The sequence below is a fragment of the Psychromonas marina genome (assembly GCF_030161115.1).
Lineage (GTDB): Bacteria > Pseudomonadota > Gammaproteobacteria > Enterobacterales > Psychromonadaceae > Psychromonas > Psychromonas marina.
Genome location: NZ_BSPQ01000005.1, coordinates 288,357 through 403,699 on the forward strand (window position 1 = coordinate 288,357; position 115,343 = coordinate 403,699).

Sequence of the window (115,343 nt, forward strand, 5' to 3'; positions counted from 1 at the left end):
TTCAACGACTGATATTATTAATACCATTCGCAATGATAAAAGCTAAGCAACGTTAAGAAAGTCTATTTTAGAAACAAAAAAGCCTAACAAAATTTTATTGTTAGGCTTTTTTATTATTTAAACATATTTAACGTTTTATTTTTTGTCTGTTTCTGTTGGATCTGCTTTTGGATCTATTTCAACAAGACCTGTTGATACATCCATAATATCTTGCTCAGCAAGGGTACCTGCAGAATATTTGAGTTGTAGCATGTTAATGATGTAGTCGTAACGTGCATTAGCAAGCTGGTTTTCAGAACTATATAGGCTACGTGTTGCATCTAATACATCAACAATCGTACGTGTACCTACTTCAAAACCTGCTTCCGTTGCTTCAAGCGCACTGGTTGATGAAATTACGGTTTGCTCATAAGCATTAATTGAGCTTAAAGAAGCGCGTACATTATTATAACCGCTGTTAACTTGTGCTTCAGTGCTACGGAATGTTTGTACTAGATCTTCACTTGCAATCACATAGCTGTATTGTGCTTGTTTAACACGTGAAGTAATTGCACCACCGGTGTAAATTGGCACATTAAGTTCGATTCCTAATGAACCAGAGCTCATATCAACGTTAGCTGCAGAATTATTATCGTAATCTTTATTGCTATAAGCAAGACCGGCAGTGAAATCAAGCGTTGGTAGATGGCCTGTCTCAGCTAAGTCAATCTGCATTTTAGCCACTTCTTTAGAGATGCGTTTTTCGTGTAGTTGTAAATTATACTCTAGTGCATTATTTCTCCACGATTTAACATCACCAGATAGTGGTTGTGGTGCAAAAGTATCTGTATTTAGGTAAGAAACACTTAATACGTCTTCACCGGTCAGTTCACGTAATACGTAATAACTATTTGCTAAACTGTTTTCAGCAGAGATAAGGTCGGCATTAGTACGGTCAAACTCGGCTTGCGCTTCATGTACATCTGTAATAGCAATTAAACCCACATCAAAACGTTGTTTAGTTTGTTCAAGTTGACGTTCAACTGCACGCTTATTAGCTTTAACCGATTTTACGGCTTCATCTGCACGTAATACATCAAAGTAAGCGACTGCACTACGGTAGATAAGATCTTGCGCTGCATAGCCATAAATAGCGGCGTATTGAGTTGCTTGTTTTTCTGCAATATCAAGTTGCTGCCAGTATGAGCCATTATAGATAGATTGGCTCAGGCCAACGCTTGCACCATAGTTTGAATTGGTTGCTGCATCTTCACTCGCAGTGGTGTAACCCGCTGTTAATCCAAAGCCTATTTGTGGCAATAGAGATGCGTCTGCTTCATTGATTTTTTCAACAAAAAGGTCGTATTGAGCTTTGCTTTTAAGAATGATTGGATCTTTCATCTTTGCAGTTTGATAAACTTGTAATAAGTTATCAGCACTCACTGCTGAACTGAAAGTTGATAAAGCAACTATTGAAGCGATAGAGAATCGTTTGATCATCACAAGGGTCCTATTTAGGTATCTGTTTTACAGCCGAAGTTAACACATAATCAATTAAGTGTATTATAAATTTTAAAATATGAAATAATTATCTATTAATAAGAGGTTAACAGGAAATGAACAAACATTCACTTTTGGAAGACGATAAAAAGGTCAGTTTTACTAAAAAAGATATTAAAGTGCTTGATAAACAGCCTTTGTATAAAGGTTTTTTTAAGTGCAATAAGTATACCTTCAAGCATAAATTGTTTGCAGGGGGCTGGAGTCCTGAGATTCAACGTGAAATTTTTGAACGTGGTCATGCTGCTGCTGTTCTCCCTTATGATATAAAAAATGACACCGTGGTGTTGATTGAGCAGTTTCGTTTTGGTGCGCTAGAAACAGATCAATCTCCTTGGTTACTTGAGTTAGTCGCCGGTATCATTGAAGAAGGTGAACAATCGGCAGAGGTTATTCAACGTGAAGCATTAGAGGAAGCGGGAATAACTATCCAATCTAGCCAGTTTATTATCAACTGCCTACTTACACCGGGTGGCTCAACGGAACATGTAGATATCTATATTGGTTCGGTTGATAGTACAGAAGCGGGTGGGTTACATGGTTTAGAGGCTGAAGGGGAGGATATTCGTGTGCATGTAGTGCCCAGAGAAACCGCTTATCAATGGGTATTAAATGGTAAAATAAATAATTCTGCGACTGTAATTGCCCTGTTATGGTTACAGCTAAATAAAGACAATGGCTTAAAATTGTAAAAGTAAATTGAGGCATCACCTACATTTTTTATCATTAGTACATAGTTAACTATGCACAAATGATAAAATTCTGTGCTTTCTTGGTGATAAATAAAGGGTTTAATTTATAATAGCGGTAACATTATGAGATAATTAATAATTTTAGATAAAATAGGTGCTATGAAAAGCAAAGTGGTACAACTAAAAGCAGATCCTCAAGGGGACTTAGCGTTTTTACAAATAACGGATACTCATCTTTTTGCTGATAGGCAGAAGGATCTTCTCGGTATTAAAACAGTTCAAAGTTTTGAAGCTGTCGTTGAGCATGCCAGTAAATATAAGCACTGCCATGCGGTATTATCAACCGGCGATCTTTCTCAGGATCACTCTGCACAATCTTATTTAGATTTTTGCCAACATATAAAAACATTAAACCTGCCTTGTTATTGGCTGCCAGGTAATCATGATATTCAGGCGGTAATGCTGCCCAATTTACTGGCAGAAGGACTTGCTCATACGCAAGTGATTGAAAGTGAAAATTGGCAGATTATCTTATTGGATTCACAGGTTGAAGGTGTACCACATGGTTTACTAAGTGATACACAGTTTGCTGTATTAGAGAAAACACTAAAAAAGAACCCTAACAAACATACCCTGATTTGTGTTCACCATCATATTTTACCCGTTGGTAGTGCATGGCTTGACCAGCACATTATGAAAAATAACCATCAATTTTTAGATCTTATTGCTCCATTTTCTAATGTGGTTGCAGTGCTTTCTGGGCACGTTCATCAGGCCAGCGATACTTTACAGGATGGAGTGCGTTTTATAACCACCCCTTCAACCTGTGTACAGTTCAAACCAAACAGTAACGATTTTGCGTTAGACAGCGTAGCCCCAGGCTACCGTTACTTAAAATTAAAAGCATCGGGTGAGATCGAAACTGTTGTCGAGCGTATCGATAAAGATGCTTTTTCTGTTGATGCAGATGCAACGGGCTATTAATGGCGAAGATTCTTTTATCACTGCATGGCTTTCATAGCTCACCAGAGTCATTAAAAGCACGTCAACTTGCAGAGTACATTGGACATAATCATCCTGAAATAACTTTTATCTGCCCACAGTTACCCTGTTTACCGGAGCAGATGTGGCAACTTATCGAATCCATTTTTGAAAAATATAAAAATGATAGTATCGGTATTGTGGGAAGTTCATTAGGTGGGTACCTTGCGACTAAAGTGGCTGAAGTATACAAAAATAGAGTCATTCTCGTTAATCCTGCTGTGACCCCTTATCTATTATTACAAACCTATGCAGGTGAGCAGGTACATCCCCACACTGATCAGCATTACCAAATCGATAATCATTTTATGCAGCAACTAATCGCACTTGATGTAGATAACATCAGTGAGCCACACAATAGTTGGGTACTGTTACAGCAAGGCGATGAAGTTTTAGATCACCAACAAGCATTACAAAAGTATCAAGGTTGTAAAATTACCTGTGAAGAGGGAGGAGACCATAGTTTTATTGGGTTTGAACGCTATATTCCTGATATAATCCGCTTTCTTTTTTAGTTCCAATTTCTCTTTCCTAAATAGGTATCCCCATGAGCGAGCAATACAATTCCGATTCCATTGAAGTTTTAAACGGACTTGATCCTGTTCGTCATCGCCCTGGTATGTATACCGAAACGAATCGACCGAATCACCTTGCTCAAGAAGTAATAGATAACTCGGTCGATGAAGCGCTTGCAGGCCATGCGAGTTCTATCCAAGTTATTCTGCATGAAGATCAATCTTTAGAAGTTATCGATGATGGTCGTGGTATGCCCATTGATATTCACCCTGAAGAGAAAATCTCTGGTGTGGAGCTTATCTTTTGTAAATTACATGCGGGCGGCAAGTTCTCAGGTAAAAACTATGAGATTTCAGGTGGTTTGCACGGGGTAGGTATCTCGGTGGTAAATGCACTGTCTACTCGTGTTGATGTACATATTCGTCGTGATGCAAAGGTTTTTCATATTGCTTTTGAAAATGGCGATAAAGTTGAAGAGCTGCATCAAGTTGATACCTGTGGCAAAAAGAATACCGGTACTAGCGTGCATTTTCATCCCGATGTTAAATATTTCGATAGTGCTAAATTTTCTGTTTCCCGTCTGTTGCATCTGCTTAAAGCGAAAGCGGTACTGTGTCCTGGTTTAACCATTAAATTTAAAGATCGTGTTAATAAAAATAGTTATGAATGGTGCTATCAAGATGGTTTGAATGATTATCTGATTGAGGCTGTTTCTGAAAATGAATTACTGCCAGCAACACCTTTTGTGGGTAAGTTTACCGCAAATCGTGAAACAGCTGATTGGGCTGTCGTTTGGCTGCCAGAAGGTGGCGACTCTATTACGGAGAGTTACGTCAACCTGATCCCAACCTCGCAAGGTGGCACGCACGTCAATGGTTTCAGACAGGGTCTTTTAGATGCGATGCGTGAGTTTTGTGATATTCGTAGTTTATTGCCACGTGGTATCAAACTAAGTCCTGAAGATATTTGGGATAAATGTGCTTATATCCTATCTGTTAAAATAAAAGAGCCGCAATTTGCAGGGCAAACTAAAGAGCGTTTATCATCGCGTCAATGTGCCGCTTTTGTCTCTGGCGTAGTAAAAGATGCCTTTAGCTTATGGCTAAATGCCAATGTCAATGAGGCTGAAGCCTTAGCTGAATTCTGTATTAATAATGCACAAACTCGTACCCGTAAAAGTAAAAAAGTAGCACGTAAAAAGATTACACAAGGGCCTGCCCTGCCCGGTAAATTAACCGATTGTTCAGGGCAAGACCCTGAACGTGGCGAGCTTTTCTTAGTGGAAGGTGACTCTGCTGGTGGTTCAGCTAAACAAGCACGTGATCGAGAGTTTCAGGCGATTCTTCCCTTACGCGGTAAAATAAAAAATACCTGGGAAGATGAGTCAGATATCATTTTAAACTCAGAAGAGATCCATAATATTTCTGTCGCGATCGGGATTGATCCTGCTTCTAAAGATCTTTCAGGCTTACGTTACGGAAAAATTTGTATTCTTGCCGATGCCGATTCTGATGGTCTACATATCGCTACCCTCATTTGTGCGCTGTTTGTACAGCATTTTCGTGCCGTAGTTGATGCGGGGCATTTCTATGTCGCCATGCCACCTCTGTATCGTATTGATGTTGGTAAAGAGGTTTTTTATGCGCTTGATGAAGCTGAAAAAGAGGGCATATTAGATAGAATCGAAGCGGAGAAGAAGCGTGGTAAAGTTGGCGTTCAGCGATTTAAAGGATTGGGTGAGATGAACCCAGACCAGCTTCGTGAAACGACTATGGATCCAAATACGCGTCGTTTAGTACAGCTAACCAGTACCGATGCGGAAAAAATGATTGAGATGATGGATATGTTGCTCGCAAAAAAACGTGCTTCAGACAGAAAGGTCTGGTTAGAAAATAGTGGTGATATGCTCTCGGTTGACTAATGTTGGTTGAAATAGAGCGATTCCCTAAGAATTGATTAAACGCCTCCTTACTATCAGTAGTTAATAGTGAGGAGGAAAAATACCTGCTAGACCTTTGACAAACCCTCTATATTATTCTTCACTCTTTATTTCAAATTCACTGCCTCCCATTTTTGAAGAACTGGTCTTCCTCCTGTCTACACTCAAAATGATTTTGCACAATCTCAAGGCACCAAAGATGAAAATAGCGCACTAAAAAAGTGCGCTTAGGTTAAGAAATGGAAATTAAAATACCGTGCACAATAATAAATTTCTTTTATATTAATGGGTTGTATATTTTTGTTAATGTTGGTTCGTATGTTGCAATGATGTTAAATATGTAAAGGCGTTCTTACATAAACCAATTAATAACAAGAAAAGGAATTTCTATGTCTTATTTAGTCCCCTCTGAATTTGTAACAAAAATGGTTGATGCTGGTGAATCTAAAATTTTCATGTCAACGCGTGATACTCTAATTCGAGCATTTATGGCTGGCGCAATTTTAGCGCTGGCGGCTGCATTTGCTATTACAATCACCGTACAAACAGGCTCTTTCCTTGCAGGAGCAATGTTGTTCCCGGTTGGTTTTTGTATGTTATACCTAATGGGATTTGACCTGCTGACAGGTGTGTTTGTATTAGCGCCATTAGCGTTAATCGATAAACGACCAGGTGTGACAGTGAAAGGTGTTTTACGAAACTGGGGGTTAGTTTTTGTTGGTAACTTCGGTGGTGCATTAACCGTGGCATTTATGATGGCCTTTGTTTTCACTTATGGTTTCTCGATTGAGCCGGGGGCGATAGGTCAAAAAATAGCGACTATTGGTGAGTCACGTACACTTGGTTATGCAGAGTATGGTTTTGCAGGATGGATGACTATCTTCTTCCGTGGCATGTTATGTAACTGGATGGTATCAATGGGGGTTGTTGGTGCGATGGTTTCCACAACGGTAAGCGGTAAAGTGATCGCGATGTGGATGCCAATTATGTTGTTCTTCTACATGGCCTTTGAGCATTCGGTGGTTAATATGTTCCTATTCCCATCGGGTCTTATTATGGGCGGTGACTTCTCATTCATGGATTACATGGTATGGAATGAAATTCCGACGGTATTAGGTAACTTGGTTGGTGGTCTCGCATTTACAGGTTTAACGCTTTACACAACACATGTTAAAACGGCACCTAAGAAACCAGTGCTTAAACAAGTTGCATAATAGATATTCGTTAATGGTTAAGCCTCGTTGATACGAGGCTTTTTTATGGAAAAATAATAATGGCGAGTCAACTACAGGTTTCAGTTGGGCAGTACTCTGATAAAGGCCTAAAAGCGAGTAACCAAGATTGCCATGGCGTTTATATTCCTAAGGAGCCACTGCTAACTTCGAAGGGCGTTGCGATTGCGATTGCCGATGGAATAAGCAGTAGTACTGTTAGCCAAATAGCTAGCGAGGCGAGTGTTCGATCTTTTTTGGAGGATTATTTCTGCACCTCTGAAACCTGGTCGGTGAATAAATCAGCACAGCAAGTATTGATCGCTAATAACTCATGGTTATATTCACAAAGCCAAAAAAGTGAGCATCGCTTTGATAAAGATAAGGGCTATGTTTGTACTTTTAGTGGCATTATTTTTAAATCCACCACCGCACATCTTTTCCACATTGGTGACTCACGTATCTATCGTTTACGCGATAAAGAGCTAACGCTTTTAAGCGAAGATCATCGCCATTGGGTCTCAGAGCAGCAAAACTATCTAAGTCGTGGTATGGGTATTCATGCACAACTTGAAGTCGATTATCAAGCGTTGCAACTTGAGCAAGGGGATGTTTTTATCCTTACGACGGATGGGATTCATGAGTTTTGCGAAGCTGATTTTGTGATTGAAACGATCAATAAAAACCGATCTGATTTACAACAGGCAAGTGAAACCATTGCTCAGCAGGCTTTAACCTGTGGTAGCGATGATAACCTGACGGTTCAACTGTTAAGCGTAGATAGCCTTCCTTTGCAAAGCGTTGATGAACTGTATTCACAACTAACCGAATTACCTTTCCCACCTATCTTAGCGCCACGTATGAGCTTTGATGGTTATCAAATTTTGGATACATTACATGACAGTAGCCGAAGCCATATCTATTTAGCCGTTGATAGCACGAGTAATGAAAAAGTAGTGTTAAAGATCCCCTCTATTGATTTAGGCTGTGATCCTGCTTATTTAGAGCGTTTTTTAATGGAGGAGTGGATTGCGCGTCGCATTAATAACGCACATGTATTAAAACCTTGCCAACAAACACGTAAACGTAACTATATCTACGTTGCGACTGAATTTATCGAAGGGCAAACATTAACCCAGTGGATGATTGATAATCCTAAACCAGAGCTCGAAACGGTCAGGAAAATTGTTGAACAGATAGCCAAGGGGTTATTAGCATTTCATCGCCAAGAGATGATTCATCAAGATTTACGTCCAGAAAATATTATGATTGATAGCAATGGGGTGGTTAAAATTATCGATTTTGGCTCAACCAAAGTTGCGGGACTGGCTGAAATAAGTTCACCATTAATACGACAAGAAAATTTGGGCACGGCACAATACACGGCTCCAGAATATTTCTTAGGTGAGCAAGGGGCTAATAATGCAGATATTTTTTCATTAGGTGTCATTACCTACCAAATGTTGACTGGAGAGTTACCCTTTGGTGCAGAGGTTGCTAAAGCGAAAACACGAGCGGCACAGAAGCGTTTACAATATCGCTCAGTATTAGATGATGAACGAGAGATTCCGGCTTGGTTGGATGATACGCTTTGGCACGCTTTAAACCCCAACCCTGAGCAACGTTATCATCAATTATCCGAGTTTTTGCATGATTTACGCCACCCTAGCCATGATTTTTTAAATAATATCAGGCCACCGCTACTAGAGCGGGATCCGCTTCTGTTTTGGAAAGGACTCTCTGGTTTTTTAACCGTTATTATTATATTGCTGCTGGTTAAAATTTCTTAACTACCTCATTTTTCACTATTGCTTCGTGTTAATGGAGGACGGTTAATTTTAACTGGTGCATGAACTTTTGTTTTTTTCCCTGCAACGGTTAGTTTAATCACCGCTTTTTGTAATATCAGGTTATTGGGATATAAAATCACATTGCCATCATCACGCTTGATCGACAAGTGAAACATACCAATATCCGTTATCACACCCACCATCTCGTCGCTTTCAATTTTTATCTTGTCACCAATGCGGTATGGAAAAATGAAAAAAATCAAGACACTTGCTGTAATGTTACTAAGCATTGACCACTGTGCAATTAAGGCAACACCAAGTACGGCAAAGATAGAGGAGAGAAATAATGAAATATCCCCAAAACCTATATCAATCAGATTAAGTAATAGACTAAATAGCAGAATAAAAAGTAAGCTATTGACTGACAATGAAATAAATTTACTACGCACATCGTCAACATTTTTCTTTGTTGCCTGAGTCTGTATATATTTACTGCTCATCTGCTTTAAAAAAACAAAGCTGATAAAAAAAATAATGCTGAGTACAATATTCACGAACATAACTCCTTTATATTTAAATATTGGTGGTTAACTACCCCAGAGCGTTAATTTATATCTGTATAAAGCTATTTGACAACAAGGGGTAGCTACTAGACAATCTAATAATCGTTATTATATCAGGAGATTACAATGTCATCTAAAAACAAGTTATCTGTTTTTTTATCCATTTTTTCATTGTTGACAGTCACCGTATTAGCTGTCTATTTGGGTAATCTTTTGCACTCGATTGAAACTATCGAAGAGCAACTAAATCATCAGGCACAGCAGTTTGATTATAAACCTGTAAATATTGTTTCTAATGATTTGAATTCAGCTTACGTACCTGCTTATTCTCATATATACGGGGATGGCGGTAAAGCTATTTTACTTGAAACGACATTATCTATTCGTAATACAGACCCAACTAAAGCGATTCAAATTCATTCTATCGATTATTACGATACAGCAGGTAATAAAGTAAAAAATTATCTATCAGAAGCTATCCAGCTTGACCCTTTATCTACGGTTGATTTTTTAGCTGAAAAAAATAATACCAGTGGGGGGGCTGGCGCTAACTTTTTAATCTACTGGTCTAACCCTAATGATGCCATCACACCTATTTTCGAAGCTGTGATGGTCGGGTCTGGGCATGGTAAGAATGTTTCATTTGTCAGCAGGGCACCAATTTAGTAAAACAGTGATGTTTGCTTATCATAGCTGGTGATTGAGTGGCTGCATTGATGATACAAAATCGTCTTTATTTATTGTTGCTTGAATTGCTGTTACTACTGCTCGGCACTTATCTTCATTAAGTGCATCTGGGTGTGGGTCTGAAAATTTTTCATGGTCGTTATCAAAATATAAGCCAGAAGCATGGGCAAAATCATCACAAAGTGCCGCTTGGCAAAGTACTTCGGCGCCTATCGATAAATCACTGCCGCTAATACCAAAAGCCTCTTTGACCATTTTACTGCCTAATAATGATTTAGGGTTTATGGCGATAATAACGGGGCCTTTAGCCTTTAACGCTAGTCCCATTACACGTGACCACATCGTTAGCGCTAGTTTGCTTTGTGCATACGCTTCACTATCTCCTAAACGTTCTAGACCACGCAATGCATTAATATTCACCGTTGATTGCGCTGCTGATGAAAGATTTAATACACGGCTAACCTTATTCATTAACGGTAGCAATGCATGGGTTAGCAGATAGGGAGCAACGGTGTTCACTGCAAAGCGAGGGTCTAAGCCATCTACGGTTAAGCTATTATCAACGTTATAAACGCCTGCATTATTGATCAATATATCTAGGTGCTGATGCTTCTCTGTCACTGCTTGTGCTAGCGCTATTACCTCGCTCATATTTGATAAATCTGCACAATAACTTTCAAAGGTTGCTGTTTCACAGTGTGCAAGCAGTGCTTGCTCTAGTTTTTTTAGCTTATCTTCATTACGCCCATGCAATAAAACATAATGTCCCTGTTTTGCCAGCATTTTAGCGGTTTCAAAACCGATGCCATCAGTAGCACCGGTGATTAACATTGTTTTTTGCATGTCAGCCTCATCTATCATTGCTATTAACGCTACTTTTATGAGTATCAGTCTAGTGAGTCGGCTGTACTCATTATTAAGTTATTTTATTAAATAACTTGTAACACTTCTTCCATTGCTAAACGTGATTTTGGTAGCGGTTGGTTGTAATCTTCAGATTCATGGCGGTAACCAATTGATAGTGCAACATCACAAACATAACCATCTAATTCGTCAGCAAAAAGTTCACCAATTAACTCGCTATCAACACCTTCCATTGTGGTTGAGTCGATACCTAAACGTGCCAGTGTGTGCAGCGTATTGCCTAGTGCTAAATAGGTTTGCGCTTTTGTCCAAGCTTCGTTATTACCTGTTTCATCGGTATTTAAATCAACGAATGCATAAGCACCAAAAGAACGCTCACGATTTTCTTCAGCGGTACGGTTAACAGCGATATCTTGGTCAATTACACGTGCATAGTTTTCACGTGTATATGCAGGGTTTTGTGCAAATAAAATAGTATGTGAAGACGCTTTAATATGGTGTTGATTAAATTGAAATTTATTTTCAAAAGTATCAAACATACGCTGCTTCGCCTCATCGCTTTCAATCACAATAAATTTCCAAGGTTGTGAGTTGATTGAAGATGCAGAGAGTTGCATCGCTTTGTAAATGATCGCAAGATCTTCTTTTGAAACACGTTTCGATGAGTCATATTTTTTAGTGGTGTAGCGTGTTTCTAAGTCAGTAATAATTTGGTGTGTCATGGTGGTTCTCCAATTTTTTAAATATTTTTAGGTCAGATAATTAAGCTATTTTGGTCATTTTATTGACAGCGAACTCGCTGATTGCACCTTCGGTCACTTTCATGAAGTTGGTGAAAGGTGTGTTTTCTATGTGGGCTTGTAATAACTCGCTCGAGCCCCAGTTTTCAACAACAGTAAAATGTGCTGCGTTTTCATTATCTTGGTGTAAATCGTATTGTAAGCAACCCGCTTCAGCACGCGTTGGAGTAATCAGTTTTAATAACTCTGATTTTACTAACTCAACGTTGTTAATATTTGCTGTGATGCTGGCAATAATGGTTAATGTCGTCATTTTGCTTTCCTTTATGAGATGGCTGCTTTGTTGTTGAAATGGATAGTAGCGCCTATGCTCTATTCTGTGAACAGGGTAATATTTGAAACATTATCAAAAAATTATTGAGAATTATGTTATTAGAAGATTTAGAAGTGATATCCAAGGTGGCTGAATATCGTAGTATTACGGCAGCGGCAACCCATTTAGATATGCGCACCGCAACTGCGAGTGCAGCGGTTAAACGTGTCGAAAGTGCACTTGGTATTGAGCTGTTTATTCGCACTACACGTCATTTACGCTTATCTAGTGCAGGTGAGCGTTATATCCCTCAGTGTGAGCAGGCGCTTTTAGTGCTTAAACACGCGAAGCAGAATATTAAAAATGAACTGGATATTGTTGATGGTGATCTACGCGTTGCTGTGTCATCGGATCTAGGTCGAAACTTAGCAGTTCCTTGGTTAGATGAGTTTATGCTGCAACACCCAAAACTGAAATTACGCATTAGTATTAGTGATAGTAATATCGATTTTTACCGTGATTCTGTTGATATCGCACTACGTTACGGCTCTCCAACAGATACTAACCTGTATGGGTTTAAAATCTGTGATGTGCCTGGTTTGTTATGTGCAACGCCTGCGTATTTAAAAGAGCATGGAGTACCTGAGCATCCCCGTGAGTTGAATAAACATAATGGTCTTTTTTATCAGATGCACGACATTGTTTATGATGTATGGCAGTTTGAGAAAGCAGAAGAGGTTTTTAAGGTTAAGATGAGCAGCAACCGTATTGCTAATGATGCTGAAGTAGTTAGGCGTTGGTGTGTTGCTGGGCATGGGCTCGCGGTTAAATCTTGTTTGGATCTCGCTGGGGATCTACTGGCTGGCAGGATCGTTAATGTAATGTCTGATTATACGCCACGCAGCACCGAGTTGTGGTTAGTTTGCCCAAGTCGTCAATCAATTACTCCGGCAATGCGTTTATTAAGAGATGCCTTCAGAGGCAAGTGTAGTGAAATTCTAAGGCAGCTTAGCGAGAAAGGGATTATTAATGTTTAACAAATATTACGCTTTAATGGTGAGTAAAGATAAATAAAGCGAATCGTATTAACGGTGGATCCACTCTATTTTTTATTCTTTAGTTAACTGAATTAGCCGCATCAATCAACAATGACATCATCAATTCTGAAGCGCCAATATGTGGGGCAACTTTAATGTCAATCTCTGGGAATTGTTGTTGAGCTTCCTCTACATGTTCAGGGATATCGGTGGTGACGTGTAGACCTGAATTAAGGAAGTAAGGCAGCACGGTAATTGAGGTTGCTCCCTGCTTGATGCAAGTTTCTACCGCTGTCGCAATGGCGGGGTTAGCTATCTCTAAAAAACCAGCCTCAAAGACCTGATATTGATCTGCACAAGTTGCTTTTAGTTTTTGTGCTAACACAACGACTTCATCGTTGGATTTTTTGCGACGACTTCCGTGTGCAATGAGTAATAGTGCTTTCATTGGTGTATTCCATATTATCGTTTTTATCGGAGTGTTTATATTCATAATAGCTAGGCGTTATTGTTTATATCCAGCCTAATCGCCACTGTTTTTTATCTTTCAAATCACGCCAATTAATCTCATATTGATGCTGATTAATGACCGCTTCAATAATACATTCAATCACATTTTGTTGTTCATCAAATTTGACCTTAGTTATAACAAAATGCTTCTCTTTATTGATCACAGTAGCTTTGGTCCATTTACTATGAAGTAGTGCTTTTGGAGATATCTTATTCATCACTTTCCCGTTCAACTAGTGTGTTACTAACACTACGTTTGTAAGGTTAAATAAGATCAACATATTGCGTGCTTTAACGACTATTTTTTCTCAGCAGGATCAATTTTTTGATTGCTCTGTTGTGACTGCTCTTCGATCATGCTCTCTTCACTGTCAGCACACATATAAGCACGGCTTGAGCAGAAGGGGGTCAATGGCAGTGCTGAGTTCATCGGTTGTTCATCCTCTGCCTCGATGGCTGATGAGGTTGGCTGTAAGCGATTTAAAATACGTTGTGCCCAGAGCCAGGCGATGATGCCAAATAAAATGGAACCAACAGCTTGCCCCATTACAACACCGAGTGCGCCATACCACTGCCCACCAAAATAGACAAATGGAATGGTACCGATAGTCGCTTTACCAATATTCATGATAGTTGAGGTGGTCGGGTAACCTAGGTTGTTAAAGGCTGCGTTTGCAATGTATAGGATGCCGTTAAATATAAAGGTTATACATAACCAAGTGCTATAAAAACTGATCAGTTCTGCCGCGTCACCTTGAGCGCTAAAGACCTGAATAATTTGAGCTTGTAGCAGGAATATAATCAGTGCCATTGCTGCGACATAACAGGCGGTAAACTGCGTGGCGCGTTTCATTGTAATGCTAACCCTATCATGTAAATTTGCACCGAAATTCTGTCCGATAATAGGACCAACTGCACCAGACATCGCAAAGATCATCCCAAATGCAACCGGCAATAAACGCCCCACAATTGCCCAACCAGCTACATAACCATCACCAAAGGAGGCGATCATCATGGTGACATAGGCGTTACCAATTGGGGTGGCTACATTGGTGATCATTGCCGGAAAAGCAACATTGAAGATCTCTTTTTGATCGGCGATCCATGCTTGATAATTGAAACGACCTAGTAACTGGTGGATGTGCACAATGCCATAGAGTGCAACCCAAGCGACTGCAAAACGCGAGATCACTGATGCGATTGCCGCGCCATGTAACCCCCAATTAAAACCGAAGATAAAGATCGGATCTAAAATCGCATTGACCGCACCGCCTGCCAAGGTGGAATACATCGCGCGCTTAGCGTCACCAACTGAACGTAAAGCGGCACCGGCGCCCATTGCGATGGCTAATATCGGCAGCGAAGGTAATAAAATGCGTAGATAACTCACCGCAAAAGCGTGTGTTTCCCCTTTTGCACCGATCATCGCGACTAATTCCGGTGTGAAAACCCAAGCTAGTGCTGCAAACATTGAGCTAATAATAAAGCCGGTAACAAGAATGTTAATCACTAATCGACGTGCTTTTTCTCGATTTTGTTGGCCGATCGCGCGTGCGACTAAGGCGCTCATTGATATCGATAAACCGATCGAAATGGAGGTGGTGAAAAAAGCGATCGTACCCGCATAACCCACTGCAGCAGCAAGTTCAGTTTCACCAATCAAACTGATAAAGAAGAGATCTGCAAGATCGACCAGAAATAGTGCGGTTAATCCAATGGCATTTGTTGATGACATGACTACGATATGACGAAAAATATTGCCACTAACAAACTTGCCTTTTTGCATCGCAAATATCCATTTTTAATTATTATTAGGGGAATTGTCTGTGAGGTAATGTTTACCTTGAGCTGTGAAGTATGGAATAAGTTCTTTTTTCTGACAAGGTAAATACTGGTTATCATTAACATTTTAAAGCGTTGGCACTCAAATAAAGCGATGTTGTATGGTGCCTTTTTATTCGCGGGTAATAGAGAAAGTACTTTGATTGATCGTGACGTTAGATTTAAACTGCCCCTATTATATGGCATCAATTAGAAAAGGTTTTCAATTTGCATACTCTCTCTCAGCTAAACGCCGGCGAACTTAACGGCATCAAACGACTCTCTCTGTCTGAAAATATAAGTGAATTTCCAATGGCGATATTGTCCTTGGCTGATTCACTTGAAGTGCTAGATCTTTCTGATAATAAATTATCCAGCTTACCTACTGAGATTGCCCAATTAAGCAAACTTAAAATAATATTTGCTTCGAATAACTGTTTTACAGTATTGCCTGAAGCATTAGGTGCATGTCCAAGCTTAGAGATGGTCGGGTTTAAGTCTAATCAAATTAAGTGTGTGCCTGAAGCTGCGCTACCTGCAAAGTTACGCTGGTTAATTTTAACCGATAACCATATCGAAGTATTACCCGAAAGTTTAGGTGAGCGTCCTCGATTACAAAAACTAGCCTTAGCGGGTAATCGCTTAACCACGCTACCGACGACAATGCATAAGTTAGAAAACCTTGAGCTACTAAGGCTATCTGCTAATCAATTAACAGAATGTCCAGAGCAAGTGTTGGATCTGCCTAAATTAGCTTGGTTTGCTTTTGCAGGGAACCCATTTTGTAAATCCGATGTGGTTATTGAATCGGTGCCAAGTATTGCTTCATCAAGTTACACATTAAAAAATATTTTAGGGCAGGGAGCATCTGGGGTTATTTACCGAGCAAGTTGGAACAGATCTCAAGCGGATCTTTCTGAGTATCAATTCCCAGAACAAATTGCGGTTAAGGTTTTTAAAGGAGAAGTAACCAGTGACGGTTATCCACAGGATGAGCTGCAAGCTTGCCTGAAAGTGGGAAATCATACTAATTTAGTACAATCTTTAGCGCAGGTAGAGGCGCCAGATACACTCTCTTTGATCATGGCGTTGATTCCTGCTCATTATAAAAATTTAGGCTTGCCGCCCTGTTTACAGAGTTGCACAAGAGATAGGTTTACTGATGATTTCAGTTTGAGCGCAAAGCAGATAACAAAGATGGTCACCCAGATGACGGCGGTATTTGATCATTTACATGATAATCAAGTTTGTCATGGTGATCTCTACGCACACAACACCTTGTTTGATGAACAGGCGAATATAATTGTCGGCGACTTTGGTGCTGCTTCGATGTACCACATGTTAACTGCAGCCCAACAGCTAAAGGTAAAACAGATTGAATCTCGTGCGCTGCAGTATTTTATTGATGATCTACTCAGTGTTTGCTCTGATTCGGGTTTTTTAAATCCACTAAAATAGATCAGCTATTTTTGTAATTGTTATAAGATCATTAAAAAAGCCATTATCAACATCTGCTGATAATGGCTTTATCGTTTTTAGTCTTTTGCTAAATTAGTGTGCTAATACTTTTGCATGTCCTTTAATTACATCGGTCATCTCTGTAACTTCTTTAAGTACTGTTACTGAACCTTCAACGACCTCTTTGACGATATCTAAGTTTTTATTGATATCTGAAGCGACGGTTGTTTGCTCCTCTGCCGCAGATGCAATTTGATAATTCATATCAGAGATATGTTGCACTTTTTCAACGATACCCGCTAATTTGCTACCAGCCTGGGTCACTTGGTTTACACCCACATCAGCCTCTTTAACACTTTTTTCCATTAAGCTTACTGCATCTTGTGCACTGGTTTGTAGCTGTTCGATCATGCCTTGAATTTCTACTGTCGCATCCTGAGTTCGTTTGGCCAAATTACGTACTTCATCTGCAACTACGGCGAATCCGCGTCCTGCTTCACCTGCGCGTGCCGCTTCAATTGCTGCATTTAATGCTAATAAATTTGTTTGTTCTGAAATGCTGCGGATCGTATCAACAACACTGCCGATCCCTTCAACTTTAATCTCTACGCTATTAACGGCATCTGAGGACGCGCCAATATTACTTGATAGTGAATTAATAGAGGTGATAGTCGCATCAACAAATTGGCTACCCTCTTGTGCAACATCTGATGCCTCTGTGGTAGAAGCTGAAGCGCTCGTTGCATTGTTAGATACTTCTCTAACCGTTGCGGTCATCTCATTCATTGCTGTCGCTAATTGTTCAATTTGACCAAACTCTTCTTCCATAGAGTCATTAATGAGCTCCATACAAACGCCTAAATGTTCACTCACTTCAGTTAATGCAGCGACTTCTTTTTTCTGATTTTCAGCATGAAGCTCTGATTCAGCTATTTTCGCACATAATAGATCGATCACTTCTCTCATCTCATTATTAGGAACCGATTTTGCGTATTCAGAAAGGGTGTTGTTAGTCAGTGCCGCAGATATTTTATTTTTAGTCTCTTTAATCTGCTTTTTTTGTAAAAAAGCAGCAAGATATATGATCACGGCAAAACAACCTAAAAACAGGATATTTAATAGCAACTCATCACTATTATTACTGATTGTATTTTTTACAATAAATAACAATGCACCCAAAGCGAGTAAAATTGAGGCTTTACTGTTAATAGAGAGAGAGAAAGTTTTTTGTATTAGGTTTGATTGTTCAGGTTGAGACATATTGGCACCCATTATTTTAAATAAAGTCCTTGATCAAAAGAGATAGCTACACTTTTTTTGATTAAGTCGAATATAGATTTAGGTGAGTTTAAAACGATTTGAGGTAAACAAGTAGTGAACCTTCACAATAACAAACAGAACTGTGAAGGTTCGCCAAACTATATGTTATTTATATCTTTTAGTGTTAAAAAGTGACACTTTTTAAGTGTTCCAGTAAACGGGTTTAAGCAATGCTTGTTGTTTCGATTGTTGCAGGGCATTTAGCAAAGAGTCTTGTTTACGTTTTATCCATGTTAAATATTCTGACTGTAAGTCCTTATCTTCTTCATCATGCGCAATTTCAGAAATTAAATTAAGCATCGAAAACTCATCTAACCCCTGCTTTATATCTAACCAAGGAGAACGAAAAGCATCACTCTTTTGTTTTGAAAAAACATTCCCAAGGCTGAGCCCGGTTAATAAGTTGCTTTCTAGCAAACCCTGACAAGCCAAAAACTGTTTTACCGTAAACTCATCACTATTTTGCATAATATGATTAATTTCGCCCCAAGCATTGGATAAATTTTTATTAGAGAAGCTTTTCACTCCATTATCTTTTTCACTTAAGAAAGAGTTTTTCTCTAGTTGTATTAGCCATTCTGTGAACGTTAATACGAACTGGCAGTATCGACTTGATGTTAATACCTCGATCACTGATTCTCTACTTGGTAGAGCTTCTTGTTGTTGTTTCAATTGCTTAACAACAGATTTTGACTTCGATAATTTACGCAGGTAGTAAGCTCTATTTTCTAATAATCTTGCTTGAGTGATATATTCATCTAACCATGAAAAGGTGCGCGCTAACCAATGCAGGTCTTCAATCCAAGGCGCTTTTTTGAGGCGTTCTACTTCTGCCTTGAAGATAATAATGTTTTGATGGAGAAACTTAACGCCTTTTAATAATTCATTAAGTGCTTCAACCTGCTGACCCTCAATGTAACAGTTCTCATGATATTGGATCTGTTTCAAACCATGTTGTAGGTTGATCAATAATGCTTGCTGAATAGATTGATTTTCAGTGATGTGAGAGTGGCTAAGTGGCTTAACGTTGAATGTTGCATTATCTGCAAGCATATAGCCACGTTGTGCCTTACTCACATTACCCAAGCGCACGCCTGGTAAAAGTGCTATCTCACGACCTAATATAAACAGCTGCTGTTCATCACCCTTCACTAATTCAAGCTCAATTTCACATAATGAAATTTTGCCCTGATTGGTTTCAATGAAGCCTGTATCGTAAGCGACTTCAATTAAAGTATCGCCTGCTATCTCAATTAGCCATGTTTGGCGTTCAAAGTCAGTACTAAAAATAGGGGTTAATGCGTGCTCTAATTGTTGAATATCACAATTTATAGGCCAAATTTTCTCTGGAAAACGTGCTAATTCTGGACGTAACCCTTCAATTGGTTCGTTATATTCAGGACGTTGGTGAAGTCCACCAATCACACGACCAGCTGTTTTAATCGTCTGAACTGACTTTCCATCACAACTACGGACACGTAATCCCATATCAAATTGGCGTAGTTTACGATCCACTGTATCGAAGTAGACATTGTGTAAAAACTGCGCTTTACTGGAAATACAGTGGAATTTATTGAGTGTTTTATGTAATTCATTTGCAAATTTTGCATTGAAAATAAACTTTAATTCTATTTCTACTTCCATAATTTCTTTGATAAACCTATATACTGAGTATGTTTAAGCGGTGAATACCTAATAATTTTATGAATTATACTAAATTCAGGTTCAATTGTGTTGAAAAGAAAGTTAACATGCGCCGCATATTTGTTGTTCAATTTGATCACTTAAATAATAGGGTACATTATGCCAGTTAATTCAATTTTTGGAGTTTTTGCTAAATCTCCAATTAAACCAATTCAGATGCATATCGATAAAGTTGCTGCTTGCAGTGAATTATTAATTTCATTTTTTCATGCTAGTGCGAAACCTGATTGGGTTGAAGCTGAAAAAATACGTAAGCAGATATCAACACTTGAAAAAGAAGCGGATGAACTTAAACGTGAATTACGTTTAACTTTACCAAAAGGTTTATTCATGCCAATTGATCGTTCAGATTTAATTGAATTGGTAAACCGTCAAGACAAAATTGCAAATACTACGAAAGATATTGCAGGGCGCATTTATGGACGCCAGTTACAAATACCAAGTGAAATATTTACTGATTTCATGGCTTACGTGCAACGCTGCGTAGATGCAGTTAAACAAGCGCGTAAAGCAATTAATGAATTAGATGAACTACTTGAGACAGGCTTTAAGGGACGTGAAGTTGATATTGTTACTTTAATGATTGAAGAGCTAGAAAGTATCGAAGACGATACCGACTCTCTTCAAATTCGCTTACGTCGTCATCTATTAGCTGTAGAGCAACACTATAACCCAGTGGATGTGATGTTCCTTTATCAGATCCTTGAGTGGGTTGGCCAATTAGCAGATCATTCTGAACTAATTGGTACACAGCTTGAGCTTATTCTTGCTCGTTCATAATATTCACTAGGAGTTAAACATGGATATTTTAGCAGTTCACGGCGAAACACTTGTTATTTTCGCCGCTGTTGTAGGTTTTTTAATGGCTTGGGGTATTGGTGCAAATGATGTTGCCAATGCAATGGGTACATCGGTTGGTTCAAAAGCACTAACCATTAAACAAGCGATCATCATTGCGATGATCTTTGAATTTGCTGGTGCATACTTAGCGGGTGGTGAAGTTACTTCAACCATTCGTAAGGGTATAATCGACGCTAGCTTCTATATTGAGCAGCCAGAGTTATTGGTGTTTGGTATGACTGCGGCGTTATTAGCGGCGGGTACTTGGTTAATTATTGCCTCTTATTACGGTTGGCCGGTATCAACAACGCATTCTATTGTAGGCGCGATTGTTGGTTTCTCTGCCGTTGGCGTAGGCATGGACAGTGTTACTTGGTCTGCTGTAGGTGGTATCGTAGGTAGCTGGATAATTACTCCGCTAATCTCTGGTATTATCGCTTACTTCATATTTATGAGTTCGCAAAAACTGATCTTTAATACTAAAAATCCGATTGATAATGCTAAGCGTTATGTACCTTTATACATGTTTTTAGCAGGTTTTGTAATGTCGTTAGTTACGATTGTTAAAGGCCTAAAACATGTGGGTTTACACTTCTCAATGCCTGATGCATTACTTTTAGCAGCTGCTATGGGTGTCGGTGTTGCCGTTATTGGTAAAGTGTTTATTAATCGTATTAAGATTGATCCTAAAGCCGATAAAAAAATGCACTTTGCGAATGTAGAGAAAATTTTTGCGGTATTAATGATTGTAACTGCGTGTGCGATGGCTTTTGCCCATGGTTCAAATGATGTTGCAAATGCAATTGGTCCATTGGCTGCAGTAGTTAGTATTGTTGGTCATAATGGCGAAATCGTTGAGAAAGCTGAACTTGCATGGTGGATTTTACCACTAGGTGGTGTTGGTATTATCTTAGGTCTGGCTATCTTTGGTAAACGTGTAATGGCAACTATCGGTACTGGTATTACGCATTTAACGCCAAGTCGTGGTTTTGCTGCTGAGTTAGCTGCTGCTTCAACGGTAGTAATTGCATCGGGTACCGGTCTTCCTATCTCTACAACACAAACATTGGTTGGTGCTGTATTAGGTGTAGGTATGGCACGTGGTATTGCCGCGTTAAACTTAGGTGTCGTACGTAACATCGTTGTATCGTGGGTAGTTACACTGCCTGTTGGTGCTGGTTTGTCGATCGTATTCTTCTACCTACTAAAAGCAATGTTTAGCTAAGTAAGTTGGTTAATCGTGAAAAAGAAAGAGAGCTGCGGCTCTCTTTTTTGTTATTAGTGCTTTTTCTTATTTTTAATTGCTTTAAAATAAATACTGTCTTTATTATTGGTAACAGGTGAACCCTTGAACAAAATTAAAATTCTATTTGCAACGCTCTTTCTGACACTGTCTATGAATAGCTTTGCTGAAGTTCGTTACATCAGTGATGATGTCTTTATTTATCTACACTCAGGTCCTGGTCTGGATTACCGTATTACTGGCACGCTTAAAGTAGGCACTGAAGTTAATACGTTAAAGTATGATGAGAAAACCAAATTCATGCAGGTTAAAGCATCTACCGGTAGAACAGGATGGATGAAGGTTTCTGAGTTACAAAAAACCTTACCAGCAAAAAATCTACTGCCAACGGTGCAAGCGCAGTTAAAAGTAGCAAATGATAAATTAACGACTATAGCGGAAGAAAATACAGCAAGTCTTGTTGAAAAAGAGCAAATTTTTCAAGAGCAAACCACGCTAGTTGATAATTTAAATCAGGAAAAGTCTTTATTACAAAAAGAGATTTTAGATCTTAAAGCACGTAATTTAGAGTTAGATCTATTACAAGAGACAAAAGAGTCGCGTATTCAGATGCAGTGGTTATTGAATGGTGGTGGTGTTTTGTTTTTTGGTCTGATTATTGGCCTGCTTATTCCGTTTTTACCACGTCGTAAAAAACGTACTGATAACTGGTAAGCAAAGATAAACGTTTAGCTTTGAGTTACGAGCTAGGGGCTGCGAAGCCCCTATGATGAAAGCCTGAATATTAGCTAACAGCTGTCTGCTTATTATGCCGGCAGTTGATAGCTTAACTTTCATAAAGCAAAGCGTCGTAGTTCGTCGCTCGTAGCTCTTAAGCTTGTTATTAATATCCTCGCCAATCTACTAATGATTCTAGGCTAAAGCTTTGTCTATCTAAGCGGAAAATACTGCGTTGTGGTTGTATTTCAAGTAATTTAAGCTCACCTGTACTATCAACATCACCCTCTTTAAGTACTTCACCATTGATGCGTATCCAACGGTCTTTCACTATTGAGGAATACATGTGCGAGTCATAGCGGATTAAAGGTACTTTATCTTGGAAATTACCACTCATATTATGGATGTCGCTGCCATCGCCTTCTTGGTTATCATCAGTTATCGCACTTGTTTGTTGCTCGTTTGCTTCTATGTCACTCATTAATACTGCAAGGTCAAAGCGTCTTTTAAGTGCTTCAGAGGTCTGTGTGTTGTCGGTATCTTGATCGTCAATTACGTTAGTAGATAGCATTTCTTTGTGTGTATTATTCGTATGTGAAATAACGCGTTGTTTTTCATCAGCAGGCTCTGTCGTTGTTTGCTGGGCTGTGACTACTTTTTTAGGCTCAGAAACAAGAATCGCGAGAGGTTGTGTCTCAAAAGTGACTTTCTGCAACGAGTTATTCTGCTGTTGTTGTTGTTGTTGTTGTTGTTGTTGTTGTTGTTGTTGTTGTTGTTGTTGTTGAGGTTCATTGCTGCTCGCCACAACCGATATTACTTCTGTGCGAGGGTTAAGCTGTAGGTATATCAGAATGCTCAGCAAGGTAATAATCGTCGCTAATGCGACACTGAGCATGACCTTCCAAAGCGATATCTTATTTTGTTGTTGAACGATCGGAGCGGGTCCTCCCGCTTGTTCTCGTTTATTTTTTTGTTGTGCTTGTAAAATAGTCGACATTAGTTAGGTTCCGATAATAATCGCGGTGTGTTAGGTGAGGTCATCTGCATTAGTGGCATTAATGTTAGTGGACCAACAATACCATCATCGATCAATCCTTGCTGGTGCTGAAAATCGCTCACTTGCTCTAACAACTGTAGGTCGAAGCGTGTTTTATCTTGCGCTTCTCTGCCATGTAGTTTGTTGAGTTGATTAGCTAGCCAAGCCACTTTATCTCCCTGTTGCCCGAATTTAATCACACCGTTTAGTTGGAAAGGCGCTTGCCATAATAGGGTGCTTTCACCACGCCAATATTTTGTAAACCATGCTTCGCTTACCTCAATTAAGTGTCCATCGATTAGTAATTGATAGTTGTCGTTAATTTTATAGAGTACCGCATACAGTGAGGTGAGGCGGTCTTTCTCTAAATGCACGATAGTTGGGTAGTTTAGCTGTTTTAATTGCACGAGAGTGAGGTTGTTTGAATAGCAGCTGATATGGGCACTGTTTTTTTGCTCACAGCTAATTGTATCGCTGTCGACCTGATATCCCCATACGGCATAAAGACGACTCAGTGCATTGTTAAAGTTGCTCTGCGCAAGGTCAAGTTGAGGGTAGTCATCAAACCAATCTCCTTCTGCTTTCTTTTCTGGTACTGGAGCAAGGTTGCTAAAGGATTGTGGTTCACTGGCACTAACCAATACGTTTTCAGAGAACATACGTTGTGAGATTTGTGGTGCTTGCCATAGTGTTAGCAGTGTTAATAGAATTAGTAGCGGAAAGCGCCAGTATGTCATGAGCCCATTTGTTGGCGTTTTTTGATGGGTAAAATGGACCTCTTTACTCGCTTGTGTGACCATCTTTAAGGTGACGATATGGCTATCTTGGGTATATGCGGCTAATAGGCTTCGATCACAAAGAATATTCGTTAGCCTTGGTGTGCCTTTACACTTTTTGAATATCTCCCGTAATGCAGATTTATCAAAAATAGCATGACTTGAACCCGCTATATTAAGTCGATGCTGAATGTATAGATTACTCTCTTGTTGGGTGAGTGAAAGCAAGTGATAACGGGCAGTAATGCATTGTGCTAATGCGAGAAATTGCTGTTCTTTTAACTTATCTTGTAGTTCTGTTTGACCAATTAGAATAACTTTTAATATCTTTTTGTTATTGCTTTCAATATTAGTTAATAAGCGTAACTGCTCTAATGCAGCAAGGCTTAAATGTTGAGCTTCATCGATGATGACAATGGTATGTCTATTTTGTGCGCTGTTATTGACCATCCAAGACGTTAATGCTGTCGAGAGTGAAATTAGGTTATTTGTTTGGTGCTCTATATTGAAGCTATCGCAGATGGTAGAAAGTAATTCAACGTCGTTAAGAGTTGGGTTTAAAATAAAGGCGATATCACTATCATCCCCCATATTCTCTACTAAAGAGCGACAAATCGTAGTTTTACCCGTCCCGACTTCTCCGGTTAATAGTGCAAATCCCCCGTCTCCTTGTAATCCATGTTGAAGGTGAGCAATCGCCTCACGATGGCGTTCACTTAAAAAAAGAAAATTAGGATCCGGTGAAATGGAAAAGGGCTTTATTTTAAGTGAAAAAAATTCTTGATACATAAATAGCCTAAGCAGAAAAAAGTATTGTCCATAATTTGAATATTTTAACTTAAAGTGCGCTATGCAGAAAAAGCATAACCATCACTATCTTATCAAAATAATTTATTTTATATCGCGATGTATTGTTTTGTAATCTTTTATCCACGGTGAAATATTAGGGAAAGTCGTTTCTAACTCTTTATTCGCTAGCTTTGCTGCTCTATAGCTTTCAAAATTACCGAGTAACACAACGTACTGTGTATTATCAGTCGCTAATGATTGATACAAATACGTTTGCTGCTTTAATGTTGGGTATTGCTCAAAAAATTGAATCACCCGTTTTTTACTATTAAGCGTTGCTAGTTGTAAGCTATAACGGTTTTCCGGTATCGCGTGTAATATTTCTATCGCGGTTAATTCAGTCGCAGACTGTCTATTATTTGTGGTTTTCGCCATATTAATCACTGCTAGCCACTCATCTTTCAGCACTTGATTTTCTGATTGGTGAAAATAATTAGCTATCGCGGTGGACTGGTTATTGATAACAAAAGCGACCAGTAATATTGAGATAAGGCTAATAAAATGAGGAGTATAGTTTGCTAAACGACTGCTTCTTTTAGGTAGATCTATTTCATTGATCGCTTTTTTAGTAATAACAGAACCGATAGTCAGTGATGATTGTGTATAAGCGCTTAGTAAGCAACGATCACAAATTTGATTGATTAATCGTGGATTGCCAAGACTTGCTTTAAAGATGTAGTCGACAGATTTTGAATCAAATATTTGCCCTTTAGCTCCGGAGTTATTAAGGCGATGGTAAATATAAAATGTCGTTTCCTGCTTGTTTAAAGAACGCAGGTGATAACGTGCAGTGATGCGCTGTGATAATTGGCGTAATTCGGTAGTGAGCAGTTTTTGTTGTAGTTCTGTTTGCCCAACGAGAATAATTTGTAATGGTTTGAGGTTATCTGATTCAATATTAGTGATCAGTCGCAACTGCTCTAACAAGTTAAAGGAGAGGTGTTGTGCTTCATCGATCAGTACAATCGCATGACGACCCGCTTGATGGTTCGCGAGCATCCACGATGCGAGTGCATCAAACATCACTTTTAGGGTGATATTTTCACGATCATAGTCAACTGAAAATTGCTCACAAATATCAACGAGTAAAGCAATTTCTGAAACCGCTGTATTGGTGATCCAAGCAATGTCGGTATCGGTTGGCATATCCTGCAATAAAAAGCGGCATACACTTGTTTTACCTGTGCCAAGTTCGCCGGTTAAAACGACAAAGCCACCGTTACCTTGTAAGCCATAGTTTAGGTGGGCAAGTGCTTCTTTATGTTGTTCGGTAAAAAATAGAAACTCAGGATCTGGCGCTATCGAAAACGGTTGTTGGTTTAATGAAAAAAATTCTTGGTACATACGAAACCTAAATTGATAGTTAGAACCGAATAGAGTTGTGATACTTCAATATGCAAAATCAGTAAGGTAATTTATGCTGAGATGCAGGGCATAAAATTAAATATTTCGAGCGATTAACATAAACACTTTAATTCTTTTATAGTTATTCTACATAGAAATTTCATAACAACGCAGATGTGTACGAATTACCTTACCCGATGGGCGCCTGACAAAACATTTTCAGGTAACATGGGTATATAATAACTAAAATAGCTGCTGAAAGGGGAAACAATGCGCAAATTTTTGGTCGGGGGCGCAGTTCGCGACAAATTATTAAAACTTCCAGTTAAGGACTGTGATTACATGGTGGTTGGTTCAACACCTGAAGAGTTATTGTCTCTAGGTTATCAACAGGTTGGTAAAGACTTTCCGGTATTTTTACACCCTAAAACCGGGGATGAGTATGCGTTAGCGCGCACTGAGCGTAAGGAGGGCAGTGGTTATAATGGTTTTAGTTGTTATAGCGGTCAGGATGTCAGCCTTGAAGATGATCTTATCCGTCGAGATTTAACCATTAATGCGATCGCAGAAGATGAAAGTGGTGAGCGCTTTGATCCTTATAATGGTTTACAGGATCTACAGGATAAAATATTACGCCATGTATCACCTGCATTCAGCGAAGATCCCTTGCGCGTATTACGTGTTGCACGCTTTGCCGCGCGTTTTTATACGCTAGGTTTTTCAATTGCGCCAGAAACCATGCTATTGATGCAAGCGCTTAGTAACAGTGATGAGCTTAACCATTTAACACCTGAGCGCGTTTGGGCAGAAACAGAAAAAGCACTCGCTACAGATGCACCACAGATCTATTTCCAGACACTACGTGATTGTGGGGCTCTGGCACTGTTATTTCCCGAAGTAGATAGCTTATTTGGTGTACCTGGACCTAAACGTTGGCACCCAGAGATTGATACCGGAATTCATACATTAATGGTGGTGGAGCAATCGGTATTACTCTCTGACTCAATCGCTTTTCGCTTTGCATGTTTAGTACATGATTTAGGTAAGGCATTAACACCTAAGGATAAATGGCCAAGCCATAAAGGCCATGGTTTTTTGGGACTGGCTGTCATCAAGTCGTTATGTTCACGCCTTAAAGTACCCAATGAATGCCGTGATTTAGCGTTAATGGTGAGTGAGCACCACACCATGATCCACAGCGCTTTTGAGCTTAAAGCAAGTACGCTCTTAAAACTGATGAATAGTTGCGACGCATGGCGTAAACCAGATCGTTTTTTACAGATGTTGCAATGCTGTGTTGCTGATTCGAAAGGGCGCACAGGATTTGAAGAGAAGCCTTACCCAAGTGCTGATTATGTTTGGCAAGCGTTCCAAGCGGCATTAACTGTTAATGTGCAAGATATTATCAAGCTAGGTATTAAAGGTGCTGAGATTAAAAGTGCGTTGTTAGCTGCACGTATTGACGCGGTTTCTGCCTATAAAGAAAATATACAAAACTAGAGTGTAAAATGAGTCAATCGATAGCCACCATTAGCCTTGAAAATTTAGCTTTTGCGTTTATTCCCGTTGCTGTGGTGCTATTTATTATTTTTAAATGGTCATTGGACTATAAGCACACACTTCACGCGCTGCTACGTATGTTGGTGCAGTTATTATTAGTGGGTTACTTTTTAGGCTATCTCTTTGAAAGCGATAGCGCATCAGTGGTACTGGTGATGCTCATTGTGATGGTGTTTTTTTCCAGTTGGATTGCCCTCAGTAACATTCAAGCTCCCCGTTTAGCACTGTTAAAATCAGCCATCGTGGCCACCACCATTGCGGGGGGATTTACACTACTTATCGTGACCCAAGGCGTTTTACAATTAACACCTTGGTATCATGCACAAACCATGATCCCATTAGCAGGTATGATTTTTGCAAATTGTATGAATAGTATTAGCTTAAGCGGTGAGCGCTTCTTTGCAGAATCTGCGCGTGGTGAAGAATATATTAGTGCTCGAAAAACGGCTTTTCAAGCGTCCATTATTCCTAATGTCAATGCGCTGTTTGCGGTTGGAGTGGTCTCTCTGCCGGGCATGATGACCGGGCAAATATTATCAGGTATCTCGCCACTTATTGCTGCGAGATACCAAATAATGGTGATGTGTATGGTGTTTGCTTCTGCGGGGATCGCCTCTGCCATTTTTCTGCTTCTGCTTAAAAAACAGAAAGCTTGAAGGTTAGCTTCGAGTCACGAGCGACGAAACCCGTCACTCATAGCTCGTAACTTATAGCCTAGAATAATACGTAAAACAGTACTGCTGCTAATATCAGACGATAGATAACAAAGGGTAACATGCCCACTTTATTCAATAGAATAAGGAACAGGTGGATACATAAAATCGCACTTAAGAAAGAGACGCCAGCCCCTAATAATAGTCCTGCCCAATCCACATGTAGATCCGATAAAATAAATTTAAGCAGGTCATAACCTGCTGCCAGAGAAATTATTGGGATTGATAATAAAAACGAGAAACGTGCTGCTGCGTTACGCGTTAAACCTAACATTAGACCTGCTGTGATAGTGATACCAGAGCGAGATGTGCCAGGAATTAAAGCTAAAACTTGTGCAAACCCGATGATCATCGCGCCTTTTAGGCCAGATTGATATTCCGTTTTAATCTGTTTTGCCTGTGAGTCTGCCCACCAAAGTAATAGACCAAATATCAAAGTACTAAATGCAATAACATGGCCACTACGTAAGTAAGTTTCAATTAAATCTTTACCAAAAAAACCAATTGCTGCGGCAGGCACTGTTGCCCAGATTATCCACCATGCGAGCTTACTATCTTGTGTTTGCTGCTTCGTTTTTACCGATGTCACCCATGCTGTAGACATACTGAACACTTCTTTGCGGAAATAAATGAGTACCGCTGCTAAGGTACCGATATTTAGTACTAGGTCAAAAGCAAGGCCTTGATCCTGCCAACCAAGTAGCACAGAAGGTAGAATTAGATGGGCAGAGCTGGAAATAGGTAAAAATTCAGTTAAACCTTGAATTAAAGCGAGTACAACAATTTCTAGTGTAGACATAAATTTTCTCTAGGTGATGATGGCATCAATCTGCCATAGTTTTTGTTGGGACTTTGGGAAGTTTTCCCATAATACTTTGTAGCTCTCGTTCATTATGGGGTGTTTTAGTTGTGGTGCTATTTCTGCAAGAGGTTGCAGTACAAAGGCGTTAGTTAAAATTTCGGCACGAGGTAGATCAATCGTTAAATCGATCATTTGATCATGTAGCAGTAGATCTAAGTCCAAGGTGCGAGGCGCATATTTAATCGCTTTTTCTGGTCGACCTTGTTGTATTTCAATCGCTTTCAGTTTTTTAATAATCGCTTGGGCAGCCAAAGGGCTTTCAAAACAGGCAACAAGGTTATAGAAGTTACCGCCTTTAAAACCGACTGCCTCACTCTCATAGATAGGAGAGAGTGTTAAGTCTCCAAACTCTATTTGTAATGCTTGGATACCTAAACGAATATTTTGCTGGCGATTAATGCTTGAGCCAACCCCAATAAATACTTGTGCCACTAACGTGTACCGCGTTCAATTTGCACACCTAAGCTTTGCGCCTTTGGTAATGCACCGGGCTTATGTAGCGTTAATTTAATCCATGGCACAGAAAACTGCTCCATAATTAATGCAGCAACACGTTCTGCCATCGTTTCAATTAATTCAAATTGATGTTGTTGCGCAAATTGATTAACCACTTCAGAAACACTAAAGTAATTAAGCGCAAGGTTAATATCATCATTAACCGCCGCAGGGCGATTATCAAAGGCCATCTCTAAATCAAAGTAAAGCTTTTGTTGTAGCGATTTTTCCCATTCATATACACCAATGGTCGTAATCACCTCTAACTGCTTAATAAAAACAATATCCATCTTCCAACCCTGTCGAATACCACGTATTATCAAAGCGCAGTATTTTACCTGATTAAGAGGAAATAAGTACAAATGATTTACCTCACGACTCTTTTATTTATGTTGTTAGCTTATCTTTTTGGTGCCCTTAATGGTGCGATATTACTATGCCGCTTAAAAGGTTGGCCAGATCCGCGTACAGGTGGTTCTAAAAATCCAGGTACCACCAATATATTGCGCCTTCACCATGCTCAAGCAGCCAGTTGCGTACTTATTTTCGATCTACTTAAGGGCACATTACCGGTTTATATCGCCTATTTTTTAGGGTATTCACCGGTTGCTCTTGGCCTTATTGGTATTGCTGCTTGTTTAGGGCATATTTTTCCACCCTATTTTCAATTTAAAGGCGGGAAAGCTGTTGCGACGGGACTTGGGACGTTATTGCCGTTAGGTATGGATATGACTGGTTTACTTATCGTAACTTGGCTATTTACGGTTGCGGTGAGCGGATATGCTTCTTTAGCTGCAATTGTAACGGCGATAGCTGCTCCCTTTTATGTCTTTCAAATTAAACCGGAATACACCACGCCTGTTATTATGTTATCAGTACTGATTATATTGCGTCATGGTAGTAATATTCGTCGCTTATTAGCAGGTAAAGAGAAAAAAATAGTGAACTGGAAACAATAACCCCATAAAAATATTGGTAGTTATAAGTAGCATGGGTATAATTAACAAAATTGTAACTATTCAGCAACCCTGAAATTTTTACCAATAGATTATAAATGGTTAGAATCTAATCCATTAAGTAAGATTAACGGAAAATCCACTTACTGGAGTGAATGAGCGCTTTCAAAGAGAAGGCGTTTAAACAGTGACCGCTGAGTCATTACTAAAATTCATCATATTACTTATTATAAATGGAGTTTACTGTGCAGCTTATTAAATGTATCACCCTTGTTATTGGTTTAACCGCTAGTCTATTTACTGCAAGTGTTTTTGCTGATCAAGATATTGAAGCGCGCATCGCACCAGTAGGTGATGTGTACTTAGATGGGCAAATTGCTACGGCAAGTACTAAAAGCGAATCAGATGTACCCGCTGGTCCTCGTTCAGGGGAAAAAGTTTATAATACTTATTGTGTTGCCTGTCATGCAACTGGCGCAGCAGGGGCTCCTATTAAAGGTGATGCTGCCGCTTGGAAACCTCGTATGGCGCAAGGAAAAGATACACTTGTGAAACATGCTATCGAAGGCTTTAATGGCGTGATGCCAGCAAGAGGTACTTGTATGGACTGTAGTGATGACGAAATAATTGCAACCGTTGAGTATTTAACGCAAGGTTTATAGTTAACAATATTGATGTGAAAAGCTAAACCACCTACGGGTGGTTTTTTTATGGGTAAATGTAGTTACTAATACCGTTGTGCATAAAATTGTTCAGGGCTTATTGATGGTGGTTCATCGCTATCTATTATTATAAAAGAGATCGATGAATGAGATAATTTCTATTAAGTGCTATAACATTTAATCGTGTTAAGTCGTTTTTTCTTTAGGAGTTTCTATGAGTAAAGTACAAAAAGTATTAATGGCACCACAGGGGCCAGAGTTTTCTCAATTAGTGCAAGGCTACTGGCGCTTAGGTGCTTGGAAAATGAGCCCACAAGAGCGCTTAACCTTTCTAAAGCAACATGTTGAATTAGGTATATCAACGGTTGATAACGCGGCTATTTATGGTGATAGTGAGCAACTTTTTGGTGAGGCATTAGCGTTAGATCCTGCTATGCGTGAACAGATTCAGATCGTTTCAAAATTTGGTATTAATGGTATTCCTGAGGCTATTGGTGAAAAGCGTGTTTCTCATTACGATAGCAGCCGCTCTCTGATTATCTCTTCGACAGAAAACTCGTTAAAGCGCCTTGGTATTGAGCAGTTAGATGCGCTTCTAGTACACCGCCCTGACTTTTTAATGGATGTGGATGTGGTTGCTGAAACCTTTGCGCAGTTAAAAGCGAGTGGGAAAGTAAAACATTTTGGTGTTTCTAATTTTAGTGCTTCACAGTTTGAGTTACTGCAATCTCGGTTAGATGAACCATTAATGACCAACCAAGTTGAAATTAACCCAATCAATTTTGATGTGTTAGAAGATGGCACAACGGATCAGTTGCAACGCTTGCGTATTCGCCCAATGGCATGGTCATGTTTAGCGGGCGGTAGCCTTTTTTCTTCCGACACAGAACAAGCCAGACGTTTACGCGGTACCTTAATTGAATTGCAAATAGAGTTAGGGGCGACTTCAATTGAGCAGGTTATTTTTGCTTGGGTATTAAAACATCCGGCGAATGCCGTTGCATTGATTGGCTCGGGTAAAATAGAGCGTGTCAAAGAGACACTTGGAGCGCTTGAACTACAGATGAATACTGAGCAGTGGTATCGTATTTGGACTGCTTCTAAAGGGCATGGTGTGGCATAACAGTAGACTGGCTTAGCGCTCGAATAGCGAACTAAGCCCGTCACCTGAAACTCGTTGTTAGGTGTAAATTAATCCCCAGATTAATTTTATCGCAAACAGCAATAACACAGAGCCCATCACGCGTTCAAAAATATAGCCATGTTTGACAAATTTAGCGCGGATACTTTTCTGCGAAAAGAAAAAAGAGACCAGAGAGAACCACAACACAGTGGTGAATATGATCCATACGGCATAGATAGTCTGTACGTAAAATGGGGTTGTTAAGCTAACTACGGTAGTAAATATTGCTAAAAAGAACAGTGTTGCTTTAGGGTTTAATACATTGGTCATCAAACCAAGCATAAATGCTTTTTTATGGTGACGAGGGTTATTATCAAGCGCTATTTCATTGCCATCACTCGATTGAGGTTTACTTCTTATCAGGTTAAACGCTAAAAAGCTTAAGTAGCAAATACCCACTAATTGTGCGATTAAAAAACCAATCTTTGACTGAGTGATAATAAAACCAAGCCCAAAGAGGGTGTAAAGCATATGTACACCGATACCGGCACCGATACCTAAGCTAGTGATTAAAGCTGTTTTTCTATCAAAGCTGATACTTTGACGTACCACAACAGCAAAATCAGGACCCGGACTCATCACCGCAAGAAGGTGAATTAGGGTTAACATTAAAAATTCATGTAGGTATTGCACTCTTTTTTACCTTTTCGTAAAGACTATAAGCACGCGACAATAACGTATAAAGCACTTTTTTCATAAGGTTAAATGATGTCTCAATTAAAAAACTTTCCTATCCCATTACTCGGTTTTGCTGCTTACAGCGGCACAGGGAAAACAACCCTATTAGAGCAGTTAATTCCCATCTTAATTGCTCAAGGGCTAAACATTGCCGTGGTCAAACACAGTCACCATAATATTGAGTTGGATAAACCGGGGAAAGATAGTTATAGATTGCGTAAAGCGGGTGCTTGCCAACTGTTGTTAGCGGGGACGGAGCGCGCAGTGTTGTTTCATGAATATGGACAGCAGCAGGATAAAAAACTGATTGAGCAGTTACGCTTATTAAATACAGAAAGCTTAGATCTTGTGCTGGTAGAAGGCTATCGCGATGAGACCTTTAATAAAATCGAGTTACACCGTAGTGGATTAAACAAGCCGTACCTGTTTAAAAGCGATACATCAATTATTGCGCTCGCATCTGATCAGAAACAAGCTGATTGTCATCTGCCTCAGTTGGATCTGAATAATCTTAAGCAGCTTAGTGAGTTTGTTTTCAATTACTTAGATGAGTCTGCAACTAAAGTACAATAGGCTCTTTTAAAATAAAATAGATAACCGTACCTTCGTTCAGCATTAGATCATATCCCTTGGTGATCACCGGGATCGTTGTGGTTATCTGTTCTCCGCGTTTGCCAATCACTAAGTTTTCGTTCTCATCGATCTCGCCAATCTCTTTTCGTTCGCTGCTGGTGCCTTTTCCCGCAGTTTGAAAGCTCTCGACATTGATGCGTCGGTTATTGATTGTCAGTGTAGCTAACGCCACAACGATTGCAGGTGGCGCTAACCCTTTACCCGATTTTTGCATATGAGTAATCATGGCTTGTGCTTTAGAGCCCGCTTTGATGATTACCTTTCCCTGTCTCTCTATATCCGAATCGACAGTGATCCTAAATCGGTAACCTGTTGAACGCACTCGGCTATCAATCGGCTCTGCCAAACGTGTTTTGATGGTTGTGCCAGCAGTTATCGTTGCTTCTGCGGCGTAACTAATAAAGCTGATGCTCATTAGTAGTATCAAAGTGAGCAGTTTAAGCATGGTATTACCTCTTTTAATTAGTACTATATGTATTGAAAGATTAGCTCATAAATTGATCATGTATTTTTTAAAGGCAAAAAAAAACCCAAGCAGAGGCTTGGGTTTAGCGATATTACGTTTTCTTTAACTTAGAAAGCGTAAGAAGCACCGATAACGAATGCGTTGTTTGCATCTTGATTATCAACATTGTTGCCTTGGCTGCGGTACTCAACGTATGGTTGAACACCAGCACGTGTCCAAGTAGCGCGTAACTCGTGATCCATCGCTTCACTGTCGATCATGTAAACGTTGTTGTATTTCACAGCAATAGGTTGGCTTGGGATTGCATAAGCAATTGCATTATCCATACGAGTATCATCGTTGTTATCAACAGCATCAATATGGAAGCGAGTACGGTTAGAGATAGAGATACCGTTATCAAAGTTGTAACCAAGTTTGAATAGTGGGCGATGCTGAACCGCATTGCCGTTTGCTGATAAGTAGTGGTAACCAACTGCTACCCAGAAGTCATTTGTTACATTGAATGCTTGTTCTGCACCTAATGTTATATATGCAGGTGCATTCTCATCTGTTTTCAAATCACCTACTTGAATGCCATCAAACTCTACTAATAATGTCGTGCCAGTAGTAAAAGTATGACCTGCTTCAAGCGTAGACGTCATGCTAGAACCGTGCATGTTTGAGTCGTGGCGTTGTAGGTTACCTGTAATGTAAGAAGTACCTAAAAGACCTTCTGGAACTTCAGCTTCTTCTGAGAATGCAATAGGAGAAAGAAGAAGAGATGAACATGCTACTGCTAAAGATAATTTTTTCATAGTGTTGAGCCTTAGTATTAATAAAGTGTCAAATCCTAAATAATTTTCACTTACTCCATGTTAGCGAGGCGCTGTTAATTGTTTTTTCAATTCCATGAAGCTTCTTTGTCTTGCCATTTTCTGGTCTATTTATTACAAAGAATATTAATCAAGCATCCACCGGTTTATTTCCTACCGATTTAATTTGAGAGCACTATAGAGGAATTTATTCACATCAATCAAGTTATTTTAGATTGAAAAAAAATACACTTTTTAGACTGATAATTGACGTTTATGGTGAATTAAATGTCACTGACGCGGTGGTTATTAATGACTTGTAATCAACTCTGTCGCTATTGCTTTTCATCGTGGCACTTATTGTGATTACTATGGGAATATTCTAGGTAGATGGGGTGGTGTTTCTCTCAAGTCGTTGAAAAGTATTGCCTTTTGTTTTTGTTGTTATTTCACTCAAGAGGTGGTATTTGTATTTTGAATGTTTTAAATGAGTGGGTTTTTATAGGGTTCTCCTCTATTACTAAGGAGGTATATGAATATTGATCTCAAATTTATATGAGAGGAGTTGGTTTTTTAGCTAGTGCAGCCTCAGATAAAATGAAAGCTCTTGCTCGATATGATTTTTAGTATTGTGATCGATATCTCTATTTTGCTTTATCTATTTCATCAAAATTACAAATGTTTTTGTTTTGTTATTGTGATTTTGCGGTGACCTTGTCTTTACGGTTCAATTTTATGATGTTTGTTAGCTCAAATAGCTTCAACTCTTGCTCTTTTTAAAATGTTCTCTGGCATCTTATTTGCTAAAAGAGATAGTAATTTTGTTGCTTTTTGCTGTGTTTTTTTGTCGCTAATGACGCTGTGAAAAAGTGCACTATAGGCTTGTTCGTAGTCCAAAGGGCTTCCATATCCTTGATTAAGCATCTGTACATAATTGATTTGTGCATTCAAAAAGCCTTGTAATGCGGCTTCTCGATAATAAATAATGGCACGCTCTTTATTTTGATGTACTAAAATTCCCTTTTCATAATAACGACCAAGTTGCTCAATAGCGGGCAATAATCCCTGCTTTGCTGATTCTTTAATATAGTGAATTCCTAATGAAGCATCGCGATCCACACATACGCCCCATGCCAGCATATCGCCCCATAGAAACACATAAGAGGGCTCTTTAATTTTTAGCGCATGTGCTTGGATATCTTCAACGAGTTGGCATTCATCTTTCCTTACTCGCTGTAAGTGTTTGTTTTTATTGATCAATGTATTTAACTCATCCTGGGTATAAAGCTGTACTACTTCATAGTTGCCGTAATAATCATTATAAATACTGGCAATGCTATTACTCGCGAGTAAAGATGAGCAATAAGCAAACATCAACATTAATACTATTGGCCTATATCTCATAATATTTACCTTTGTAGAGGGGGATGTAACCTATATCGGCGCATAAAAATAATTCTTGAAAATTTAGTTAAAAAAAAGCCCTTGCAGAATACAAAGGCTAGAATATTAAAGGCTCGAATAAGGATTAAATACCACTACCTTGATCTTCTGTTTGCTCTTCATGCAAACCACACTCTCGTTTGAGTCCAAAGAAGCGTGTATCTTCTTCACTCATACCTAACTCTAACGGGCTTGATGTCTGCACATCACCAACGGATACATAACCTTCATCCCATAAAGGATGGTAATCAAGACCATTTTCTTTAAGGTAATAAAATACATCTTTATTACTCCAATCAATAATCGGTAGAAATTTAAAGCAGCCATTTTGGATACTTAAAACCGGTAGTGCACCACGTGTTGAAGATTGATCGCGTCGTAAACCAGAGAACCATGTTTTAGCATTCAACTCTTTTAAAGCACGTTTCATCGGTTCAACTTTGTTAATTAAGTTGTATTGGGTTAAGCCGTCTAGTCCTTGCTCCCAAAGTTTACCGTAACGCGCTTCTTGCCACGCACTAGATTGCTCTGAGCGGTAAATTTTTAGATTCAAGTTAAGCTGTTCAGTTAACTTATCGATAAATTGATAAGTTTCCGGAAAAAGGTAACCTGTATCTGTCAGGATAATTGGTGTATCAGCTTTTACCGATGTCACTAAGTGCAAACAGACAGCAGCCTGAATGCCAAAGCTAGATGATAAAACCAGTTCACTTTCAAGATTCTCAACAGCCCATTTCACACGATCAATAGCTGTCTTCGGCTCAAGTAAAGCGTTAACTTCAGCAAGCGCCTCAATGCGTTGCGCTTTATCTAAGCTTAATAGATGCTGTAGATCGAGTTTTTTAGTCATGGAAATCCTTAGCTGCGATAACAACTTCTTTTACAATACCCGCTCTGATAGTGAAGTCACCGAAGCACTCTTCTTCATTACGCTCTTTTGCCCAACGTCCGATTAGGTCATCTAATGTTGCAACAATCGTCGCTTCATCGATGTTCTCTTGGTACATTTTTGGTAAACGTGTCCCGTTGGTATTACCGCCTAAATAAAGGTTGTAACGACCCGGTGCTTTACCGATTAAACCAATTTCAGCGAGCATTGAACGACCACAGCCATTTGGACAACCAGTAATACGTAAAATAATTTTATCTTTTGCAATACCATGTTTTTCTAGCAAGCCTTCAACATCATCTGTTAGCGCAGGTAGGTAACGCTCTGCTTCTGCCATTGCTAATGGACAGGTTGGCAATGCAACACAGGCCATTGAGTATTTACGTTGGTCTGTCGTTCCGTCATCAATCAAGCCACACTCTCGCGCCATTTTTTCAATGATATCTTTCTGTGATTCTTCAATTTCAGCAATCACTAAGTTTTGGTTTGCTGTCATGCGGAACGTACCCGTATGTACTTTAGCAATCTTGTTTAGACCCGATTTTAGTGGTTTGCCATCAAAGTCTAAGATACGACCATTTTCAATGAATACCGTAAGGTGCCATTTGTTATCAATACCTTTTACCCAGCCAATACGATCGCCACGTTCAGTGAATTCATATTCACCTGGTGCTGCGAATGTTACGCCAGAACGTTTTTCAACTTCTTTTTTAAACGTTTCAATACCGTGTGTTTCTAGCGTGTATTTAGTACGCGCATGAGAACGACTTACACGACCACCAAGGTCACGCTGTGTGGTTACGACTGCTTCAGCAATTTCCATTACTTTATCAACAGGAATAAAACCAAAATCATCACCTAAACGTGGGAATGTAGTTTTATCACCATGGGTCATACCAAGGCCTGCGCCAACGACGACGTTGTAACCAGTGATTTTTGCATCATCACCTTCACCATCAATAATAGCGATGAAGTTAAGGTCGTTAGCATGAATATCAACATCGTTATACGGTGGCAATGCTACTGCGATCTTAAACTTACGCGGTAAGAAAATGTTTTGGTAAATTGGCTCATTTTCTTGCGTATCTAAGACTTTTTCACCGTCTAACCAAATTTCTGCATAAGCATTACTTTTTGGTAAAAAGTGTTCGCTAATCGCTTTAGAAAGTTCATAAATTTCAGTATGTAATACCGATTGCTCAGGGTTAGAGGTACAGATCGTATTACGGTTAACATCACCCGCAGTGAAGATCGCATCAATATTGGCTTTAAACTTAAGCTCTTGGAATACTGACTTAAGGTTGCGCTTGAAAATACCGTGGTATTGGAATGTTTGACGCGTGGTAATACGAATACTACCTGCATCAGTCAGTTCACTGGCAACACGGTCAACTTCTAACCATTGTTGTGGTGTTAACACACCGCCTGGTAAACGTGCACGTAATAGAAACGAATACAGTGGCTCTAGTTTTTGTTTTTTACGTTCTGCGCGACGGTCACGGTCATCCTGTTGGTATAAACCATGGAATTTAACCAGTTGTACTTCATCGGAAGGAAACGAACCAGTGGTGGTATCGTTAAGACCTTCAACTAATTTACCGCGAAGAAAATTACTTTCAATTTTAATGCGTTCGTTATCGTGTAATTTCTGGCTCATTAGTAAACATCCCTTTGGTAACGTTTTGCTTTACGTAGTTCATTTAATTCTTGTTCTGCGTCATCAAGGCTCTTGTTGCCCTGTTCGCTGATAATTTCGATAAGTGCTGTGTGTACATCTTTTGCCATGCGATTTGCATCACCACATACATAGAAGTGGGCGCCGTCTTGTAACCATTGGTAAACGTCAACCGCGTTCTCTTTTAAGCGATCTTGTACATAGATTTTTTGTGCTTGGTCACGAGAGAAAGCAAGGTCTAATTTAGTTAATAGGCCTGATTTCAGATGCGTCTGCCATTCAACTTGGTATAGGAAGTCTTCGTTGAAAGTTTGATCGCCAAATAGTAACCAGTTTTTACCCGTTGCATCAGTCGCTTCACGCTCTTGCATAAATGAGCGGAACGGAGCAATACCTGTGCCAGGACCAATCATGATAATTGGTGTTTCTGGGTTAGCAGGTAGGCGGAAGTTATGGTTATCTTCGATAAATACATTAACTTCAGCGCCTTCTGCTAGGCGATGATTTAAGAAGCCTGATGCACCACCAGAACGTTTCTCTCCCGATTCTGTTTCGAATAAAACCGAACCTATCGTTAAATGAACTTCCTCTTCTACTTCTGTTTGGCTAGAAGCGATAGAGTATAAACGTGGGCTAATGCGACGTAGCAACGCAAGGAAGTTCTCAACCGTGACTGCATCGTTACCTGCTTCGCTGATCACATCGATTATCTGATGATTATTAGCAAAATCACGCAGCGCGTTTTTATCTTCTGCTAAAGCAAGTAGTTGCGTATTGTTGGTTAATGTTGCGTAACCTTCAACAAATGCTGGGTGTGTGCCAGTTAATTCGTAGTATTCAATTAACGCATCGCTTAACGATACCGTTTTATCATCGACCGTGACTTCTGTACTTGCATCTAGATTCAATTTAGCAATGAGTTGAGCAACAAGGGCGTCATCATTTTTAAACCAAACACCTAGTGCATCACCCGCTGTGTAGGTTAAATCTGAGCCTTCTAAATCAATTTCGATATGGCGAACATCTTTAGCTGATTGTTCACCAGTGATTTTTTGACTAACTAGTAAGCTTGCTGCGAATGGATTTTGTTTGTCGTATTTGTTCGCTGAAGTCGCTTGTAAGGTTTGAGCCGCAGGTGCGCTTGCTACGCCACCTTTTTCAATGGTTTTGTCAACTTCAGAAAGGGCACTTTCAATCCATGCGCCAGTTACTTGATCGTAATCGACATCGGCATCTAAGCGTTCAACAAAAGCGCTTGCACCTAATGCACTCAGACGTTGATCAAAGTCTTTACCTGTTTGGCAGAAAAACTCATAGCTTGAATCACCAAGACCCAATACAGCAAACTTAAGTGAATCTAATTTAGGCGCTTTTTTAGTGGCTAAAAATTCATGTAGGTCGATCGCGTCATCGGGTGCTTCACCTTCACCATTAGTGCTGGCAACAACAATTAAATAGCTTTCATCTTTAATACTCTTAACTTTGTAATCAGCCATGGAAACAACGCGGTGTGCAATGCCTTTTGCATCAGCAGCAGCGCCTAGTTGTTCAGCAACACCTTTTGAGTTGCCTGTTTGTGTGCCGTATAAAATTGTTAAGCTCTGTCCTGAGCTCACAGTCGCTTGCGCGCTAATCGGTGCTTGGCTTGCGCCAGCTAAATAACCACTTACCCATGCGGTTTGCATTGGGTCAAGTCCTGCCATCGCTTGTTGCAGTTGTGATAACTGCAACTCAGATAATGGCGAAGTTAATGCCGAAAGATTCGTTAATGCCATGAAACTGTTTCCACTATTACAAAAGATGGGTGCAGTCTACTCCTCACATTTATAACAATAAAAGAACAAAATAGGATTTTTTATAACAAAAAAGAATTAAGAGAAAATTTATCTGTTTTTAGTGACCTATATCGTATAATTAAACCTTCTCTGTAAGGATCCTATATGAACCTTTTGTATCTATTATTCTTTTTACTGCCTCTCTCTGTTTTTGCTGAATCAAAAACAGATCAAAACAAGTCACAATCTTGGTCTGAGCCCGTGCCTGATTGGGGAATTGCAGTCGGCGTCCGCACTGCGTCTATCCCTTATGGCGTTGCAGAAGATAGCAGTGTTAGTGATTTTGTCCCTAAGATGTATTACGAGGGCGAATATGGTTTTTTGCGTGGAGAATATGGCGGTTTACGTTTTTTAGGTCGGGAAAAATATAATCTTAGCCTATTAGGTCGCTATCGCTATTTTGATATTCCGAAGCAATACCAGCGTCAATTTAAGGGCACCAATATTGATATGGGGTTACAGTTTGAGTATCTGTTTCAGCCTAATTTCCCCCTACAAATAGAGTTACTTTCTGACGAAGGGGGCAATAGTTACGCTAATGCTAATCTACGTTATCAAATTGACCATAACAGTTGGGATATCGACCTCGTCAGTACTTTTCGCTATAAAAGCAGTGGCTTTAATGATCTTTATTATGGATTTGGGCGAGATAATATTGGCAGCGATTTGGATGTGAAATTTGGTGCAGAGGCGCGCTACCATCTATTTAGTAATCTTTATCTACTTGGTGAGATGAACGTTAATGTGCTCGGTAATGATACTTATCAAAGTGATTTGGTCGATTCGCGTTTTGAAACTGAATATTATCTTGGTTTTGGTTTCTTTAATGATAAAAAAACGCAAGAGACCTTAACCCTACCTGAAAATCATTATCTTCGACTCGCTTATGGCTGGGCAACTCCCTCGAATCTTAATGGTATTATTCACGGCAATACCGAAAAAGACGAATATAACAATCGGCTAACGTCAATTTTTTATGGAATCCCACTATCAGAATCGATCTTTGGTTTACCGATCGAGTTTTACCTTACTCCAGGCTTTGCTTATCACTTTAACTCCGAAGTGCAGGATCCGATTACTGAATATGTTTTAGCGATTAAAGCTTATTATACCTTTACATGGCCGGTACGATGGCGCTTTGGTTTTGCAGAGGGACTCTCTTATGTTTCAGATGTTACTTATATTGAACAAAATGATGACCCTGATAACCCGGGTAGTAAAATTCTTAATTATTTAGATTTTACCTTGGATATTAATGTCGGAGATGTTTTTAATAATCAATCTTTAAACAAGTTGTGGTTAGGTTATTCTATACATCATCGCTCTGCTATTTTTGAAAGCAGTTCAATGTTTGGACGTAGTAAAGGTGGCAGTAATTACAATACTATCTATCTACAGTGGCATTTTTAATGCGATGACTTGAGCATCATTATTTTAGCTTAACTCTTTTAATAAAAAGCAGTTTAATCAGCTGTATAGTTTTAATGCAGCTTTAACTTGGTCTCATTTTCTTCTATACTGCTCGCATCTTGTCGGAGTGCCCTTATGGGCTGAGACCATTTTATTATGGGATCCGTGGAACCTGATTAGGCTAAAACCTACGTAGGGAACAAGCAAAAAATATCTTATCCTCGATGTTTTTAACTTTCCACACAATTCGACAAGCACTCTTTTTTACAACCTATTAATGGAATAAGGTAAAGATTGCTATGTCTCAAGAAGTAAACTCAACATTAAAAACTACCGATCGTAAAGGTCTATCTCGTCGTGAATCGCGTAAAGCCGCACAAGACTATATTCAAAATTTGAATAACGAGTCTTACCCAAACTCTGAAAAAATCTTCCTTGATGGTGAAATCCATCCAATCAAAGTAGCGATGCGCCAAATTCATCAGACCGATACCTTTGTTGGTGGGTCTGAAGAAAATCCTGTTTATGAGAAAAATGAACCAATCCCTGTTTACGATACCTCTGGCCCTTATACGGATCCAAATACTAAAATTGATGTGCATGCAGGTTTACCCCGTTTACGTGCTGCTTGGATCGGTGCACGTGATGATGTTGAAACATTAGATAGTGTAACGTCCGACTTTGCACAACAGCGTCTAGCTGATGATTCATTAGATGAGTTACGTTTTGCAAACTTACCTAAGCCGTTACGCGCTAAAAATGGTAAATGTGTGACGCAAATGCATTACGCGCGTCAGGGTATTATCACGCCAGAAATGGAATACATCGCAATCCGTGAAAACCAAGGTCGTGAGCGCATTAAGTGTGAAGCATTACATTTTCAACATGCAGGACAAAGCTACGGTGCAAACTTACAGGAATCGATCACGCCTGAGTTTGTTCGTTCAGAAGTCGCTTGTGGTCGTGCGATTATCCCATCAAACATTAACCATCCTGAATTAGAGCCAATGATTATTGGTCGTAACTTTTTAGTGAAAGTGAACTCTAATATCGGTAACTCCTCTGTTTCATCTTCAATCGAAGAAGAGGTTGAAAAATTGGTGTGGTCAACTCTATGGGGCGGCGATACGGTAATGGATCTTTCCACAGGGCGTAATATTCATGAAACCCGTGAGTGGATCATGCGTAACTCGCCAGTGCCGATCGGGACGGTGCCAATTTACCAAGCATTAGAAAAAGTAAATGGTGTGGTTGAAGACTTAACTTGGGAGGTATTCCGCGATACGTTAATCGAACAAGCAGAGCAAGGTGTGGATTACTTTACGATTCATGCCGGCGTTCTGTTACGTTTTGTGCCGATGACGGCTAAACGTGTCACGGGTATTGTTTCGCGTGGTGGTTCAATCATGGCGAAATGGTGCCTGACTTACCATAAAGAGAATTTTGCTTATGAATACTTCCGTGAAATCTGTGAAATTTGTCAGCAGTATGATGTAGCGTTATCACTAGGTGACGGCTTACGTCCGGGTTCAGTTGCTGATGCAAATGATGAAGCACAATTCTCAGAGTTAGAAGTATTAGGTGAGTTAACTCAGGTTGCTTGGGAATATGATGTGCAAGTGATTATTGAAGGGCCTGGTCATGTACCAATGCAGATGATCAAAGAAAATATGGATAAGCAGTTAACAGAATGTTTTGAAGCTCCTTTCTACACATTAGGTCCATTAACAACGGATATCGCACCGGGTTACGATCATATTACATCAGGCATTGGTGCCGCCCAAATCGGTTGGTACGGGTGTGCCATGCTTTGTTATGTAACGCCTAAAGAGCATTTAGGTCTGCCAAACAAAGATGATGTAAAAGTTGGATTAATTACCTATAAAATTGCAGCACATGCGGCAGATTTAGCAAAAGGGCATCCTGGTGCGCAAATTCGTGATAACGCCTTATCTAAATCTCGTTTTGAATTTCGTTGGGAAGATCAATTTAATCTAGGATTAGATCCCGTTACTGCGCGTGAATATCATGATGAAACACTGCCGCAGGAATCAGGTAAGGTTGCGCATTTTTGTTCAATGTGTGGCCCTAAGTTCTGTTCAATGAAGATCACCCAAGATGTGCGAGATTTCAGTGATAAACTCGATTCTGGTGAGATCTCAATTAAGATCTTAGATGAAACGATCACCATGACCGCAGAGCAAGGTATGGCGGCTAAAGCACAAGAGTTTAACGACTCCGGCGCAGAAATCTACCAGCCGCCGGTACTCGATAAAGCATAAATACAGCTGTCAGCTATTAGTCTTCAGCTGTCAGTTAAAGTCAAATACTAGGATCTTAAAAAGATCCTTACTGAACGCTGACAGCTAACCGCTGATAGCTTTTTTAAAAGGTTAATAATGAACAATATTGTTTGGACAATTGCGAGTTCTGATTCAAGCGCGGGTGCGGGTATTCAGGCTGACTTACATACGATTAAAGCGTTAGGCGCTGATGGTTGTAGTGTGATCAGTGCCGTGACCGCGCAAAACTCGGTTGCAGTAGATTTAGTGGAAAGTGTTTCCGATAAAATGTTGATCGCACAACTTGATGCACTGGCGAGTGATATGCCCGCTAAGATCATTAAAATAGGTCTGATCGCGAGTATTGAACATGTAAAAATTATCGCCGAAAAGTTGGCTGATTATAAAGCTAATTGGGATGTTGCCCCTTTTGTTATCTATGATCCGGTGGCGGTAGCGTCAACGGGTGACGAGATGAGTGAAGATGGCATTAATGAGATCATCAAAACCCAACTATTACCGGTTGTTGACCTATTAACACCTAACGCAAAAGAGGTGTTCACGCTTTCTGGGCATATGTTAATCAGTGGGGAGTCATTAAAAGGCGCGACTGAAAAGCTGATAGAGATGGGTTGTAAAAGCGTATTGATTAAAGGTGGGCATCTGCCATTCTTAGAAGATCAATGTATCGATTATTACTATGATGGTGAGCGTGAGATTGCACTCACAAGCCCACGTTTAGAAAACGTACACTCCCATGGCACAGGTTGCACATTAGCCAGTGCGATTGCAGCAACAATGGCGCAAAACTACTTTATTGAAGATGCGTTAGTGATTGCTAAAGCCTATTTGAATCAAGGTTTAAAAGCTTCAAAACAGCTAGGCAAAGGTGAGGGATCTATTGCTCATCTAGGTTGGCCGAACAATAATCGTGACTTTCCTGAAGTGGTGCTGCCAGAGTCAAAAGTGGGTTATGAATTAGATCTTCAGGGTACTTTAGAGGCAGGTCCTGGGTTTGTTAGTTGCGATACCCTAAAACTTGGGTTATACCCAGTATTAGATACCGTTGAGTGGCTTGAAAAAGTACTTAAAAGTGGTGTGAAAACATTACAGTTGCGTATTAAAGATAAACAGCCAGAACAAGTGGAACAGCAGATCATTGATGCGATTGCATTAGGAAAAAAATATGATGCGCGCATGTTTATTAACGATTACTGGCAACTTGCAATCAAGCATCAGGCATATGGTGTGCATCTTGGTCAAGAAGATATGGATGTTGCCGACTTAGGTTTGATCGCTGATGCGGGGTTACGCTTGGGACTGAGTACACACGGCTATTATGAGATATTACGCGCTAAGCAGTTAAAACCGAGTTATATCGCACTAGGGCATATTTTTGAAACACAAACCAAAGATATGCCGAGTGATCCACAAGGTTTAGAACGTTTAGGTAAATATGCCGCGCTGTTATCTGACACTCCTACCGTTGCGATTGGCGGCATTAATTTACAACGTGCTCCCGAGGTTTATAAAACCGGTGTAGGTAGTATTGCTGTGGTGACTGCGATTACGCTAGCTGATGATTATCAATCTGTGATCGATGAATTTAATCAAATAATTAAATAAGGAACTGCCATGTTAACCGATGCTGAAATGTTACGTTATAGCCGCCATCTTTTATTAGAAGATGTGGGTGAGTTAGGACAGAAAGATCTTAAAAATGGCAAAGTATTAATTATCGGCATGGGTGGGCTTGGCTCACCTGCGGCGCTTTATTTAGCGGCGGCAGGTGTTGGCTCGATGGTGATTGCAGATTTTGATTGTTTAGAAGTGAGTAATTTACAACGACAGATTGCTTATAACACCGCTGATATTGGCGGTGATAAAGTTGCATTGATGAAACAAAGAATGCAGCAGATTAACCCTGAAGTTCGCGTCCGTAGCATTAACACCGAAATGACTAAAGAGCAGTTATTAATGGAGTTGATGATGGTTAATCTAGTCCTTGATTGCACCGATAATATGGCTAGTCGTCAGATGATCAATAGCGCCTGCGTCGATGCAAAAGTCCCTTTAATTGTGGGGGCTGCTATCCGTTTTGAAGGGCAATTGATGTTCTTTGACCACAGTCAGGAAGACTCTGCTTGTTACCACTGTTTATTTCCTAATGAAGATGAGCAAGCGTTAAATTGTAGCAATTCAGGTGTGATTGGTCCCGTGGTAGGCACAATCGGTACCATGCAAGCGTTAGAGGCAATTAAACATATTACTGGTTTACCCTCTGGCATTAAAAATAAATTAAAGCTATTTGATGGCAAAACTTTAGAGTGGCAAACCTTTGCGATTAATAAAGATGCCCAATGTAGCGTATGTGGAAATCCAAAGTGAAAATAAACGTAAATGAACAGCCTATCGAACTTGATCAGCAAGCTAATATCGAACAGTTACTAACCTTTTTAGATAGCCCTTTAAAAGGCAGTGCAATTGCTGTTAATCAGAAAATAATTAGCCGCAGTGAATGGGCTAATTACAAACTTCAAGAGAACGACCAAGTCTCTCTATTTCAAGCAATTGCAGGCGGTTAGTTCAATGGACAATAAAATAATTAATAAAATGAATAACGATCAATTAATAATCGCAGGAAAAGCATTTTCATCACGTCTTTTTACTGGTACTGGAAAATTTAACGACCAAGCAACCATGGTCGCGGCACTGCAAGCCTCAAACTCTGAACTTGTGACCATGGCGCTGAAACGTATCGATATGCAAAGCAAAGAGGATGATATTCTCGCGCCACTGATTAAAAGCGGTATGAATTTATTGCCTAATACCTCGGGTGCACGTAACGCCAAAGAAGCAGTATTTGCTGCACAGTTAGCACGTGAAGCGCTGCAAACTAACTGGGTTAAACTGGAGATCCACCCTGATCCGAAATATCTTCTGCCCGATCCGATTGAAACATTAAAAGCAGCTGAAACCTTAGCTAACCTAGGTTTTGTTGTCTTACCTTACGTACATGCGGATCCGGTTTTATGTAAACATTTAGAATCTGCAGGTTGTGCGGCTGTTATGCCATTAGGCGCGCCGATTGGCTCTAACAAAGGTATTAAAACCGCTGAATTTTTAGAGATTATCATCGAGCAAGCTAACGTACCTGTTATTGTTGATGCAGGTCTTGGCGCACCTTCACATGCGGCACTTGCGATGGAGATGGGGGCAGATGCGGTATTAGTAAACACTGCAATGGCGGTTGCTGGTGATCCTGTTGCGATGAGTCGTGCTTTTGCTAAAGCTGTAGAAGCGGGACGCGAAGCTTATTTAGCAGGGCTAGGCGGACAAAGCCAAGTCGCCGTTGCCTCAAGCCCATTAACTGCATTTTTAGAAGCTGGTTAAAGCGGCTAGAAAGCTAATAGCTTTATACGAAAAGTTAATTTAGAAATCGTTATAAAATAACTTGCGATAAATTTTTTCAAAAAGCCTTAAATGACCGGCTATTTTAAAAGCCTAATCGCAAGTAATTATGAAGCCGATCCTTAATCATTATCTCATCAGGATTTACATGACTTTTAGTGAACAGATTAAAAACTATCAATGGGATGATGTACGCCTCTCTATTTATAGTAAAACAGCACAGGATGTACAACGCGCGTTAGCTAAATCACGTTTAGATCTTGACGATTTTAAAGCGTTGGTTTCACCTGCTGCGGAACCCTTTTTAGAGCAGATGGCACAAAAATCTCAGCAACTGACTCTACAACGTTTTGGTAAAACACAGCAGTTTTATATCCCGCTATATCTTTCGAATATGTGCAGTAATATCTGCACCTATTGTGGTTTCTCAATGCATAACGCACTACGTCGAAAAACATTAGATACACAAGAGATAGAGGCAGAATGCTTAGCGATTAAAAAGATGGGCTTTGAGCATATATTGTTAGTGACGGGGGAGTCTGAACGTAAAGTGGGCGTGGACTATTTCAAACAAGCACTGCCAATCATTAAAAAACATTTTTCTCATATTACCATTGAAGTACAACCATTAGATGAAGATGAGTATCGAGAACTGATTGAGTATGGCGTTGACTCGGTATTGGTTTATCAAGAAACCTATCACCCTGTGACCTATGCAGAGCATCACCTGAAAGGTAAAAAGTCCGATTTCAAATATCGCTTAGATACCCATGATCGTTTGGGGGAAGCGGGTATTCATAAAATGGGTTTAGGTTGTTTAATTGGTCTTGAAGAGTGGCGTACCGACTGTTTTTACGTAGCAGCACACCTAAGTTATTTAGAGAAAAAATACTGGCAAAGCCGTTATACCATCTCATTTCCCCGTCTCCGCCCCTGTGCTGGTGGCATGGAGATAAAATCGGTGATGGATGATAAGCAACTAGTGCAGCTTATTTGTGCGTATCGCTTGTTTAACCCTGAGGTCGAGTTATCGCTCTCAACACGTGAATCAGAGCATTTTAGAAATAATGTATTACCGCTTGGCATCACCACATTAAGCGCGGGTTCAAGCACGCAACCTGGTGGTTATGCGGAAACAGCAACAGAGGCACTGGAGCAGTTTGAGATAAGTGACGATCGCTCTCCTGCACAGATGGCAGAACTGGTTAAATCACAGGGTTATGAAGTTGTTTGGAAGGACTGGGATCATAGCTTAACGGGCGCGTAATATTTTAGGTATTGTTATTACATTTATTTAATAGCCTTTTATGCTTGATCTAAGTATAAAGAGGCTAGCTAGAAAATTTGTATTAAACAGGAACAGATATGTCTGAAGAAGAGATCTATGCAACCCTCGTGGAGATCCGCGAAGAACCCACTGCATTATATAAAATATTAAAAATCGCCAACCTAGTCTCTGGTGGTGGTGAAGCAAAACTCGCTATTTCAGAAGGCTATGTCTCCCTAAATGGTGAAGTTGAAACGCAAAAGCGTAAGAAAATCTACGCAGGGGATCTTATCTATTTTAATGAGCAATATCTACAAATCGCGATTGTCGGCGAAGCGGGCGATTATGAAATAGTTGAGCAGGATGAGTTAGATCAAGTCGGTTTGCAAGAAAGTGAATACCAACAGGATCAATACCAGGAATCGCCAAAAGCAGCATCAGAGCCACAACAAAAGAAACCCAAAGGTAAGAAACCAAGAAGAGCAATTAGTTTTTAAGTAACCTGAGTTCTGGATAAAATTTAGTAAAAAATTGAACTAAATGCCCACCTAGTGATCAGATCTTTCGACCAAGAATGATTTGAAGCACAAACAAGGTGGGCATATGAATAACTTAGTGGATATATTTTGTGATGTCGATGATTTTTGTCATCAATTTTTACCAAAATGGGAAGCTCAATTACTTTCAAACGGAACACGTAAACGGATACGTAGCTCTAAAATGTCAATCAGTGAACGTATGACAATTGTAATTGCATTTCATCAATCAAATCATAGAGATTTCAAGAACTTCTATATTGGTTTAGTACGACAGTATTGGTCTGAATACTTTCCAGAACTACTCAGCTATACCCGCTTCATCAACACAATGTCTGAGCTTATTGTGCCAATGTGTGCTTATTTTCAAACCGTTAAAGGTGAGCCAACAGGTATCGCGTTCGTTGATTCCACGAGTCTTAAGGTATGCCACAATATTAGAATTCCACGACATCGAGTTTTTGCTGATAGCGCTAAGCGTGGAAAGGGAACGATGGGTTGGTTTTTTGGCTTTAAACTTCACCTATTAATTAATCATAATGGTGAAATTATTGCTTTGAATATCAGCCCTGGTAACACAAATGACCGAACACCTATACCAGATTTATGTAAAAACCTAACTGGTAAGTTATATGCAGATAAGGGTTACATAGGAAAAAAGTTGAGTGAAACATTGAAAGAGTCGGATATTGACTTGGTGACAACAGTACGAAAAAATATGAAAGCGAAAGTGATATCCGCTTTCGATAGAGCCATGTTATCAAAGAGATACATAATAGAAACAGTAAATGATCAATTGAAAAACATCTCTCAGATAGAACACAGTCGCCATCGCAGTGCGACTGGTTTTATGCTTAATGTTATTTCTGGCATAGTGGCTTATTGCTTAAAAAAACAAAAGCCACGTATTAGATTAGCAAACAGTGAATTGGAAATGATGGCAGCTTAAAAATATCGTTTCTTATCCAGATCTCAGGTTAAGTAAAGTTATTCAGTCATTTTTTTATTATGTCTACTGCATAGCTTGATAGCTGGGTTGGTATTATCATTTTAACAGTGGCTAATAACTTGCATTAACTTTTGATTCTATCTTTGACCTGAAGACTATGCCTTCACATATTTGCTTTGTAATGCCAATAAAATCCCATCACCTTTTCTACATATTTTTGTGTTTCAGGAAAAGGAGGGATCTTCCTATTATAACGTCTAACCGTTCCTTCCCCTGCATTGTAAGCTGCTAATGCTAGTTGTTTAGTTTTGAATTCTTTAAGCAACTTATTAAGATAAAGTGCACCTGCATTGATGCTTTGTTTGGGATCAAAAGGGTCATCCACGCCAAACCGTTCTGCGGTTACTGGCATTAGTTGCATTAACCCTTGTGCACCTGCGCTGGATACTGCTTCACGTTGATAGCTAGATTCTGCAGTAATGACCGCATGTAAGAACTCAGGCTCTAATTGGTATTTTTGAGCCGCATTAACGATAAGCGGGTGATATCTATTTTGCAGCACTTTATTACGTGGGACTGCAATATTATTATAACTTTTCTCTTTCCAGTTTTTAAACGTAGCCGGTATTTTATTACTGTCGCTACGTAATAACAGGCTGTAGTCTTTATTTACCCTGCGTTCGGCAAAGTGATGATTACCATCACTATCGATATACATATAAATATCTGCCCAACCCTTGCTCACTAAGGCTAAGCTTAGTAGCAGAAAGACAATGACGATATGCGCAGATATTTGATGCATTAGTTTAATCCGATGGCTGAGCGGTGGATTGTGCTTTACTAATCGTTTGTGCCGCTTGTGATGCGGGTTGCTTATCAATATTAGCCAGTTGTTTATCTTTTGGATAGAGGTAGCGAGCATAGTCGAGTAGCTGCTGTGCTTTTTCTATTTGGTTATTGTGCTTATATGCGAGGTATAGGATCACATAAAAGAATGACTTTGGTGTTTTTTCTAGCGCTTTTTCTGTCCAATTAATAACTTCTTCAAGCTCTTGTTGATTATTGGTTTGCACTGCAATCGCTAAGCGGAAATGACTGAGATGAAAATCAAACCTATCTTGAAATACCAGAGGATTAACAATATCCATTAATAACTTAATATCAGGGTTTTTAGTGCGCTCGTAGGTCGTTATTTTAGAGATCGTATAAAGATTAGAAACCATAAAAATAGTGGTAATGAAAGGAATCAATAACGCGAATATGCGTAACGCAAAAGTGAGGCGAAATGTTTGTGCTTGTAATGGCTCCGATTCACTATTGATGTAATAAACTAGTACGATTAAGACTAACCAGTGCAGTGCGGAATGGTATAACGGGTATTCGGTTTGTATATGTAACGCAATTGGTGCGATTAATGCCAATAACGCCAATGCATGGTTTAGTTTTAAGGCTTTTAACATAGTTAAGAAGCTAATGATTAAAAAGAATATAGCGAGTAGTGGGACAATGCCGCCTTCAACTAGCCAAAAAAGCGTATCGTTATGAGGGTGGGTTAAGTACTGATTAGTGGCCGGAGACTCTTCTTTTTCAACTTTTTTTGAATAAGTAAGCAGATAATTTTTCTCAAAGCTACCGTACCCATAGCCGAGTAGTGGGTGTGATTTTATCATGCTCCATGTGTGCACAACCATTGTTACTCTGGCTATGTTGCTTTGTTCAAAGTTGTTATTTCGAGCTTCAAGTGCTCCGTCCTTTAATGAAGCAACTCCAATAGCGACTAATAGGGTTAAAATAAACACCATAAAGCGTTTTTTATTTTGTGCCCATGCCCAAGGAGTGAGTAGAACTAAAGCAATAATTAAGCCTAAATATCCCGTCCTTGATACTGTTACTGTGAGTACCCACATATTCAATAGTACTGTTAATAGCAAGAAAACTTGTGTTCTTTTACACGCTATTTTTTGTAGTAAATAGCCTGCTAAAATAAGTGTGGTTGCCATGAAAGAGGCGAGTACATTAGGTTGTTGGAATATCCCATAGGGGCGACCATAACCTACATTGTAACCAAAAATATTGTTGGCTGGTAACAGGTAGTCTTGCATCAGGCTGTAACAAGCTTGTAGGAAGCCCGCTAGCACAATCAGTAACAACAGACGCTGCACAAACGTAGCGCTAAAACGCATTTGTTGTAGGCTAACAAACAGTAAGAATCCAGCAAATAAGCCCATTAAACGGGTATAGCTTTGTTCAGCTAAAACATTGTTGGGGTAAAAAACAGGAATGAAAAATAGGATGCAAGCGATTAAAAAAACAATGGTCAATCGAGAATAGAATATTTTTTTAGCTTCAGTTATTTTCCATAAACCTAAACCGATCAAGATAGAGAAGAATATCCATACAACGTTGTTCTGCGCTAATTCTAAACCACTGCCTCCTTGGTTATGCTGAAAGTAGTGTGCCCCTAACCCCATTAAAAGTGCAAAGGTGATTAAAAAAGCGCGGTTTAGCTTTTGTTGAATATCCATTCTAATTTTTAATTCCATTTTATATCGTCAGGGAGGTATCTGCTCTCTGACGATTGTTGTTATATTTTTATTTTGCTTTCGCTAACATTGGTTTTAGGAACTGGCCCGTATAGCTGCCTTTTACTTTTACCACTTCTTCTGGTCGACCGGTTGCGATTATCTCACCACCTCCGTTGCCACCCTCTGGACCTAGGTCAACAATCCAGTCCGCGGTTTTAATCACGTCTAAATTGTGTTCAATGATAACGATAGTATTTCCGTGGTCGCGCAGAGTATGAATGACTTTAAGTAACTGAGCAATATCATGAAAGTGTAAACCTGTTGTTGGCTCATCAAGAATATACAGGGTTTTACCTGTATCACGTTTTGATAATTCTTTTGCTAGCTTAACACGTTGCGCTTCACCACCAGAAAGGGTCGTTGCAGCTTGTCCAAGACGAATATAGGAGAGTCCTACATCCATTAAGGTTTTTAACTTGCGTGCAATAGACGGTACCACTTCAAAAAACTTAAACGCATCTTCTACGGTCATATCCAATGTTTCATGGATATTTTTACCTTTGTATTTTACCGAGAGGGTCTCACGGTTATAGCGCTGCCCTTTACAGGTATCACAGGGAACATAAACGTCGGGTAGGAAGTGCATCTCCACTTTTATCACGCCATCACCCTGACAGGCTTCACAGCGTCCCCCTTTAACATTAAAACTAAATCGTCCTGGTTTATAACCGCGTGCTCGTGATTCTGGCGTTGCTGCAAACAGTTCACGGATCGGCGTGAAAATACCGGTGTAGGTCGCTGGATTAGACCTAGGTGTACGACCAATCGGGCTTTGATTGATATCAACCACTTTATCAAGATGCGATAAACCACTCATCTTTTTGTAGGGTGAAGCGGTATTGGTGGTCGCTTTATTGAGTTTCGTTTGTGCCAATGGAAATAACGTATCGTTAATCAGTGTTGATTTACCTGAACCAGACACGCCAGTAACACAGGTAAGCACGCCGATTGGTATCTCTAGGGTCACTGCTTTTAAATTGTTGCCCGTGGCTTCTTCGAGTTTCAACCATTTGTCGGTCAGTTTAGTGCGCTCAGCGGGGATTTCAATTGCTTTACGTCCACTTAAGTAATCTGCCGTCAGTGAGTTTTTGGCTTTAAGGATTTTTTTGTAGTTACCTTGAGCAATCACCTCTCCACCATGAATGCCCGCACCAGGGCCGATATCAATAATATGATCAGCTTGTCGGATCGCGTCTTCATCGTGTTCAACCACAATCACGGTATTACCTAAATCACGCAGGTGAGTTAAGGTTTTAAGTAAGCGCTCATTATCGCGCTGATGCAAACCAATTGAAGGTTCATCAAGTACATACATGACCCCCATTAACCCCGCTCCGATTTGGCTCGCTAAACGAATACGCTGTGCTTCACCGCCAGAAAGGGTTTCTGCACTGCGCTCTAAACTGAGGTAGTTAAGTCCGACATTTACTAAAAAGCTTAATCTTTCTAAGATCTCTTTTAATATTTTTTCTGCGATTTGGGCTTTTTGCCCTTCAAGTTTTATATTCTTGAAAAATGTTTCTGCTTCAGCAATTGAGAGTTGAGATATATGCGGCATGTTTACATCGTTAACAAAAACGTGACGTGACGATTGCTTCAGACGTGAACCATGGCAGCTAGTACAAGGCTGGCGGTTCATATATTTTTCAAGGTATTCGCGCATTGCGCTTGAGTCCGTCTCTTTGTAGCGACGGGCACGATTAGGAATAACCCCTTCAAAGGCATGTGAACGGGTCATGCTATCGCCGCGATCATTAAAATAGACAAAGGAGATCTTTTCGTTACCACTACCTTGAAGCACTAGTTTTTGATGCTTTTTACTGAGTTCTGAAAAAGGGGTGAAAACAGAGAAGCCATAATGGTCTGCGACTGCGCTTAATAGTTGGAAGTAATAGTTTGATTTAGCACTCCAACCTGCAATTGCACCATCGGCAAGGCAAAGTCTTTTATCTGTCACTGCAAGCTTCGGGTCAAAGTATTGTTCTATGCCTAAACCATCACAGGTTTCGCAGGCACCCGCTGGGTTATTAAACGAGAAGATACGTGGCTCTAATTCACTTATGCTGTAACCACACTGAGGGCAGGCGAAATTAGCTGAGAATTGCTGCTCTGGTTGGCTATCACCATCCATAAACGCAACAATAGCAGTGCCGTTACTTAAATTAAGCGTTGTTTCTACCGACTCGGCTAAACGCTGCTTAAGATCATCACGTACTTTAAAACGATCGACGACGACTTCAATAGTGTGTTTTTTATGTAATTCTAATGTAGGTGGATCGCTAAGATCGCAAATGTCCCCATCGATTCTAGCGCGTAAAAAACCTTGTGCGGCAAGGCTTTCAAAGGTTTTAACGTGTTCACCTTTACGCTCTTTGACAATTGGTGCTAGCAGCATCATTTTGCTGCCTTCAGGGTTTTCTAGAATCGCATCAACCATCTGGCTGACAGTTTGAGCGTTAAGAGTGATATCGTGTGTTGGACAGCGGGGATCACCAATACGTGCGAATAATAAACGCAGGTAATCGTATATTTCAGTGATCGTACCAACGGTTGAACGTGGATTATGCGATGTCGACTTTTGTTCGATTGAGATAGCGGGTGATAACCCTTCAATATGTTCTACATCGGGTTTTTCCATCAGTGATAAAAATTGACGAGCATAAGCGGAAAGTGATTCAACATAACGTCGCTGACCCTCTGCATAAAGTGTATCAAAGGCAAGTGAAGACTTACCTGAGCCAGAAAGCCCGGTGATAACGACCAACTTATCCCTTGGAATGGTTAGATCGATATTTTTCAGGTTGTGCGTTTTTGCACCACGAATTTCAATATTGTCCATTTTTATCACCTAATAACACTGTTAATTAAACCAGTATACATGAATAGAAAGGCTCTGCTCAATGTCTCTTTCTATGCAGATACGAGAGGTAAGATTTTCTTTTTAGAGCAAAATAATAGGTAACTACGAGTGAACTAACCAATTAGTGCACTATCATGGGCTATTATTTTAAAATGACTGCCTACTTATTAGAAGTCACGGATATTTTTCTGTATGAATAGTACAGGATAATTATTAATGGGAAGTTAAATTAAGGAATAAGTAATGGCAGATCCTAATACTAAAGAGATCCTGGATAATATTGATAAAGCAACGATCCTTACCTATCGCCTGGGCATGGTGATTACTGGGCTAGCACTGTTCTGCATAGCACTGCAGCAAATTTTCTATCCATTGTGGTTTAAACAAATACTAATCTTGCTGGCATTTGGTAGTTTGTTGCAGGCAAGTTCGTTACATATTTATGATAAACGGATACGTTGGTTTTTAGTTAATGCGACCTGGATTGGTTGTTGGTTAGTCGCAGTGAGTTTTGTTACAACGGGATTGTGGGTTGCCTATTTAAGCTTTGGTGCGCTGATCGTTACCCTATCAGGTCTTGCTTATAAAGAGAGCTTTTGTTTTTCTTTAACGCTGCTCAAAAGTACACCACCCTTGCTTGTTGCATCATGGCTTTTGGTTGTTTTGTCTTTTAATGATTGGGCTGCCTGCGCATTAGTGCTAGCATCATTATTATATTTATATATGGCTTGGCGAAAAATAAATATGCCACTGCATTTTGATTTAGGTGACCGCAGTAAATACCAAATTTAAGTTTATTATTGGAAGTGAATGTTTACTGTGTGAAACACGAAAGTAAACTATTTCACTTTCCAAATAATACACTAAGTCACCGCTGAGATATTTAAAATAGGGGTTAAGCTATTTTTAGTACCGCATTTTTCCCGCCATCTGTCATGCCATTATCAACATAATCATCAGCACCCATTGGCAGTAGCATCATCTGTTGCTTATCTGCATCAATGACTTGAAAGGTGTATTGAAAACTCTCAATTTTATTGGTTGGTACATTAAAGACAGTTTTAAATTTACCGCTTTTAAGCTTTGTAAACTCAATCGCTTGCCAATTATTATGCTCTGAAAGTAGCGTTATAGTGTCTGCATTTGGTGCATCTTTCTTTTCAATTTCGAAAGTAATTTTAACTTCAGGTTTAGATTTTAAGTATTGCTTTTTAATGGTCATAATTATTAACTCACAAAGTTATAAAGGGTACTTATAATTTACTGGAACTAACGGTTGATTTCTAGCCGTTTTTGATTTTTTTACATTAGATTTCAAATTGTTGGTTGATAATCGATTGCGTAAATGCTTTTTTAAGATAAAACCCACGCGGGCGTACTTTGATTATCTCGCCATCTTCGCCATAGGCTTCGGTTAATATACTGCCATTAGCAGCCTTGGGGCGGAGTTGTAATACCTCGCCATCTCGTGCGCTGATCGACTCGATCTTTCCGAGTGCTATCTTCTCCATTAACTCTTGCCAATCACTCTTTAAAAGGTGTGTTTGGTACTCTGAAGCTGACCATAAAAAGCCACTACCAACAATGCGTTCAGGCAGCGGTACGGAACGTTCACCCTGCACGGGGACCCATAATACTTGGCTCAACTTATTGCAGATATTGCTGTTTTCCCAAGTTAACCCGGTGGTATTAAAAATAGGTGTTGAACAAACAAAAGTGGTTTCTAATACTTTACCAAATTGGTCAATGGGAATTGTTTTCAGCTCAATACCGAGGTGTTTAAAGTCTTGTTCTGGCTTGCTACCTGCTGTTGCACCTAAATGCCATTCAATCAGCTGACCTACCCAACCTTTGTTAGTGCGCAGATCTTTTGCCATCTTAATGCCTGCTAAATCAGCAAGCTCTCTTAATGAGTGGCCTGCAATGTTTTCACAAAGTGTTAATAACTCTGCAGTGGATTTTGGGGGTGGAATCATTGTTTCTCTCATGTCTACAACATTACTGTTATTAAAGTGACAGTCGTTAATTAATGTTATTCATCTCTTTATCAAGGAGCTTACACAGAGTTATCCACTTTTTGTGTGGGTAACTCTTGATCATTAAGATGTTCTATTACAGTTGTGCTTTTAATTCGAATATTTTTCAAAAAAATGAGATCTTTGTCGTATTTTACAGCAAAAGTTCATATTGTGAATGGAAGTGGTTGTTTTTTGACCTTGCAAGATATTCACATTGCAATGTGAATTATTACTACTGTTTTTAAATACAGATACTTAAAATTGAAAGAATGCAATAAACAGTAACGTATTGATAAAAAAAGAATTTAAGGTAAAAAAACAAAATAAACAAAGATCTTGCATATTCATTAAAAGATCTTTCCATAGGACAGAAGATCATTATGCACAAACTTATACACAGTTTTCGTGGATATGTATCACTTTCTTGCATATCAATTTGATGGGGCAGGGTTTCTGTGAAAGAATGCCCCATTATTTTAATTTAGAACCTTACCTAATAAGAAGAACAAAAAGGTAATGGTCTAATCTTTAAAGGTGTTTTTAGTGATAGATACTGACGGCTATCGTCCCAATGTAGGTATCATCATCTGTAATAAAAATGGTCAAGTTTTATGGGCGAAACGATACGGACAGCATTCATGGCAATTTCCTCAAGGGGGAATTAAAGAGGGTGAAACGCCTGAACAGGCGATGTATCGAGAGTTATATGAAGAAGTTGGTCTGAAACCTGAAGATGTTAAGTTGTTAGCAAGTACACGTTCTTGGTTGCGTTATAAGCTACCAAAACGTTTAGTTCGCTGGGATTCTCCAGAGCCGGTGTGTATCGGTCAGAAACAACGCTGGTTTTTATTACAATTGATAAGTGATGATAAGCAAATTGAGTTTGAGGCTTGTGGTCACCCGGAATTTGATGATTGGCGCTGGGTAACTTACTGGTACCCCGTTCGTCAAGTTGTGTCATTTAAGCGTGAGGTTTACCGTAAGGCATTAAAGGAATTCTCAGCGGTTGCATTTTCATTAATGAAGAGTAATAGCGAGAAAAAAAGAGCTAAACGTCATCGTCGTCCTTATAATAAGGGCAATTAATTCAAGGGGGTTAGATGTTAAGTCAGTTACGTCATATTGTTGAACAAGTTGGCAGTGCAACCAACTTAGCCATGGCGATGGATACTTTAGTTAAGCAGACTCGATTAGTCATGGAAGTCGACTGCTGCTCAATCTATATTACTGATGAGAATGCTCAACAATTAAATTTAATGGCCAGCGAAGGCTTGTTAAGAGAAGGGGGGGAGTTACAACATCTCAAATTTGGTGAAGGTATTGTTGGTTTAATTCACCAAAAAGGCGAACCCTTTAATCTCGCTAATATCAGCGAACATCCACATTATAAATTTCTACCTGGCAGCCAAGAAGATAGTTTTAACTCTTTTTTAGGCACGCCAATTATTCACCAACGCCAGGTTTTAGGGGTGTTGGTTGCACAGCAAAAAACACCACGCCTTTTTAGTGAGCTTGAAGAATCCTTCTTATTTACGCTCGCGATGCACCTATCTAGCGTCTTGGCTAATTCCGGTTTACGTCTACAGATTGATGAGCACCAGCAACCTAGTCGTTCATTACATATTCAAGGCAGTCCCGCGAGCTCGGGTATAGCGATTGCACCTGCTCATGTTGTGCGTCCTATTCTTACCCTTGATGAAGTAAAGATAGAGAAAAGTAAATCCTCTATCAAAGAGATTTTACTGTTTGAGATGATGGTCAAAAAATGCAGTGATGAATTTTCTAACATGGCCATTACTTTAAAAGAGCAACTTTCTAAAGAAGCTTTTGCAATGTTTGATATATATTCGCATGTATTAAAAGATAACGCTTTTCTAAGCGCCATTCGCCTGCAAATTAATGAACATAAGTTAACTGCGTCAAGCGCGATCAAGGTTGTGTCGGAGTCCTATATTCGACAGTTTGAAGCGATGACAGACAGTTATTTGAAAGAGCGTGCTAGTGATATTCGCGATGTTGCACAGCGTCTTTTATACCATCTCACACAGCAGGTTGATGATAATGTTGAGCTACCGGATAAGCTGATATTGGTTGCCAATGAGGTGACCTTATCGATGCTTGCTAGTATCCCACCTAAAAACTTACAGGGTATTATCTCGGTACACGGTGGTATTAGTTCGCATGTGGCTATATTAGCTCGTGCGCTGGGTGTACCTGCCGTAATGGGGTTACCATTATCGCTCACTAAGCTCAATAATCAGCCACTGATCATCGATGGTTATGCTGGCTCAGTAGTGATGCTGCCAACCCCTGAATTATTACAACATTACCAACAACTGCTCAATGAAGAAAATGAGTTAAAAGTACTGGTTTCTTCAGGAGAGCATAAGCAAGCGATAACGCTCGATGGTGAAGAGATAGAGATACTGCTAAACACGGGTCTTAACGCTAACCAGCATGGGGCTGTTGAGGGGCATTTTAACGGTATTGGTCTATACCGTAGTGAGTTGCCTTTCATGCTCACGGATGTATTTCCTACCGAACTAGAGCAGGTCAACATTTACAAAGCGTTGTTGGAACAATATACCAACGTCTCTGTCACCATGCGTACCCTTGATATTGGCGGCGACAAGCAACTGAGTTACTTCCCCATTGTTGAAGAGAATCCATTTCTTGGATGGCGAGGGATCCGTTTAACACTGGATCACCCTGAAATATTTTTAATGCAGATTCGTGGCATGTTAAGAGCCAATCTTGAAACACAAAACCTGCGTATTTTGTTACCCATGGTAAGTGCCATCGAAGAGGTGGTTGAGGCTAAGTTACTCATTCATCAAGCATGGAACGAGATAAAATATGAGCTAGAGTTATCTGCAGATGAATTTCCATTACCCCATATTGGGGCAATGATTGAGGTGCCTGCCTCTATTTTTATTATTAGGCAGCTTGCTCAGCAACTTGATTTCCTTTCTATTGGCAGTAATGATCTTATTCAATATCTGCTTGCAGTTGATCGTAATAATAGCCGAGTTGCATCACTCTACGATAGTTATCACCCTGCAGTACTGCAGTGTTTGAAAATGATCATGGAAAATGCGCGAGCCTATGATATTGAAATTAGTATTTGTGGTGAGTTAGCGGGCGATCCGATAGGTTCAATGATTCTACTTGGATTGGGTTATAACAAACTGAGTATGAATGCTAATAATATGGGTAAAGTAAAATACTTGATAAAAAAAGTATCGAAGCATGAATTAGAAGATTGTATTGAACAAGCGTTGCAAGTGAATAGTGGTTTGGAAATACGTACTATTTTTGTTAACTTTTTAGATGAAAAAGGGCTCGGAGGGTTTATCCGAGCCGGTAAATCATAAAACAGCCATCAGTTCAAAGCTGACGGCTGAGAGCTGATAACTATTTAACTGTTTTTTAGCTCTTCTGCACGACAAGCTGCTGCTGTAAACAATACATCTGTTGAACTATTTAATGCTGTTTCTGCTGAGTCTTGAATAACGCCGATGATGAAACCAACTGCAACAACTTGCATCGCAACATCATTTGGCACGCCAAACAGGCTACAGGCAAGTGGAATAAGTAACAAAGAACCGCCGGCAACACCAGAAGCCCCACAGGCAGAAACTGCTGCTACCACACTTAAAAGAATCGCTGTTGCGATATCAAACTCAATACCTAATGTATGCACTGCTGCCAGTGTTAATACGGTAATGGTAATTGATGCGCCCGCCATGTTGATCGTTGCCCCCAGTGGAATAGAAACTGAGTAGGTATCTTCATGTAGGTCTAATTTTTTACAAAGTTCCATATTCACAGGGATATTTGCCGCAGAGCTACGGGTAAAGAATGCCGTTACGCCTGATTCACGTAGGCATTGAAATACCAATGGGTATGGATTAGTGCGTAGCTTCAGATAAACCAAAGCAGGGTTAACTACTAATGCAATTAATACCATACAGCCAATCAATACTAATAATAGGTGTGAATAACCTAACAGTGCAGAGAAGCCTGTTTCTGCAACGGTTTGTGCGACTAACCCAAAGATACCAATTGGTGCAAAGCGGATAACCATATGCACAATCTTAGTGATTGCATTAGACACATCATGTAGTGCTTTTTTGGTGCTGTTATTTGCATGTTGCAATGCAAAACCAAGACCAATACCCCACGCTAAAATACCGATAAAGTTTGCTGTTACTAATGCGTTTACTGGGTTATCAACAATTTTAAACAATAATGTATTTAATACTTCAAGGATACCTTCAGGTGGTGTCGCTTGAATATCTGTTGCCGTTAATACCAGTGTTGTTGGGAACAATACACTCACAAGTACCGCTGTTGTGGCTGCTAGCAAGGTACCGATAAGGTATAAATGGATAACGGGCTTAAGGTTGGTATGTGTGCCTTTTTGCTGATTTGCAATCGAAGACGCAACCAGTACAAAAACTAAAATAGGTGCCACTGCTTTTAATGCGCTAACAAATAAGCTACCGAAAAAAGACAATGAAAGAGCCGTTTCTGGGGCAAAAGAAGCAAGTAAAATACCTGCAAAAATACCAATAACAATTTGTAGCACTAAGCTACCGTTTAAATATCGTTGAAAAAGAGTGGGTGTGGGAGTCATATAACTTACCTGTTTAAACAAATTGATGCACAGAATATTATCGTTGCTATGAGCGGGGCTAAAATTGGTCACTGTTGAGGACTGGATATTGATTGGGGAGCTTGCCTCCTTGCAATAAAACCGTTGTCTTTGTCTGTGCGACGAATATTGCACCAAAATAGTAACGACGATCAAAATCCGTTTATGACTATGCAGTGAATTTTATAACGCCACCTTGGCATTATGCGCAGGTATTGTATGTGAATGGTTAAATATTTCACCCTGTAAGATCATATTTGTTATTAAAATTATTTTTTTAATTGCTATCCAGAAGACGAATAATAGCAGGGTATAAGAGCGCGAGGGCATTAGGAGAAAGGTAAGTGGTGGAGAGTGAGGTTCGCCATACAATCGAACTAATTTTGGTGTAACGATTCTCTATTGCTCAAGCAATTGTTATTATTCCTTTATTTTACCCAAAAGAGCATAGACATGTCGGCTTCAAATTTTGTTTTACCTGTGATTGACCCTATTGCAATTAGTATTGGTCCACTTGATATTCGTTGGTATGGCTTGATGTACCTGGTTGGGTTTCTATTTGCATTTTGGATGGCGAATCGCCAATGCGACCGTTCAAATGGTGTTTGGACGCGTGAACAAGCGAGTGACCTGCTCTTTTATGGTTTTATGGGCGTCATCTTAGGCGGGCGTACTGGTTATGTCCTGTTTTATCAATTCTCACAATTTATGGATAATCCACTCTACCTATTTAGAATCTGGGAAGGGGGCATGTCGTTTCATGGCGGCGTGATCGGTGTCGTTAGTGCAATTATTTTTTACGCACTAAAAAACAAACGTTCTATCCTATCGGTCGGTGATTTTATCGTGCCATTATTACCGGTTGGTTTAGGCGCTGGGCGCATTGGTAATTTTATCAACTCAGAGCTCTGGGGACGTGTGACTGATTCACCATTTGGTGTTGTCTTCCATAATGCGGGGCCCTTTCCACGCCATCCCTCACAACTCTATGAGTTTGCATTAGAAGGCGTGGTATTGTTTATTATCCTGGTACTGTTTATTCGTAAACCTCGTCCAGCAGGTTCAGTTGCCGGGTTATTCCTACTAGGCTACGGTGTTTTCCGTATTATCGTTGAGTTTGCACGTGAACCTGATGCCCAACTTGGTTTCTTAACCTTTGGTTTAACCATGGGGCAGATACTGTCATTGCCGATGGTGATCGCGGGCATTGCATTAATTGCTTACGCTTATTCTGCTAAAAAAACAGACGCTAAAAAGTAAATATCTGTATAAATTAATAGACTTTACTCTTTTAGGTTCTCCAGTAAGAGCTCACAACTTTGCTTTAATATTGTGAGCTCTTCTATTGTCATTTTTGATTTACAAAGCATCTCTGTGGGCACTTGTTCAGCCTTGTCTCGCATCTCGCTGCCTTGATCTGATAGGCTGATAATACGCACTCGTTCGTCCTCTTTACTTCGTGCTCTGATTATTAATCCTTTTGCTTCTAAGCGTTTCAACAGTGGCGTTAACGTACCTGAATCTAGGTGTACTTTATTGCCAAGCTCTTTCACATTCATGGTTGAATACTGCCATAGCACCATCATCACAATATATTGTAAATAGGTTAAATCCAGTGTGGTTAGTAAAGGGCGATAGGCACGACCCATTGCATTGGAAGCGCTATATAGTGCAAAGCAGATCTGTTTATCGAGTAAAAGATTGGATGATGTTTCTGTTGTTTTCATAAATTATTAGCCTATATACAGATAAAAAGTAACATTTAATATTAAATAGATTGTGCACAATATACTTGCTTTATGTTGAAAACTCAATTAGCATACAAAAATAGATTGTGCGCAACTAGGTTGCTTGCAATTATTTAAATTACATTAAACAAGCTAATTAAGGAATGATGATGACGACTTTATATACCACTTCAGCAACAGCAAATGCAGGCCGTAATGGACAAGTGACCACTGATGATAAAAAACTAGACGTTGCATTGAGTTATCCAAAAGAGATGGGCGGTACAGGTGCTGCTACGAACCCTGAACAGCTATTTGCGGCTGGTTACTCAGCTTGTTTTTCAAATGCAATTTTACACGTAGCCAGTGAAGCAAAGATCGCTATTAAAGCTGCACCTACAACGGCAACCGTGGGCATTGGCCCAAATGAAAACGGTGGTTTTGCACTCACTGTTGCGCTAGCCGTCAACCTTGAATTAGAACAAGCAGCTGCGGTTGAATTAGTGAAAACTGCACATCAGGTATGCCCATATTCAAATGCAGTACGTGGCAATATCGATGTGAAATTGACAGTAAACGGCATCGCACTTTAATCATCAGCAAAATTTACTAACTTTCAGAAAAGGAACATATTATGCGCGCAGTGAGAATTCACCAGTATGGTGGTACGGAAACATTACAGTTAGATCAAATTGATACGCCAACGATTAATGCCGATGATATCTTAATTAACGTGAAGGCTGCGGCGATTAACCCGGTTGATTGGAAGATCAGAGAGGGGTACCTACAGCAATTTATCCCTTATAAATTACCAGTGACACTGGGTTGGGATGTCGCGGGTGTGGTAACGCAAGTTGGAACAGAAGTAACCGATTTTAAAGTTGGGGATGAAGTATTTAGTCGGCCCGATATTGCTCGCGATGGTAGTTATGCAGATTACATTGCAGTTAAAGCCAGTGAAGTGGTATTAAAATCCGATAAATTAGATTTTGCACAGGCAGCTGCTTTACCACTAGCGGGTATTACTGCATGGCAGTGTCTTGTTGATGTTAGTCAAGTACAAGCGGGGCAACGCGTATTGATTCATGCAGGAGCAGGTGGTGTTGGTCATCTAGCGATTCAAATTGCTAAAGCAAAAGGGGCGTTTGTTATTGCAACTGCTTCTGCCGCAAATCAAGCACTACTTACTGAACTTGGTGCTGACCAAGCTGTTGATTATGCATTAGGTGCGCTAACTGAGCAGGTTGAAGCGGTTGATATCGTATTTGATACCATGGGCGGTGAGATACAAGCAAACTCATGGGAGCTGTTAAAAGCGGGCGGAATGTTAGTGTCTGTGGTTGAGCCACCAAGTGAAGAGAAAGCAAAACAGTATGGGGTAAAATCCGCTTTTGTATTTATTGAGCCAAGTAGTCGTATTTTAACCGAGCTAAATAAGCTAGTAGAAGCAGATCAACTAACACCTTTGATTGAGCATCGTTTCTCATTAGAACAGATTGAAGCGGCACATCTACAAAGTCAGTCAGGTCGTACACGCGGTAAAATCGTGATAGAAGTTAATTGATAAAATAAGCTGTCAGTCATTAGCTGTCAGCGATCAGTTAAAACAGAAAAGCCAGATCATTGAACATGATCTGGCTTTTTTACTTACAGCTGAACGCTAAAAGCCGATAGCTGTAAAACTATACCGAAAACGGGTACTTAATTGACTCATGATGTTCGTAACCGGTGATCGAGAAATCATCCAGTGTTACCCAGGTTTCTAGATCTTCGAAGGTCTTAATTTTAGGGTTGATATGCAGTTGTGGCGAAGCAAAAGGTTCACGCGTCAGTTGCACATCACGCATTAATTCAAGCTGATCTTCGTAGATGTGTGCATTAATAATCTTGTGATACGCTTTTCCCGGTTTTAATCCGGTGATCTGTGCCATCAATGCAAGCAGTGTGTAAACCTGTACTTGATTGAAGTTGAGACCAAGCGGCACATCACACGAGCGTTGGTAGCTATTCAGATACAAGTAACCATCAAGAATAGAAAACTGATGCTGGAACATGCACGGTCTTAGGCACCCTAAATGGAAAGAAGCAGGGTGATAGAAAGTAATAATCTCGCCTCGGTCATCTATCCCTTTTGATAAGTTATCAACGACTTTACGTACTAAATCAATACTGCCGCCATCGGGTTTAGGGAAATTACGCGCCACTGCACCGTAAACAAAGCCCATATCATCTTCACCTTTACGGCTTGGGTTGTTTAACCAATCGGCATTGTCGTTGGCATTGGCATTCCATGTGTTGCAGCCAATTGCACGAAAATCTGCAGCATTACTGTAACCACGTAAGTAACCAAGAAGCTCTGCAATAGCTGCTTTCCAAAAACTTTTTCTGGTAGTAATTAATGGAAATTCATTACTATCAACGTTGTAGGTTAGATCTGCATTGATAACGGTTAGGCAGCGTTTTCCTGTGCGTTCGTTTTCAACCCATTTACCTTGTTCAACGATTCTTCGGCTTAACTCTAAATATTGCTTCATCGGTTTTATTACTCTTCAAATTCATTCTTGGTTTGTTTGAAGTATACACTTTCAGGTTTAAATTTAAGTGTGAATTTCAATTTATAATTGAGTTTCTAAGGCTATATTATATAGCTATTAGGAAGTTCTTGAATCGGCGAAAGGTTATCTTCAATGAGTAGTTTCTCAAATTCATCAGCGGGTAACGGTTTACTAAATAGATAACCTTGACCATATTCACAATCTAATCTCTTCAAGAAATCTGCTTGAGCTTGCTCTTCTATCCCTTCGGCAACGACTTTTAAGTTGAGTGCTTTAGCCATTGCAATAATCGCTTTTACTAATGATCTATCTGCTTCATTTTCAGATAGGTTCATCACAAAGGCACGATCGATTTTTAGTTTACTAAATGCATATTTTTGCAGGTAACTCAGTGCCGAATAACCTGTACCAAAATCATCAATACTGAGCTGAATACCTAAATGACGTAACTCTGCGAGCATACTACTGAGTTCACTTTCTTGGCTAATCATTAAGCTCTCAGTTACCTCTACATCAAGCTTCGATTTTGGCAGTCCTGTTTTATCAAGCACTGCGATAATTTTTGCCAATAGAGCATGACAATCACGAAATTGTACACTAGAAAAATTAACCGCAATCTGCATCGGTGAAATTGCCTGCCATTTAGCGGCTTGTTGGCATGCTTGTGTGAGTGCAAAATCACCGAGTTGGTGAATGAGACCATTACGTTCAGCCAATAAAATAAATTCATCCGGTGGAACAAAACCAAGCTCTTCATCAGTCCAGCGCATTAATGCTTCAGCACCACATATTTTACCCGTCTGTAGGTTGATTAATGGCTGGTAGTACATCTCTAGCTTGCCATTATCGATAGCATAACGTAAACGGCGGTTAATATTGACGTTGCGTAGTACATTGGCATTCATTGTTGAATTATAAAAACTAAAACTATTTCGGCCATTATCTTTCACGCGATATAAAGCCATATCTGCACACTTTAACAGTGTATCGGGTGTCTCACCATCCTGCGGATAAATGGATAAACCGATGCTGGTGGAGGTAAAAAACTCATGGCCTTGGACATGAAAAGGCTGTTCAAAAAGGGTCAATATATTAGCCGCGAGCAGTGTTGCTTCTTGCGTGTCTTTCAAATCGGGTAAAATCAGTAAAAACTCATCGCCACCCAAACGTGCAACAGTATCCGATACACGAACTGCCTGGAGTAATCGCTCACTTGACTCAACTAACACTTGATCACCAGCACTATGTCCGAGCGTATCATTGATATGTTTAAAATTGTCTAGGTCAATATACATCAGTAAAATTTTACTGTGATTACGCTTACTCAACTCAATGTAATCGCCGAGTTGGCTGAGGCTATAATTACGATTGGCAAGATCGGTTAATGAATCATGTGTTGCTTGATATTGAAGCACTTTTTCGGAGGCAATACGTTTACTTACCTCTTTTTCTAACTGGTAGTTATGCACAGAAAGTTGTTCCCTCTGCTGCTGTGATAAACTCACCTCTGTTTGCAAAATGGTATTATTGTGCTCGATACGAATTAGGAAGTAGAGGCCAAAAATAACCGGGACTGCCAATATCGATATCACCACAACAAACCAATGTGAGGTAAATAGATCTTGATTATTGACCGGTTCATACCAACCAATGAGCGTTAATGGGGTTCTTTTTATCGGTTGTTCTAAAAACAGTAAATAGTCGCCTTCGGTAAGCTCTCGCTTCTTCGCTCTGCGTGGAATTTCTAATGAATCCCAAATAAACAGGTTACCTTTTTCTGAGGTTAACTCTAAATGACTGCCGCTACCGAGATATTCTTGGGCGGTTAATTGCTGAATAATTATCCCATTATTTACTTCTGCAGTAATAAAAGCGATTGGGTCACCATTGAGATAAACAAGTTGTAACAATTTGATGCTGATATCATTTTCTAGTTGCTCGATATGAATCAATTGCTTTTCTTGGAGCAGCTTTTGGATATTTATTGCGCCTAATTCAAAGGCGTTACTTTTGGTATCTGTAACAAGAGTACCGTCGAGGTTGATAAGAGAAATTCTGTTAAAAATAGGTTCATCATTGATGGTTCTTTTGGTCTTTATTTTTTTTATCAGTGTTTCTAACTTGAATAGGCTTGCACTTAATCCGTACGCCATCGACATGCCTGAGCTACGATTATGGAAGAAAGTGGTCATGGTTTTATCGTTTGCTAGTACGCTCATATTGTCTTGTGAGACATTAAAAAAATAACTTAAGGTATAAGCGTAGTGGGCAACTTTTAATTCTAGCTCGTTATGCTGTGATGCCTTAAGTCTATTTTGTCCTAGATTAATGACCGTTAAAATAAGAACGAGATAAGCCGCAAGTACGATGCCTGCTGCTACAATAGCGGTTTTGCCAGTTATGAATCTAGGTAATTTCATTATCGATTAGCTCATGACTTTGGTTGGAAAAAGTCATCATAAAAATGGAAAACAGAAGGATAATATTTTTTCACCAGGCGGTTATAGGTTCCCTCTTTTTTTAGTTGTCTTAAGTATAAATTAAATGCATGGCGTAATTCAGGAGAGTTTTTGCGAAAGGCAACAGCCATTCTTTGCTCATCTGAGATAGGGCCGATCACTTTAATCTCACCTGGCCATCTTTGTAGCGCAATTAACGTATCAGGTACATCAAGTAAGGTGCTCTCAGCATCATTATTTAAAATCGCAGGAATCATCTCATTTAGCTTGCGTGCTTTGATCGGTAAAATGACATTCGCTCCTGTTACATCTAGGTTATACAGGTCCGGGTCTAAGCATGAATGCTTCATTGCCATCACATCAACGCCTTTAATCAGTTCTTTTACTTGAATAATATCATCTTCAATAGAGTCACCTGGGGTAATCGGTGTGAGCATAGAGTCTGAGCGGGCGATTAACCATACTGCAGAAGGGAAGTATTCGTCTGAGAAATCAACGACCTGTTTACGCCATTCAAGAATCGTTGCACCATTGGCAATCACGTCACCCGCTATCGCTTGCTTGAACTCACCAATAACAACTTGTCCGTTTTTATAGTGAGCGCTTTCGCCATTAAGCAGAGTGAATACATTTGCCCAAGTCGCTTCTACATATTCGTATTGCACGCCAATATGCTCTGCAAAACCTTGCATTAATTCAACATCAAGCCCGCCTTCAATGGTCTTGTCGCCCTGTTTATCTTGGGTTATAAAGTTTGCGTAGGTAACACCAATATGGCGTAAAACACCGTCTGCCTTTATCTCTGCAAGGTCTCTTGCTTGTATGAATTGCGAAAAAAATAGAGTGGAAATAATGATAAAATGAAGTAAAAAAAGATGTGGTTTTATCTTGTGTGGCATGTAGTGTCCTTACAATCAACTGCGCTATTTGTATTATAAAAGGGTGGACCACGATTTGCCAATTGTATCTGGCTGAATCGTGGTTATTTACACTTACATCGTTTGGAAAACTTGCTGTAATGCATCGACCAATTCTACGACATCCTGTTCACTATGAAATAGATGTGTAGAGATACGCAGCGCGTGTACATCCGTCGCATCATTAGAGAATAGTTTAAAATCAGTGGTTCTGATAATAAAACCTGTCTCTTCACGTAATCTATCCCTTAACTCGGTTAATATAACCAAATCAGTTTGATCAGAAAAAGGATTAAAGGTGGTTAGACCACTGCTTAGCTCAGGAACATTAGGTGCATAAAGTTGTGCTGTTGGAAAAGCTGCTTGCAAAAGAGTCTTACACAGTTGGCTTAAATGCAAAACGCGTGCTTCAATCTTATCGCGTCCAATCTCATCCCATAGATTACAGGCATCACACAAAGCTTGTTTAGCTGGGTAGTTATCGTTACCTACATATTGAAGCTGTAATTGTGTACCTAGGTAGCTAGCGTGCCCTAATGATGAGTTAATAAACCATAATGGGTTTTCTCTATCTGCCCAGTAGTTATCGAGGCGTGTCGCATTATCACGAACGTATAAAATACCTGTAGCGCCAGGTCCACATTGCCATTTATGACCAGAACCTACATAAAAATCACAGTCCATATCATTGAAGTCAAGGTTAAGCATACCAATTGTATGCGCGCCATCGATTAATGTAGGGATACTATTCGGAATCGCAACTTCTTGACAGATACGCTTAGCGGGTAAGGTTGTACCTGTCTTATAAGTGATGTGAGAGAAGCTGATTAAGCGTACGCTAGCACCATATTTTTCAACGGCATCAGCAAAGACATCAACAAAGTCTTGTGCGCTGATCTCATTATCTGGCGTATAAACAGGAATATCGAGGTAAACCACTTCAACACCATAGCGTTCGCTTACAACGTGGAAAGGTGAGTTCCCTGCAACATGTTCATGATGAGTTGTTAAAATCACATCTCCTGCTTCAAAATGTAATCCGTTAAGAATTGTACACATGCCATCAGTAGTATTGCGGCTTAATATTATTTCATTTGTTTGAGCGCCAAAGCCTGGTGCGATTTTAGCGACCATCTCTGAAACGTAAGGCCAGCCACCAAATTTATCCTGCATATCCCAAGGGTTACTTGCGACAATTTGGTTATTCTTGTTGTATGACTGTAATACTGATTCTGGCATTGAACCTGTTGTACCAATATTCATGTAGGTAGTTTTTTTATCGAGAGTGAACTCTTTTTCTACTTTCTTCCAGAAGTTCTTATCTGAATGATGGTTATTGTTATTATCCCAACGATGTCCTGCCTGCGCATTACCGCTTACCATTGTTGCACCTAGACCCGCTAAGGCAATGCCTGCGCTGCTTTTTAGAAAATGACGACGGCTCAGTTCAGGTGTGTTGTTACAATCCTTTGTTTCCATTGTTAACTCCATTTATAAAATGTTAGCAAGATATTGATAATCAATCATATTACTATTTTCAATCAGTAACATTGTAAGTTTATAATTTCAAAGGTTATAAATAAGAAGTTGATCAATTTTATCGATATTTTTTCTTGCCAATAATGTAAATTTGCGATTCAAAAAAAGTCTATTATTTAATTTTTTTTGAGCGCTAGTTTAAAACGTTTAAAAAATGTTCAATTAAATGCAAAGATTAGATAGGGATCACGTTTTTTTGCTGTATACTGCGCGACCGAATAAACCCCTTTTCGATATCGATTATGTTTATCATTAAATTTTTATGTAACCCCTTATGCAATATTGCTAGTTCGCTAGTTAATATCAATTAGCTAAAACTAGGAATATCACTGTGCTTGCAACTTCTAATATCACTATGCAATTTGGCCCTGAGCCATTGTTTGAAAATATCTCTGCTAAATTTGGTCACGGTAACCGTTATGGTTTAATCGGCGCTAACGGTTGTGGTAAATCGACTTTCATGAAAATTCTTAGTGGTGAATTAGTACCAACGTCTGGCAACGTATCAATTACGCCTGGATTTAAAGTGGGTACATTGAGCCAAGACCAGTTCGCTTTTGAAGCATTTAGCGTGATTGATACCGTTATTATGGGTGACACTGCATTATGGGAAATCAAACAAGAGCGTGATGCAATCTACGCAAACCCAGAGATGACAGAAGCAGACGGCATGCGTGTTGGTGATCTTGAAAGTCAGTTTGCTGAAATGGACGGTTACAGTGCAGAAAGTCGTGCGGGTGAAATCTTATTAGAAGCTGGTATTGAAGAATCGTTTCATTACGGATTAATGCAACAGGTGGCACCGGGCTGGAAACTACGTGTCTTACTAGCACAAGCGCTATTCGCAAACCCTGAAATATTGTTACTTGATGAGCCAACCAATAACTTGGATATTCATACGATCAGCTGGTTAGAAGGTGAGTTGAACAAGCGTAAATGCACCATGATCATCATCTCGCATGATCGCCATTTCTTAAATTCAGTTTGTACACACATGGCTGATATTGATTACGGTGAATTACGCATTTACCCTGGTAACTATGAATACTTTTTAGAGCAGTCTGCATTGTTACGCGAACAGTTATTATCAGGTAATGAGAAGAAAAGTGCTGAAATTGCTGAGTTACAAGACTTTGTTAACCGTTTTGGGGCAAATGCATCAAAGGCGAAACAAGCGAGTTCTCGTGCTAAAAAAATGGATAAAATTAAGTTAGATGATGTTAAATCATCAAGCCGTATTAGCCCGAACTTAAGCTTTGGCGCGGGTAAAAAAATGCACCGCCAAGCGCTTGTATTAGAAAACCTAGGTCATGGCTTTGACGATGAAATGTTGTTTGAAGGAGGCGACGCTATTTTAGAAGCGGGTGCCAAACTAGCGATCATTGGTGAAAATGGCGTGGGTAAAACAACGTTCTTACGTTGTTTAGTTAACGAGTTAGAAAATAAAGAAGGCGTTGTTAAATGGTCTGATAATGCGACTATCGGTTATTGCCCACAGGACAGCGGTAAGTTGTTTGAAAATGAATTAACCATCATGGATTGGATGTCGCAATGGCGCAGATCTTGTCATAACGATTTAATGGTACGTGGCATGTTAGGACGTTTACTGTTTAGTGATGACGATGCAAATAAAAAAGCATGTAACTGTTCTGGTGGTGAGAAAAACCGTCTGTTATTTGGTATGTTGATGATGTCTGATTTAAACGTACTGATTATGGATGAGCCAACCAACCACATGGATATGGAAGCCATTGAAGCCTTGAATAATGCACTTAAAGAGTTTGAAGGTACATTAATCGTAGTAAGCCATGACCGTGAATTCGTTTCATCGCTAGCGACACGTATTATCGATATCAAAGATAAAAAAGTGGTTAACTTCCAGGGTACGTTAGATGAATATCTTTCAAGCCAAGAAGAAGCACGCAAAATCGCTTAATGTGATTAAAGTATAAACAGCTAAAAGCTAAAATGAGCACGAGATTATCCTCGTGCTTTTTTATTTGCACCTTGAATAAATTAACTTTTCTTTGCTAAAAGGTATTTAATCGTTTCGGCAAGCTCTTGCTTTGAGTCATGTGCAGAAGCGATAACTTGATATTTGCCTCTTACAATAAAAGTAGGCACCGACTGAATCTGTGTTTTATCTGATAGGCGTGATACGTCGTCAACACGTTTAGACAGTGCTTCAAATTGCTGATCGTTGTAGTTAATGGGGCTTATTAACCCACGCGACTCAAACACTTCAATCATTGCTTTTTGAAATGCCTCATCACTACTACTTTCTGGCAGCTGCATTGCGGTAAACAGATCAACTAAGAAGTAGTAATCGGGGATTGCACCGGTTTGCATCTCTGCCGCATAATAAAACATTGATGCGATATAAGCAGGTTGGTTAAAGGCGACATGTAGTTTAGTGATTTTTTGTCCTATCGACCTTTGCAATGCAGGAATTAAATCCTCCATTTGCCGACAGTGAATACAGGTTAATGAAAACACCTCTGTGACAGGTGAAAAATTGTTGCTATTCAAGGTTTCTGGGAGTAGTCGATACTGTACACCTTGAATGGGGGCGACTGTTTCGTTACAACCGCTCAAAAAAAGGCTGAAGAGCAAGCTTGCCACTATTTTTTTTAATGATATTTTAAGAGCTAGGGGTTTAAATTTCATCATATTGCCTTATATCTATACAGTAGGTGAAATAGTTTGAGTGAATTTTTAATTCGCTTCTATTACAAAAGGATAATACATGTTGCAGGGAGGTCAAACATAATCAATTAAGGGTGTTATTTTGATTAAAAAACTAACCGATTACCTCTCATCATTATTCAAATTTGAAGATGATACAGATAAACCAGACCAACGTTTTGCGATTGCGTCATTGCTGTGTGCAGTGAGCCATGCTGATCATGAAACGTCCGACCTAGAACGTTTAGCAATAAAAAATAGCTTGATGAAGCAACTCAATCTCGAAGAGAATGAAGTGAACGACATTATCGAGGTTGCTGAGCAAGATATGTTAACGTCGACCTCTATCTTTGATTTTACCTCTTTGCTGTCAGACCTTACCCACGAATCACGCGTTAGCATCATTGAAATGATGTGGCGTGTTGCTTATGCTGATAATCACTTAGGTGAGATTGAAGAGGCAGTTATTCGTCGTGTAGCTGGGTTGCTTTATGTCCCTCATAGTGAGTTTATCCATACAAAATTAAAAGTTGTAGCTACGCTTTAATCAACCTTACATTATTATATCTACCAGATTTCAAGGAAATTAAATGCCGCAACAAGCCACAAAAGAAGCGATAAAAATAGCCTTTGCTGTGACTTTTGCTATCTGTTTTGCACTCTGGTTAGAGTGGGATAAACCTTATTGGGCTGGTATGGCTGCATTAGTGATGGGCATGAATGAATCCTTTGGTCATGCTATTCATAAGGGTAGAAATCGAATTTTAGGCACGATTATAGGCGCAGCAAGCGGCGTGCTGTTAATCAGCTTGTTTTCACAAGAGCGCTTTTTATTTTTAGCTTCGCTAACTCTGATGCTTGCCTTTTGTGTTTTTATGTCAAGCCATAAAAAATATGGTTATATTGCCACCATCAGTTTTATTGTCTGCTTGATTGTCGCTTCGGTAGGTGGATTTAATAGTGAGTCTACCTTTACGATTTTGCTGTTACGTTTACAAGAAACCTTTTTAGGTGTCATTATCTATTCACTCACCTATCGATTTATATGGCCAAAAGAATCTGAGGAGGCATTTTTTTTACTGTTTTCTCAAGTAAGAAAAAAACAGCTCGCTGCCTATGAAAGATTAGTCTTTAGTACCCAAAAACAAGCGCTCTCAGAGACGAATAATACGCCTCAATTAAATGCTAACATTCAAATTTTAGATGACTTAGTGAGCATGCCATTAAAGGGCAGTTATCGACTGTCACAGTACCGACAGCTATGGAAAGATCGTGTTAAAGCGATGTTTGTTGCGCAATACTGCTTGTCTCTTTTACAGAATAAGTTACGTACAGAGGGGACGATACGGGGGCCTTTTAATGATAAACAAGCCCCTATCAAAAATCCGCTACTGTTATTGCAATCAACCATCGCTTATTTAAAATTACTGGAAAGCGCAATCGAGATCTCTTTAGATACAACGGTTGATTATAAAAGCGTAAAAAAGATGGCTTGTCCAAAGCGGATTGTTGTCGCCTACCGGTATTTACCCGAACAGGCGAAATCTAGTTTACTAGCGAAAAAGAATTATTTGCTTGATGGGAAAAAAGCACTCAAAGCGGTTTCTATTTTTGTTACCTCAATGGCGTTATGGATATATCTGCCGATACCCGATAGTTATATGTTTCCATTGAATGCGGGTGTTTTTGCCACTATTTTAGCGGCAATGCCTGATAATGTCGTTAAAGACTGGATGATTGGCTATTTAGGCTTTGGCGTATTGTATATCGCTCAATATGTATTTTTATTGCCGGGATTCACTGAAATGTGGCAACTGGCGATCTTTTATTTTGTTAATATTTTTGCACTGTGGAAAGTGTTTTATAAACCACAACAACTCGGTTTTCGTGTGATAGGTGGCAACGTGATGATGATGATGACGATGGGGGCATTGCATTTAACGCCTGTCTATGACCTTGAAATGTCTTTATCAATGTTGGTTTATATGATGTTTGCTTTGATAGTCGCGCAGTTTTATATTCACTTATTTCGTGCACCCATAACACAGAAATGCTAATAATTATAAAATACAAGCCTAGTGGAATGATGCCTCTAGGCTTGTGTTACTCAGGTGAGTTTATTATGTCATCGTGACAAACTCTTCCGAACCTGTCGGGTGAATAGCGACAACCGCATCAAAATCTGCTTTCGTTGCACCCATTTTCATGGCAACTGCAAAACCTTGAATCATCTCATCAACCGTAAAACCAATACCGTGTAAACCGACTACAACCTCATTGTCGCCAGCACAAACTAGTTTCATTTTACAAGGTTGGCGATGCTTAGTCACCGCGGTGTACATTGAGGTAAAGCCTGATTGATAAACTTTTACGCTTTTTTCACCATACTGCTCAATCGCTTGTTGCTCTGTTAAGCCGATCGTACCGATCGGTGGATGGCTAAATACAACCGTAGGAATCAGGCTGTAATCCATTTTAGCGTCAGGTTTATTATTAAACAGACGCTCAGATAACTGGCGACCAGCTTTAACTGCAACAGGGGTCAGTTCAACACCGCCTTCCATGATATCGCCAACACAGTAGATACCAGGAATATTGGTTTCTTGGTATTCATCTACCTTAATAAAGCCGCGTGCATTGGTTTCAACACCCGTTGCTGCCAAATTAATACTATCGGTTGCAGGGTGACGACCAATAGCCCAAATTAACGTATCAACATTGTATGATTCGCCATTTTCCAGATGTAATGTCAGGCTACCATCAGCCTCTTTTACCACTTCTTTAGGTGTGCAATGCGTATGTAAGGTTGGTCCTTCTGCTGCCATTACTTCAACTAACGTATCGATAATTAAGGGATCAAAGCTACGCAATGGTGACTCTTTACGGACAAAAATATGTGTCTCTGTACCTAGTGCGCTTAATACACCTGCTATCTCTACCGCAATATAACCAGCACCAACCACAGCCACACGTTTAGGCTGCTCTACAATTTCAAAGAAACCGTTTGAATCGATACCAAACTCTGCACCGGGAACATTAGGAATAGAAGGGCGACCGCCCGTTGCAATGGTGATATGTTTTGCTGTGTAGTGTTTACCGTCTACTTCAACCGTATTTTTATCTACAAAAGTTGCAAATCCCTTGATAACTTCAACATTGTTATTACCTAATACGCGATCGTATGAGTCATGAATACGGCCAATATAGGCTTGGCGATTTTCGACCATCTTAGCCCAGCTAAAACTTTTAACATCAACATCAAAACCATAATCTTCTGAATATAAATTAATCGCTTCAGCAACCTGTGCCCCATGCCACATTACTTTCTTAGGAACACACCCTACATTGACACAGGTACCGCCTAACTCTTTTGCTTCAATGATAGCGGCTTTAGCGCCATACATAGATGCACGATTTGCAGAAGCGATACCACCACTACCACCACCAATACAGATATAATCAAAATCAAATTGTTGTTCGCTCATCGCTAACCTCGTTGTTTTTTAATAGTAATAGGAATTGTATGTCCTAAGTTCAGGCGCTGCACGCTATTTTATCTGGTGTGCAATTGTTTAATGGATCACGTAGGCCCATTAAACAATAATGCTTGATATTTAAGCTGTTACGTTTTGGTATGCCCATGTTAACCAAGGCATCAATGCTGCTAGGTCGCTTTGTTGAACAGTGCTGCCACACCAGATGCGCAGACCACTTGGTGCATCTTTATAAGCGCCAATATCAAAGGCAACCTGTTGTTCACCAAGTAATTTAATAAACTGTTTTAGTTGCTCGCTAGTTAAATCGACAGATAAACAAACGCTAGTATTAGAGCGTGTACTCTGTTTTTCTGCTAAAAAGCTAATCCACTCATTTTGTTCAACAAAATGAGATAATACAGCAAGGTTATCCTGTGATTTTTGAATGCTTGCTTCAACGCCACCGATCGATTTAATCCAGTCCAACGCATCTTGGTAATCAGCAACACATAACATCGAAGGAGTATTAATCGTTGCACCTTTAAAGATGCCCTCAATTAATTTTCCACCGGCGGTTAAACGGAAGATCTTTGGCATTGGCCAACTTGGTGTGTAACTTTCTAAGCGTTCTACTGCACGAGGGCTTAAAATAATAACGCCATGTCCACCTTCACCACCCAATACTTTTTGCCAGCTAAACGTCGTTACGTCTAATTTTTCCCATGGCATTTGCATCGCAAAAACAGCAGAAGTTGCATCACAAATTGTCAGGCCAGAGCGTGAGTCTGAGATAAAGTCACCATCCTCGACTTTAACGCCAGAAGTAGTGCCATTCCAAGTAAATATACAATCGTTATCTGGGTTTACCTGGCTTAAATCTGGTAATTGTCCGTAATCTGCTTTAAGTGTATTAACATTTTCTAGTTTTAGCTGTTTGGTAATATCAGTAAACCAGCCTTGACCAAATGACTCCCAATAACAGATATCAACAGGGCGAGGGCCTAATAATGACCACATCACCATCTCCATTGCACCCGTGTCTGATGCTGGCACGATACCAACGCGATATCCCTCTGGTAGCTGAAGTAGCTCTGCAGTATCAGTAATGACCTTTTGTAGTGCATCTTTACCTACGTTCGAACGGTGTGAGCGCCCAAGAGTTGAAAGATCCAGTTGATTAATATCGTAGCCGGGACGTTTTGCACAGGGGCCTGATGAAAAGTTAGGGTTAGCTGGTTTGATCGTTGGTTGGGCAAGGCTCATCATTAAATCCATTTTAATAGTTGATAATGGTGAAATATAATACAGGCAAGTGAAGATAATTAAATGATTAAAGTTAAAAAGCAGCCGCTTAAATCAGCGAACGCCTACAATTACTTATTACACATCGTTCTTTATAAAGAGTATAAAGATACCTAGATAGCTTAAATCTGATCTTTTATTGAGCAGTTAAGCTTTTTTTGTCGTTTTTCTAGGCAGTTAAACTTTTTTAGTGTTAAAGGGGCTTTACTTTGTCACTAGCTGAGGTATTATTCACCGCGTCTGCAGGGGTGTAGTTCCAACGGCAGAACGTCGGATTCCAAATCCGAATGTTGGGAGTTCGAATCTCTCCACCCCTGCCATATTTAGACGAAGGCTCAACAGTTTACTGTTGGGCCTTTTTCGTTTCTAGCGTCTTTTAAAATCTTTGGCTGGCTGCAAACCTGCATGCTAGGAGTAAAAACTCCACTCCGACACCTAAGCACATTTAGATGAAGGCTCAACAGTTTACTGTTGAGCCTTTTTCGTTTCTAGCGTCTTTTAAAATATTTGGCTGGCTGCAAACCTGCATGCTAGGAGTAAAAACTCCACTCCGACACCTAAGCACATTTAGATGAAGCCTCAACGAGAAATCGTTGGGGCTTTTTCGTTTCTATCGCCTTTTAAAATATTTGGCTGGCTGCAAACCTGAATGCAGGGTTCAAATCCGAATGCTAGGAGTGAAAGCTCCGCTTCGAGACCTAGCCACATATTAGATGAACCCTCAACAGTTTACTGTTGAGGGTTTTTCATTTTTAGCTCCCTGTAAAAACACTAAAGCGTATTTTTGTAGATCACCCCATCTTTCATGATCATTTTGAGGTTTTCCTTTGGTTTGGTAAGAATTGAAATATCGTCAAGTGGGTTACCATCGATTATCAATAGATCCGCGTAGGCACCGACTTTAATTACCCCCATTGGATGCGGGTATGGATTGCGCTTTCCTGACAAAGCAAGTAATGCTGCTGAATTTGCTGTGGCTTGTTGCATAATTTCTGCATTAGAAAACCATTTAGTACGGTGTACAAATTCCTCATTGATTCGCTCAATAGCAGCTGGGTCAGTAATGATGTCAGAGCCAAATGCGATTTTTTTATAACCTATTTTTTTAGCTGTCGAGAATAAATTATCAAGCCCTGCGTATGCTGCACGATGTTTTTTCGCTTGGTCTTCAGTGTAACCTTTAGGAATAAAGGTATAGACACTGACTTGAGGGGATAGCCAGATATCCTTTTCTTTCATGTATCGCAGTGTTTCTTCATCAATAAGGTTGGCATGCTCAATACTTTTTACGCCATTATCAACCGCACGTCGAATACCATCACTGTTATATACATGTGCGAGCACATAGGTGCCCCAATCACTCGCCGCGTTCACTGCTGCTCTAATTTCTTCTGGTGTAAATTCGATGACATCAAGCGGATCAGCGTAAGAGCCTGTGCCTCCTCCTACTGCAATCTTAATTTGTGTCGCTCCTTGTCTTAAACTTTCTCTCGCTGCCTTAAGTACTTGAGGGACCCCATCGGCAACAACCATGTCGCCATTTCTTACCATTGGATCCCATGTGCCATTGCCATTAACGTTTGAGGCATCTGAAGCATGGCGGTGGTCTGCATGACCTGATGTTTGTGTAATCATTGGGCCTGATGGATAAATTCTCGGTCCTGTGACATAACCTTCATCGATTGCTTTTTTCAAAGAAAAAGTATTCCCCGCAACGTCCCTTAAGGCGGTATAACCGTTCATTAGGTAGGTATTCACCGTGCTAGAAGCTACGTAAGCAGCAAATCTTGTATCGGTGGTAAATATGTCGCCAAAAGACATTTGGCCAATAATGTGCTCATGAACCGCTATAAAACCTGGGCTCAATGTTTTATTACCTCCTTCAATTATGTCTGTTCCATTTTCAGCAGCAATATTGTCAGATATTTGTTTTATAAGGTTGCCTTCAATAAGTACATCCTGGTTTGGTATCAGTTTGTCGCTACCATCATAAACATTTACATTTTTGATCAGATAGCGGTGCAGTGGTTGTTCAGTTGCAATCGCATTATTTATCAATAATGTTAATGCGGTTAGCATTACCGCAGAAGTCCATTTTTTTAACATATACTCACCATCTTTTATTTTTAAATGAAGGAATTTAGTCGTCTTATTAGGGTAATCCATGTATCTGTTTTTTCCAGTGTAATAGAACAGCATATTGAGTAATATGGTTAAGAAGTTTTCGATTTTGTCGCGCTCATGAAATGAAAAATTCCAAATAAGAGCGAGCTAAATTTACTGTTATAGCGCCTGAAAGGATATGTATGTTAAGCATGAAGGATTGAATATGTTGCGATGGAGATATTAATGCTCTTATCTTGGATCGTTAAACATCATATTTAATTGGTTAAGCCTTTTTCCTAGTGCATCAGTATCGAGGATATGAATAACGCCGCGCTCAATGGATATTTCGTGGGCTTTTTCAATTTTTTTTAATACTTCATTAATTCTAGGTCGAGATAAACCAGTCACTGCACATAATTGTTCTTGTGTTATTTTGATAGAAACTTTTGTCCCTTGTATTATTTTTTTCTTTTGCGCGAGAGACACTAGCGTATATACAATTCTAGCCTCTTTATCATGCAGTGCTGTGAGTGAAACTTGCCAAAATACAGGCTGCATTTTATTTAAACAGTGGAATAAAAATTTATAAACTTCAAGGTTTTTTTCTGCGAGTAAGGTTACTTTTTTTCTGCATAAAAAAAGATATTCGACTGGCTCTATCTCTACGGTAAGAAGGAATATATCTGACAGTTTTCCTACCGTATTCGCGCCAACCCAATCATTAGTGCCAAGTACAAAGCCTAAGCTATTGTTCATGTTTTCTGATTGTACAGAAAGCGTAGCAAGACCTGCTGTTATGTAATAAATACCGGGAAAGTCCGTTTTTTTCTGAGTATCAGGTAAACCTTTACCAGGCTGTGCTATCTCAAAAAGTTGCTGTTTTAAGCCCTCAGAGATAGGACCGGGCCACTGTATAGTATCAATATTTAAAGTAGACATATTAGTCCTTTGTAAATGAAGAATTGAGTCGCGGCTATTTTCTCAGTAAAAAGAACGGTAGCAGTATTAGATTTTATTTCATTTACCCATTATCACAAGACGAATCGTAAATTCATTCAATAATGATTCGATAGTGCGAGTTAAAAATTGAATCCTTGTGGGGGCATTTATACCTTTTTTTATCTGCTTTGGCGTTGACTGGAGGTAGGTCGATTTAGTTCGTTATTGATAGAATTTATGAATCGTAGGCTTTTGTTCTTTAAAGAACAGTCTTCCTTTTTTGAGTCGGTATTATCTACCTTGCTTTGACCACAAGGAGTTCAATGTAACCTGTTTTTATCGTTAATGCAGCGGAACAAGGGGAACTCATTTAACTCAGCAGACATCGTGAGATGATCACAAGAGACTCCCAACTATAGTCAATAATACTAAGTTTACCCACGGCCTAGAGAGGATTGTTTTTTTCTAGGCTTTTTTACTCATTGATATATTTCTTGTCGTTTTTTAATACCCCTATCACCTACTTTATAATTCCATTTTGCGCCTAACTGTCGATATCGTAAAAACAGCTAAACTTATGATCTACTTTATATTCTTCCATATTTTTCTTTAGTTAAATAGGTGTTGAATGTTACAGTAAGTTACAAATGTTAAATACATGTACAGTGGTTATGCCAATCTAACTAAATACTTGATCATTCTTGCTGGATAAATACCTTTTTAACTTCGTTCTCAATTTTGCAATTAGAATAATTAGTTAACTGCAATTGACCTCTTGTTATAAATGAATTTTCCTGCGTAATCTTCTGACCAATTACTAATCCAGATTAGTATCAGGCTAAAGTCTTAATCAATTGGAGAATATTTTGCCAGTTTTCATTATTGTTTTCCTATTGCTACTTTCTAGCCCAATTAAAGCGGTACAGATAACGACTGCAAACGCACATTGGCCGCCATGGCGAGTTATTGAAGCTGACGGTACACTGAGTGGTATCGAATTGGATATTCTTAAACGCTTAACAACTCATCTAGACTTTGATCTTATTATTAAAGGATGCGGATGGAAGAGGTGCTTAAAGCATATGGAAGTCGGTGAGAGTGATGTCATGACAGGCCTTTTCAAAACCGCTGAACGTGAGCAATATATGAAATTTATAACGCCTGCTTATCGTGTCGAAAAAAATATCTGTTTTTATCAAAACAAAGACAGTTCAAAAGAGATATATCATTTTAAGGACTTATACGATATATCGGTAGGGGTTGTGAAAAAAGTCGCTTATTTTGAACCTTTCGATAGTGACCCTCGCATTAATAAACTCTATGCCACCACGGATGAATACCTATTTCGCTTATTGCAAGCTGATCGTCTTGATGCGGTTGTTATCGCTTGTGTTACCGGCGACGTTTTAGTTAGTGAGCTAAATCTTCAAGGTGTATTTAAGCATGCTAATTATGTATATCGTGTTGCTCACCCTGTTTATCTCGCTATTTCTAAGAAGTCACCTTTCTTAGCAAGAGAAGCTGAAATTTCAAAAGCGTTGCAAGGCATGATCGATAGAGGAGAAGTTCAGAAGATAATGGCGAGTTACGGGGTTCAAGATCTAAACTAATGGTGTTGTTTTCTTTCTGTTTGATAGATAGTCAAATAGCTTCGCTATTTTATCGCTTATTATGGTGATAATACTGCAAATGTCTTTTTATGTCGCCTCACTAGAGCGATTTATCTTCATTTAACCTACCTGCCCATTTTAAATATAATACTCTACAGAAGAAGATTGAGATTAAGTTGTTGATATTTAAGTTAAAATATTTCTTTTCGTCTACTCCGGCGTAGAAGGGTTGTCTCGTTTGTATTTCACGCCTAATTTTTATTGTTTATGAAAATAAAGTTAAACCTTAAGTTGTTGTTTTTATTGGGTTAATTTTTATAACATAATTTATGATTCATCTAACCTTGCTTCAATTGTGATCTTAGCTCTCATTTTAACGTTTTGTTAACCCTTTTAGAGGGGGGGGAGGCTGTGGGAATGCAGCTTGATAGTTACCATTAGTGCTTGTTTTTAAGGCTTTATATTAGCCACTGAAACATCTTTAGTGGCTGTTTTTAAATGACAGTTGGGTAGCTTGCATTCAACCTAAGAAATAATTCTGCTTCTTAGGTAGATCTTTAAGGTCAGTATTATTATGAAAATAAAGTACAAATTAATTATAAATTCATGTGTTTCAATTATCAGTATGTTAGTTATGTTGCTATTACTGAACTTTTCTTCGGATGTGTTACAAAATAATATGACACTTTCAAAACAGATCGGAAAGATAGAAGCCGATATGATTCAGTTGCAAGTCTATGAAAAAAACTTTCAGTTCCATAAGCAATTAAAAGATGTCGAGTTATTTGAAGAAAGCATCAGTAGACTTAATGGCACACTGAGTGAAGTGAAAAATGAACTTAATGACATCGGTATTCCCTTAGATGAGATCAATAACCTTGCCAGTGCGCTTGATAGTTATCATCAGCACTTTGGCCACTTTGTCGCCGCGCAGAAGCGTATTGGTTTAGATGCTAATGATGCTTTATATGGAGAACTCACCAAAGCTGTTAGTACAGCAGAACGCAGAGTGGGTAGTCGTGACTATAAAGCACTGAGTATTCTATTACAGGCTCGTAAAAGTGAAAAAGATTTCTTATCGACTCATGATGGTAAATATATTGATGAGTTCAACGTTATTTATAAGCGTATGCTTGATCATGTGAAATATAGTGATTTCCCTAAAGCTTATAAAAGTGCGGTAGGCGTTGTATTGGAGACCTATCATAGTGCCTTTATTGCGGTTGCTGCAGAGCAAGAGATAATGGGGTTAACTGCAGATGCTGGTCTACAAAAGAATATGCAAGATAGTGCATTGGTTCTAAAAACTAATCTTAATATTTTGATGTCAAAAACCACCGCTGAGGTGATGCAATATATGTCATCAATCAAGAATATAACTTACCTCTTGTTTGCAGTTGCATTACTTATCTCGATTGTGATCGGTTGGGTTACAGCACGCAGCATTATGAGCGCTATCTCTTATATCAAAAACTCCATCGTTTCGATTGCAGACAGTAATGATTTAACGATTCAAGTGTCGACACGAAGTAAAGATGAATTGGCTGAAATGGCTGGCGCATTCAATGAAATGATTGCAAATTTCCGTCGTCTTATTATCTCTGTTCAAGGCTCGGCAAAAAATGTAAACCATGCATCGACTACCTTGACTGGCAATATTCATGAGGCAAGCCTTGGTGTGCAGTCACAGATGCAAGAAACTGATATGGTCGCAACCGCAGTGACTGAAATGGCGACGACGATTGAGGAAATTGCGAGTAATACCACCGATGCTGCTAACAAAGCAGAGTTGACCAACCAAAATGCGATAATCGGTAAGCAAGGGGTGGATACCACTATCAACCAGATTAACTTGTTATCTCAAAAATTGCTGGAATCGGAAGGGGTGGTTGATCTCCTTGCTAAGGATAGCGATACCATTGGCCGTGTATTAGAGGTAATACGTGGCATTGCCGAGCAGACTAACCTACTTGCGCTTAATGCCGCGATAGAAGCTGCTAGAGCGGGTGAACAGGGCAGGGGATTTGCAGTTGTTGCCGATGAGGTGCGGACGCTTGCTAGTCGTACTCAAGACTCCACTAAAGAGATTGAAAATATTATTAGTTCTTTACAAGGCAGGACTAAAAATATTGTATCGCTAATGGTAGATTGCCGAAATGAAGGGCAGGAAAGTGTTGTTCAAGCGAACCAAGCGGGAAAAATGTTAGAAGAGATCAACCAAGATATTGTTGGCATCATGGAGATGAACACCAGTATTGCTTCTGCAATTGAGCAGCAAAGTATCGCTTCCGCTGAGGTTAACAGGCACCTTGTTTCTATCCGTGATGTGGCAGAGAATTCGGGAGAAGCTTCTGAGCAAAATGAAGAGATGAGTTATGAACTTGAAAAACAAGCGAATGATTTAATTCATGAAGTGAGCAAGTTTACCGTTTAGTAACAAGGGGTAGTTGATATTCTGCATAGTGAAGTACTGTGACGCTGACTATTGCGCGTGGTTTATAAGTCTGGGCTATGAATGACTATCTTTCGCTGCGATCAAGTATGTAGAGTAAAAACGGCAACCCTTTAGGTTGCCGTTTTTGTATGTTTGCGTTAATAAAACTACTTTGGGTCTTATTTAGTCGTGATCCACTCAACACTCACACCTGCTTGGATAAACATGGTTTCACTGAGTGCGACTTTATCCCCCCAGCGTGCGAGAAAATCTTCATCTTGCTCTGGGCAATGTACCGCGTTGATGCCGGTTTGGATGATTTTTGCTGCACAGTTTGGACATGGGAAATGGGTTACCCAAATCTCACAGCCACTTAAATCACGTTTAGCATAAAGAATCGCATTCTCTTCCGCATGCAGGGTTTTAAGTAATTTTAGCTCTCTACTATCAGTGGCTGCACTATCAGATATACCGTGTGGGTAGCCATTAAAGCCAAGTGAAACAATCCGGTTATGTTCAGTGATCACCGCACCGACTTGCGTTGAAGGGTCTTTGCTCCAAGAAGCCACTAACTCTGCCATTTGAATAAATCGTTCTGCCCATTTAGAGATCATAATTATCCTTAGTATTTGATATTAATCGTTAGAAAAAGAGATAAGCGTATTAATACAGGATAAATCTTATTATAGAAATAGATACTTCACTTTAACTAAGTGATGCGCTTTATAATAAGATAAATTATTAAAGTGTTCATACACTCTGCTTTAAATGATCGCCACCTGCGTTGTGCTTTTTCTCTGTTTAGCGTGCTAGCTATTGTGAACTTCAGAGTGACATCTCTGTTTAATGATAATGGCAGATCATGATCTTTTATTTTCTGATCTTTTTTATTCAATGCTATTATTAGCGGCTGTTTACAATACCTTTAAAAACTTAACCCTGAGTCTATTATGTTGCATCAAAAAGCGCTCTATCTTCAAGAGATGGGAATAACCCACTGGCAGGTACGTAAACCTGCATTATTCACTAATGGCAGTGGTTTTCCGATGTTAGACCTTAGTGCATGTAAGTTGCTGTTAGTGTGCGGTGAAGGTGAGTTTAATCACCCTTTAACCAGTGCAATTTTAAATGCATTTAATGTAAAACCAGCAGAAGTTTGTAGCTGCACAATGGAGCAGTTTGAAAATCAGCAGGGCGAGTTACCTGAGATAATCTGGTCAACTCTAGGAGAGATAAAACAGCCGGGTCATGCATTATTAACCTCACCTACGATTGCTGAACTTGCTTTACAGCCTCTCGCTAAAAAACAACTATGGAAAGAGTTCTGTGCTTTGTAATAAAAACAGTGACAATAAAAACCGACAAATACTACCAATGGGACTTGCTGATATAAAGCAGGTTACCGAGATAGAAAATAGTGCTCATACTCATCCGTGGTCTGAAAAGTTATTTTTAAGCAACTTTGGGCAACGCTACTTTAGTCATGTATTGCTGAGTGATGATGTGGTTATCGGTTATTTTGTTGCTAGCGCAGTTGCTGGAGAAGTCACGCTGATGAACATAGCTGTTGCGCTAGAAAATCAGGGCCAAGGTGCTGGACAACAACTATTACAATTTTTGCTTGATTACTCACGCAAAACTGAACAGCAAGAAGTTTGGTTAGAGGTACGTATTTCAAATGAAACTGCGATCCATCTTTATCAAAAGCTGGGCTTTGTAGAAGTGGATGTGCGCAAAGCCTATTACCCAACAGACAATGGCCGCGAAGATGCGGTGATAATGTGTTGCTATCTTTGAATGGCAATACCATATTATGAGCTAACAGCTAACAGCTAACAGCTAACAGCTAACAGCTAACAGCTGTTTGTTTTATCCTAATTCAGGAAAAAAGAATGATCTCGAAAAACCAATTAAAATTGATCAAAGCACTTGAGTCTAAAAAGCAGCGCAAAAAGAACGGGTTGTTTATTGTTCAGGGCGAAAAAAACGTATCAGAGTTATTCAACTCAGGTTTTACGATTAAACAGATATTTGCAACGGCAAGTTACATTAATAATAACGGTACGTTATTAAGTCAGCATAACTTGGTTCCTTTAATCACCGAAGCGAGTGAAGATGAGCTTAAAAAAGCAGGTACTTTGGTTTCAAACAATAGCGTATTAGCGATTGTTGAGTGTCAGGATTTTTCTGTGCCTGAGATTTCTGAAAATGAGCTGATTTTGGTATTAGATCAGGTCGGTGATCCGGGTAATCTAGGCACTATCTTACGTGTTGCTGATTGGTACGGTATCAAAAATGTTATTTGTAGCCCTGATTGTGCTGATTTTTATAATCCGAAAGTGATTGCGGCAACGATGGGATCCTTCGCACGCGTTAATGTTTCTCATACTGACTTAACGGAGTATCTGGGTAAACAAGCTAAACCTGTTTATGGTGCATTTTTAGAAGGTAAAAATATCCATCAAACACAGCTATCAAGCAGTGCGTTTATAGTGATGGGCAGTGAGTCACACGGCATTTCAGCTGAAGTAGGAGCGTTTGTCTCAGATAAAATTACGATTCCTAATTTTGGACAAGCGGAATCGTTAAACGTGGCAATGGCGACGGGTATTATTTTGGATAACTTTAAGCGTTAAGAGATTCGCCTTGTGGGGGGCGCTTTATTGGGCTCTAAATATTGACGGGCTGAACCCTGAAGCTATACCGATGTAGGCCGGTCTTTAGGCCGATACATCAACGTAGTTGGTGCGAGTTGTTGGTGTGCTATAAACGTCGAGAAAGTGATAACAGCCTCAAACCTTGCACTACGGTGTAATATCGCGATAAATCACGACCTTGGTTTAGTTTTGTAGGTTACTAAATATTGACGGGCTGAACCCCAACGTACAGGTTCATTTGCAGCTATCTTTTGAATAATCTAAGCAAGTTAGTGAAGCTATACCGATGTAGGTCGGTCTTTAGGCCGACACATCAACGTAGTTGGTGCGAGTTGTTGGTGTGGTATAAACGTCGAGAAAGTGATAACAGCCTCAAACCTTGCCCTACGGTGCAATATCGCGATAAATCACGACCTTGGTTTAGTTTTGTAGGTTACTAAATATTGACGGGCTGAAACCCAACCTACAGGTTCATTTGTAACTATCTTTTGATCTACCTAACGACTAATTACTTACAGCTAATAACTGTTATTCGCCTTCAAATACTAAGTTTGAACGGCAGTGCTTACACAGGTAACGATCGCCTTTTAGTACTTTATTGTGGCGTCTTATGGTTAGCTGGTGGACTGTGCATGAGCAACGGTAAGTGAACTGTTTACCCGCAACATCTGTTGTATCGAGCTGGTGGGTGGTTAAAGCAGGGCGCTTAAATACGGTTTCCATGACATATTGCCACTGTTTGCCGTGCGGGCGAACTTTCCCGTATAGCTGAAAGGTGATTAAGTGTGCGACTTCGTGTGGAATGACCTGCTCAAAAAATTCCTCTTTGTTACTCATAAATAGAACAGGATTTATTTTGATTAGATTACGTTGCAGATGTGCCGTGCCTGCCGCTTTACCTCGTTGATTAAACAGGTACTCTGGTCGCTGAAAAGCGCGATCAAAAAAGCACTCGGCTTCAATGAAAAAATCTTCACCTTGAAGTTCGAGTGCTTTTTTATCTTGATCTGTCAGTTTCATCTTAATTTAGCATCACATCGCACGACTCGTTCTTATAAGAAAGGCGCGCTATCAGCTTTATTTAGAATGCATCTGCTTTAAGATCTTCAACTTTGTTCAGAGATTCCCAAGGGAACTCTTCACGACCAAAGTGACCGTATGCTGCAGTTGCTTGGTAGATAGGTTGAATAAGATCTAACATCTCGATTAAACCGTAAGGGCGTAAATCAAAGTGCTTGCTGATTAAGCTAACGATAAGATCTTTCGCTACTTTTTCAGTACCAAATGTTTCTACGCTGATAGATGTTGGCTCTGCAACACCAATTGCGTATGACACTTGAATCTCACAACGATCAGCAAGACCTGCTGCAACGATGTTTTTAGCAACGTAACGTGCTGCGTATGCTGCACTACGGTCAACTTTTGATGGATCTTTACCAGAGAATGCACCGCCACCGTGACGCGCTGTACCGCCGTAAGTATCAACGATAATTTTACGACCAGTTAGACCACAATCGCCTACTGGACCACCGATAACGAAACGGCCAGTTGGATTAATATGGAATTTAGTGCGTTCTGATAATAGGTGTGCAGGTAATACTGGCTTGATGATCTCTTCCATTACCGCTTCAACTAAATCTTTCTGTTGAATATCTTCAGAATGTTGCGTTGAAAGTACAACTGCATCAATACCCACAATCACGCCTTTATCGTAAGCAAATGTTACTTGGCTTTTTGCGTCTGGACGTAACCAGTCTAGCTTGCCACTCTTACGTACTTCAGCTTGTTTTTTAACAAGACGGTGTGCGTAAGTAACAGGAGCAGGCATGAAAACTTCAGTTTCATTAGTTGCGTAACCAAACATTAAACCTTGGTCACCAGCGCCTTGTTCACGAGGATCTTTACGGTCAACACCTTGATTAATATCAGGAGACTGTTTACCAACAACGTTTAATACTGCACATGAGTCAGCATCAAAGCCCATTTCAGAACTTGTGTAACCAATGTCACGTACTGTTTTACGTGTGATCTCTTCGATATCAACCCAAGCGTCAGTAGTGATTTCACCACCAACCATTACCATGCCTGTTTTGACGTAGGTTTCACAAGCAACACGTGCTTTTTTATCTTGCTTTAAAATTGCATCAAGTACCGCATCAGAAATTTGATCGGCGATTTTATCTGGATGACCTTCAGAAACTGATTCTGAAGTAAATAAGTCACGTGACATGTGAGCTCCTAAATAATAGTGTCATAATAATTTTTTTGGATGTTTTTACATCTAGACGTCTATCTTACCTTTTTTTGTGACGAAAGCTAGCCTATTTATTTAAGCTAATTTAAGTCATTGACAGATCTTGTGAACTATTTTGATAAAAAATGCTCTTAAATTAAGACGCTAGGTATATCTTCTCGGGTAATAATATTTTTCAGTTACTGCTTAATGGCTCGTCTGAATTGTAGATTTTTGCATATTCAATGATAACGGGTATATACTGCGTCTTCGCCCTTTTCCTCGTTATTATCGCTTGAGTTTTATTATGTCTTTTTTGAACCGTATTAAAGTGTTACTAAGCGCTTTTATCCACTTTATCAACAGCTTGCCACGTAAACATTTTTTTGCTCTGATTATATTGTTTGTGTGTTTATTGATCGTTTCATTTTTACCGAGTCAGTCCATAGAAACGAAACCAATTACTCGCCAGCTCGTGTTACCGACTCAATCGACCGCAATAGATAATTACACTAAGGCTGAACCGATTGAGGTTGAACGTGGTCAATATGGTGATTCAAGTTTTGATTTCAGTGGTAAGCGAGAGATAAAGTGGACAATTAAAGAGGGCGATACACTCAGTAATTTGTTCCAAGAAGAGGGCATTTCAGCAGCCGTTTTACACGAGCTACAAGAAGTAGATACATCGCATCTACGTTTGGGGAATCTGCTTCCAGGGCAAGAAATAAAAGTTTTATTAGATTCAGATAATTTGTTGTTAGCGTTAAAAATAAAGGTCGATTTTGCTAATACTCTGTCTTTCGTTTTAAAAGATGGTAGTTATATTGCGCTGCTGCAAACAGAAAAAGGTGAGTGGCGAAATAGTTATTATCAAGGCACTGTCACTGGTAGTTTTTACGTCAATGCCAAAGCTGCAGGGCTTTCAGACGGACAGATTCAGCAAATATCAGGGGCATTACAAGAAAAGTTTGATTTTAATCGTCAACTTCGTGTCGGCGATACTTTCCAAGTGTTAGTTGCAAAACAATATATCGATGGTCAATACACATATGATAGTGAAGTCTTAGCGGTATTAATTAAAAATAACCGACAAACTTATAGTGCTTTCTTAAACGAAGACGGACGCTATTTTGACGCAGACGGTAAAGGGTTAGGCAAAGCTTACCGCCGCTCCCCATTAGATGGTCGCTATCGAATCAGTTCTTCATTTAACCCTAAACGTTTACACCCAATTACTAAAAGAGTACGCCCACATAACGGTACTGACTTTGCTGTTGGTGTCGGTCATAAAGTCTATTCAATTGGTGATGGTGTGGTGCAATTCGCCGGTTATCACCCTGCTGCCGGTAACTACATCGTTATTAAACATGGCCGAAAATACACGACCCGTTACTTACATTTAAGTAAGTTATACGTGCGTAAAGGTCAGCGTATCAAAATGGGTAAATTAATTGGTAAATCAGGGAACACTGGGCGCTCAACTGGTCCGCATCTACATTATGAGTTCCATATTTATGGTAAGCCGGTGAACCCAATGAAGGTTAATTTACCACTTTCAGCAGAGATTTCGCAAAAGAATAAAAAAGCGTTTAATACACGCCGTGATAACTTCTTAAAAGAGATGAATGAAATTTAGTTAGCGGATTAAAGGAGTTTATTAATGTTACTTAATAGTGAAGCATATCATGCTTGTATCGGGTATTTTGCCGACAATCTGGCACTCTTCGAAGGCGTTAATGACGCTGCAGCAGGGGACCTTATTGCAGATATTGTTTCTGATCAAGTCGCTGGTATGCTGCTTACTTTTTTTCAGCAACAACGACACCTAAGTCATAAAACGCGTTTACAGGTAATGGCTGAGGGAGATAAGTTAGTTGAGGATATTGAGCAAATATTAGGTCGTTTTTGGGAGAAACCTGCCACTGCGGCACAAGCAGAGTTTATTAATGAGTATTTTTTACTGCTTAAAAACAGTCTAGATTCACAAGCTTCTATACATAGTTAATGCTAATAGCTAATGCTGTTGGTTAATATTTAGCGTTAATAACCTATTCTAACCAATTAATGATTCGGTCAGAATAGGTTCCCTACCACTTAACTTGGTTAAGCAAGGGTATGATGTAGATGTACTACTTCAAGTAATTGATCTTCACGCTCAAAACGACTTTCCATAATCTGTCCTAATTCCGATAGATCTTTATCAAAATTAAGCAGTGCTTGTTCGCTCGCGTTTTCTGCATATTTATCATTAAAGTTAAGTGCAGTATCGGTTGTTTTAGTGATGCGCGAGTATAGCTCTTGGGCTATCTTTAAGTTCTCTTCACCATCCAGTTTACACTGTGCAATGATCTGCTCATAGACTTCAAAATGTCCTCTTGAAGCGTAATCAAGTAATAGTTCACAGAACTGCGTTATCTTTTTTTGTTCAGGCAGGCTGCGTACTGAATTTTGGTAAGGCGGTAATCCTGCTAATTGGCAATACAAAACCACACACTCTTGGCGTGCTTCAAGCCAATCATCAATAATGGATAATGTTCCGCCCCATTCCTCTTTTGCTTGTTCTAATTTGGTTAGCATCGCACTTCCTTCATTATTATTATTTTAGGGTCATTAATTTATCAAAACTAAAGAATATTACTACTATCGTCAACTTGAATTTGAGTTTAACGCTTATCTTCATGTATAACTGTGAAGTGATTAAGGATTATTGGAAGGGAAAAATGAATACTGAAAAAAACTGTTGGTGGTTTATTGTTGCTCAGGGGCAAATATTACTTCAACCGCTAGGGGATTTTGTGCCCTACGGTAATTTAGAAGATTTGCCTTTGGCAGAGTCCTTGGTCACTGAAAAAATTAAAATTGGTGAATACCAATCAAGCCCTTGTTATTTAGTGCAATTAGATCAACAGCTTGATATTGGTTTTGGTGAATATAGCGACTTGCGTAGCTTATTAGGCAAGGTTGATGATCGTCTATTTGATCTTGCTGGGCGTGCATTCCAGCTAGTTAATTTTTATCAAACACATCAATATTGCGGTCAATGTGGGAATGAAATGCAAGCGATAGAATGGGAGGTGGCGATGAAGTGCTATCACTGCCAACATCGCTGTTACCCGCGTGTTTCACCGTGCATGATTGTTGCGGTACGTAAAGATAAGCAAATTTTATTAGCATTGCACCGTCGTCATCAAAAAGATGGCTTAGAGATATATACCACCCTAGCTGGCTTTACTGAAGCGGGTGAAACACTGGAGCAATGCGTTGAACGAGAAGTTTTTGAAGAGGTTGGCCTCAAGATTAAAAATATTGAGTATGTGACCAGTCAACCTTGGCCTTTCCCGCACTCGCTAATGATGGGCTACATTGCAGACTATCAATCGGGTGAGATAAAGATCGATCCAAGAGAGTTAACCAGTGCTGCTTGGTATGATATTGATGATCTGCCAAACCTACCAAATGAAGGCACGGTAGCCAGAAAATTAATTAATTGTCAGATCGCTAACTGTCGCTAGAAAATGATTAAAATGATTGTTAAAAATGATAGCATACGCGCAACATAATTTTAAAAAGCAACAGGATAGAGCATGACAGAATTAAAAAATGATCGATATATTCGCGCCTTATTAAAGCAAGATGTCGATAAAACACCTGTATGGATGATGCGCCAAGCTGGACGCTACCTACCTGAATATAAAGCAACACGCGCTCAAGCGGGTGATTTTATGTCGCTATGCCGCAATGCAGACCTTGCCTGTGAAGTGACGCTTCAGCCATTGCGTCGTTTTGATCTTGATGCCGCTATTCTTTTCTCTGATATTTTAACTATTCCTGATGCGATGGGACTAGGGCTTTACTTTTCAGAGGGTGAGGGTCCTAAGTTTGAACGCCCAATTAGCTGTAAAAAAGACGTTGATAACTTAATCATGCCTGATCCTGAAGGTGAATTGCAGTATGTGATGAATGCGGTACGTACTATTCGTCGTGATCTTAAAGGTGAAGTGCCATTAATTGGTTTTTCAGGCAGTCCTTGGACATTAGCAACTTATATGGTTGAAGGTAGCGGTTCAAAGTTTTTCACTAAAATTAAAAAAATGGCCTTTGCTGACCCTCAGATTTTACACGCACTATTAGACAAGTTAGCTGATTCTGTCATTAGTTACTTGAATGCACAAATCGCAGCTGGCGCGCAATCTGTGATGGTATTTGATACCTGGGGTGGTATTTTATCGCCACGCGATTATAAAGACTTCTCATTACAATATATGGCAAAAATTGTGGATGGTTTAACCCGCAGTTATGATGGTCAAAAAATCCCAGTTACTCTATTCACCAAAAATGGTGGTCAATGGATCGAACAAATTGCAGATACTGGCTGTGATGCAATTGGCTTAGATTGGACTATTGATATGGCGACCGCTAAAGCACGTGTAGGTTCCCGTGTTGCATTACAAGGCAACATGGATCCATCGATGTTATACGCATCGCCAGAGCGTATTCGCCAGGAAGTCTCTACTATCCTTGAGAGCTTTGGTCCTGGTAATGGTCATGTGTTTAACCTAGGGCATGGTATCCACTTAGATGTACCACCTGAAAATGCGAAAGTATTTGTTGATGCAGTACATGAATTGAGTGTCCCTTACCATAAGTAACTACTCACTTTGATCATTCTTTGAGTAAATAAAAACCATGCACATGCATGGTTTTTTTATGTCTCAAGTAAAATGTGAATACGTTCCTTTGTTGTTGTTATTATTGATTTATTTAACTTTTTTTAGCTGGTTCCTGTATTGAACACTGCGTCATTTAAAAATAAATAGCTCAAATTAACATTGTTTTCGGGTAGAATAGCGCCACTAGATCTTCACCAGCGGAAATAGCTCACTTTGAACTATGACTGATGATTAATTTAACCGAGGAATGAGTAAGAAAATGGAAACTAGCCGACCGATCAAAAGAGCACTATTAAGTGTTTCTGACAAAGCAGGTATTGTTGAATTTGCACGTGAATTAGCGGAAAAAGGAGTTGAAATTCTGTCTACAGGCGGAACTTGTAAACTACTTGCTGATAATGGCATTAATGTTACTGAAGTTTCAGATTACACAGGTTTTCCTGAGATGATGGATGGCCGTGTTAAAACACTCCACCCGAAAATTCATGGTGGCATTCTTGCTCGCCGCGGTGTTGACGAAGATATTATGTCAGCAAATGATATCCAAGCAATTGATATGGTTGTTGTAAACCTATATCCATTTGCTGCAACGGTTGCTAACCCAGATTGTAAGCTTGAAGATGCAATTGAAAATATCGATATCGGTGGTCCAACGATGGTTCGCTCTGCTGCGAAAAATCATAAAGACGTAACGATTGTCGTTAATGCTTCTGATTACTCACGCATCTTAACGGAGATGAATGATAATCAAGGTGGTTTAACTTACCAAACTCGTTTCGATTTAGCGATTGCTGCTTTTGAGCATACAGCACAATACGACGGTATGATTGCTAATTACTTCGGTACAAAAGTACCTAGCTACGGCGAAAACAAAGAGGGTGATGAGGAATCTCAATTCCCACGCACATTCAACATGCAATTCCAGAAAAAGCAAGATATGCGTTACGGTGAAAACTCTCACCAATCTGCTGCTTTTTATGTTGAAAATGAAGTACAAGAAGCGTCAGTTGCAACAGCGACTCAGCTTCAAGGTAAAGCTCTTTCTTACAATAACATTGCAGATACTGATGCAGCGCTTGAGTGTGTTAAAGAGTTCAGCGAACCAGCATGTGTGATTGTTAAGCACGCAAATCCATGTGGTGTTGCCGTTGCAGGTAACATTCTTGATGCCTACGAAGGTGCTTACAAAACAGACCCTACATCAGCATTTGGTGGCATCATCGCCTTTAACCGTGAGTTAGATGCAGATACTGCTGAAGCGATTGTTTCTCGTCAATTCGTTGAAGTGATCATCGCACCATCAGTAAGCGCAGAAGCGGCACAAATTGTAGCGGCTAAGAAAAACCTACGTTTATTAGAGTGTGGCGAATGGGCTGATAAAACGACTGAGTTTGACATTAAACGTGTTAACGGTGGTTTATTAGTACAGGATCGCGACCAAGGTATGGTTGGACTTGAAGATCTTAAAGTCGTTTCTAAACGTCAACCTACTGAAGCTGAATTTGCAGATCTACTATTTAGCTGGAAAGTAGCTAAATTTGTTAAATCAAACGCAATTGTTTACGTTAAAAACAGTGCAACTGTAGGTGTTGGCGCAGGTCAAATGAGCCGTGTTTACAGTGCTAAAATCGCAGGTATTAAAGCTGCTGATGAAAACCTAGTGGTTGAAGGTTCAGTAATGTCATCGGATGCGTTCTTCCCATTCCGTGACGGTATTGATGCAGCAGCAGAAGCTGGCATTAGTTGTGTGATTCAGCCAGGTGGTTCAATGCGTGATGATGAAGTTATCGCAGCAGCAGACGAACATAACATGGCAATGGTGTTCACGGGAATGCGTCACTTCCGCCATTAATCATTTTTTGCGTCGTGCTTTAGTTCGAACTCGGCGTTAAAAGTGCTCACTTGCAGTAGCAAGCTCCGCGCTTTTGCCTTGATTTCGGACGAAATCACTTAGCAAAAAAACGATTAATCTAATTGTAATTTTAAGGTGAAAACCGCTCATTTGCAGTAGCAAGCTCCGCGTTTTCACCTTGGTTTCAGACTAAACCACTTAGTAAAAATACAATTAACCTTTTACCTTAATTTAAAATGAAATCACTTAGTAAAAGAGATAAACCTTTTAAATTTTTATTAAAGAATTGCAGTGAGTCAGAGCTAAGCTATTTAGCGTTAGTTCAAGGAAAAAGCGCGCAGTTTAGTCCTTTAAATGCGCACTTTTGACGATGAAATAGTGCTAAATGGCGACGGTCTGGTTCACGTGAGGAAAACAGAATGAATGTACTGATTATTGGTAATGGCGGTCGTGAGCATGCTCTAGCATGGAAAGTGGCTCAGAATGAACAAGTTAAAAATATCTTTGTTGCACCGGGTAATGCAGGTAGCGCACTTGAAGCTAAAGTCTCGAATGTAAATATCGGTGTTGAAGATATCGATGCATTGGTTGCTTTTGCAAAAGAAAACAACGTTGAGCTAACCATTGTTGGCCCTGAAGCTCCGCTAGTAATTGGTGTGGTTGATGCATTCCAAGAAGCAGGTCTTGCTTGTTTCGGTCCAACTAAGGGCGCTGCACAGTTAGAAGGCTCTAAAGCATTCACTAAAGACTTCTTAGCACGTCATGATATCCCAAGCGCTTGGTACCAAAATTTCACTGAAGTAGAGCCTGCATTGGCTTATGTCCGTGAAAAAGGCGCACCAATCGTAATCAAAGCTGATGGCCTTGCTGCGGGTAAAGGCGTAATTGTTGCGATGACGCTTCAAGAAGCTGAAGATGCGATTCAAGATATGCTTGCCGGTAATGCATTTGGCGAAGCGGGCCACCGTGTTGTCATTGAAGAGTTCTTAGATGGTGAAGAAGCTTCATTTATCGTGATGGTAGATGGTGAAAACATTGTACCGATGGCAACAAGCCAAGATCATAAACGTGTAGGTGATGGCGATACAGGTCCTAACACAGGTGGCATGGGCGCATATTCTCCTGCACCAGTAGTAACACCTGAAATGCATGACCGTATTATGGACTTGGTGATTAAACCTACCGTTGAAGGCATGGCAAGTGAAGGTAATACTTACACTGGTTTCCTTTACGCGGGTCTAATGATCATGGCCGATGGAACACCTAAAGTCATTGAATATAACTGTCGTTTTGGTGATCCTGAAACACAGCCGATCATGTTACGTATGAAGTCTGACATTGTTACTTTATGTCTTGCTGGTGTTAACGGTGAACTTAACGGCATGGTTGCTGAATTTGATTCTCGTGCTGCAATTGGTGTTGTATTAGCCGCTGGCGGTTACCCTGCTGATTACAAAAAAGGCTTAGTGATTTCTGGTATTCCAGCAGAATCTGAAGGTCTTAAAGTTTTCCATGCGGGCACAACAGAAGTTGATGGCGAAGTAGTTACAAACGGTGGCCGTGTACTGTGTGCAACAGCACTTGGTAATACTGTAACTGAAGCGCAGCAGAAAGCTTATGAGCTGACTAAACAGATTAGTTGGGATGGCATGTTCCATCGTAACGATATCGCTTACCGTGCGATTGCGCGTGAAGCTGAAAAATCATAGAAAGTTGTTAGTCGTTAGCTGTTAGTTATTAGCTAGGGACATACACTAAAAAGCCGATGCATCTATTTATATAGGGCATCGGCTTTTTTGATCTTTGCTGTGAAGCTTAAAGTCTCGAGCTACGAGCTACGAGCTACGAAGTTCGCTACTCGCCACTCAAAGTTCGTGACTCGCCACTCGAATTTCGTGATTCGCCACTCGAAGTTCGTTACTCGTAGCTATATCTCAACCACTAAATCTGAATTCGCTTTAGTACTACAACTCAATACATACCCTAACTCAATCTGCTCCGCTGTCAGCGTCTCTTGACTCGTACTGACTACATTGCCAGAGACTTTACACTTACACGCCCCACAGACGCCTGATTTGCACGAATAAGGTACTTTAATACCTGCGCCATGCAGTGCATCTAGTAACGTTTGCTGATCATTGGCAATAAAGGCTTTATCAATAGCTGGTACGCTAATCTCATGGGTGATATCAGAGAAGACTGTCTCGCCAGTTTTCGCTTCGGCTACAAAACTTTCTTTATGGAAATAGTCCATATCAAAATCAGTTGCAGAGACAATCTCTTCAACTGATTTCATGTACAAAGAAGGTCCACAAATGAAGATTGTCTGCTCGCTAACACTTGCTACCAATTCAGCGAACATTGTTTTGTCCAAACGGCCATGAAAATCAGTCGCATTATCTGTCGTTTCTAAAATCATCGTTAGGCGGAAGTTTTTATGTTTATCAGCAAGTTCGTTTAATAGCGACAGCATAATCACATCGTCACTGCGACGAGCGCTATGGATAAAGTGGATGTTAATTGCTTGCTCGGTATCAAGAATATCACGTGCAATCGCCAGACATGGTGTAATGCCACTGCCCGCGCTCATTAACAGTAGATTGTTGGTAGTTTTATTTTCTTCACGGGTAAATTTACCCGCTGGTGCCATTGCAGGAAGCGCATGACCAGCTTGTAAGTTATCAATCAGGTAATTAGATATCTTTCCACCTGGAACTCGTTTAATAGCTACTGTCACACTATTAGGTTTTGCTGGTGATGAGCAGATCGAGTAGGCGCGATATAATAGATTATTGTAATGATTAATTTCAAAAGTTAAAAATTGACCTGCTTGAAAATTAAAAGGACGTTGGTCTAGATGTTCAAATTCAAAAGTACTTGCATCACTGGTTTCATCAACACGTTTAATGCAGCGTAGGCGTTCAAATTGGTTTTCAGTCGTTGTCATGCGTTTCTCTTGAGTAAAAGTGAGGCTAAAAAAAAGGTGAAACCGAAGTTTCACCTTTTTAGTGTTTAATGGCTAAAGATTAGCCATTAACAGATTCTTTAAGTGCTTTACCAGCAACAAAAGCAGGTACGTTTGCTGCTTTAATTTCAATATCTGCACCCGTTTGTGGGTTGCGACCAGTACGTGCTGCACGGTGGTTTACTTTAAAAGTACCAAAACCGATAAGCTGAACGGGTTCGCCATCTTTTAGGCTATCAGTGACGCTTGCAAGAATTTGCTCTAAAGCTGCTTTTGCTTGAACTTTAGTCAATTCTGATTTTTCTGCGATGTCTGCAACAAGTTGAGTTTTATTCATTTATCGATTTCCATAATTAGTAAGGAGAAAATTAATGTAACTTACCGAAATAATGTATTTCAAGTGCTATTACGAAGTAAAGATTAATCACAACAAAACGATAATAAATTACTTTTAAATGTTTTTATTGTGCCAAAAATCACATAAATTTCATGAAATTAGCCTTCCAACTCAATACCTAGGTTAGTTGCACCATATTCTCGGACAAAGGTTCTGATCGATTTTATCAATTCTGGGCTACGTTCATTGTCTAACATTTGCAACAATTCTGTCTGAAATTCAAGCTGTGCAATAAACAGTGGTTGGCTTTGTAGCACGCTGTCATCAAGCTCTTCTTCGCTTTGTAACTCGATAAAACTGGCGATAGTTGAGAAGTTAGTTTGACTCGCGTTGAGTGCTTCCTCTTTAGATTTTATTAAAAAGGAGTTAAAAGCGCAGCTTAAAATGACGCAATGATCGATAGCTGGGTAGACGCCATAAAAATCATGGTCACCTGCATCAGGAATTATTTCATCAAAATGCTCTTGCTGCGTGGTGAAGTTTATTTTTGCACCTTTAACGGTCATTTTTTCCCAAAATAGCTGATTTAGTTTATCAATATCATCGCCTAAATCACTTTCTGTCGCATCACAAAACAGATGGAAATGTAAAACGGTTTGTTCACTTAATGCCATACAAAAAACGCTTTGTTGCCAGCTAAGTAAATTTTCTAGTTGTTCGTTAATAGGGAGTGACAGCATAGGTTTCCTAAAATAAGGTGGAAAATAGCAAGCATATAGTGAATCGCTAAAAAAGCCACCTAGGGACGTCTTTTTAGCGTATTTTTTATAGGCATAAAAAAAGCGACGTTAACGTCGCTTTATTATATTTGGTTAATTAATTAACCCATGCCATATTTTTTCAATTTTTTACGTAGCGTACCACGGTTAATACCTAGCATAGTCGCTGCACGAGTTTGATTGCCACGTGTGTATTGCATGATGATATCTAACATTGGCGCTTCAACTTCTGATAATACTAGTTCGTATAACTCAGTTGTATCTTGTCCGTTTAGCTGTGCCACATAACCAGAAACAGCTTGACGCACTGAATCGCGAAGTGGTTTTTGAGTTATTTGCCCGGTAGCCGGAATACTAGTTGTAGTTGTAAGTGCTTCTTGAGGAATATTTTGTTCAAACATGGCTGTTAACTCTTTAATTATTCAAATAAATTTCTAACGTCTTCAACTGCTCAATTGGGCAGTCAATAGCATTAAATTGTCGTTTAAAGTAACCTAATTGGTCTTGCGCTTGTAAATACCACCCTACGTGCTTCCTAGCTATACGCGGTCCCATCACTTCACCATAAAACGCATGTAAAGCTTCAACATGGCCTAATAGCAGTGTGGTAACATCCTGTTTATCCATTGGTGATTTATGTTCACCCGTGGTTAAGTAGTGGTTTATCTCGTTGAATATCCAAGGTGCACCTTGTGCTCCTCGTCCAATCATAATGGCGTCTGCACCCGTGTGTTCAAGCACATATTTCGCTTTTTCAACACTGGTAATGTCGCCATTTGCAATTACAGGTATAGTTACATTTTCTTTAATTATTTTTATTGTGTCGTACTCTGCATCGCCTTTATAAAGACATTGGCGAGTTCGACCATGTACTGCAAGTGCTTGGATACCGGCTTGTTGGGCAATTTGTGCTATTTCCAGACCATTTCTGCTCTCAGGATCCCAGCCAGTGCGAATTTTCAAAGTAACAGGTATATCAACCGCATCAACCACTGACTCTAAAATTGCTTTCACAAGTTCAGGATGTGGCAGTAGGGCAGAGCCTGCTTTTTTCTTATTCACTTTCTTAGCGGGACATCCCATATTGATATCAACAATCTGTGCGCCTTGTTGCACACATAACTGTGCAGCGGTGGCCATTGCCTTTGGCTCAGAGCCAGCAATTTGCACGGAGCGAATACCCGATTCGCCATGGTAATCCATTCTTAACCTAGATTTTTTGCTATTCCAGACACGCGGATTGGACGACAACATTTCAGACACAGCAAGTCCAGCACCTTGGCTTCTACAAAGCTCACGAAAAGGACGATCAGTCACTCCCGCCATCGGTGCCAAAATAATATTGTTGTGTAATTGGTGTTTTCCAATCTGCATATAAAATAGTCAATCTCTCTAACTCAAGGCGGCGTAGTTTACGCATTTTTGCAAACAGAATAAAGGTTAATAATTAACCATTATGCAATTATTTTGCTTGCAAATTGCCCAATATTCAGATTGATCTCATTTTTGTAGGGTTATTGTTGGCTTTTTGAACACTTTTGACCAGAAAGACGTGCCCATTCCTCTTTTACTTGTGCTGCGTCCATTTCAAACCACTGACTGTAAGTTTCAATCAGTTCATCCGCTTGTTGCTCTAGAATGCCTGAAAGTGCAAGTTTTCCACTTGGTTTTACTAATGCTTCAATGCTGCCTGACAACTCACGTAATGGTCCTGCAAGAATATTTGCCACTAATACGTCGGCTAAAATACCTTCTGGCAAATCAGCTGGAAGGTATAATTCAAGCTGTTCTGATACGTTATTACGTTCTGCATTATCACGGCTTGCTGTAATCGCTTGTGGGTCAATATCGATGCCAATAACACGTTTTGCACCCAGTTTTAATGCTGCAATTGCTAAAATGCCAGAGCCACAACCAAAATCGAGTACCACTTTATCCTGTAGATCTTGGCCATCAAGCCATGCTAAACAAAGCGCTGTTGTTGGGTGAGTACCTGTACCAAAGGCTAAGCCTGGGTCTAGCATAACGTTCACTGCATTCTCATCTGGTACTGGTTTCCAGCTTGGGCAGATCCATAAACGTTTACCAAATTGCATTGGGTGGAAGTTATCCATCCACTCACGTTCCCAATCTTTATCTTCTAATTGCTCTACTTTAAATGCGAAGTCATCTGCCAGTAATGGGCTTTTTTTAAGTACCTCGACGATAGCTTGCATATCAGCGTCAGCTTCATAAAGGCCGGTGATGTCTGTATCGCCCCAAAGACGTGTTTCGCCTGGTAAAGGTTCGAAAACAGGTGTGTCTTGAGCATCAGTAAAAGTCGCAGAAAGTGCGCCATTACTCATCAACAGTTCACCGATATCTTCAGCATTAGCTGATGTTGCATTTAATTTAAGTTGTATCCAAGGCATATTTTTAATCCTATTTGTGTATTTTTCAGGGAGAATACAGGGGAAGTGAATAATATTCCAATTGATTGAAAAATAGTCGAAGGTAATTTGAATGTAAAGATGAGAGCCGTTACCCATTAATGATTGCAAGTTCGGTGTAAAATATTAAGATTAAATTAAAATTTATATTGCCCTTTGCTTCCTGGATTAAGAAATGACTAAAATTGTAATAATTGATGATCATCAACTATTTTTACATGGGTTAAAGCTGACATTAGAAAACAGTAATAATGAAGTGCTGATTTTTGATAACCCTTTATTAGCGCTGATGAAAATTGAAAAGTTACAACCCGATCTGATTCTGATGGATCTAAAAATGCCTGAAATGGATGGCATTTGTATGATTGACGAGTTAGCAAAACGGCATATTTTTTCACCTGTCGTAGTACTTTCTGCCTGTGAAGAGTACAAAGAGGTGTTGATTGCACTGCAAAAAGGAGCAATGGGTTTTATCCCCAAATCCTATGCACCACAGGATATGCTGGCGGGGTTGGAATCTGTTCTATTAGGGAATATTTTTATACCTGATGAAGTGGAGCAACAACTCGAAAACTTGGTGGTAGAGGAGCGTAAAAATAGGGAGATGTACCATCTTTCTGATCGCCAAGCTGAAATTTTATCACTTTTATATTCGGGCAATACGAATCGAGAAATAGCAGAACAACTCTCTATCTCTCCGGATACAGTGAAATTTCACCAGAAAGGTATCTATCAGGTATTACAAGTATCGGGTGTGAGCAGTCGCGCTAAAGCAATCGAAAAAGCCTTAAAAGTAGGGCTGTTGAGCTCATAGCTTTTTATTCTACATTTCCTTCTGCTAATAAACGACGTAATAATAAGCGTAATACCGGCGGCTTTATCGGTTTATGTAAAATTTTATAACTTCTAAGTTCTCCCTCTTTCAGTTTATCTGGGTCAATATCACCTGTTAGTAGTAATGCAGGAAGATGTTGTTTTTGCTGTGCAAGTTTAATCAGCTCAACACCATTTTTATTATCTGGCAATTGGTAGTCAGAAATAATAAGTGCAAAGGATGTACTTGCTAGGAGTTGGATTGCTTGTTCACTATCGCTTGCACAATCTACGCTGTAACCCCAATTTTGTAAGAGCATTGATAGTGCAGATAAAATACTTTCATCATCATCAATCAGTAAAATATGAGCGCTGTTTTCTTGACCTAGCATACTTTTCTTAGCGACGACTTCAGTCTTTACACCTTCTGCTATTTGCAGTGAAAAACAGCTGCCATTTGCAGAGGTTTTAACGTTAATCTCGCTGTTTAAAAGCTTTGCTTTTCGTTGCGAAAGTGCCAACCCTAATCCAATACCCTTGGCTTTGTTGTGTTTAGGGTTATTCGCATAATATTGCTCATCAAAAAGGGCTTTAAGCTGTGCAGCACCTATACCCTTCCCTCTGTTCCAAACTTGAATCACTATATTTTTATGTTGCTGATGAGCGGTTAATAAAATCACCTCTCCGAGCTTTTGTGAGCCATGTATTCTGGCGTTACTGAGTAAGTTATCAATAATTTCACTCAGTAATTTAGCGTCTGTTTTAAGTACTGACCTGTGCAAGCGTATTTTTAATTTCATTCCTTGTGATTCTGCAATTTTTGATTGTTTTTCGATCACTTTTGCAAGACATTTCTGTACTGTAATATTTTTTATATTTGCTTTTACGCTGTTAGCGTCGAGTGCCGCAAGTTCAAGTAATGACGATAGCCAATGATCTAATTGAGTTGATGCTGACAGTAAATTTTCAATGACTAGTTTTTGTTGCGGATCATTGTCTTTATTGCTGAGAAGCTCACCGTATAACGATAAGCTCGTTAAAGGTTGGCGAATATCATGAATAATTGTTTTTAAATAAACAGCATGATTATCCTTTAATTTCGCTGATGAGGAGGGGATGTCGGGAGTATTTACTTTTACTGTGCCACGGTTGTTTTTTATATGGGAATAGATCGTTAAAAATATGAGGGTAAATAAAAATAGTAGGTTAAAAATAAAGACCAGTGTACTTATTTCACCGACAACCGCAGTAAAGCTATAACAGATAATAACCACGATGTTATTGGCAACTAATAGTTTAAAATTATAGGAGAGGATATAAGCATAAAAAAGCGGTAATAAGAGTGTGAAATAAAGAAAACTGTTTTGAGATGTCGCTATTTCAAAATGACTATTAATGGTGATAAAAAATGTAGTGAATAGAGTGAGCACCGGAATACAGAGGAGGCTTTGCTGATCTTTGTTATTTATTAAGGTATGAATGAGATATGCGCATAAAAAGATGGCTGCTATTGGCATTATTAACGGTAAATTAAATACAGCAGGGCGAGAGAATAGCGAATAACTCTGCAGTGTACCAATGAGGTAGAAAATAAGAAAAGCACAAAGTATTGCGATATTATAAATACGCAGTGACTGCCATCTTTTAAGCAGAATGTGGTTATTGCTGTACAGGATATTCATAATCTTAATTTAGCATGCTGTAAATGGTTGCTTGGATAGCAAAAGAGAGAAGATAAATGGAAACAAAAAAAAAGCCTAACAAAGTTAGGCTTGCCTGTAATAATAAGAGACATATTACAGGCAAGCCTAACAAAGTTAGGCTTGCCTGTAATATGTCTCTTATTATTACAACTTTTTTATAACAATTAAAATCCATTTTTTGGCATTTAAAGTGGGTTTACTACTATGCCTTAAACTCCTTAAGACAAAGGTAGAATGCCTTAACTTAATTCTTTAAGTAACTACCTACCTAGGTAGTTTTTCATATTTTGCTGAAAAAATTAAACAGTCAATTAATCTAGTGTGACACTGGTCACGTTTTCGGTTTTCGGAGCAATGTTAACTAGCGCGCTGTCTCAGTTTCACGGATCGATTGTAGCGCGAGAGAATAACCTTTTGCCCCTAATCCGCAGATTACACCCGTGGCAATATCAGAAAGATAAGAGTGATGACGGAACGATTCTCGTGCATGCACATTTGACAGGTGGACTTCAATAAAGGGAATACTGACACCTAGCAAGGCATCACGAAGTGCCACGCTAGTATGGGTAAATGCCGCTGGGTTGATGATAATGAAGTCAATTTTATTAAAAGATTGGTGTATTCTTTCAATTAACTCATATTCACGATTGCTTTGCAGATGAGTTAATTCAATATTCATTGCTTCTGCTTCAATAGAAAGTGCATTGATAATGTCGTTTAGTGTTTGACTACCATATACCTCTGGCTCGCGTTGTCCAAGTAGGTTTAAATTTGGTCCATTTAACACTAAGACGTTAATTTTTGTGGGCATAAAAAAAGACTCCTAAAACAATATGTTTAGGAGTCTATCGAGTTGTTAAATAACTAGCTAGTTTTCTCTGTTTATTGGATAAACAGGGCGAGACGAAGCTCTCACTTCTTCTCGTTGTTATTAAAGCTCAGCGTTTTCTTTAATCAGCTGATCAACAACACTTGGATCAGCCAGTGTTGATGTATCACCTAGTTGATCACTTTCACCAGTAGCAATTTTACGCAGAATACGACGCATAATTTTACCTGAACGTGTTTTTGGCAATCCTTCTGCCCAGTGCAAAATATCGGGTGTTGCAATTGGCCCAATCTCCTTACGTACCCATTGTTTCACTTCTGCATATAGTTCAGGTGAAGAGAATTCGCCTGAATTTAAGGTGACGTAAGCGTAGATCCCTTGGCCTTTGATCTCGTGGGGAACACCAACAACAGCAGCTTCCGCAATTTTAGGGTGCGAGACTAATGCACTTTCAATTTCAGCAGTGCCCATACGATGACCGGAGACATTGAGTACGTCATCAACACGTCCTGTGATCCAGTAATAGCCATCTTCATCACGACGAGCGCCATCACCCGTTGTGTACATGCCTTTAAAGGTTGAGAAGTAAGTTTGTTCGAAACGATCATGGTTATTAAATAGTGTACGCATCTGCCCCGGCCAACTATCAAGCATCACTAAGTTGCCTTCGATTGCACCCTCTAAGATAACCCCTTCATTATCAACTAATGCCGGTTGTACGCCAAAGAATGGGCGTGTTGCCGACCCCGGTTTAAGATCTGTTGCACCAGGAAGAGGTGTGATTAAAATGCCACCGGTTTCTGTTTGCCACCATGTATCAACGATAGGGCAGGATTTGTTACCGATTTTATCGTAATACCATTCCCATGCTTCTGGATTAATCGGTTCACCTACCGAGCCTAAAATACGCAATGATTCACGTGATGTGCCTTTGATTGCATCATCGCCTTTTGCCATTAATGCGCGAATTGCTGTTGGAGCGGTATAAAGCAGCGTCACATTATGTTTATCAACGACTTCACTCATACGTGCCGTTGTTGGGTATGTAGGGACACCTTCAAAAAGCAGTGTGGTTGCACCATTAGCTAATGGACCATATACAAGGTAACTATGACCGGTGATCCAGCCTACATCTGCTGTACACCAGTAAATATCACCCTCTTGGTAATCGAATACATACTTGAATGTCATCGTTGCATAAACGAGGTAACCACCGGTAGTGTGTAAAACACCTTTAGGCGTTCCTGTTGACCCCGAAGTATAAAGAATAAACAGTGGATCTTCAGCGTTCATGGCCGTTGGTTCACATTGCTCTGATTGTGGTGCTGTGATCGTCTCCCAGTCTAAATCGCGCTGTTCATGCCAAGCAACATCACCACCAGTATTTTTAAAGACAATCACTTTTTCAACGCAATCAGTCCCCTCTTTTTCTAATGCTTCATCAACATTAGCTTTAAGTGGAACGGGGCGGCCACCACGACGACCTTCATCAGCCGTGATCACTATTTTGGATTTACTATCAATAATACGGCCTGCAATGGCTTCGGGAGAGAAACCGCCAAATACAATTGAGTGAACTGCACCAATACGTGTACAAGCTAACATTGCAACTGCAGCCTCAGGCGTCATCGGCATATATAAACAAACAACATCACCTTTTTGTACATCTTGTGCTTTTAATGCATTTGAAAATTGGCAAACACGTTTGTGTAGTTCGTTATAGGTAATGCTTTGATCTTGGTCGGGAGAATCGCCTTCCCAGAGAATAGCAACTTGATCGCCTTTGCTAGCAAGATGACGATCAATACAGTTGGCAGAGACATTAAGTTCGCCATCTTCAAACCAGTTAATAGAGATATGGCCAGGGTCGTAAGAGCAATTTTTGACCTTAGTATAAGGTTTTATCCAATCTAGAATTTTACCTTTCTCACCCCAAAATGCTTCAGGATCATTAATCGATGCGGCGTAGTCTGCTAGGTATTGTTCATTCGTTAATAGGCTTTTTTCAGCAAGCTCAGCTGATACTGGGTAAACGTGATTTTCACTCATTCTTAACTCCACATAATTAAAGAGACAAGCACTTACACTTATTAGCGACTCTGATGCTTGAGGTTGTTTGAAATTTCACCACCTAGTTTAAGACAGCAATAAAAAATAAGTTGTGAAGCGACTAGAGCTTGTTAAATAAATGTTAACCCTGTGTGCCTGTAAAATTGTTTTTGCGATCAATATCAATAAAAACAGAGCGCTATATTTACGGTCAAAAAAAGTCTTATTACTAGGCTTGTTTTGATTTACTTTTGCTATTTTATTCCTAAGCTTTAGTGTGAATATTCTGTAATAGTTTGACGCTAGTAGGGTGTTAATGCAGTTTTTTGACACTTTTTCACATTAATTAATTTCTGTTTTTAGCGTTGTTGACCGTCTGAAATGGCTTTACTGGAGTTTATGATGTTAACCGCTAGTTCGCTTGAAAAAGATGCTTATCACCAAGCAATGATTACTCAAGTAAAACAAGAAAAAGGTTTTGCTGTGTTAATTTCAACAGTGCTGTTAGCGATGGCCGCTATCCTCTTTACTGCTAATATGGCCTACTCACAACTTGTTAATAATCAGATCGTTGGAAACTATTATCGTAATAATGAAGCCTTTGCTAATGCAGAATCAGGTGTAAATTTTGTATTAAGCCAGCTAGATGATCCACAACGTGCACAACTACTTTTGAATACCTTACCAGTAACCTATAACAATAGTGCAAGTCACTATCGTGTTCAGGTCGATAAGTTAACAACCAACAGATTAATTATTACCTCTGATGCTACCTCGGTTGATGGCAGCGCAATTCGACAAATTAATCTTGAAGTTGAGTTCTACCTTAATTTTCCTATTCCAAACGCGGCTCTTTCTGTGAATGGAAAGCTGAACTTGGATGAATCTGCGTTAGTAAATGATGGTTGTGAAGGTCTAGAACAAAGTGATTGTCTGGCCTCTGGTAATGTGGCTGAAGCTATGTTGGTAAGTAATCCTAATATTGAAATTCCTGTTGATGATGACGATTGTTCAGGAGAGCGTAGCGGTGAAAATGTTATTGCTGATAATGTATTAAAAGGGACTAGCCTAGTAAGCGTTATTGCTAAAACAACCACTGCAGACGATGTTGAACGTTATAATTGGGAGATGGGTGAACTTCCTGAAACGTCTTATATTAGTGAACTACCTGTTGATCCTGACTTTAAAGCTGGATCACTTTTTGAGGCTACCTTTGCGATACCAATGAACGCAGATAACCTTGACAAAATTTGGGATAACGCCGCACAAATCGATACCAGTTATGGGGGGAACTGCTCTGATCAGTTTCAGGTCATTGATGAAGAAAAGGAGATTATCTACATCAAAGGTGATTGTGATATTAGCCAATATTATACGCAGCAAAGTAAAACATCAGAGAATAAGGTTTTCACCATTGGTTCAGCAAAGCATCCAAAATTAGTATTCATTGAAGGTGGGACATTTAAGACGCAGCCAAATACCGGTGCGCGTGTCGTTGGTATGCTTTATTTTCTTCCGGGGAGTCATGCTCATGTTGATGGTCATGGTAAGCCTATTGATCTTAATGGTAACCGTTTATCGAAGTATGCTGAAGCTATTCAAGTACCTGATATCAATATTGATATGGGGGGAATTAATGTTAATGGAGCTTTATTAAGTGAATATAAATGTTCCCACGACGGCCATGATAGGAGCAACAGTAATAACACCAAACAACACTTTTCAGCGCGCTTTGATAAGTTAGTGTTAGATAAGCTTTATGATAATTTAGGCGTCAAACCAACCAGTAGTGGATATCGGATTGCAGCTGGAACATGGCGTGATTTCTAATGCTAGCTAATAAAATAAGTGCTGGTTTTTCATTAATTGAAGTATTGGTGGCACTATTTATTGTCAGCATAACGGCAGTAAATATTTCAGGTTTGCAAAAGCTAATCGGCGATCAAAATCGAGATAACTTCTCACATGCGGTGGTTGTTGATCTGGTTTCCAAAGAGATGGAGGCGTTGATGCAGTATCAGCGGCTACAAGATGTATTGAATCTTAATGGGCACTCCTCGACTTTTAGTATCAGAGGTAATGATTTTGATTTAAAGTGGAAAATAGCGCAGGTCCCGGACACTTCTGCAACATCACCGATTCGGCTAGTATCAATAACAGCAAGTTGGTTAAGTGCAACGGGAAACTATCAAACCTATACCTACTCAGAGCAAGTGTCATTTACTATGCTATTAACCGGAGCTGGAGGCTCCGGTGACGTTTTTCCTACTACAGTACCTAACCTATTAGGTACCGAGAAAGTTGCTCATTTTGAGCCTAAAATGGGCTATAAAATAGATGCTTATGTTATTTATGACAGTCACTTATACCAAGCGACGGAAATTCATGATTTAGGTAACGGACTACAGCGTGATATTGCTCCCCCTATCAATAAGCAGGGAGTTGTTGCAGAAGGTTGGGATAAACTTGGGCGTATAGATGATCCAACCTTAGCAAACCTATTTATAGATTAGATAAAACCATCAACGACGTTGTCGTGATATGTTATTGTTATTATATGTATCAACGTATAGAGCTTCTTTTCATGATCAATAGTCAAATAAATATATTAGCGCAGGCCAAAAGTTACTTACACTCTGTCACATCAACACAATATAGAGCGGTAATTTCTCCGCTTTTTATCAGTTCCGCAGGACAGCATATCCGTCATATTTTAGATCATTACATTGCTATTAAAGAAGCAATCCACAGTGGCACTATTAATTATGATAAACGCAGCCGAGGGGGAACAATAGAAACGGATATTGATGCTGCAATGGCTCAACTAGATGAAATTGAAGAGTTCCTGTTGTCCCTTAGCAAGATACAGCTGCAGCAAACGATACAGCTTTCTACAGAGGTTTCTGTTGAAAAGAAACAAGTTGAAGTTGTTGATACGACGCTTGCAAGAGAGCTTATTTTTGTTGGTAGCCATGCTATTCACCACTTTGCGATGATAGGGCAGATATCAAAAGCACAGAAATTAACCATCCCAGAGCAATTTGGTATTGCACCTGCAACTGCAACCTTTATGCGTGATGAACAATGTGCACCTTAACCTATCGCTTAACCGAATCGGGTTATGAGCTTTTTTTTAATCGTGATGAGCAGCGAAGTCGTGCTCAGGCTATCGTGCCGCAGGTCGATAATGATCTAAATGCTATTTACCCCGTTGATCCTGTTGGCCAAGGTACTTGGCTTGGCGTACATCAAAGTGGTCTCTGCCTCGCTTTACTTAATTACTACCAAGCAGAGAAAAAAGCAACATCAGGTGAGTTTATTAGCCGTGGTGAAATTATCTTAACGCTATTAACTAGCCAAGGTGACATTATTGAACGCTTAAAAGATCTGCCTTTGAGTCACTACCAGCCATTCCAACTTTGTATTTTCCCTGAGGGGTTAAACATAACGAATAAGCAGTTATTACTTTTGCAGTGGGATGGCGAAAACTTGACTAAGCAACCACACTCTCCATTTTTTACCTCTTCTGGTGTTGATTACCCACAGGTTTACCAGGCTCGTAAAAAGGCATTTGAACAGATAGTGTCGGCTTCGGCGCCAACAACGGAGCAATTATTGAAATTTCATCAGCAACAGCAAAACGAAGGGAAATTATCAGTGAAAATGTTTCGGGAAGACGCACAAACGGTCAGTTTTAGTCATATCGTTGTCGGCGATGCTATTCAGTTTAACTACATTGATTATATTGATGGAACACGGTCGTTAGCTTCTTTAAAACGTATTTAAGTGAGGAAGTGAGAGTGAAGTTATCCACTCTCTACTTTAGGTATTATTACTTATTAACGTTTATTTTTTGTAGCAGATCACTCTCATAAATTGCTTGCTTAATGAGAGCGAAAGAAGCGATGGTTGAGTTCGGGTGAAGCTCTGAAGGACAGATTTCTACTCGATTTTGAAAGTCAGGTAAAGATTGATGCGTAATACATTGTTTGATTGCATTAAATAGGGTGTTTTGCGCATTGATTATTCTACCTGCAATCACTACTTTTTCAGGATTAAGAATATTGATCAAAATCGCGATTGTTTTTCCTAAGTAACTAGCGGCTTCGCTAACAATACGTTCACAAAGTGGATCTCCGTATGCTGCTGCTTGATAAATATTATCAATATTTAAAGTCTTGCCTTCAAGTGGAGAACTCGCTCCCTCTGCTATCGCTTTCTGTACCTTTTTAACGATGATACTGTCACTTACTTCTGTTTCAAGACAACCATAATTACCACAATGACATTTTTCTCCTTGTGGATTAACTTGTATATGGCCAATTTCACCGATATTGAAGTTAGTACCTAATAATTGTTTGCCTTGCACAATGATACCAGAGCCCACACCGTGATGAACGCTGATAACGATCGAGTCTTGGCACCCTTGTGTTGCACCAAAATAATGTTCAGCTAATGCAAGGGCACGGGTATGGTTACCGATAAAGGTAGGAATATTAAAGCTTTTTTCTAATAGCTCAGCGAGCGGGATATTATTAAGTTTATCGGATGCTGTATAAATAATACGCCCTTGCTCTGGGTTAATTAACCCTGATAGCGTCACCGAGATCGCCGATATTGTATTTCCTTGCTCTTGCTCATCATTGATTAACGTTTGTATCTCACGTTGCAGCAAGCTAACAAGTTGCTCACCGCTTTTGTTTTCAATATTGATGCGTTTATCAACTGATTTTTGTCCCTCTAGATTGTAGCGGCTAAGAGAGAGTAAGCGGCGGCCTATAGTAATTGCGATGACATAGATCTTTTCTGAATTCGGTGTAATTGATATTGCGCATCGTCCGCCGGTTGAAGCTTGACGTTCCGTTTCTGTGATAATTCCTTTTTCAAGGAGGTAGCGAGTAATTTTAGTCAC

106 protein-coding genes, 1 tRNA gene and 1 riboswitch (2 of these 108 cut by a window edge) are annotated in these 115,343 nt (G+C 39.6%); of the genes, 54 read left to right on the forward strand and 53 right to left on the reverse strand.

Features of this window, described 5'->3' with window-relative positions; translation table 11 throughout:
- Positions 1-46: the 3' end of a bifunctional D-glycero-beta-D-manno-heptose-7-phosphate kinase/D-glycero-beta-D-manno-heptose 1-phosphate adenylyltransferase HldE gene (gene hldE, locus QQK09_RS09805; RefSeq protein WP_284203952.1), read on the forward strand. The gene continues 1,388 nt to the left of window position 1, outside the view; the window shows 46 of its 1,434 coding nt (coding positions 1,389-1,434); the start codon falls outside the window, past its left edge; the stop codon is at positions 44-46.
- An 89-nt stretch (positions 47-135) separates the two neighbouring features.
- Here the strand turns inward: hldE and tolC are convergent, their stop codons facing one another.
- Positions 136-1,479, reverse strand: a complete 1,344-nt coding sequence (gene tolC / locus QQK09_RS09810; protein ID WP_284203953.1) for an outer membrane channel protein TolC — start codon at positions 1,477-1,479, stop codon at positions 136-138.
- 116 nt (positions 1,480-1,595) lie between these two features.
- On the opposite strand from tolC, the gene nudF reads away from it, so the two are divergent.
- The 6 genes from nudF to QQK09_RS09840 all read left to right on the forward strand — a co-directional run bounded on the left by nudF (position 1,596) and on the right by QQK09_RS09840 (position 8,728).
- Complete coding sequence (gene nudF, locus QQK09_RS09815; RefSeq protein ID WP_284203954.1) at positions 1,596-2,231, forward strand: ADP-ribose diphosphatase; 636 nt, start codon at positions 1,596-1,598, stop codon at positions 2,229-2,231.
- A gap of 159 nt (positions 2,232-2,390) precedes the next feature.
- A complete protein-coding gene (gene cpdA / locus QQK09_RS09820) occupies positions 2,391-3,215 on the forward strand; it encodes a 3',5'-cyclic-AMP phosphodiesterase (protein WP_284203955.1) in 825 nt (274 codons plus the stop codon).
- On the forward strand, positions 3,215-3,787 hold the full coding sequence (locus QQK09_RS09825) for a YqiA/YcfP family alpha/beta fold hydrolase (protein WP_284203956.1): 573 nt from the start codon (positions 3,215-3,217) through the stop codon (positions 3,785-3,787). Before cpdA ends, QQK09_RS09825 begins: the two co-directional genes overlap by 1 nt.
- 32 nt (positions 3,788-3,819) lie before the next feature.
- On the forward strand, positions 3,820-5,709 hold the full coding sequence (parE, locus tag QQK09_RS09830) for a DNA topoisomerase IV subunit B (RefSeq protein ID WP_284203957.1): 1,890 nt from the start codon (positions 3,820-3,822) through the stop codon (positions 5,707-5,709).
- 407 nt (positions 5,710-6,116) lie between these two features.
- Positions 6,117-6,941 (forward strand): formate/nitrite transporter family protein, encoded by an 825-nt coding sequence (locus tag QQK09_RS09835; protein ID WP_284203958.1) that lies wholly within the window; start codon positions 6,117-6,119, stop codon positions 6,939-6,941.
- A 59-nt stretch (positions 6,942-7,000) separates the two neighbouring features.
- Positions 7,001-8,728 carry a bifunctional protein-serine/threonine kinase/phosphatase gene (locus QQK09_RS09840; protein WP_284203959.1) on the forward strand — a complete coding sequence of 576 codons (1,728 nt, stop codon included), beginning with the start codon at positions 7,001-7,003 and terminating at the stop codon, positions 8,726-8,728.
- 5 nt (positions 8,729-8,733) lie between these two features.
- On the opposite strand, the gene QQK09_RS09845 is transcribed toward QQK09_RS09840, so the two are convergent.
- Positions 8,734-9,282, reverse strand: a complete 549-nt coding sequence (locus QQK09_RS09845) for a mechanosensitive ion channel domain-containing protein (protein WP_431312587.1) — start codon at positions 9,280-9,282, stop codon at positions 8,734-8,736.
- A gap of 135 nt (positions 9,283-9,417) precedes the next feature.
- Here QQK09_RS09845 and QQK09_RS09850 point away from each other — a divergent pair, with 135 nt between their 5' ends.
- The gene (locus QQK09_RS09850; protein WP_284203961.1) at positions 9,418-9,957 is read left to right on the forward strand and encodes a DUF3124 domain-containing protein; all 540 of its coding nucleotides are present in this window, start codon (positions 9,418-9,420) and stop codon (positions 9,955-9,957) included.
- 21 nt (positions 9,958-9,978) lie between these two features.
- Here the strand turns inward: QQK09_RS09850 and QQK09_RS09855 are convergent, their stop codons facing one another.
- From QQK09_RS09855 to QQK09_RS09865, 3 genes are all read right to left on the reverse strand, one after another.
- Entirely contained in the window at positions 9,979-10,821 is an 843-nt protein-coding gene (locus tag QQK09_RS09855) for an SDR family NAD(P)-dependent oxidoreductase (RefSeq protein WP_284203962.1), read from the reverse strand.
- A gap of 86 nt (positions 10,822-10,907) precedes the next feature.
- A complete protein-coding gene (locus tag QQK09_RS09860) occupies positions 10,908-11,564 on the reverse strand; it encodes a nitroreductase family protein (protein WP_284203963.1) in 657 nt (218 codons plus the stop codon).
- Between the two features lie 40 nt (positions 11,565-11,604).
- A complete protein-coding gene (locus QQK09_RS09865) occupies positions 11,605-11,895 on the reverse strand; it encodes a putative quinol monooxygenase (RefSeq protein WP_284203964.1) in 291 nt (96 codons plus the stop codon).
- 113 nt (positions 11,896-12,008) lie between these two features.
- On the opposite strand from QQK09_RS09865, the gene QQK09_RS09870 reads away from it, so the two are divergent.
- A complete protein-coding gene (locus QQK09_RS09870) occupies positions 12,009-12,932 on the forward strand; it encodes a LysR family transcriptional regulator (protein WP_284203965.1) in 924 nt (307 codons plus the stop codon).
- A gap of 79 nt (positions 12,933-13,011) precedes the next feature.
- On the opposite strand, the gene QQK09_RS09875 is transcribed toward QQK09_RS09870, so the two are convergent.
- The 3 genes from QQK09_RS09875 to QQK09_RS09885 form a co-directional block, all read right to left on the reverse strand.
- Positions 13,012-13,380 (reverse strand): sirohydrochlorin chelatase, encoded by a 369-nt coding sequence (locus QQK09_RS09875; RefSeq protein WP_284203966.1) that lies wholly within the window; start codon positions 13,378-13,380, stop codon positions 13,012-13,014.
- A 64-nt stretch (positions 13,381-13,444) separates the two neighbouring features.
- Entirely contained in the window at positions 13,445-13,660 is a 216-nt protein-coding gene (locus tag QQK09_RS09880; protein WP_284203967.1) for a TIGR02450 family Trp-rich protein, read from the reverse strand.
- Between the two features lie 80 nt (positions 13,661-13,740).
- The gene (locus QQK09_RS09885) at positions 13,741-15,228 is read right to left on the reverse strand and encodes an MATE family efflux transporter (RefSeq protein ID WP_284203968.1); all 1,488 of its coding nucleotides are present in this window, start codon (positions 15,226-15,228) and stop codon (positions 13,741-13,743) included.
- Between the two features lie 263 nt (positions 15,229-15,491).
- On the opposite strand from QQK09_RS09885, the gene QQK09_RS09890 reads away from it, so the two are divergent.
- Positions 15,492-16,721 (forward strand): leucine-rich repeat-containing protein kinase family protein, encoded by a 1,230-nt coding sequence (locus QQK09_RS09890; protein WP_284203969.1) that lies wholly within the window; start codon positions 15,492-15,494, stop codon positions 16,719-16,721.
- A gap of 93 nt (positions 16,722-16,814) precedes the next feature.
- Here the strand turns inward: QQK09_RS09890 and QQK09_RS09895 are convergent, their stop codons facing one another.
- Together QQK09_RS09895 and QQK09_RS09900 are read right to left on the reverse strand one after the other, a co-directional pair.
- Positions 16,815-17,981 (reverse strand): methyl-accepting chemotaxis protein, encoded by a 1,167-nt coding sequence (locus QQK09_RS09895; protein WP_284203970.1) that lies wholly within the window; start codon positions 17,979-17,981, stop codon positions 16,815-16,817.
- Between the two features lie 201 nt (positions 17,982-18,182).
- On the reverse strand, positions 18,183-19,685 hold the full coding sequence (locus tag QQK09_RS09900) for a CYTH and CHAD domain-containing protein (protein WP_284203971.1): 1,503 nt from the start codon (positions 19,683-19,685) through the stop codon (positions 18,183-18,185).
- Positions 19,686-19,844: 159 nt separating this feature from the next.
- On the opposite strand from QQK09_RS09900, the gene QQK09_RS09905 reads away from it, so the two are divergent.
- From QQK09_RS09905 to QQK09_RS09915, 3 genes are all read left to right on the forward strand, one after another.
- On the forward strand, positions 19,845-20,525 hold the full coding sequence (locus QQK09_RS09905; protein ID WP_284203972.1) for a TIGR00153 family protein: 681 nt from the start codon (positions 19,845-19,847) through the stop codon (positions 20,523-20,525).
- A 19-nt stretch (positions 20,526-20,544) separates the two neighbouring features.
- On the forward strand, positions 20,545-21,810 hold the full coding sequence (locus tag QQK09_RS09910; protein ID WP_284203973.1) for an inorganic phosphate transporter: 1,266 nt from the start codon (positions 20,545-20,547) through the stop codon (positions 21,808-21,810).
- Positions 21,811-21,933: 123 nt separating this feature from the next.
- The gene (locus tag QQK09_RS09915; RefSeq protein WP_284203974.1) at positions 21,934-22,542 is read left to right on the forward strand and encodes a TIGR04211 family SH3 domain-containing protein; all 609 of its coding nucleotides are present in this window, start codon (positions 21,934-21,936) and stop codon (positions 22,540-22,542) included.
- A 169-nt stretch (positions 22,543-22,711) separates the two neighbouring features.
- Here QQK09_RS09915 and QQK09_RS09920 read toward each other — a convergent pair whose 3' ends face one another.
- The 3 genes from QQK09_RS09920 to QQK09_RS09930 all read right to left on the reverse strand — a co-directional run bounded on the left by QQK09_RS09920 (position 22,712) and on the right by QQK09_RS09930 (position 26,550).
- Entirely contained in the window at positions 22,712-23,542 is an 831-nt protein-coding gene (locus QQK09_RS09920) for a general secretion pathway protein GspB (RefSeq protein ID WP_284203975.1), read from the reverse strand.
- Complete coding sequence (locus QQK09_RS09925; protein WP_284203976.1) at positions 23,542-25,146, reverse strand: AAA family ATPase; 1,605 nt, start codon at positions 25,144-25,146, stop codon at positions 23,542-23,544. The genes QQK09_RS09920 and QQK09_RS09925 overlap by 1 nt, the downstream gene beginning before the upstream one ends.
- A gap of 102 nt (positions 25,147-25,248) precedes the next feature.
- Positions 25,249-26,550, reverse strand: coding sequence for an AAA family ATPase (locus QQK09_RS09930; RefSeq protein ID WP_284203977.1), 1,302 nt, complete (start codon positions 26,548-26,550; stop codon positions 25,249-25,251).
- 270 nt (positions 26,551-26,820) lie between these two features.
- Here QQK09_RS09930 and QQK09_RS09935 point away from each other — a divergent pair, with 270 nt between their 5' ends.
- Together QQK09_RS09935 and QQK09_RS09940 are read left to right on the forward strand one after the other, a co-directional pair.
- Positions 26,821-28,050 (forward strand): multifunctional CCA addition/repair protein, encoded by a 1,230-nt coding sequence (locus QQK09_RS09935; protein WP_284203978.1) that lies wholly within the window; start codon positions 26,821-26,823, stop codon positions 28,048-28,050.
- Positions 28,051-28,058: 8 nt separating this feature from the next.
- On the forward strand, positions 28,059-28,766 hold the full coding sequence (locus tag QQK09_RS09940; RefSeq protein WP_284203979.1) for an ABC transporter permease: 708 nt from the start codon (positions 28,059-28,061) through the stop codon (positions 28,764-28,766).
- Positions 28,767-28,824: 58 nt separating this feature from the next.
- Here QQK09_RS09940 and QQK09_RS09945 read toward each other — a convergent pair whose 3' ends face one another.
- Genes QQK09_RS09945 through folB form a run of 3 tightly spaced genes read right to left on the reverse strand, consistent with a single transcriptional unit; the run spans position 28,825 to position 30,470 of the window.
- Complete coding sequence (locus QQK09_RS09945; RefSeq protein WP_284203980.1) at positions 28,825-29,622, reverse strand: undecaprenyl-diphosphate phosphatase; 798 nt, start codon at positions 29,620-29,622, stop codon at positions 28,825-28,827.
- Between the two features lie 9 nt (positions 29,623-29,631).
- Entirely contained in the window at positions 29,632-30,117 is a 486-nt protein-coding gene (folK, locus tag QQK09_RS09950) for a 2-amino-4-hydroxy-6-hydroxymethyldihydropteridine diphosphokinase (protein ID WP_284203981.1), read from the reverse strand.
- Positions 30,117-30,470, reverse strand: a complete 354-nt coding sequence (folB, locus tag QQK09_RS09955; RefSeq protein WP_284203982.1) for a dihydroneopterin aldolase — start codon at positions 30,468-30,470, stop codon at positions 30,117-30,119. Before folB ends, folK begins: the two co-directional genes overlap by 1 nt.
- 72 nt (positions 30,471-30,542) lie before the next feature.
- On the opposite strand from folB, the gene plsY reads away from it, so the two are divergent.
- The 3 genes from plsY to QQK09_RS09970 all read left to right on the forward strand — a co-directional run bounded on the left by plsY (position 30,543) and on the right by QQK09_RS09970 (position 32,921).
- Positions 30,543-31,139, forward strand: a complete 597-nt coding sequence (gene plsY / locus QQK09_RS09960) for a glycerol-3-phosphate 1-O-acyltransferase PlsY (RefSeq protein ID WP_284203983.1) — start codon at positions 30,543-30,545, stop codon at positions 31,137-31,139.
- 242 nt (positions 31,140-31,381) lie between these two features.
- Positions 31,382-31,798, forward strand: a complete 417-nt coding sequence (locus QQK09_RS09965) for a c-type cytochrome (RefSeq protein WP_284203984.1) — start codon at positions 31,382-31,384, stop codon at positions 31,796-31,798.
- A gap of 214 nt (positions 31,799-32,012) precedes the next feature.
- Entirely contained in the window at positions 32,013-32,921 is a 909-nt protein-coding gene (locus QQK09_RS09970; protein WP_284203985.1) for an aldo/keto reductase, read from the forward strand.
- Positions 32,922-32,978: 57 nt separating this feature from the next.
- On the opposite strand, the gene QQK09_RS09975 is transcribed toward QQK09_RS09970, so the two are convergent.
- Positions 32,979-33,614 (reverse strand): LysE family translocator, encoded by a 636-nt coding sequence (locus tag QQK09_RS09975; RefSeq protein ID WP_284203986.1) that lies wholly within the window; start codon positions 33,612-33,614, stop codon positions 32,979-32,981.
- 75 nt (positions 33,615-33,689) lie between these two features.
- Here QQK09_RS09975 and mobB point away from each other — a divergent pair, with 75 nt between their 5' ends.
- Positions 33,690-34,232, forward strand: a complete 543-nt coding sequence (gene mobB / locus QQK09_RS09980) for a molybdopterin-guanine dinucleotide biosynthesis protein B (protein ID WP_284203987.1) — start codon at positions 33,690-33,692, stop codon at positions 34,230-34,232.
- Here the strand turns inward: mobB and QQK09_RS09985 are convergent.
- The 6 genes from QQK09_RS09985 to QQK09_RS10010 all read right to left on the reverse strand — a co-directional run bounded on the left by QQK09_RS09985 (position 34,219) and on the right by QQK09_RS10010 (position 41,331).
- On the reverse strand, positions 34,219-34,737 hold the full coding sequence (locus tag QQK09_RS09985; RefSeq protein ID WP_284203988.1) for a hypothetical protein: 519 nt from the start codon (positions 34,735-34,737) through the stop codon (positions 34,219-34,221). The two genes, mobB and QQK09_RS09985, sit on opposite strands and share 14 nt — an antisense overlap.
- Positions 34,738-34,865: 128 nt before the next feature.
- Positions 34,866-35,552, reverse strand: a complete 687-nt coding sequence (locus QQK09_RS09990; protein ID WP_284203989.1) for an oligogalacturonate-specific porin KdgM family protein — start codon at positions 35,550-35,552, stop codon at positions 34,866-34,868.
- 747 nt (positions 35,553-36,299) lie between these two features.
- Positions 36,300-36,953: a tetratricopeptide repeat protein gene (locus QQK09_RS09995; RefSeq protein WP_284203990.1), complete on the reverse strand. Its 654-nt coding sequence runs from the start codon at positions 36,951-36,953 to the stop codon at positions 36,300-36,302.
- A gap of 124 nt (positions 36,954-37,077) precedes the next feature.
- On the reverse strand, positions 37,078-37,842 hold the full coding sequence (locus tag QQK09_RS10000; protein ID WP_284203991.1) for a phosphoadenylyl-sulfate reductase: 765 nt from the start codon (positions 37,840-37,842) through the stop codon (positions 37,078-37,080).
- Entirely contained in the window at positions 37,835-39,538 is a 1,704-nt protein-coding gene (gene cysI / locus QQK09_RS10005; RefSeq protein WP_284203992.1) for an assimilatory sulfite reductase (NADPH) hemoprotein subunit, read from the reverse strand. The genes QQK09_RS10000 and cysI overlap by 8 nt, the downstream gene beginning before the upstream one ends.
- Complete coding sequence (locus tag QQK09_RS10010) at positions 39,538-41,331, reverse strand: assimilatory sulfite reductase (NADPH) flavoprotein subunit (protein ID WP_284203993.1); 1,794 nt, start codon at positions 41,329-41,331, stop codon at positions 39,538-39,540. Before QQK09_RS10010 ends, cysI begins: the two co-directional genes overlap by 1 nt.
- Before the next feature lie 165 nt (positions 41,332-41,496).
- On the opposite strand from QQK09_RS10010, the gene QQK09_RS10015 reads away from it, so the two are divergent.
- The 9 genes from QQK09_RS10015 (at position 41,497) to QQK09_RS10055 (ending at position 51,246) form a co-directional block, all read left to right on the forward strand.
- Positions 41,497-42,801 carry a MipA/OmpV family protein gene (locus tag QQK09_RS10015; RefSeq protein WP_284203994.1) on the forward strand — a complete coding sequence of 435 codons (1,305 nt, stop codon included), beginning with the start codon at positions 41,497-41,499 and terminating at the stop codon, positions 42,799-42,801.
- 113 nt (positions 42,802-42,914) lie between these two features.
- Positions 42,915-43,017: riboswitch (TPP riboswitch) on the forward strand.
- 83 nt (positions 43,018-43,100) lie between these two features.
- Positions 43,101-45,083 (forward strand): phosphomethylpyrimidine synthase ThiC, encoded by a 1,983-nt coding sequence (gene thiC, locus QQK09_RS10020; RefSeq protein WP_284203995.1) that lies wholly within the window; start codon positions 43,101-43,103, stop codon positions 45,081-45,083.
- 117 nt (positions 45,084-45,200) lie between these two features.
- Positions 45,201-46,709 (forward strand): thiamine phosphate synthase, encoded by a 1,509-nt coding sequence (gene thiE / locus QQK09_RS10025; protein WP_284203996.1) that lies wholly within the window; start codon positions 45,201-45,203, stop codon positions 46,707-46,709.
- Between the two features lie 9 nt (positions 46,710-46,718).
- The gene (locus QQK09_RS10030) at positions 46,719-47,471 is read left to right on the forward strand and encodes a HesA/MoeB/ThiF family protein (RefSeq protein WP_284203997.1); all 753 of its coding nucleotides are present in this window, start codon (positions 46,719-46,721) and stop codon (positions 47,469-47,471) included.
- Entirely contained in the window at positions 47,468-47,668 is a 201-nt protein-coding gene (gene thiS, locus QQK09_RS10035) for a sulfur carrier protein ThiS (protein WP_284203998.1), read from the forward strand. The genes QQK09_RS10030 and thiS overlap by 4 nt, the downstream gene beginning before the upstream one ends.
- 4 nt (positions 47,669-47,672) lie before the next feature.
- Positions 47,673-48,476, forward strand: a complete 804-nt coding sequence (locus QQK09_RS10040; protein ID WP_284203999.1) for a thiazole synthase — start codon at positions 47,673-47,675, stop codon at positions 48,474-48,476.
- Between the two features lie 166 nt (positions 48,477-48,642).
- Complete coding sequence (gene thiH / locus QQK09_RS10045) at positions 48,643-49,761, forward strand: 2-iminoacetate synthase ThiH (RefSeq protein WP_284204000.1); 1,119 nt, start codon at positions 48,643-48,645, stop codon at positions 49,759-49,761.
- Between the two features lie 98 nt (positions 49,762-49,859).
- On the forward strand, positions 49,860-50,258 hold the full coding sequence (locus QQK09_RS10050) for an RNA-binding S4 domain-containing protein (protein WP_284204001.1): 399 nt from the start codon (positions 49,860-49,862) through the stop codon (positions 50,256-50,258).
- 106 nt (positions 50,259-50,364) lie between these two features.
- Complete coding sequence (locus QQK09_RS10055) at positions 50,365-51,246, forward strand: IS982 family transposase (RefSeq protein ID WP_284204002.1); 882 nt, start codon at positions 50,365-50,367, stop codon at positions 51,244-51,246.
- Between the two features lie 163 nt (positions 51,247-51,409).
- Here QQK09_RS10055 and QQK09_RS10060 read toward each other — a convergent pair whose 3' ends face one another.
- The 3 genes from QQK09_RS10060 to uvrA are packed head-to-tail and all read right to left on the reverse strand — an operon-like array spanning position 51,410 to position 56,670.
- On the reverse strand, positions 51,410-52,048 hold the full coding sequence (locus tag QQK09_RS10060) for a lytic transglycosylase domain-containing protein (RefSeq protein WP_284204003.1): 639 nt from the start codon (positions 52,046-52,048) through the stop codon (positions 51,410-51,412).
- Between the two features lie 4 nt (positions 52,049-52,052).
- Positions 52,053-53,789 (reverse strand): PglL family O-oligosaccharyltransferase, encoded by a 1,737-nt coding sequence (locus QQK09_RS10065; protein WP_284204004.1) that lies wholly within the window; start codon positions 53,787-53,789, stop codon positions 52,053-52,055.
- 49 nt (positions 53,790-53,838) lie between these two features.
- On the reverse strand, positions 53,839-56,670 hold the full coding sequence (gene uvrA / locus QQK09_RS10070) for an excinuclease ABC subunit UvrA (protein WP_284204005.1): 2,832 nt from the start codon (positions 56,668-56,670) through the stop codon (positions 53,839-53,841).
- Between the two features lie 264 nt (positions 56,671-56,934).
- Between uvrA and QQK09_RS10075 the strand changes: the two genes are divergently transcribed.
- Positions 56,935-57,483, forward strand: a complete 549-nt coding sequence (locus QQK09_RS10075; RefSeq protein WP_284204006.1) for a DUF2301 domain-containing membrane protein — start codon at positions 56,935-56,937, stop codon at positions 57,481-57,483.
- 103 nt (positions 57,484-57,586) lie between these two features.
- Here QQK09_RS10075 and QQK09_RS10080 read toward each other — a convergent pair whose 3' ends face one another.
- Positions 57,587-57,913, reverse strand: a complete 327-nt coding sequence (locus QQK09_RS10080; RefSeq protein ID WP_284204007.1) for an early set domain-containing protein — start codon at positions 57,911-57,913, stop codon at positions 57,587-57,589.
- 85 nt (positions 57,914-57,998) lie between these two features.
- The gene (gene mutH, locus QQK09_RS10085) at positions 57,999-58,667 is read right to left on the reverse strand and encodes a DNA mismatch repair endonuclease MutH (protein ID WP_284204008.1); all 669 of its coding nucleotides are present in this window, start codon (positions 58,665-58,667) and stop codon (positions 57,999-58,001) included.
- A gap of 585 nt (positions 58,668-59,252) precedes the next feature.
- On the opposite strand from mutH, the gene rppH reads away from it, so the two are divergent.
- Both rppH and ptsP read left to right on the forward strand, forming a co-directional pair.
- Positions 59,253-59,795, forward strand: a complete 543-nt coding sequence (rppH, locus tag QQK09_RS10090) for an RNA pyrophosphohydrolase (protein WP_284204009.1) — start codon at positions 59,253-59,255, stop codon at positions 59,793-59,795.
- 14 nt (positions 59,796-59,809) lie between these two features.
- Positions 59,810-62,083 carry a phosphoenolpyruvate--protein phosphotransferase gene (gene ptsP, locus QQK09_RS10095; RefSeq protein ID WP_284204010.1) on the forward strand — a complete coding sequence of 758 codons (2,274 nt, stop codon included), beginning with the start codon at positions 59,810-59,812 and terminating at the stop codon, positions 62,081-62,083.
- Between the two features lie 44 nt (positions 62,084-62,127).
- On the opposite strand, the gene sstT is transcribed toward ptsP, so the two are convergent.
- On the reverse strand, positions 62,128-63,348 hold the full coding sequence (sstT, locus tag QQK09_RS10100; RefSeq protein ID WP_284204011.1) for a serine/threonine transporter SstT: 1,221 nt from the start codon (positions 63,346-63,348) through the stop codon (positions 62,128-62,130).
- A gap of 471 nt (positions 63,349-63,819) precedes the next feature.
- On the opposite strand from sstT, the gene lgt reads away from it, so the two are divergent.
- Positions 63,820-64,626 (forward strand): prolipoprotein diacylglyceryl transferase, encoded by an 807-nt coding sequence (lgt, locus tag QQK09_RS10105; RefSeq protein WP_284204012.1) that lies wholly within the window; start codon positions 63,820-63,822, stop codon positions 64,624-64,626.
- A 23-nt stretch (positions 64,627-64,649) separates the two neighbouring features.
- Here lgt and ohrR read toward each other — a convergent pair whose 3' ends face one another.
- Positions 64,650-65,093 (reverse strand): transcriptional regulator OhrR, encoded by a 444-nt coding sequence (ohrR, locus tag QQK09_RS10110; protein WP_284204013.1) that lies wholly within the window; start codon positions 65,091-65,093, stop codon positions 64,650-64,652.
- A 170-nt stretch (positions 65,094-65,263) separates the two neighbouring features.
- On the opposite strand from ohrR, the gene ohr reads away from it, so the two are divergent.
- Together ohr and QQK09_RS10120 are read left to right on the forward strand one after the other, a co-directional pair.
- Positions 65,264-65,686: an organic hydroperoxide reductase Ohr gene (ohr, locus tag QQK09_RS10115; RefSeq protein WP_284204014.1), complete on the forward strand. Its 423-nt coding sequence runs from the start codon at positions 65,264-65,266 to the stop codon at positions 65,684-65,686.
- A 41-nt stretch (positions 65,687-65,727) separates the two neighbouring features.
- On the forward strand, positions 65,728-66,657 hold the full coding sequence (locus tag QQK09_RS10120) for an NADP-dependent oxidoreductase (RefSeq protein ID WP_284204015.1): 930 nt from the start codon (positions 65,728-65,730) through the stop codon (positions 66,655-66,657).
- 118 nt (positions 66,658-66,775) lie between these two features.
- On the opposite strand, the gene QQK09_RS10125 is transcribed toward QQK09_RS10120, so the two are convergent.
- The 4 genes from QQK09_RS10125 to QQK09_RS10140 all read right to left on the reverse strand — a co-directional run bounded on the left by QQK09_RS10125 (position 66,776) and on the right by QQK09_RS10140 (position 72,503).
- Positions 66,776-67,627 (reverse strand): thymidylate synthase, encoded by an 852-nt coding sequence (locus tag QQK09_RS10125; RefSeq protein WP_284204016.1) that lies wholly within the window; start codon positions 67,625-67,627, stop codon positions 66,776-66,778.
- Between the two features lie 101 nt (positions 67,628-67,728).
- Complete coding sequence (locus tag QQK09_RS10130; protein ID WP_284204017.1) at positions 67,729-70,068, reverse strand: putative bifunctional diguanylate cyclase/phosphodiesterase; 2,340 nt, start codon at positions 70,066-70,068, stop codon at positions 67,729-67,731.
- 11 nt (positions 70,069-70,079) lie between these two features.
- On the reverse strand, positions 70,080-71,006 hold the full coding sequence (locus tag QQK09_RS10135; protein ID WP_284204018.1) for a transporter substrate-binding domain-containing protein: 927 nt from the start codon (positions 71,004-71,006) through the stop codon (positions 70,080-70,082).
- Positions 71,007-71,099: 93 nt separating this feature from the next.
- The gene (locus QQK09_RS10140; RefSeq protein WP_284204019.1) at positions 71,100-72,503 is read right to left on the reverse strand and encodes an aminotransferase class V-fold PLP-dependent enzyme; all 1,404 of its coding nucleotides are present in this window, start codon (positions 72,501-72,503) and stop codon (positions 71,100-71,102) included.
- Between the two features lie 391 nt (positions 72,504-72,894).
- Between QQK09_RS10140 and QQK09_RS10145 the strand changes: the two genes are divergently transcribed.
- The gene (locus tag QQK09_RS10145) at positions 72,895-74,499 is read left to right on the forward strand and encodes an ABC-F family ATPase (protein ID WP_284204020.1); all 1,605 of its coding nucleotides are present in this window, start codon (positions 72,895-72,897) and stop codon (positions 74,497-74,499) included.
- Positions 74,500-74,579: 80 nt separating this feature from the next.
- Here QQK09_RS10145 and QQK09_RS10150 read toward each other — a convergent pair whose 3' ends face one another.
- The gene (locus tag QQK09_RS10150; protein WP_284204021.1) at positions 74,580-75,230 is read right to left on the reverse strand and encodes a thioredoxin domain-containing protein; all 651 of its coding nucleotides are present in this window, start codon (positions 75,228-75,230) and stop codon (positions 74,580-74,582) included.
- Between the two features lie 121 nt (positions 75,231-75,351).
- Here QQK09_RS10150 and QQK09_RS10155 point away from each other — a divergent pair, with 121 nt between their 5' ends.
- Together QQK09_RS10155 and QQK09_RS10160 are read left to right on the forward strand one after the other, a co-directional pair.
- Positions 75,352-75,795 (forward strand): tellurite resistance TerB family protein, encoded by a 444-nt coding sequence (locus tag QQK09_RS10155; RefSeq protein WP_284204022.1) that lies wholly within the window; start codon positions 75,352-75,354, stop codon positions 75,793-75,795.
- Between the two features lie 43 nt (positions 75,796-75,838).
- Positions 75,839-77,305: an FUSC family protein gene (locus tag QQK09_RS10160; protein ID WP_284204023.1), complete on the forward strand. Its 1,467-nt coding sequence runs from the start codon at positions 75,839-75,841 to the stop codon at positions 77,303-77,305.
- A gap of 63 nt (positions 77,306-77,368) precedes the next feature.
- On the opposite strand, the gene gorA is transcribed toward QQK09_RS10160, so the two are convergent.
- Together gorA and QQK09_RS10170 are read right to left on the reverse strand one after the other, a co-directional pair.
- Complete coding sequence (gene gorA, locus QQK09_RS10165; RefSeq protein ID WP_284204024.1) at positions 77,369-78,733, reverse strand: glutathione-disulfide reductase; 1,365 nt, start codon at positions 78,731-78,733, stop codon at positions 77,369-77,371.
- A 129-nt stretch (positions 78,734-78,862) separates the two neighbouring features.
- Positions 78,863-79,987, reverse strand: coding sequence for a phosphoserine transaminase (locus QQK09_RS10170; protein ID WP_284204123.1), 1,125 nt, complete (start codon positions 79,985-79,987; stop codon positions 78,863-78,865).
- Positions 79,988-80,270: 283 nt separating this feature from the next.
- Between QQK09_RS10170 and QQK09_RS10175 the strand changes: the two genes are divergently transcribed.
- Positions 80,271-80,346: transfer RNA gene (locus QQK09_RS10175), tRNA-Trp, on the forward strand.
- A gap of 451 nt (positions 80,347-80,797) precedes the next feature.
- Here QQK09_RS10175 and QQK09_RS10180 read toward each other — a convergent pair.
- Positions 80,798-82,132 (reverse strand): metal-dependent hydrolase family protein, encoded by a 1,335-nt coding sequence (locus QQK09_RS10180; protein WP_284204025.1) that lies wholly within the window; start codon positions 82,130-82,132, stop codon positions 80,798-80,800.
- 249 nt (positions 82,133-82,381) lie between these two features.
- Positions 82,382-83,071: a Crp/Fnr family transcriptional regulator gene (locus QQK09_RS10185; protein WP_284204026.1), complete on the reverse strand. Its 690-nt coding sequence runs from the start codon at positions 83,069-83,071 to the stop codon at positions 82,382-82,384.
- A gap of 866 nt (positions 83,072-83,937) precedes the next feature.
- On the opposite strand from QQK09_RS10185, the gene QQK09_RS10190 reads away from it, so the two are divergent.
- Both QQK09_RS10190 and QQK09_RS10195 read left to right on the forward strand, forming a co-directional pair.
- Entirely contained in the window at positions 83,938-84,681 is a 744-nt protein-coding gene (locus QQK09_RS10190; protein ID WP_284204027.1) for a substrate-binding periplasmic protein, read from the forward strand.
- 634 nt (positions 84,682-85,315) lie between these two features.
- On the forward strand, positions 85,316-87,115 hold the full coding sequence (locus tag QQK09_RS10195; RefSeq protein WP_284204028.1) for a methyl-accepting chemotaxis protein: 1,800 nt from the start codon (positions 85,316-85,318) through the stop codon (positions 87,113-87,115).
- Positions 87,116-87,294: 179 nt separating this feature from the next.
- On the opposite strand, the gene QQK09_RS10200 is transcribed toward QQK09_RS10195, so the two are convergent.
- Complete coding sequence (locus QQK09_RS10200; protein WP_284204029.1) at positions 87,295-87,729, reverse strand: dCMP deaminase family protein; 435 nt, start codon at positions 87,727-87,729, stop codon at positions 87,295-87,297.
- 336 nt (positions 87,730-88,065) lie between these two features.
- On the opposite strand from QQK09_RS10200, the gene QQK09_RS10205 reads away from it, so the two are divergent.
- From QQK09_RS10205 to QQK09_RS10215, 3 genes are all read left to right on the forward strand, one after another.
- Positions 88,066-88,452: a DNA polymerase III subunit psi gene (locus tag QQK09_RS10205; protein ID WP_284204030.1), complete on the forward strand. Its 387-nt coding sequence runs from the start codon at positions 88,066-88,068 to the stop codon at positions 88,450-88,452.
- Positions 88,442-88,912, forward strand: coding sequence for a ribosomal protein S18-alanine N-acetyltransferase (gene rimI, locus QQK09_RS10210; RefSeq protein ID WP_284204031.1), 471 nt, complete (start codon positions 88,442-88,444; stop codon positions 88,910-88,912). Before QQK09_RS10205 ends, rimI begins: the two co-directional genes overlap by 11 nt.
- Positions 88,913-89,007: 95 nt before the next feature.
- Positions 89,008-89,751: a TrmH family RNA methyltransferase gene (locus tag QQK09_RS10215; RefSeq protein ID WP_284204032.1), complete on the forward strand. Its 744-nt coding sequence runs from the start codon at positions 89,008-89,010 to the stop codon at positions 89,749-89,751.
- Between the two features lie 549 nt (positions 89,752-90,300).
- Here QQK09_RS10215 and QQK09_RS10220 read toward each other — a convergent pair.
- Both QQK09_RS10220 and metK read right to left on the reverse strand, forming a co-directional pair.
- Entirely contained in the window at positions 90,301-90,792 is a 492-nt protein-coding gene (locus QQK09_RS10220) for a SprT family zinc-dependent metalloprotease (protein ID WP_284204033.1), read from the reverse strand.
- 61 nt (positions 90,793-90,853) lie between these two features.
- Positions 90,854-92,002: a methionine adenosyltransferase gene (metK, locus tag QQK09_RS10225; protein ID WP_284204034.1), complete on the reverse strand. Its 1,149-nt coding sequence runs from the start codon at positions 92,000-92,002 to the stop codon at positions 90,854-90,856.
- Positions 92,003-92,312: 310 nt separating this feature from the next.
- On the opposite strand from metK, the gene QQK09_RS10230 reads away from it, so the two are divergent.
- A complete protein-coding gene (locus tag QQK09_RS10230; protein WP_284204035.1) occupies positions 92,313-93,641 on the forward strand; it encodes a peptidoglycan DD-metalloendopeptidase family protein in 1,329 nt (442 codons plus the stop codon).
- A gap of 24 nt (positions 93,642-93,665) precedes the next feature.
- The gene (locus QQK09_RS10235; protein WP_284204036.1) at positions 93,666-94,010 is read left to right on the forward strand and encodes a DUF3802 family protein; all 345 of its coding nucleotides are present in this window, start codon (positions 93,666-93,668) and stop codon (positions 94,008-94,010) included.
- Between the two features lie 98 nt (positions 94,011-94,108).
- Here QQK09_RS10235 and rsd read toward each other — a convergent pair whose 3' ends face one another.
- Positions 94,109-94,582 (reverse strand): sigma D regulator, encoded by a 474-nt coding sequence (gene rsd / locus QQK09_RS10240; RefSeq protein ID WP_284204037.1) that lies wholly within the window; start codon positions 94,580-94,582, stop codon positions 94,109-94,111.
- A gap of 143 nt (positions 94,583-94,725) precedes the next feature.
- Between rsd and nudC the strand changes: the two genes are divergently transcribed.
- The 4 genes from nudC (at position 94,726) to purD (ending at position 100,236) form a co-directional block, all read left to right on the forward strand.
- Positions 94,726-95,517 carry an NAD(+) diphosphatase gene (gene nudC / locus QQK09_RS10245; RefSeq protein ID WP_284204038.1) on the forward strand — a complete coding sequence of 264 codons (792 nt, stop codon included), beginning with the start codon at positions 94,726-94,728 and terminating at the stop codon, positions 95,515-95,517.
- Positions 95,518-95,589: 72 nt separating this feature from the next.
- Positions 95,590-96,654, forward strand: a complete 1,065-nt coding sequence (gene hemE / locus QQK09_RS10250; protein ID WP_284204039.1) for a uroporphyrinogen decarboxylase — start codon at positions 95,590-95,592, stop codon at positions 96,652-96,654.
- Positions 96,655-96,934: 280 nt separating this feature from the next.
- Positions 96,935-98,527 (forward strand): bifunctional phosphoribosylaminoimidazolecarboxamide formyltransferase/IMP cyclohydrolase, encoded by a 1,593-nt coding sequence (gene purH, locus QQK09_RS10255; RefSeq protein ID WP_284204040.1) that lies wholly within the window; start codon positions 96,935-96,937, stop codon positions 98,525-98,527.
- A gap of 419 nt (positions 98,528-98,946) precedes the next feature.
- Complete coding sequence (gene purD, locus QQK09_RS10260; RefSeq protein WP_284204041.1) at positions 98,947-100,236, forward strand: phosphoribosylamine--glycine ligase; 1,290 nt, start codon at positions 98,947-98,949, stop codon at positions 100,234-100,236.
- A gap of 218 nt (positions 100,237-100,454) precedes the next feature.
- Here the strand turns inward: purD and QQK09_RS10265 are convergent, their stop codons facing one another.
- From QQK09_RS10265 to prmA, 6 genes are all read right to left on the reverse strand, one after another.
- Positions 100,455-101,474 (reverse strand): FAD-binding oxidoreductase, encoded by a 1,020-nt coding sequence (locus tag QQK09_RS10265; protein WP_284204042.1) that lies wholly within the window; start codon positions 101,472-101,474, stop codon positions 100,455-100,457.
- A gap of 79 nt (positions 101,475-101,553) precedes the next feature.
- Positions 101,554-101,829 carry an HU family DNA-binding protein gene (locus QQK09_RS10270; protein ID WP_284204043.1) on the reverse strand — a complete coding sequence of 92 codons (276 nt, stop codon included), beginning with the start codon at positions 101,827-101,829 and terminating at the stop codon, positions 101,554-101,556.
- A gap of 158 nt (positions 101,830-101,987) precedes the next feature.
- Positions 101,988-102,569 (reverse strand): YjaG family protein, encoded by a 582-nt coding sequence (locus QQK09_RS10275; protein ID WP_284204044.1) that lies wholly within the window; start codon positions 102,567-102,569, stop codon positions 101,988-101,990.
- A gap of 140 nt (positions 102,570-102,709) precedes the next feature.
- The gene (fis, locus tag QQK09_RS10280; protein WP_101080750.1) at positions 102,710-103,009 is read right to left on the reverse strand and encodes a DNA-binding transcriptional regulator Fis; all 300 of its coding nucleotides are present in this window, start codon (positions 103,007-103,009) and stop codon (positions 102,710-102,712) included.
- A 13-nt stretch (positions 103,010-103,022) separates the two neighbouring features.
- Positions 103,023-103,982, reverse strand: a complete 960-nt coding sequence (gene dusB / locus QQK09_RS10285; protein ID WP_284204045.1) for a tRNA dihydrouridine synthase DusB — start codon at positions 103,980-103,982, stop codon at positions 103,023-103,025.
- 140 nt (positions 103,983-104,122) lie between these two features.
- Positions 104,123-105,019, reverse strand: coding sequence for a 50S ribosomal protein L11 methyltransferase (gene prmA, locus QQK09_RS10290; RefSeq protein WP_284204046.1), 897 nt, complete (start codon positions 105,017-105,019; stop codon positions 104,123-104,125).
- Positions 105,020-105,212: 193 nt separating this feature from the next.
- On the opposite strand from prmA, the gene QQK09_RS10295 reads away from it, so the two are divergent.
- Positions 105,213-105,851 (forward strand): response regulator, encoded by a 639-nt coding sequence (locus QQK09_RS10295; protein ID WP_284204047.1) that lies wholly within the window; start codon positions 105,213-105,215, stop codon positions 105,849-105,851.
- A 4-nt stretch (positions 105,852-105,855) separates the two neighbouring features.
- Here QQK09_RS10295 and QQK09_RS10300 read toward each other — a convergent pair whose 3' ends face one another.
- The 3 genes from QQK09_RS10300 to acs form a co-directional block, all read right to left on the reverse strand.
- The gene (locus QQK09_RS10300; protein ID WP_284204048.1) at positions 105,856-107,532 is read right to left on the reverse strand and encodes an ATP-binding response regulator; all 1,677 of its coding nucleotides are present in this window, start codon (positions 107,530-107,532) and stop codon (positions 105,856-105,858) included.
- Positions 107,533-107,914: 382 nt separating this feature from the next.
- Positions 107,915-108,364 carry a type II 3-dehydroquinate dehydratase gene (gene aroQ / locus QQK09_RS10305; RefSeq protein ID WP_284204049.1) on the reverse strand — a complete coding sequence of 150 codons (450 nt, stop codon included), beginning with the start codon at positions 108,362-108,364 and terminating at the stop codon, positions 107,915-107,917.
- Positions 108,365-108,484: 120 nt separating this feature from the next.
- Positions 108,485-110,431 carry an acetate--CoA ligase gene (acs, locus tag QQK09_RS10310; RefSeq protein WP_284204050.1) on the reverse strand — a complete coding sequence of 649 codons (1,947 nt, stop codon included), beginning with the start codon at positions 110,429-110,431 and terminating at the stop codon, positions 108,485-108,487.
- A gap of 399 nt (positions 110,432-110,830) precedes the next feature.
- Between acs and QQK09_RS10315 the strand changes: the two genes are divergently transcribed.
- The 4 genes from QQK09_RS10315 to QQK09_RS10330 all read left to right on the forward strand — a co-directional run bounded on the left by QQK09_RS10315 (position 110,831) and on the right by QQK09_RS10330 (position 114,217).
- Complete coding sequence (locus QQK09_RS10315) at positions 110,831-112,261, forward strand: pilus assembly PilX N-terminal domain-containing protein (protein WP_284204051.1); 1,431 nt, start codon at positions 110,831-110,833, stop codon at positions 112,259-112,261.
- Complete coding sequence (locus QQK09_RS10320; RefSeq protein ID WP_284204052.1) at positions 112,261-112,944, forward strand: type IV pilus modification PilV family protein; 684 nt, start codon at positions 112,261-112,263, stop codon at positions 112,942-112,944. Before QQK09_RS10315 ends, QQK09_RS10320 begins: the two co-directional genes overlap by 1 nt.
- A 71-nt stretch (positions 112,945-113,015) precedes the next feature.
- Positions 113,016-113,528 (forward strand): DinB family protein, encoded by a 513-nt coding sequence (locus tag QQK09_RS10325; protein WP_284204053.1) that lies wholly within the window; start codon positions 113,016-113,018, stop codon positions 113,526-113,528.
- Complete coding sequence (locus tag QQK09_RS10330; RefSeq protein ID WP_284204054.1) at positions 113,516-114,217, forward strand: NRDE family protein; 702 nt, start codon at positions 113,516-113,518, stop codon at positions 114,215-114,217. The genes QQK09_RS10325 and QQK09_RS10330 overlap by 13 nt, the downstream gene beginning before the upstream one ends.
- A gap of 46 nt (positions 114,218-114,263) precedes the next feature.
- Here the strand turns inward: QQK09_RS10330 and QQK09_RS10335 are convergent, their stop codons facing one another.
- A protein-coding gene (locus QQK09_RS10335; RefSeq protein WP_284204055.1) for an ROK family transcriptional regulator crosses the window boundary here: on the reverse strand, positions 114,264-115,343 show its 3' portion. It continues 153 nt past the right edge of the window; the window shows 1,080 of its 1,233 coding nt (coding positions 154-1,233); its start codon lies off the right edge, out of view; the stop codon is at positions 114,264-114,266.

Excerpts from the sequence above, each read along its gene's own strand:
- tolC (WP_284203953.1), bottom strand. The coding sequence starts at position 1,479 with ATGATCAAACGATTCTCTATCGCTTCAATAGTTGCTTTATCAACTTTC.
- nudF (WP_284203954.1), top strand. The coding sequence starts at position 1,596 with ATGAACAAACATTCACTTTTGGAAGACGATAAAAAGGTCAGTTTTACT.
- cpdA (WP_284203955.1), top strand. The coding sequence starts at position 2,391 with ATGAAAAGCAAAGTGGTACAACTAAAAGCAGATCCTCAAGGGGACTTA.
- QQK09_RS09825 (WP_284203956.1), top strand. The coding sequence starts at position 3,215 with ATGGCGAAGATTCTTTTATCACTGCATGGCTTTCATAGCTCACCAGAG.
- parE (WP_284203957.1), top strand. The coding sequence starts at position 3,820 with ATGAGCGAGCAATACAATTCCGATTCCATTGAAGTTTTAAACGGACTT.
- QQK09_RS09835 (WP_284203958.1), top strand. The coding sequence starts at position 6,117 with ATGTCTTATTTAGTCCCCTCTGAATTTGTAACAAAAATGGTTGATGCT.
- QQK09_RS09840 (WP_284203959.1), top strand. The coding sequence starts at position 7,001 with ATGGCGAGTCAACTACAGGTTTCAGTTGGGCAGTACTCTGATAAAGGC.
- QQK09_RS09850 (WP_284203961.1), top strand. The coding sequence starts at position 9,418 with ATGTCATCTAAAAACAAGTTATCTGTTTTTTTATCCATTTTTTCATTG.
- QQK09_RS09855 (WP_284203962.1), bottom strand. The coding sequence starts at position 10,821 with ATGCAAAAAACAATGTTAATCACCGGTGCTACTGATGGCATCGGTTTT.
- QQK09_RS09860 (WP_284203963.1), bottom strand. The coding sequence starts at position 11,564 with ATGACACACCAAATTATTACTGACTTAGAAACACGCTACACCACTAAA.
- QQK09_RS09865 (WP_284203964.1), bottom strand. The coding sequence starts at position 11,895 with ATGACGACATTAACCATTATTGCCAGCATCACAGCAAATATTAACAAC.
- QQK09_RS09870 (WP_284203965.1), top strand. The coding sequence starts at position 12,009 with ATGTTATTAGAAGATTTAGAAGTGATATCCAAGGTGGCTGAATATCGT.
- QQK09_RS09875 (WP_284203966.1), bottom strand. The coding sequence starts at position 13,380 with ATGAAAGCACTATTACTCATTGCACACGGAAGTCGTCGCAAAAAATCC.
- QQK09_RS09880 (WP_284203967.1), bottom strand. The coding sequence starts at position 13,660 with ATGAATAAGATATCTCCAAAAGCACTACTTCATAGTAAATGGACCAAA.
- QQK09_RS09885 (WP_284203968.1), bottom strand. The coding sequence starts at position 15,228 with ATGCAAAAAGGCAAGTTTGTTAGTGGCAATATTTTTCGTCATATCGTA.
- QQK09_RS09895 (WP_284203970.1), bottom strand. The coding sequence starts at position 17,981 with ATGTCTCAACCTGAACAATCAAACCTAATACAAAAAACTTTCTCTCTC.
- QQK09_RS09900 (WP_284203971.1), bottom strand. The coding sequence starts at position 19,685 with ATGGAAGTAGAAATAGAATTAAAGTTTATTTTCAATGCAAAATTTGCA.
- QQK09_RS09905 (WP_284203972.1), top strand. The coding sequence starts at position 19,845 with ATGCCAGTTAATTCAATTTTTGGAGTTTTTGCTAAATCTCCAATTAAA.
- QQK09_RS09910 (WP_284203973.1), top strand. The coding sequence starts at position 20,545 with ATGGATATTTTAGCAGTTCACGGCGAAACACTTGTTATTTTCGCCGCT.
- QQK09_RS09920 (WP_284203975.1), bottom strand. The coding sequence starts at position 23,542 with ATGTCGACTATTTTACAAGCACAACAAAAAAATAAACGAGAACAAGCG.
- QQK09_RS09925 (WP_284203976.1), bottom strand. The coding sequence starts at position 25,146 with ATGTATCAAGAATTTTTTTCACTTAAAATAAAGCCCTTTTCCATTTCA.
- QQK09_RS09930 (WP_284203977.1), bottom strand. The coding sequence starts at position 26,550 with ATGTACCAAGAATTTTTTTCATTAAACCAACAACCGTTTTCGATAGCG.
- QQK09_RS09935 (WP_284203978.1), top strand. The coding sequence starts at position 26,821 with ATGCGCAAATTTTTGGTCGGGGGCGCAGTTCGCGACAAATTATTAAAA.
- QQK09_RS09940 (WP_284203979.1), top strand. The coding sequence starts at position 28,059 with ATGAGTCAATCGATAGCCACCATTAGCCTTGAAAATTTAGCTTTTGCG.
- QQK09_RS09945 (WP_284203980.1), bottom strand. The coding sequence starts at position 29,622 with ATGTCTACACTAGAAATTGTTGTACTCGCTTTAATTCAAGGTTTAACT.
- folB (WP_284203982.1), bottom strand. The coding sequence starts at position 30,470 with ATGGATATTGTTTTTATTAAGCAGTTAGAGGTGATTACGACCATTGGT.
- plsY (WP_284203983.1), top strand. The coding sequence starts at position 30,543 with ATGATTTACCTCACGACTCTTTTATTTATGTTGTTAGCTTATCTTTTT.
- QQK09_RS09970 (WP_284203985.1), top strand. The coding sequence starts at position 32,013 with ATGAGTAAAGTACAAAAAGTATTAATGGCACCACAGGGGCCAGAGTTT.
- mobB (WP_284203987.1), top strand. The coding sequence starts at position 33,690 with ATGTCTCAATTAAAAAACTTTCCTATCCCATTACTCGGTTTTGCTGCT.
- QQK09_RS09985 (WP_284203988.1), bottom strand. The coding sequence starts at position 34,737 with ATGCTTAAACTGCTCACTTTGATACTACTAATGAGCATCAGCTTTATT.
- QQK09_RS09990 (WP_284203989.1), bottom strand. The coding sequence starts at position 35,552 with ATGAAAAAATTATCTTTAGCAGTAGCATGTTCATCTCTTCTTCTTTCT.
- QQK09_RS09995 (WP_284203990.1), bottom strand. The coding sequence starts at position 36,953 with ATGAGATATAGGCCAATAGTATTAATGTTGATGTTTGCTTATTGCTCA.
- QQK09_RS10000 (WP_284203991.1), bottom strand. The coding sequence starts at position 37,842 with ATGACTAAAAAACTCGATCTACAGCATCTATTAAGCTTAGATAAAGCG.
- cysI (WP_284203992.1), bottom strand. The coding sequence starts at position 39,538 with ATGAGCCAGAAATTACACGATAACGAACGCATTAAAATTGAAAGTAAT.
- QQK09_RS10010 (WP_284203993.1), bottom strand. The coding sequence starts at position 41,331 with ATGGCATTAACGAATCTTTCGGCATTAACTTCGCCATTATCTGAGTTG.
- QQK09_RS10015 (WP_284203994.1), top strand. The coding sequence starts at position 41,497 with ATGAACCTTTTGTATCTATTATTCTTTTTACTGCCTCTCTCTGTTTTT.
- thiC (WP_284203995.1), top strand. The coding sequence starts at position 43,101 with ATGTCTCAAGAAGTAAACTCAACATTAAAAACTACCGATCGTAAAGGT.
- thiE (WP_284203996.1), top strand. The coding sequence starts at position 45,201 with ATGAACAATATTGTTTGGACAATTGCGAGTTCTGATTCAAGCGCGGGT.
- QQK09_RS10030 (WP_284203997.1), top strand. The coding sequence starts at position 46,719 with ATGTTAACCGATGCTGAAATGTTACGTTATAGCCGCCATCTTTTATTA.
- QQK09_RS10040 (WP_284203999.1), top strand. The coding sequence starts at position 47,673 with ATGGACAATAAAATAATTAATAAAATGAATAACGATCAATTAATAATC.
- thiH (WP_284204000.1), top strand. The coding sequence starts at position 48,643 with ATGACTTTTAGTGAACAGATTAAAAACTATCAATGGGATGATGTACGC.
- QQK09_RS10050 (WP_284204001.1), top strand. The coding sequence starts at position 49,860 with ATGTCTGAAGAAGAGATCTATGCAACCCTCGTGGAGATCCGCGAAGAA.
- QQK09_RS10055 (WP_284204002.1), top strand. The coding sequence starts at position 50,365 with ATGAATAACTTAGTGGATATATTTTGTGATGTCGATGATTTTTGTCAT.
- QQK09_RS10060 (WP_284204003.1), bottom strand. The coding sequence starts at position 52,048 with ATGCATCAAATATCTGCGCATATCGTCATTGTCTTTCTGCTACTAAGC.
- QQK09_RS10065 (WP_284204004.1), bottom strand. The coding sequence starts at position 53,789 with ATGGAATTAAAAATTAGAATGGATATTCAACAAAAGCTAAACCGCGCT.
- uvrA (WP_284204005.1), bottom strand. The coding sequence starts at position 56,670 with ATGGACAATATTGAAATTCGTGGTGCAAAAACGCACAACCTGAAAAAT.
- QQK09_RS10075 (WP_284204006.1), top strand. The coding sequence starts at position 56,935 with ATGGCAGATCCTAATACTAAAGAGATCCTGGATAATATTGATAAAGCA.
- QQK09_RS10080 (WP_284204007.1), bottom strand. The coding sequence starts at position 57,913 with ATGACCATTAAAAAGCAATACTTAAAATCTAAACCTGAAGTTAAAATT.
- mutH (WP_284204008.1), bottom strand. The coding sequence starts at position 58,667 with ATGATTCCACCCCCAAAATCCACTGCAGAGTTATTAACACTTTGTGAA.
- ptsP (WP_284204010.1), top strand. The coding sequence starts at position 59,810 with ATGTTAAGTCAGTTACGTCATATTGTTGAACAAGTTGGCAGTGCAACC.
- sstT (WP_284204011.1), bottom strand. The coding sequence starts at position 63,348 with ATGACTCCCACACCCACTCTTTTTCAACGATATTTAAACGGTAGCTTA.
- lgt (WP_284204012.1), top strand. The coding sequence starts at position 63,820 with ATGTCGGCTTCAAATTTTGTTTTACCTGTGATTGACCCTATTGCAATT.
- ohrR (WP_284204013.1), bottom strand. The coding sequence starts at position 65,093 with ATGAAAACAACAGAAACATCATCCAATCTTTTACTCGATAAACAGATC.
- ohr (WP_284204014.1), top strand. The coding sequence starts at position 65,264 with ATGACGACTTTATATACCACTTCAGCAACAGCAAATGCAGGCCGTAAT.
- QQK09_RS10120 (WP_284204015.1), top strand. The coding sequence starts at position 65,728 with ATGCGCGCAGTGAGAATTCACCAGTATGGTGGTACGGAAACATTACAG.
- QQK09_RS10125 (WP_284204016.1), bottom strand. The coding sequence starts at position 67,627 with ATGAAGCAATATTTAGAGTTAAGCCGAAGAATCGTTGAACAAGGTAAA.
- QQK09_RS10130 (WP_284204017.1), bottom strand. The coding sequence starts at position 70,068 with ATGAAATTACCTAGATTCATAACTGGCAAAACCGCTATTGTAGCAGCA.
- QQK09_RS10135 (WP_284204018.1), bottom strand. The coding sequence starts at position 71,006 with ATGCCACACAAGATAAAACCACATCTTTTTTTACTTCATTTTATCATT.
- QQK09_RS10140 (WP_284204019.1), bottom strand. The coding sequence starts at position 72,503 with ATGGAAACAAAGGATTGTAACAACACACCTGAACTGAGCCGTCGTCAT.
- QQK09_RS10150 (WP_284204021.1), bottom strand. The coding sequence starts at position 75,230 with ATGAAATTTAAACCCCTAGCTCTTAAAATATCATTAAAAAAAATAGTG.
- QQK09_RS10160 (WP_284204023.1), top strand. The coding sequence starts at position 75,839 with ATGCCGCAACAAGCCACAAAAGAAGCGATAAAAATAGCCTTTGCTGTG.
- gorA (WP_284204024.1), bottom strand. The coding sequence starts at position 78,733 with ATGAGCGAACAACAATTTGATTTTGATTATATCTGTATTGGTGGTGGT.
- QQK09_RS10170 (WP_284204123.1), bottom strand. The coding sequence starts at position 79,987 with ATGAGCCTTGCCCAACCAACGATCAAACCAGCTAACCCTAACTTTTCA.
- QQK09_RS10180 (WP_284204025.1), bottom strand. The coding sequence starts at position 82,132 with ATGTTAAAAAAATGGACTTCTGCGGTAATGCTAACCGCATTAACATTA.
- QQK09_RS10185 (WP_284204026.1), bottom strand. The coding sequence starts at position 83,071 with ATGTCTACTTTAAATATTGATACTATACAGTGGCCCGGTCCTATCTCT.
- QQK09_RS10195 (WP_284204028.1), top strand. The coding sequence starts at position 85,316 with ATGTTGCTATTACTGAACTTTTCTTCGGATGTGTTACAAAATAATATG.
- QQK09_RS10200 (WP_284204029.1), bottom strand. The coding sequence starts at position 87,729 with ATGATCTCTAAATGGGCAGAACGATTTATTCAAATGGCAGAGTTAGTG.
- QQK09_RS10205 (WP_284204030.1), top strand. The coding sequence starts at position 88,066 with ATGTTGCATCAAAAAGCGCTCTATCTTCAAGAGATGGGAATAACCCAC.
- QQK09_RS10215 (WP_284204032.1), top strand. The coding sequence starts at position 89,008 with ATGATCTCGAAAAACCAATTAAAATTGATCAAAGCACTTGAGTCTAAA.
- QQK09_RS10220 (WP_284204033.1), bottom strand. The coding sequence starts at position 90,792 with ATGAAACTGACAGATCAAGATAAAAAAGCACTCGAACTTCAAGGTGAA.
- metK (WP_284204034.1), bottom strand. The coding sequence starts at position 92,002 with ATGTCACGTGACTTATTTACTTCAGAATCAGTTTCTGAAGGTCATCCA.
- QQK09_RS10230 (WP_284204035.1), top strand. The coding sequence starts at position 92,313 with ATGTCTTTTTTGAACCGTATTAAAGTGTTACTAAGCGCTTTTATCCAC.
- QQK09_RS10235 (WP_284204036.1), top strand. The coding sequence starts at position 93,666 with ATGTTACTTAATAGTGAAGCATATCATGCTTGTATCGGGTATTTTGCC.
- rsd (WP_284204037.1), bottom strand. The coding sequence starts at position 94,582 with ATGCTAACCAAATTAGAACAAGCAAAAGAGGAATGGGGCGGAACATTA.
- nudC (WP_284204038.1), top strand. The coding sequence starts at position 94,726 with ATGAATACTGAAAAAAACTGTTGGTGGTTTATTGTTGCTCAGGGGCAA.
- hemE (WP_284204039.1), top strand. The coding sequence starts at position 95,590 with ATGACAGAATTAAAAAATGATCGATATATTCGCGCCTTATTAAAGCAA.
- purH (WP_284204040.1), top strand. The coding sequence starts at position 96,935 with ATGGAAACTAGCCGACCGATCAAAAGAGCACTATTAAGTGTTTCTGAC.
- purD (WP_284204041.1), top strand. The coding sequence starts at position 98,947 with ATGAATGTACTGATTATTGGTAATGGCGGTCGTGAGCATGCTCTAGCA.
- QQK09_RS10265 (WP_284204042.1), bottom strand. The coding sequence starts at position 101,474 with ATGACAACGACTGAAAACCAATTTGAACGCCTACGCTGCATTAAACGT.
- QQK09_RS10270 (WP_284204043.1), bottom strand. The coding sequence starts at position 101,829 with ATGAATAAAACTCAACTTGTTGCAGACATCGCAGAAAAATCAGAATTG.
- QQK09_RS10275 (WP_284204044.1), bottom strand. The coding sequence starts at position 102,569 with ATGCTGTCACTCCCTATTAACGAACAACTAGAAAATTTACTTAGCTGG.
- fis (WP_101080750.1), bottom strand. The coding sequence starts at position 103,009 with ATGTTTGAACAAAATATTCCTCAAGAAGCACTTACAACTACAACTAGT.
- dusB (WP_284204045.1), bottom strand. The coding sequence starts at position 103,982 with ATGCAGATTGGAAAACACCAATTACACAACAATATTATTTTGGCACCG.
- prmA (WP_284204046.1), bottom strand. The coding sequence starts at position 105,019 with ATGCCTTGGATACAACTTAAATTAAATGCAACATCAGCTAATGCTGAA.
- QQK09_RS10295 (WP_284204047.1), top strand. The coding sequence starts at position 105,213 with ATGACTAAAATTGTAATAATTGATGATCATCAACTATTTTTACATGGG.
- QQK09_RS10300 (WP_284204048.1), bottom strand. The coding sequence starts at position 107,532 with ATGAATATCCTGTACAGCAATAACCACATTCTGCTTAAAAGATGGCAG.
- aroQ (WP_284204049.1), bottom strand. The coding sequence starts at position 108,364 with ATGCCCACAAAAATTAACGTCTTAGTGTTAAATGGACCAAATTTAAAC.
- acs (WP_284204050.1), bottom strand. The coding sequence starts at position 110,431 with ATGAGTGAAAATCACGTTTACCCAGTATCAGCTGAGCTTGCTGAAAAA.
- QQK09_RS10315 (WP_284204051.1), top strand. The coding sequence starts at position 110,831 with ATGATGTTAACCGCTAGTTCGCTTGAAAAAGATGCTTATCACCAAGCA.
- QQK09_RS10320 (WP_284204052.1), top strand. The coding sequence starts at position 112,261 with ATGCTAGCTAATAAAATAAGTGCTGGTTTTTCATTAATTGAAGTATTG.
- QQK09_RS10325 (WP_284204053.1), top strand. The coding sequence starts at position 113,016 with ATGATCAATAGTCAAATAAATATATTAGCGCAGGCCAAAAGTTACTTA.
- QQK09_RS10330 (WP_284204054.1), top strand. The coding sequence starts at position 113,516 with ATGTGCACCTTAACCTATCGCTTAACCGAATCGGGTTATGAGCTTTTT.